This window comes from Polaribacter sp. Asnod6-C07 (assembly GCF_045063625.1).
Classification (GTDB): Bacteria; Bacteroidota; Bacteroidia; order Flavobacteriales; family Flavobacteriaceae; genus Polaribacter; species Polaribacter vadi_A.
Genome location: NZ_JBEFOF010000005.1, coordinates 634,387 through 749,729 on the forward strand (window position 1 = coordinate 634,387; position 115,343 = coordinate 749,729).

A 115,343-nucleotide genomic window follows, 5' to 3' on the forward strand; every position below is an offset into this window, starting at 1 on the left:
CTATTGTTGCACGAAATAGAAACACTGGCAAAATTATTGCAATTGGTCAAGAAGCTAATTTAATGCAGGGAAAAACCCATGAGAATATTAAAACAATTCGTCCTTTAAAAGACGGAGTTATTGCAGATTTCCAAGCATCAGAAGAAATGATTAAGGAATTTGTAAAGCAGATACCTTCTATCAAGAAAAAAATATTTCCACCAGCTTTAAGAATGGTAATCTGTATACCTTCTGGAATTACAGAAGTAGAAAAACGTGCTGTACGTGATTCTGCTAAACATATGAATGCCAAAGAAATTTATTTAATTTACGAACCAATGGCTGCTGCAATTGGTGTTGGTATTGATATTATGGAGCCTAAAGGAAATATGATTATTGATATAGGTGGTGGTACAACAGAAATCGCTGTTATTGCTTTGGGTGGTATTGTTTGCGACCAATCTGTAAAAGTTGCTGGAGATTTATTTACTAGTGATATTATGTACTACATGCGTACACAACATAACTTACACGTTGGTGAAACTACTGCAGAAAAAGTGAAAATAACTATTGGGGCTGCTACAGAAGATTTAGAAACTCCACCAGATGAAATGCTAGTTCAAGGTAGAGATCTATTAAGTGGAAAACCTAAACAAGTAAAAGTTTCTTTTAGAGAAATAGCAAAAGCACTAGACAAATCTATTTTAAGAATAGAAGATGCTGTAATGGAAACCTTATCTAAAACTCCACCAGAATTAGCTGCGGATATTTATAACACAGGTATTTATTTAGCAGGTGGTGGTTCTATGCTTAGAGGTTTAGACAAACGTTTATCTCGTAAAACAGATTTACCTGTTTATGTTACAGAAGATCCTTTAAGAGCTGTAGTTCGTGGAACTGGCATTGCTTTAAAAGAACTTAGTAAATACAAGAACGTTTTAATGAATTAGCATTTTTAAGTTTTAACAATGCAGCAACTTATCTTTTTTTTACAGAAATTTAAAAATTTTCTGTTCTTTTTATTGTTTGCACTTATATCACTTGCATTAACTTTTAATAACCTTAATTTTCATAAAAGTAAGTTTGTAAATTCTGCAAATTCTATAACAGGTGGTTTATTCTCTCAAGCTTCAAGTATTTCTGAATATTGGAGTTTAAAATCAGAAAATAAACTTTTAGCAGAAGAAAACACACGTCTAAAAAACTTGATAGAACAAAATAGTACAATAATTTATAATTTTGATTCTATTGTTGTTGATACTATAAAATATCACCAAAAATATACATATACCACTGCTAAAATTACTAATAATAATTATTCTAAAGCTTTTAATTTTATTACCATTAATAAAGGAAAAAATCAAAGTATTACTAAAGAAATGGCTGTTATAAATAGTAAAGGAATTATTGGTATTACTGATAATGCTTCTAGTAATTACGCAAGAGTACAATCTATATTAAATAGAAATAGCAAAATAAATGCACGTTTAAAAAATAGTAGTTATTTTGGAACTTTAAGTTGGAATGGACTAGAATATAATACAGTTCAACTTTCAGATATACCAAGACAAGCACCTTTAAAAATTGGAGATACCATAGAAACAGGTGGTAAATCTACTATTTTTCCAGAAGGTATTTTAATAGGAACAATATCAAAAGTAAATAAAGGGAATACAGCAGATAATAAAGTAGATGTACTACTTTTTAATGACATGAGTAACCTTGGCTACGTTCAGGTTATTAAAAACTTAGACAAAGACGAAATAAAAAATTTAGAAACACAGAATGAATAAACCATTTAGCATGGCCATATTGTTTTTTTTCCTGCTTTTTTTGCAGGTTTTTGTCCTAAATAACATTTTATTTCTAGGCTATATAAACCCTTACATATATATTGTTTTTGTATTCTTATATCCTTTAAAAGAAAATAGATTTACGTTTCTTTTTAGTAGTTTTTTATTAGGTATATTTATTGATTTTTTTTCTGATTCTGGTGGTATCCATGCATTTTCAATTTTATGTATTGCTTATGCAAGACTTTTTTTTGTTCGATTATACTTTAAGAAAGTTGAAGCTGATTATCCATTTTTTAATTTGAAATCAGAATCTTTTGGTAAAATTTTTAACTATGTTACAACTTTAACTTTTATTCATCACCTAATCTACTTTTCTTTAGCTAACTTTAGCTTCTATAATTACTCAAACGTACTTTTAAACACACTATATTCTAGTGTATTTACGTTACTATTGTATTTTACAGGAACTTATATTTTTACTAAAAGCGAATAATGCAAAGAAGTTTTTTACTCTATTTTTTAATAACCCTTATTGGGCTAATTTTTATTGGAAGACTGTTTCAGTTACAAATAATTAAACACGAAAGTTATGACCCTATTCATAATGCTGCCGTTAAAATTATGTATGATTACCCAGAACGTGGTTATGTTTATGACAGAAATGAAAAATTGTTAATTGCTAATCAACTTTCTTATGATGTTATGGTGCAACCAAATCAAGTTAAAGAATTAGATACATTAGAGTTTTGTAAACTTTTAAATATTGATAAAGAAGAATTCTTAAAACGATTTAAAAGAGCTGAAAAATATGCCTCATATTTACCATCCGTTTTTTTAAAACAATTAGCTAAAGAAGATTTTGCTTTTTTACAAGAAAAACTTCATAAATATAGAGGTTTTTATATCCAAAAAAGAATAATTAGAGATTATCCAATAAAAGCTGCTGCAAATGTTTTAGGTTATATTGGTGAGGTAAATGAACAAAAGGCTAGAAAAAATGATTACTATCAACAAGGAGAATTAGAAGGTAAAGATGGTATTGAAAGACAATATGAAGATGTTTTAAGAGGTCGAAAAGGAAAAAAATATTTACACAGAAATCGTTTTAACAAAGTTACTGGCTCTTTTAAAGATGGTATTTACGATACTTTACCTGAAAACGGAAAAGATCTTATGCTTACGCTTGATATCGATTTACAAGTTTATGCACAAAAATTAATGAAAGGAAAACGAGGTGGAATTGTGGCCATTGAACCTTCTACAGGAGAAATTTTAGCTTTAGTTACTGCACCTTCTTATGATCCAAATATGTTAGTAGGTAGAAAACGATCTAAAAATTCAGTAACATTATTTAACGATACAATAAGTAAACCAAGTTACGATCGAGGTTTGCTTGGCGCTTACGCACCTGGTTCACCATTTAAGATGATGAATGCTTTAATAGGTTTACAAGAAAAAGTAATTAATCAACAAACAGGTTTTAGTTGTTATGGTGGCTATAGATATGGTAACAGAGCTAATGAATTTATGAAATGCCATTGCGATATTTATGGTACGCCTCTTAAATTAAAAACTGCAATTGCAAAATCTTGTAACAGTTATTTTTCTAACACCTATAAGAGAATTGTAGAAAAAGACAATAATCCTACAGAAGGTGTAAATAATTGGCACAATCACGTAGCTAGTTTTGGCTTAGGTAATTATTTAGGTTATGATTTACCAGCTGGAGTTCCTGGTTTTATTCCAAATGGAAAATATTATGATGATAATTTAAAATATCGTTGGAATGGTTCATCTATAATCTCGAATGCAATTGGGCAAGGAGAAATATTAATAACACCTATTCAATTAGCAAATTTTACAGCAGCTATTGCTAATAGAGGATATTTTTACACACCTCATATTGTTAAAAAAATTGATTCTAGTTTTATTGATAATCCAAAATACACACAGCGTAAAAAAACGACTATAGACAAAGAACATTTTGAACCTGTTGTAGAAGCAATGCACGAGGTATTTAAAACAGGTACAGGAAAATATAGCCAGGTAAAAGGTCTCGAAATCTGCGGAAAAACAGGAACAGCAGAAAATTTTGTAATTATTGAAGGCATAAAAAAACAGCTCGCAGATCATTCTATTTTAGTAGCTTTTGCACCCAAAGACAATCCTAAAATTGCTTTAGCTGTTTTTGTTGAAAATGGTGGATATGGGTCTACAATTGCAGCACCTATAACCAGTTTAATGATTGAAAAATACATTAATGGAGAAATATCACCTAGAAACAAATACAGGGAGTTAAATATGTTAAACAAAAGTCTACAAGATATTTATGATATTCAATTACAAAAACCTATAGAAGTTGCGTCAAGAACGAAATAATATTTTTGCAGGTATAGATTGGATTTTAGTATTTCTATACATTGCTCTTGTTGGCTTTGGATGGGTAAATATTTATGCAGCATCTAGAACCGAAGACAGTAATCAAATTTTAGATTTAACTACAAAATATGGCAAACAACTTATTTGGATAGGATTAAGTGTACCATTAGTAATAGCAATTCTTTTTTTTAACTCAAAGTTTTACGAAAAATACGCAAGTATTCTTTATCTAATTTCCATATTCTCTTTAATTCTACTTTTTCCTTTTGGTAAAGAAATTAACGGAGCCAAATCTTGGTTTAATTTTGGTTTCATGGGCTTGCAGCCATCAGAATTTGCAAAAGCATGTACAGCCCTTGCAGTAGCAAAACTATTAAGTGATAGGCAATATAATTTTAAACTTGTTAAGAATCAGATAAAAGCTTTTATTATTGTATTCTTTCCTGCATTTTTAATCTTTTTACAACCAGATGCAGGGTCAGCTATCATTTATTTATCATTCTTTTTTGTGTTAAACAGAGAAGGTTTAACTTTAAATTACATCCTTTTAGGCTCTGGCTTTATTATACTTTTTATTTTAACTATTTTCTTCGGATATAAATGGGTGGTAACCATATCCTTTTTATTGACGACAATACTTGTTGTTTATTTGTTTTATAGAGGAGGAAAACGTTTTTTTCGTTTCAATTGGCACAAAATCCTGAGTGTTTACCTAATTATTGGAGTTTTTATTGTAGGTACTGGTTACATCTACAAAAACGTATTACCTATACATCAAAAAGATAGATTCGATATTTTATTAGGAAAAAAAGTAGACAACAAGGGTATTGGTTATAATTCTTATCAATCAGAATTAACAATAAGTTCTGGTGGTTTTAACGGAAAAGGATTTTTAAAAGGAGATTTAACCCAAGGAGATTTTGTACCTGAACAACACACAGATTACATTTTCAGTACAGTAGGTGAAGAATGGGGCTTTATAGGAAGCAGTTTAGTTATAATTCTTTTTATGTTACTGCTATATAGAATTATTTACTTAGCAGAAACACATAGTAATAAATTTGGTAGAATTTATGGTTATGGCTTAGCTTCTATTCTATTTTTTCATGTAATCGTCAATATAGGTATGGTTATAGGTCTTCTACCAACAGTTGGTATACCTTTACCCTTTTTCAGCTATGGAGGTTCGTCTTTATGGGGCTTTACAATCTTACTTTTTATCTTTATAAGATTAGACGCTCATAAGAATTACGATTTTTAACAAAACAAAGTACTTTTCTTTTAAAAAAATAGGCACAAAAAAAACTCTAAATAAAAATTTAGAGCTTTTTAATCTTGTTAAATTAAAATCTTAAATAGCAGCTACATGCTTTGTTAATTTAGATTTTAAGTTAGAAGCTTTATTCTTATGAATAATGTTATTCTTAGCTAACTTATCAATCATAGAAATTACACTTCCTAATTTTGATTCAGCTTCAGTTTTATCTTCAACTGCACGTAAATCTCTAACAGCATTTCTTGTCGTTTTATGCTGATATTTATTACGTAATCTTTTAGCTTCGTTACTTCTAATTCTTTTTAATGCTGACTTATGATTTGCCATAATTTTGTTTTTTCGTTTTTTTTAAAACTTTTGTAGTCCGTACGGGAATCGAACCCGTGTTACCAGGATGAAAACCTGGCGTCCTAACCCCTAGACGAACGGACCATAACAATTAAATTATCTCTCAATTGCGGGTGCAAATATACAACATTTTTTAACTTCTGCAACATTTTTTTTAAAAAAAATACATTTTTTTTTAAAATTTAATATGCCTTAGCAAAAAGCACTCTTTTTGATGATGGATTTCCTGTTAAAACACAAACTCCTTCTTCTTCTATCGCTTCATTAGGTATACATCTAATAGTAGCTTTTGTATATTCTTTTATTCTATCTTCAGTTTCTTCTGTTCCATCCCAATGTGCAGAAACAAAACCTCCTTTTTTAATTGCCTTTTTAAATTCTTTAAAATCGTTTACAACAGTTGTATATTCTTTTCGATACTCAATTGCTTTATTAAACAAGTTTTCTTGAATTTCTTCTAAAAGATTTTCTACATAAGTAATAACTTCATCTTGCGCAACAGTTTTCTTTTCTAATGTATCTCTTCTGGCAATTTCTAAAGTTCCTTTTTCTAAATCACGATTACCAATTGCAATTCTTACTGGCACACCTTTTAATTCATATTCTGCAAATTTTGCACCTGGTCTAAAAGTATCTCTATCATCAAACTTAACAGAAATACCTTTTTTTCTTAAATCTTTTACAATTGCGTTTACTTTATGAGAAATAGCTTCTAGTTGCTCATCATTCTTATAAATAGGAACAATTACTATTTGTATTGGAGCTAATTTAGGAGGCAGGACCAAACCATTATCATCTGAATGCGTCATTATTAAACCACCTATTAAACGTGTAGAAACCCCCCAAGAAGTTGCCCAAACATATTCTTGTTTCCCTTCTTTAGAAGTATATTTTACATCAAAAGCTTTTGCGAAGTTCTGACCCAAAAAGTGCGATGTACCAGCTTGTAACGCTTTCCCATCTTGCATTAATGCTTCTATAGTATAAGTATCTTCTGCACCTGCAAAACGTTCACTATCCGATTTTACTCCTTTTACAACTGGCATTGCCATAAAGTTTTCTGCAAACTCAGCATAAACATTTTGCATTTGTTTTGCTTCTGTAATTGCTTCAGTTCTTGTTGCGTGAGCTGTATGCCCCTCTTGCCATAAAAATTCAGCAGTTCTTAAAAATAATCGGGTTCTCATTTCCCATCTTACAACATTAGCCCATTGATTTATTAAAAGGGGTAAATCTCTATAAGACTGAATCCATCCTTTATAAGTATTCCAAATAATTGCTTCGGATGTTGGCCTAACTACTAATTCTTCTTCTAGTTTAGCTTCAGGGTCTACCCTTAACTTACCTTCATTATCAGGATCGTTTTGTAAACGATAATGGGTAACTACTGCACATTCTTTTGCAAAACCTTCCGCATTTTTTTCTTCAGCTTCAAACAAACTTTTAGGAACAAATAAAGGAAAATAAGCGTTTTCATGCCCTGTTTCTTTAAACATTCTATCTAACTCAGCCTGCATTTTTTCCCAAATAGCAAAACCATAAGGTTTAATTACCATACAACCTCTTACTGCAGAGTTTTCTGCTAAATCAGCTTTAACCACTAATTCATTATACCATTTAGAATAATCTTCTGATCTTTTTGTTAACTTCTTACTCATAATTTAATCTTTGGCACAAATATTGTTATCTTTATAGTGAAATTTTTGTTAAATGTATCTTTTTATAAAATTGATACAAAACTACTATAATTTAACGTTTATAAAGCAAAATTTCATTAATAAAGGTACATCAAAAAATAAAATATTATGAAACTACATTATAAAAACTTAAAGCTAAACCAACTGATTTTATTTGTAACAGCTAATGTTTTGTTAGTTTCTTGCGGAACTTACCAAAGCGTTTACAACAATGATGATGGTATTTATGCTGATAATTCACAAACAAGAGAACAAGAACAAAAAACTATTATTGTTAATGAAGATGATTATCAAGATTACGAAGACAATTACTTTACTAAAAGTCTAAATAACTTACAAACAATTGAAAACAATGAAATATTTACAGATGTTGATGATTATGATTCTGAAGATGTTTATGTAGATGATGAGATTATAGACGAAACTTTAAATTATGATGCTAATCAGCCTTGGGGTTATGAAGATAATGATGTAGTAGTTAATGTAAACTTAATATCAAATCCTTATTGGTATGGTTATAATTCTAATGTATTTAATGGCTGGAATTATTATGGAAACCCTTATTGGAACAATCGTTTTTGGGGATACAGAAGTTGGAGGTACAATCCTTATTGGCATCCTTATCATAATAACTGGGGTGTTTATAGTGGCTTTTACACAAACTTTTATAACAATCGTTTTTGGAATAACAACAGACATTACAGAAACTACAACTATGGTAGAAGAACAGCCTACAACAACACTTACTACAGAAGAAATAGCTTAAATTCTAATAATAGAATTAGTACTAGTAGAAGAAACACAACAACCACTAGTAGAAGATCTACAAGTACAACTAGTAGAAATAGAGTTACAACATCTCCTACAAGAAATTCTTCTACAACAAGTAGAAGTACAACCACTAGACGTAGTACTACACCAACAAGAAGTGCTACAACAACTAGACGTAGTAGTTCAAGAAACAGTGGTTCAACTACTAGAAGATCATCTTCTACAACAAGTAGAAATAATAGAAGTTACACACCTTCTAGAAATTCATCTTCAAACAGTAGAACAAGATCATCATCTTCAAGCAGAAGTTCTTCTAGATCGTCTTCATCTACAAGAAGTAGCAGTAGCAGTAGTAGCAGATCATCTTCATCTAGTAGTTCTAGTAGAAGTTCATCTTCTAGAAGAGGTAATTAATAAAATTCTTTAGAAAAAATTCAAAACAGTATGAAACGATTTTTTACAATAGCGGCTTTGTTCGCAGTAACTTTTACGTCTTTTTCTCAATCCTTAGGTTATCAAGATTTAGGACTTTTATTCTCTCAAGACGACAATAATGGAACAGCTCGTTTTACAGCAATGAGTGGTGCTTTTGGAGCATTAGGTGGAGATATTTCATCTATAAATATAAATCCTGCAGGTTTATCTGTATTTAATACCAGCTTGTTATCTGGTAGTTTAAATTCTAGAAACTCAGATATTAATGCTAATTATTATGGTAACGCTTTAACCACGCAAAATAATTTTATTAATTTATCGCAAGTTGGTGCTGTTTTAGTTTTTGATAGTGCCTACAAAAGCGACTGGACAAAGTTTGCAATGGGTTTTAACTATAGAATTACTAAAGATTTTAATAATAATTTTTTAGCCACAGGTAATAGCGGTATAACTACTTTTAATGAATTCCCTTTAGACAACAATGACACTAAATTCAATTATAATATTGCAGATGAACAGCGCTTTGATAATCGTTATACAGGTGAATTAAGTGAATTTTCTGTTGGTTTTTCATCCGTTCATCAAAACAAACTACACGTAGGTTTAGGACTTAATTTTTATGATTTAAATTTTAGTCAGCAATCTGATTTAACTGAATTGAATAGTGATGTAAATGGTAACGAATTAGATGCTTTTCTATATCAAGAAAATTTTTCTACTGGAACAGGTTTTTCTGCAAACTTAGGTTTCATTTATAAAGCGAATCAGAATTTTAGATTTGGTTTATCTTACCAAACACCTACTTGGTTTACAGAAATTATCGAAGAAACAAATATCGTTGATAATGATGGTTTTTTTGGTGATACAGAAATAGTAGTTAGTAATGATAATGCTGTTTACAGAAATACAGATTTTGGTGGTTTTCCAAGTCAAAGCTTTATTTATAGACTAAAAACACCAAGTAAATTAACAGCAAGTGGAGCTTTGGTTTTTGGTAAAATGGGGTTATTTAGTTTTGATTACACAAATAAAAACTATAAAAACATAAGACTTTCTGGTGCAGATTTTTCACCAGAAAACCAAGACTTTCAAGACAATTACAAAAACACTCACAACTTTAATATTGGTACAGAATGGCGTTTTGATAGATTAAGTTTAAGAGGTGGTTACAAATTTGAACAAAGCCCAGATATTGCTGCATTAGAGTCTGATGATTTACAAGGCTATTCTGTAGGTGGTGGTTATAATTTCGGTAATTTTAAAGTAGATTTTGCTTATAGTGATAGCAACAGAACTGCAGCTTATAATTTTTATTCTGGTTTTGGTGTAGATGCTGCAAACTTAACTTTAGATAATAGAGTTTTTACAGCAACAATTTCATTAAGCTTATAGTAACAAAAGACATTTAAAAAAAAGACCTTGTATGTTTTAGAAATACAAGGTCTTTTTTATTGCATTTCAGTTTTTTGGCGTAATTTTGCGACTTACAATTATGATTATGCAAGAGACAAAAATTACCATACAAGAAACTACAAATAACACCATATTAAAATTTAATAGCACCAAAATTTTAATAAACGGAGGTAGTTATGAATTTTCTAATATAGACGAAGCTAAAAACTCTCCTTTAGCACAACAATTATTCTACTTACCTTTTGTAAAAAAGATATTTATTACTGCCAATTTTATAGCAATTCAACGTTTTGATATTGTAGAGTGGATTGATGTACAAGATGAAGTTGCAGAACAAATTGAAGCTTATATTACTGATGGAAATGTAGTTGTAAATGAACAAACTTCATCAACTAAAAAAGAAGCAATAGAAGTTTACGCAGAAGTTACACCAAACCCTGCAGTAATGAAATTTGGCACAAACAAATCACTTACTCAAACTGATGTTGAGTTTAAAAACATTGAAGAAGCAAGTAAATCATCGCCATTAGCACAAGCAATTTTTAATTTTCCTTTTGTAAAAGAAGTTTTTATTTCTGATAATTACATTTCTGTTACAAAATATGATATGGTTGAATGGAAAGAAGTTTTTGCAGAAGTAAGAACCTTTATTCGTGAGTATTTAGTTGATGGAAAAACGATAATTAAAGAATTACCTAATCAAACATCAACTGAAACAAAAGCAGAAAATTCAGCACCAAAAGTAGCATTAGAAGGTATACCTGCACAAATTGCAGATATTTTAGATGAATACATAAAACCTGCAGTTGCTGGTGATGGAGGTAATATTGCTTTTCGTTCTTATGATGAGCAAAACAAAGTTGTAAGTGTTGTTTTACAAGGTGCTTGTAGTGGTTGTCCTTCTTCTACTGCCACTTTAAAAAACGGAATTGAAACCTTGTTAAAAGAAATGTTACCAAATCAAATTAACGAAGTTGTAGCTATTAACGGATAAGAATGTCAGCAGAAAAAATAAACCCATATAAAGATTCTAAACTAGGCAAAAAAGAACAAGTTGCCCAAATGTTTGATAATATTTCTGAAAATTACGATGGTTTAAACAGAGTAATTTCTTTAGGAATTGATGTAAAATGGCGTAAAAAAGTTGTAGAAATTGTTGGTAAAAACAATCCGAAACAAATTTTAGATATAGCAACTGGTACAGGAGATTTGGCCTTAATGATGGCCGATTTAAATCCTGATAGAATTGTTGGTTTAGATATTTCTGCAGGAATGTTAGAAGTTGGTAAACAAAAAATTGCCAAAGCTAATTTATCTGATAAAATAGAAATGATGGTTGGCGATTCTGAAGCTATGCCTTTTGAAGACAATACTTTCGATGCTATTACAGTTTCTTTTGGTGTACGTAATTTTGCAAACTTAGATAAAGGTTTAACAGAAATTGCACGTGTTTTAAAACCAACAGGAATTTTGGTTATTTTAGAAACCTCTAACCCAACTAAATTTCCTTTTAAACAAGGTTATAAATTATACACCAATTTATTTTTACCAGTTATTGGTAAATTGTTTTCTAAAGACAAAGTAGCTTATTCTTATTTATCAGAATCTGCAAATTCTTTTCCTTTTGGTGAAGCTTTCAACAATATTTTACAAAAAAATGGGTTTACACATACAAAAGATACACCAGTAACTTTTGGAGTTGCCACAATTTATACTGCAAGCAAATAAAAATGATTAAAAAAATTATTCTTTTTGGATTTTTTCTGATGATCTCAGCAACATTTTTTGCACAAAGGGAGCGTGTAGAAAACTTACCAACTTTCGATAAACGAAAAATACATTATGGTTTTTATTTAGGGTTAAATCAAAATGATTTTAAACTCAATTTAAGAAATAGCGAGGTTTTTGATGCAGATATTACAGTAGAACCAACTTATGGTTTTAATGTAGGTTTAATTGCAGAATTACGCTTACATAAAAATTTAAGCATACGTTTAGAGCCAGGATTGGTGAGTAACTCTAAGAATATAATTTTTAATCACTTAAATTCTACAGGTAATCCACAAGATAGTATCAGAGAAATTGGATCTACTTATTTACATTTTCCTGTGGTTTTTAAATTTAGCACAGATAGATACAAAAATATTCGTCCTTATTTATTAGCAGGTGTTTCTTACGATCATAACTTTTCTAGCAACGAAGCTAATCAAGATGATAATTCTTCTGGACAATTTAGAATGACAACTAGCAATTTTATGTACGAAGCAGGAATTGGAATTGATATTTATTTATCATTCTTTAAATTCTCACCTTCTATTCGTGGAGTTTTTGCCATCAATAATGAAATAAAATACGATGATGACCCAAATAGTAATTGGACAGCTCCTGTAAATTTTATGGGAACTCGTGGTGTTTTCTTAAATTTTGCTTTTGAGTAATTTTAGTTGCAAAGATGCAAAGCATAAAAGTTACAAAGTGATTTGACTACTAAGAATTGTTATTGATTTCCTAAATATTCCTCTTAAACTCACTTAATAAAATAGCGGTTGCTGTTGCTACATTTAAGCTTTCAGTTTCTTGAGTTTCTCCAAATCTTGGGATAGATATTTTATTTTTTATCAGACTTTTAATTTCATCAGAAACGCCATTTGCTTCATTACCCATAATTAAAATGGCTTCTTTTGGTAATTCAGATTTGTAAACATTTTCACCATCCATATCAGCAATAAATGTGGGCAAAGCAGTTTCTTTTAAGTAAGTTTCTAAATCTAAATATTTAATAGAAATTCTTGTTAAAGAGCCCATACTAGCTTGCACTACTTTCTGATTGTAACAATCTACAGTATCTTTAGAGCAGATTAATTGTGTTACCCCAAACCAATCGCATAAACGAATAATTGTTCCTAAATTACCAGGATCATTTATTTTATCTAAAGCAATGATTAATCCATTTTTTTGAAGCGGTTTTTCATCAGGAATTCTAAATAACCCTAAAACTTTATTAGGCGATTTTAAATTACTAATTTTTTGCAATTCAACATCAGAAATTCTAATAATTTTATCAGAAGAAATTGTAGTTTCAAAATCATCCGAAGCAAATAAAAGATCAACCTCAAAAGAAGAGTTTAATAGTTCTTTAACAACTTTTACACCTTCTGCAATAAACAAATTGTATTTTTGTCGATACTTTTTTTGAGATAAACTTGTTATAGTTTTAAGTTGATTTTTAGAGATGCTCATTAATTTGTTCTAAATAGAAATATAACGTTTAAAAATACTATTTTTGATATTCTTTGGACTGCTAAAATAATGAAAAAACTTTCGTTCTATTTTTTATTCATTGTCTTTTTAATTTCATGTAATTCTACAAAACATGTAATTGAGGGAGAACATATGCTTATTAAAAACGAAATTTTTATAGACAGCTTAAAAACACAAGGTGCTGATTTACAAAAATACATTTTACAGAAGCCAAATCCGCGTTTTTTAGGTTTACCTTTAGGTTTGTATATTTATAATTTAGGTGATAAAAACAAACCAAAAACACCAACTGAATGGGCAAAAGAAAATCCACGTTCTTATAATTTTGTGAAGAGTATTTTTTCTGAGAAGCAAAGTATTGCATATGCCAATTCTTTTATAAATCTTAATGAATCTTTTCTAGATTATAAAGGTCCAGAAATTGTAAGTGATATTAAAGTAAAAAGAACTGCAGATAATTTATGGGCATATTACAAAACTCAAGGTTTTTTTAAATCGTCTGTTAATGCAGAAATTAAAAGAGATTCCACACACAAAAAAGCAACAGTTAGTTATTATATTAAAAAAGGTAAACCAACAACTTTAGATACTATAAACATAAAAATAGAATCGACTGTTTTAGATTCTATTTATAAAAATTCAAACTTAGAAAGTGTTTTAAAAACAGGCGACCAGTATAAAGATCAAACCTTTAGAAAAGAAGCAGCAAGTATTGTAAAATTGTTCAGAAACAAAGGTGTTTATCATTTTACTGAATCTGCTTTAGGTTTTTATGTAGATTCTACAAGAACAGATTATAAAACAAATGTAGATTTTATAATTTCTGCAAATCGATTAATTGATGATAATGGACAGTATAAAGAAAGACCTTATAAAGTACACACTGTTAAAGAAGTAAATGTAATTACAGATTATTCTTATACAAGGAAAGATAAAACTTTTAGAGATACAGTTTCTTATAATGGTATAAACTTTTATGCTTATCGTAAAATAAGATACAATCCTAAATATTTATCACAATCTATATTTTTAAACCAAGGTGAAATCTACAAAGACACACTAACAAACCTAACAAGAACTCATTTAAAATCATTACAAAATTTTAAATCCACCAACATTTCTTTCACCACTATTCCTGGATCTGATGACGAGCTAAAGATGGATATTTTATTAGCACCTCTAGAGAAATACACATTAGGGATAGAATCTGAATTAACCCATTCAAATATTCGAAATTTTGGAGTTTCTGGTAAATTTTCAATCACCAATAGAAATACATTTAAAGGTGCAGAATTATTAAAATTATCGCTTTTAGGCTCTTGGTTTAACTCAAATACAGGTCCTGGTTGGGAAATTGGTGCAGATGCCTCAATAGAAATACCAAGATTTTTAGCTCCTTTTGGGTTAAGTAAATTAGTACCCAAAGAAATGTCTCCAAGAACATTGTTTTCTTTAGGTTCTAGTTTTCAAAAAAATATAGGTTTAGATAGGCAAACCTTTACTTTTTTAACCGATTACAAATGGCAATATAATGCAAAGAAAACGATTCAATTAGAAGTTATAAACGCACAATACATCCAAAATTTAAACGTAAGTAGTTTCTTTACAATTTACAATTCGGAGTACGAAAGCTTAAATGAAGTTGCACAATCTTATGATAATTTCAACTACAATAATTCAGATAGAACTTTAGATTTGCCAGAAGAAGCCATTTCTTTTATGAATACTGTTGCAAATGATAATAGTTTTCAAAGTACAAATCCAGAAGAGTTTAACAATACTCTAAATATTTTAGACAGATACAATATTATTACTTCAGATTTCTTAATTCCTACAATTGCATATAATTATACTTACAATAATCAATCAGATTTTAAAGACAACAATTTTTCTTTCTTTAGAGTAAGGTTAGCCAACTCTGGTAACCTATTAGGCCTTTTATCAAAAGAAACAAATGCCAACGATAAAAAAACCCTATTGGGTATTCCTTTAGCTCAGTATTTTAAAACGGATATTGAATATAAAAAGTTCTGGACACTAGGTAAAGGAAATTCAGTTTTTGCTTTTAGAACCTTTTTAGGAGCAATTATTACTTATGATAATTCTGATATACCTTTTACAAAAAGTTATTTTGCTGGTGGTTCTAATGATATTAGAGCTTGGCAAACATACGAACTTGGCCCTGGAGCAAGAGACTCTGGCTTAGAATACAATGTAGGTAGCTTTAAATTTTTAACAAGTGCAGAATATAGATTTGATGTAATTAACAGGTTAAAAGGTGCTATTTTTGTTGATGCAGGTAATATTTGGGATATTTCTGGCTCTAGTTTTGTTGAAGACGAAGCAAAATTCAACAGTTTTTCATCACTAAAAAACATAGCAATTGGTTCTGGTTTTGGTGCAAGATTAGATTTTAATTTCTTAATAATTCGTTTTGATGTTGGTTTTAAAACCTATGAACCCTCTCTAAATGATAACAAGTGGTTTAAAAATTACAATTTTAATGATGCTGTTTATAATATAGGTATCAATTATCCTTTCTAAAAAAAGGTAACGTTTTCGTTATTTTATGCGCGCTATTTGTTAAAAAACCTACTAATTTTTAGTATTTTTGACAAATAACATCAATAAAAAAATTAAAAAATGGGTCATAATATTAAACCTGGTGTAGCAACAGGAAAAGAAGTTCAAGAAATTTTTAATTACGCTAAAGAAAAAGGATTTGCTTTACCAGCAGTTAATGTAATTGGTTCTAATACAATTAATAGTGTTTTAGAAACTGCTAAAGAATTAAATTCTCCTGTAATTATTCAGTTTTCAAATGGAGGCGCACAATTTAATGCAGGTAAAGGATTATCTAATGAAAATCAAAAAGCAGCAATTGCAGGTGGTATAGCTGGAGCAAAACACATACACGCCTTAGCAGAAGCTTATGGAGTTCCTGTTATTTTACATACAGATCACTGTGCAAAAAAATTATTACCTTGGATTGACGGTTTATTAGATGCTTCTGAAAAACACTTCGAAGAAACAGGTAAACCTCTTTATAGTTCTCATATGATTGATTTATCTGAAGAGCCTCTTGAAGAAAATATGGAAATTTGTAAAACATACTTAGCTAGAATGAGCAAAATGGGTATGACTTTAGAAATTGAATTAGGTATTACTGGTGGTGAAGAAGATGGTGTAGATAATTCTGATGTAGATGCTTCTAAGTTATACACACAACCAGAAGAAGTTGCTTATGCTTATGAAGAGTTATTAAAAGTTTCTCCTCAGTTTACAATTGCAGCAGCATTTGGTAATGTACATGGAGTTTACAAGCCAGGTAACGTAAAATTAACACCAAAAATCTTAAAGAACTCTCAAGAATTTATCACTAAAAAATATGGAGTTGAAGAAAACCATATCGATTTTGTATTTCATGGTGGTTCTGGTTCTACGTTAGAAGAAATTAGAGAAGCTATTGGTTATGGTGTTATTAAAATGAATATTGATACTGATTTACAATTTGCCTTTACAGAAGGAATTAGAGATTATATGCAAGGTAAAGCAGATTATTTAGCAACTCAAATTGGTAATCCTGATGGAGCAGACCAACCAAACAAAAAGTATTACGATCCAAGAAAATGGTTACGTTTAGGAGAAGAAACTTTTAAAGCACGTTTAAAACAAGCATTTGCTGATTTAAATAATGTAGATACTCTATAATTATATAAATAAAATTACTAAAAAAGCATTTTGATACTCTCAAAATGCTTTTTTTTTGATTGCTACAAATACTTCATAAAAAATCTTTTACATTTGTAATCCGTTTCTTTTTAAAGGAAACGTTTAAACAAACATAATTTTAAAATCAAATCTATGAGTGCTTGGTTTAAAAGAACTGATAAAGGAATACAAACTGCTACAGAAGATAAGAAAGATACACCCAAAGGTCTTTGGTATAAAACACCTAGTGGTAAAATTATAGATACTGAAGAACTAAAAAAGAATTTATATGTTAGTCCAGAAGACGGTTATCATGTAAGAATTGGTAGTAAAGAGTATTTCGAGTTATTTTTTGACGAAAACAAATTTGAAGAGTTAAATGAAAAACTAACTTCTAAAGACCCTTTAAAGTTTGAAGACACAAAAAAATATCCTGAAAGGTTAAAAGCCGCTCAAGAAAAAACAAAGCTTAAAGATGCAGTAAGAACAGCTGTTGGTAAATCTTTAGGAAAAGATATTGTTATTGCTGCTATGGATTTTGCTTTTATTGGTGGCTCTATGGGTTCTGTAGTTGGAGAAAAAATTGCACGTGCAATTAACTACTCTATAGAAAACAAGATTCCGTTTTTAATGATTTCTAAATCTGGTGGAGCAAGAATGATGGAAGCATCTCTTTCTTTAATGCAATTGGTAAAAACATCCGCAAAACTAGCACAATTAGCAGAAGTAAAAATACCTTATATTTCTTTATGTACAGACCCAACCACTGGTGGTACAACTGCTTCTTATGCAATGTTAGGAGATATTAATATAGCAGAACCAAATGCATTAATTGCATTTGCAGGTCCAAGAGTTGTAAAAGATACTACAGGTAAAGAATTACCTGAAGGTTTTCAAAGATCTGAATTTGTTTTAGAGCACGGTTTTTTAGATGCAATTTACGAGCGTAAAAACTTAAAAAAACAAGTAAATTTATATATCGATTTAATTCAGAATTTACCAATAAGATCAGAAGTAAAAGCATAGAAAATCAAAACTTTACAAGTTATATAAAACCAATAAAAGTGTTACTTTTATTGGTTTTCTTTTAAAAAATAATTCTATATTTGCACCCTCAATGAAAAACTCATTGATATACATAAAAATCATTTAAATAATATTGGCATGTACTTAACAAAAGAAATTAAAGAAGGAATCTTCGAAAAACACGGTAAAGGAAAAAACGATACTGGTTCTTCAGAAGGTCAAATTGCATTATTTACGCACAGAATCAACCATTTAACAGAGCACTTAAAAGCAAATCGTAAAGATTTTAACACTGAGCGTTCATTAGTAATGATGGTTGGTAAACGTAGAAGTTTATTAGATTATCTAAAGAAAACTGAAATCTCTAGATATCGTGCAATTATTAAAGAATTAGGAATTAGAAAATAATTTCTTAACAAAAAGAGGCTCTATAAACGTGCCTCTTTTTTTATTTTCATTTCTTATGTAAAAAAATGAAAACGAGAAATTTAAAATTAATATTAGCAATTTCTCATCAAAATTAAATTCTGCTTAACAAACAGAATCTTATAAAAAACTCAGAAGAACTAACAGCCCTTTTGAATTTCCATTGGAAAAACACACAACAACTGCAACACAACAATAAACAAATTAAAAATTAGAATTTAAAAATTTTATGATTCCAAAAGTATTTAGAGAGGTTATAGACCTTGGAGATGGAAGAACTATCTCATTAGAAACCGGTAAATTAGCAAAACAAGCACACGGTTCAGTTGTTGTACAAATGGGTAAAGCAATGTTGTTATGTACAGTAGTATCTAGCTACAAAGCAGGAACAGTAGATTTTTTACCTTTAACAGTAGATTATAGAGAAAAATTTGCAGCTGCAGGTCGTTATCCAGGAGGTTTCTTTAAAAGAGAAGCAAGACCAAGTGATGGAGAAGTATTAACAATGCGTTTAGTAGACCGTGTTTTACGTCCATTATTCCCAAAAGATTACCATTCAGAAGTACAGGTAATGATCCAATTAATGTCTCATGATGAAGACGTTATGCCAGATGCATTAGCAGGTTTAGCAGCGTCAGCAGCTATTCAATTATCAGATTTCCCATTTGAGTGCCCAATTTCTGAAGCACGTGTTGCAAGAGTTAATGGAGAATTCGTTATCAACCCAAGTAGAGCTCAATTAGCAGAATCTGACATAGATATGATGATTGGAGCATCAGCTGATTCTGTAATGATGGTTGAAGGTGAAATGGATGAAATTTCTGAAGAAGAAATGGCAGATGCTATTAAGTTTGCACATGAGTCTATTAAAATTCAATGTGCTGCTCAAGTTAAATTAGCAGAAGCTTTTGGTAAGAAAGAAACAAGAGAATACGAAGGAGAAAGAGAAGATGAAGAATTAGCAGCAAAAATAAATGACTTTTGTTACGACAAATGTTATGCAATTGCTAAAAAAGGAACTTCTAAAGTAGAGCGTACTAATGCTTTTGCAGAAGTAAAAGAAGCATTAAAAGCTACTTTTACTGAAGAAGAATTAGAAGACTATGGTGATTTAGTTGGAAAATATTTTAACAAATCTCAAAAAAATGCAGTTAGAGAATTAACTTTAGCAGAAGGTTTACGTTTAGACGGACGTAAAACTGATGAAATTAGACCAATTTGGTGTGAGGTAGATTACTTACCATCAACACATGGTTCTTCTATTTTTACTCGTGGAGAAACTCAAGCTTTAGCTACAGTAACTTTAGGAACATCTAGAGAAGCAATGAAAATAGATATGCCATCTTACGAAGGTGAAGAAAACTTCTATTTACACTATAACTTCCCTCCTTTTTGTACAGGTGAAGCTAGACCATTAAGAGGAACATCTCGTAGAGAAGTTGGTCATGGTAATTTAGCCCAAAGAGCATTAAAAGGAATGATTCCAGATAGTTGTCCTTATACAGTAAGAGTAGTTTCTGAAGTATTAGAATCTAATGGTTCTTCTTCTATGGCTACTGTTTGTGCTGGTACAATGGCATTAATGGATGCAGGAGTTCAAATGACAAGACCAGTTTCTGGTATTGCTATGGGGTTAATTTCTGACGGAGATCGTTACGCAGTTTTATCTGATATTTTAGGTGATGAAGATCACTTAGGAGATATGGACTTTAAAGTAACTGGTACTGCAGAAGGAATTACTGCTTGTCAAATGGATATTAAAGTAAAAGGACTTTCTTATGAGATTTTAGTAAATGCACTAAAACAAGCTAGAGATGGTCGTTTACATATTTTAGGTAAATTAACAGACACTATTACAACTCCAAACGAAGATGTAAAAGCGCATGCTCCTAAAATGGTAAACAGAAGAATACCTAATGAGTTAATTGGTGCATTTATTGGACCAGGTGGTAAAAATATTCAAGAATTACAGAAAGAAACAGAAACTACAATTGTAATCACTGAAGATCCTGTAACTGAAGAAGGAATTATTGAAATTTTAGGTACAAAACCAGAAGGAATCGAAGCAGTAATTGCTAAGATTGAATCTATGTTATTCAAACCAGAAAAAGGTTCTGTATATGAAGTTAAAGTAATTAAAATGTTAGACTTTGGTGCTGTTGTAGAATATACTGAAGCTCCAGGAAACGAAGTTTTATTACATGTTTCTGAATTAGCTTGGGAACGTACAGATAATGTTTCTGATGTAGTTAAAATGGGAGATATTTTAGATGTTAAATATTTTGGAATAGACCCAAGAACGCGTAAAGAAAAAGTTTCTAGAAAGGCTATTTTACCTAAACCAGAAGGTTTCGTAGAAAGACCGCCTAGAGATAATAATCGTGGAAGAGACAACAGAGGTAGAGATAATCGTGGACGTGATAACAGACGTGATGATCGTAAACCTAGAGAAAGAAAAGAAGATTAAATTTTATACTGAACTCGTTTCAGTATCTTAATAAGTTTAAGAAAAATCGCCAATGATAATTGGCGATTTTTTTATGCTTTTTCGTTTCTTTGTGTTTCTTATGAAAATTCAAAGAATTACTTATTTATCTTTAGGAACAAACCAAGGAAACAAATTGGAAAACCTACAAAAAGCAATAGATTTAATTGCTGATAAAATAGGTGCTGTTCTTAAAATTTCTTCAGTTTACAAAACTGCTTCTTGGGGGTTTGATAGCAATGATTTTTATAACACCTGCTTAAAAGTCACAACATATCATCCACCAGAAAAATTGATGCAAATCCTTTTAAAAATTGAAAGTGGTTTGGGTAGAAAACGTAACAATTCAACTGGATATTCTGATAGAAATATAGATATTGATATTTTATTATTCGATGATGAAATTATCTTTTCTAAAACACTAATTGTACCTCACTCTAAAATGCTAGAACGTAAATTTGTGATGGTTCCATTATCAGAAATTGCAGGCTCAATAATTCATCCTATAGAAAAACAAAAAATATCTATTTGTTTACAAAATTGTAGTGATTCTTCTGGAATTTCTTTGGTTAATGAAAAACTAAAACGCCCAATTCCTATCTCAGAAAAATACAATTATATTGCTATTGAAGGCAATATTGGTGCAGGTAAAACATCACTTTCTAAAATGATGTCTGATGAGTTTAATGCAAAAATTGTTTTAGAACGTTTTGCTGATAATCCTTTTTTACCAAAATTTTACGAAGATAAAGAACGTTATGCTTTTCCTTTAGAAATGAGTTTTTTGGCTGATAGATATCAACAATTATCAGACGATTTGGCTCAATTAGATTTGTTTAAAAATTTTGTAGTTTCTGATTATTACATTTTTAAATCTTTAATTTTTGCACAAATCACTTTGCATAAAGATGAATATTTATTGTACAGAAAAATGTTCGATTTGATGTACAAAGAAATTACAAAACCAGATTTGTACGTCTATTTATATCAAAATACAGACAGACTTTTACAAAACATTAAAAAGCGTGGTAGAGATTATGAGCAAAATATAGAAGCTTCTTATCTACAAAAAATACACGATGGCTATAAAAGTTTTATTAGCACGCAGCAAAACTTAAACACCTTAGTAATTGATGTTTCTGAACTTGATTTTGTTAATAATCCTGAAGATTATATAAACATCATCAATCAAATAAAAAATGGTTAAAAACTTACTTTTTAAGCTCTAATTTCTCTGCAAAATAATCACAAAAATCTCGCATTGTTGCACTCATTTTTTGATCGTCTGTTGCTCTTTCAAAAGTATCTGCCATAGAAACTAAAGTTTGATGATAAAATTGTTTCATTTCATCTACAGGCATATCTTTGGTCCACAGATCCATACGTAAAGTATCTTTTTTCTTATGATCCCAAACAGAAATCATAACTGCTTTCGACGTTTCTTTATCAATTCCACCATCTTTTGCAGTCCAAGAAATTGCTTCAGGAACTTTATTTTCGTCTAAACCTATTTTAAATTTTACTTCAGAATTATGTTTAACAGCCATTATCTTTTTGGTTTGTATTTAGATTTTGTGAAGATTATATCTTCATCCATTTTTAATAATTCTTGCAAAGATACATCATTATGTTGCATATAAGAATTAACTATTTGCCAACCTAACCAAACTCCTATTCTTCCTGGAGATAAATTATCTTGCTCTAAATAAAACTTAGAAAAAGGTGCATTATCTAAAAACCTTTGATTCAGTTTAGTGTCTGTGCTAAATAATAATTTTCTGTCTATAAAATACATCCAAACTTGCTCTTCATTTGTTTTTGCCCAATTGAATTTATCATATGAATAGCCCATTTTTTCTTGATCAGAAACTTCTGGTAAATATGCATCTAACAAGTACATTTTTTTACCTTCATAAATCATTTTATCTATGAATCTTCTTTTGTTTGATGGGCGTATTTGCTTTTCAATTATTGCATTTGCAACATCAACAATTATATGTTCTTTAGTATTATTTTCTTTGATGTAATTAGGATAATCTGCATAAAAACTATGTTTATTCCCCAAATAAACATCTAAAGAAACCATCATTAAACTATCTGCATAAATTATCCTATTTTCATAATCTATGTTACTTAAAAGTGTAACTACATTAGGTACTTTAAACTTCGGATTATAATACTTAACGTATTTAAAAAGTGATGAAAATTGTTTTTCTTCAGTATTAAAATCAGCATAAATTTTCTGAGTTTCTAAAAACAACTCTTGTTCATCTTTATCATTTATTTTAACAAATGCTAAACTATCTGTAAATTGATCAGGGAATAAATAAGGGTACTTCTGTTTTACTTTTGATAAAGTTTTTGTTGTTGCATTGTAAAAATCAACATCATATCTCTTTACAGAAAAATCAACTTTTACTTTAGAAACATCAATTTGTTGTTGTTTTTTATCAGAACAAGAAAAAAACAGACAGAAAACCATTAAAACCGCAAATAAAAATCTCATATTCTTTGTATCTTAGTCTTTGAATTAAAGAACGATAAAAATACTAAAATAGTTTATCAATGAATACCGAAAAAGTAGCTGAATACATCATCAATTGGTTAAAAGATTACGCAATTAATGCAAAAGTAAAAGGTTTTGTTGTTGGAGTTTCTGGAGGAATAGATTCTGCATTAACATCAACTTTATGTGCAGAAACAGGCTTACCTACTTTATGTGTAGAAATGCCAATTCATCAAGCAGCAAGTCAGGTTTCTAGAGCTGAAGAACATATTGCACAATTAAAAAAACGCTTTGATAATGTTAATGAAGTTAGAGTAGATTTAACTGCCACTTTTGAAGATTTTAAAAATGTTGTACCAAGCATAGAAGATACTGCAAAAGTAGATTTGTCTTTGGCAAACACTAGAGCAAGAATTAGAATGACTACTTTATATTATTTAGCAGGAATTAATAGTGCTTTGGTTGCAGGAACAGGAAACAAAGTAGAAGATTTTGGTGTTGGTTTTTACACAAAATATGGTGATGGAGGTGTAGATTTAAGTCCGATAGCAGATTTAATGAAGTCTGAAGTTTATGAATTAGCAGCTTATTTAGGTGTGCCAAATTCTATACAAGTTGCACAACCTACAGATGGTTTATTTGGAGATAGCAGAACAGATGAAGACCAAATTGGAGCTTCTTATGATGAACTAGAATGGGCTATGAAAATGCAAAATGAAGGCAAATCTGCAGATGATTTTACAGGTAGAGAGCAAGAAGTATTTAAAATTTATATTAGATTAAACACCATTAATCAGCATAAAATGCAACCTATACCAGTTTGTGAGATTCCAGAAAACTTAAAGTAAATTTGCTGCAACCATTAGCTTTTTTATTTTTTTATAGCTTCGTCTTTTAGATCCTTTAGAAATTTCGAAAGGCAATTTAATTAGAAGATGTGCAATTTTAAAAAAAATTAAAGTTAGTTTCATTTAAATATAGTGTCTATTATTTAGACTCAGATTTAAAAAAATGGTCACAAAATATTTATAACACAAAACTTTTACTAAAAATAAAACATAAAAAAATACCTTAACTTTTAATTTGTTAAGGTATTTTTTTAATGTTTTTTTGGTTACTTATTAAAGTAAGTTAGCAGCAATCATCATTTTTTTAATTCTTACATGAGCTCTTCTTTTAGATCCGTTAGAGATCTCGAAAGGCAAAGAAATGAACATAAAAATGATCTTCAAAATTTGTAATACTTTTTTCATAATAGTCTTTTTACTCTTTTTCGTGCAACAAATGTACACAAAAAGAAATAAATAAGCAGAAATGTATTCATAGGAAAAACCCTGATTTTATAATTTAGCAATATTCTAAATAATTGACTATCAATAAAAGGCAAAATACCAGACCTTAATATGAGTGTATTAACTGGTAAATATTAAGAAATTAGAATACTAATTTTTACAGATTTGATAATGAAAAAGCATTAGGATATTAGAATAACAGTTACAGTTTGTAAATGTTATTAATTTGATAATTACACAACACGATTTAGCTTATCAAAAAGTCTCATTTTTAAATTTGTGTAATTTCTAATAGTTTCTAAATCGATATTAATGGCGCTATTTTCTGTAGCTTCTTTCATTAATTCTTCGATTTTTTCGCCAATTAAAACTCTTCTTAAATTAAAAACAGCATCGTTTACTGCTTTCTTTAAAACCTCTAAGGCACCTGTTACAAAAATATTTTGACCTTCCCAATTACTAAGTTGGTGTTTTTCTTCATCCATTAAAATAGATGTAACCGTATTTGCTATATCAGTATTTTTATGATTGATTAAACCATCAATATCTACTTTTTCTAATTGATTTAATTGATGAATAATTTCGTTATAAATTTCTTGAAAAGTAGTATTTGAAAACTCAATTTCATCATCGTGCAAATGCACATAAATTTCTGCTGAAACTGTATTTAGATATTTTCTAATAGCTATCGTTTCTTTATCATTTTCATCGACATTTACAACTTCTTCTGTAAACTCTACTTCTTCATTACCAAATAAAAGTAAAATTCTTATAATTTCATTTTCTAAAATTGATAATTGATCTACTTTTTGTGTAGAAACAGTATCTGCTACCTTAACCAAGCCCATTTGCGCACTTTCTTGCTGCATAAAATATTCTGGAGGAGGCTCATTGGGATCTTGCTGTGGTGCACTTTGCTTTCTGCTTACTTTCTTACTTTTTTCCTGAATATTTTTCTTTAGTAATTGTGCCAACTCACTAAACAAAACACGCTCTGAAATTTCCATGATTCTAGAACATTCTTGTATGTAAACTTCACGCTGAATAGAATCTGGAATTTTAGAAATACTAGTAACAATATCACGAATTACACTTGCTTTTTTTATAGGATCGTTGTTAGAATCTTTTAAAAGCAAAGACACTTTAAAGTTTATAAAATCTTGAGCAGAGTTTTCTAAATACTCTTTTAATTCTGCATTAGAATGTGCTTTTGCAAAACTATCTGGGTCTTCTCCATCAGGAAACTGAACTACTTTTACGTTCATTCCTTGCTCAAGAATTAAATCTATTCCACGAATAGAAGCTCTAATTCCTGCTGCATCTCCATCAAAAAGAACTGTAATGTTTTTAGTTAATCTGTTTACTAAACGTATTTGATCTGATGTTAAAGCTGTACCTGAAGAAGCCACAACATTCTCTACACCAGATTGGTTAAAAGAAATAACATCTGTATACCCTTCTACTAAAAAACAGTTGTCTTGTTTAGCTATTTCTTTTTTAGCTTGATAAATTCCGTATAGAATTTTACTCTTATGATAAATATCGCTTTCGGGTGAATTTAGATATTTTGCTGCTTTTTTATCAGCAGTTAAAATACGACCACCAAAACCCAAAATACGACCAGACATAGAATGTATAGGAAACATTACTCGACCTTTAAAACGATCGAATTGTTTGTTTTCTTTTACAATTGTTAGTCCTGTAGAAGCCAAATATTTTAAATCGTAACCTTTTTCTAAAGCTGCTTTTGTAAAATTATCCCATTCATCTATACAGTATCCTAAATCGAATTTTTTAATAGTTTCGTCTGTAAAACCTCTTTCTTTAAAATAACTTAAACCTATTGCCTTCCCTAAATTGGAATTCAGCATTGTATTATGAAAATAATCTCTAGCAAAACTAGATACCAAAAACATACTTTCTCTTTCATTTAGCTGAGCTTTTTCTTCTGATGTTTGCTCAGTTTCTTCAATTTCTATATTGTACTTTTTAGCTAACCATTTTATGGCTTCTGGATACGAATAATGTTCGTGTTCCATTAAAAATGAAATGGCATTACCCCCTTTACCTGTAGAGAAATCTTTCCAGATTTGTTTTACTGGAGATACCATAAAAGATGGTGATTTTTCGTCTACAAACGGACTTAATCCTTTAAAGTTACTTCCTGCTTTTTTAAGTTGTACGAATTCACCTATAACCTCTTCTACTCTTGCTGTTTCAAAAACTCGGTCTATGGTACTTCTGGAAATCATTCGTTTATTTCTAAATTTTAAACCCTTCAGGTTTTAAAAACCTGAAGGGTTTTTGTATATTAAAAAGCCTTTTTACTATTTGTTGTTTTTGATAACTTCACTATAAAGTTAGCAATATGCGTTAAGGATTGAAACGACATCCTTTTTTCTTTTTCAGAAAAAAGATATAGTGTAAAGCCTGACCTGAAAGGTAACGCAATAATAAAATTAAGATGCTGCTCTTAACTTCTTTAAAGTGCTGTTAGACAATTTAGATTCTGCATAGTCTTTGGTTACATTAAAAACTTTGTCATCAGAACTTGGTAAATCGAACATTGCATCTGTAAAAATAGCCTCGCATAAAGAACGTAATCCTCTTGCACCTAACTTATACTCTACTGCTTTTTCTACTATGTAATTTAATGCTTCTTCTTCTATTGTAAACTCAACTTCATCCATAATAAACAATTTTGCATATTGTTTAATAATTGAATTTTTAGGCTCAGTTAAAATAGCACGTAACGTTTTGGCATCTAAAGGATTCATATAACTTAAGACAGGTAAACGCCCAATAATTTCTGGTATTAGTCCAAAAGATTTTAAATCTAAAGGTGTAATGTACTGTAATAAGTTTTCTTCATCAATTTTATCATCCTCTAAAGATGCTCCAAAACCAACAGCTTGTCTGTTTAAACGTTTACTTATTAATCTATCAATTCCTGAAAAAGCACCACCTGCAATAAATAAAATATCTTTAGTATCTACCTCTATAAATTTTTGCTCAGGATGTTTTCTACCTCCTTTTGGAGCTACATTTACAACTGCACCTTCTAATAGTTTTAATAAAGCTTGCTGTACTCCTTCTCCAGAAACATCTCTTGTTATGGATGGGTTGTCTCCTTTTCTTGCAATTTTATCTATTTCATCTATAAAAACGATACCTCTTTGCGCTTTTTCTACATCGTAATCTGCAGCTTGTAAAAGTCTACTTAAAATACTTTCTACATCTTCACCAACATAACCTGCTTGTGTTAATACTGTAGCATCTACAATAGAAAATGGCACGTTTAACATTTTTGCAATTGTTCTTGCAACCAATGTTTTACCTGTACCTGTTTCACCAACCAAAACAATGTTCGATTTTTCGATTTCTACTTCATCTTCTGTATTTTTATCTTGTAATAACCTTTTGTAATGATTGTAAACTGCAACTGCCATTGCTCGTTTTGTTTCATTTTGACCAATGATATATTGATCTAAAAAGTCCTTAATTTCTCTTGGCTTTTTTAAGGTTAAATCTTTTGATAAACTACTCGTTTTAGATTCAGAAATTTCTTCTTCTACAATACCATGTGCTTGCTCTATACATTTATCACATATATGAGCATCCATACCAGCAATTAGCAAGTCTGTTTCTGCTTTTTTACGTCCGCAAAATGAGCACTCTAAATTTTCTTCTTTCGACATTTGAATTGGTTTTGGTTTTTAGTTATTGGTTGTTGGGAGAAAGATTTCACCAAACAACTTTAAACCCACAACTTAATGTTATTACTTTCTTGTTAAAATTTCATCGATCATACCATAGGCTTTAGCTTCATCTGCTTTCATCCAGTAATCTCTATCAGAATCATTATGAACTTTTTCTATAGTTTGCCCAGAATGATTTGCAATAATTGCATACAATTCGTCTTTTAACTTTAGGATTTCTCTTGCAGTAATCTCTATATCAGAAGCCTGACCTTGAGCACCACCTAAAGGTTGATGAATCATAATTCTAGAATGTGGTAAGGCAGAACGTTTACCATTTTGACCTGCACACATTAAAACTGCACCCATAGAAGCTGCCATTCCTGTACAAATTGTTGCAACATCTGGTTTTATGAATTGCATAGTATCGTAAATACCTAGACCTGCATAAACGCCTCCTCCTGGAGAATTTATGTAAATAGAAATATCTTTATTAGCATCTACACTTTCTAAAAATAACAATTGTGCTTGTATAATGTTAGCTACTTGATCGTTAATACCTGTACCTAAAAAGATAATTCTATCCATCATTAAACGAGAAAAAACATCCATTTGAGTAATGTTCATTTGGCGTTCTTCCATAATGTATGGAGTTAAACTACTAGTTATTTTGGTATATGCAGTGCTACTAATTCCATGATGTTTTGTAGCATATTTTTCGAACTCTTTTCCGTAATTCATTTCTTGATTCTTTTAAAATATTTGATTTGTAAAGATAAGAACTATTCTCTTAATATTCTGTTACAGTTTTTAGGCAAAAAAACCTGAATTTTTCAATTCAGGTTTTACCTTATTATAAGACAATTCTTCTTTACTAAAGATTATAAAATCTTAATAGAAATTATTTCTTATATGCTTCTTTTACAAACTCTTCGTAAGAAACTTCTTTTGTTTTAAAGTTGATATTCTCTTTAAAGAAAGTCAATAATTTTTGACTAATTAATTGAGATTGTAACTTTTGCGCTTCTTCTTGGTTTTGTAAAATTCTACCAGCAATATCATCCAATTCTTTTTCTTCAGGATTCATGTTACCAAACTGAGCCATTTGAGTTCTGATAAATCCTTTTGCGTAATCTACCAATTCAGCATAATCCAATTTAATATCATTATCTTTCATAAGCTTACCTTCAATTAATTGATAACGTAAACCTTGTTCAGATTTTTTATACTCTTCTGTTGCTTCTTCTGGTGTTAATTGTTTTTCACCAGCAGTTTGTAACCATTTTTGTAAAAATTCAGCAGGTAAATCGAATTTTGTATTTTCTATTAAATACTCTTGTACAGCATTTAATAAATATTGATCTCCTTGTTGCTCGAATTGCTTTTCAGCATCTTCTTTAATTTTTTCTTTTAACTCAGTTACAGTAGAAACGCTACCATCAGCAAATAATTTATCGAATAATTCTTTGTCTAATTCAGCTGGTTCTGTTTTTGTAATCTCTTCTACAGTAAAAGTTACTTTGATATCTAAATCGTGAATTTCATCATGAGAAAGACCTAAAAGATGTTCTAATTTATGATCGTCTTCGAATAATTTCTTAGTCTCTAACTCAACAACATCACCTACTTTAGTACCAATTAATTTCTTTTCGTTTTTCTTACCTTTTAAATCGTTAACTAAAAAAGTACCTTTTTTGTTGATTTCTTTTTCTTCGTTAACAAATGTACCAGTAACATTAGAATGCTCAGTAGCTTCATCTAAAGAACTCATTTTTCCATAACGAGTCTGAATATTTTTAACTTCTTCTTCTAATAATTCATCAGTAGCAACAATATTATATTGCTTTATTTTATTTTTTGCTGATAAATCAATTTCGAATTCTGGAGCTAATCCTAATTCAAATTCAAAAGAAAAAGTTTCTGCATCCCAATTAAAATCTTCTTCAATTCTTGGTAAAGGATTACCTAAAATATCTAATTTTTCTTCTGTTATAAATTTATTTAAAGAATCTTGTAAAAGCTTGTTTACTTCATCAATCATTACAGATTTACCATATTGTTTTTTAACCATTCCCATGGGTACGTGCCCTTTTCTAAAACCAGGAATATCTGCTTTTTTACGGTAATCTGTTAAAACCTCTGTTACTTTTGCTTGATAATCTTCTGCAACAATATCAACTTTTACAACTGCATTTAATGCATCTACGTTCTCTTTTGTAATATTCATTTCTTATTAATCTAGTTCTTAAAAAATCGAGTGCAAAATTAATCAATTAAATTGATTTTACAACTCTTTAAACACTTCTATTTCAGTAATTTCGAATCGTATTTAATTTCTGTAAATAATTAAAAACTAAAACTGTAGCAGTGATTCGTTTATAAATAAAAAAAATACTTAATTTTGCTTAACTAAAATTCTCTATACAGAGGCACAAAAATCAACTAAAAATGCAATATAAAAGAATTCTTTTAAAATTAAGTGGTGAAGCTTTAATGGGCGATAGACAATATGGAATAGACCCAAAACGTCTTGCGGAATATGCTAAAGAAATTAAAGAAGTTGTAGAAAAAGGTATAGAAGTTGCCATTGTAATTGGTGGTGGAAATATTTTTAGAGGTGTTGCAGGTGCTAGTAATGGTATGGATCGTGTACAAGGAGATCATATGGGTATGTTAGCAACTTGTATAAATGGCTTGGCTTTACAGAGTGCTTTAGAAGATGAAGATGTACATACACGTTTACAAACTGCTTTAGAAATTAAAGAAGTTGCTGAGCCTTACATTAAAAGAAAAGCCATTAGACATTTAGAAAAAGGGCGTGTTGTTATTTTTGGTGCTGGTACTGGTAACCCTTATTTTACTACAGATACTGCTGCTGTTTTAAGAGCTATAGAAATTAATGCAGATGCTATTTTAAAAGGAACAAGAGTTGATGGTGTTTATAATACAGACCCAGAAAAAGATAAAAATGCAGTAAAATTTGATTCTATTTCTTTTAAAGATGTTATTACAAAAGGATTAAAAGTAATGGATATGACTGCATTTACTTTAAGTGAAGAAAATAAACTACCAATTATTATTTTTGATATGAATAAAGTTGGAAACTTAATGAAATTAGTTTCTGGAGAAAAAATTGGTACTGTTGTTGATGTTTTATAAAAGAATCTTTAAATTTTAAAAAGATGGATGAAGAAATTGAATTTATTTTAGATAGTGCTAAAGAAGCTATGAATAATGCCATTGAGCATTTAGAAAAAGAATTGCGCTCTATTAGAGCAGGTAAAGCAACACCTGCAATGTTAAGTACAGTTATGGTAGATTACTATGGCTCTCAAACACCTTTAGGGCAAGTGGCAAACGTAAATACACCAGATGCAAGAACATTAAGCATACAACCTTGGGAAAAAAACATGTTACAACCTATAGAAAAAGCAATTCAGATTGCAAATTTAGGTTTAAACCCAATGAATAATGGTGATGTTATTATGATAAACGTACCACCATTAACAGAAGAACGCAGAATTGGTTTAACTAAACAAGCTAAAGCAGAAGCAGAACATGCAAAAGTAGGCGTTAGAAATGCAAGAAAAGATGCCAATAACGACATCAAAAAAACTGATATTTCTGATGATATGAAAAAAAATGCAGAAGCTGATGTGCAAGAGTTAACCAATACCTTCACAAAAAATATTGAAGATATTCTCGTAGTAAAAGAGAAAGAAATAATGACAGTTTAAACTGTATAGAGTTATAAAAAAGAGTGTTTTAAAACACTCTTTTTTTGTTTAAATTCCCTGCAACATTTTAACTACCTTTGCACAAATTTTTTTTAAATGAATTTCTGGACAAAAGTTGCGGGTATTATTTTAAGAAACCGCTACTTGGTTTTATTAGGTATTGCTATCATTACAGGTTTGTTAGCAACGCAAATGAAAAACATTCGATTTTCTCACACAGAAGCCAATCTGTTGCCAGAAAATCATGAAGCAAACATAGAATACAACAAATTCTTAGAAATTTTTGGTGAAGAAGGTAACCTAGTAATTCTTGGTATAAAAGATTCTACTGTTTTTACTCCAGAAAAGTTTAATGCTTGGAATCGTTTGGTAGATCAATTTGATGAACTAGATGAAATAGATTTTACACTTTCTATTGCTGATGTTCAAAAATTAAAAGCAGATAGAAATAAAAGAAAATTTGTACTAGAACCTCTTTATGAAGATGAACCAGAATCATCAGAAGAAGTTTTAGAAATAAAAAAACAACTTTTCGAAAAACTACCTTTTTACGACAACTTACTTTTTAATAAAGAAACAGGTACTTTACAAACTGCAATTTATATCAATAAAGAAATAATAAATACGCCAAAACGTAAAAACTTTATTTTTGATAGTCTTATCCCTATTGTAGAAAAATTTGAAAAAGATAATAATGTAGATGTACGCATATCTGGTATGCCTTATATTAGAACTTTAAATGCGCAAAATATTCAAGACGAAATTTTATTATTTGTTTTAGGCGCTTTAGTTATTACTGCTATTATATTCTTTTTCTTTTTTAGATCTTTTAGAGCTACTTTTATTACACTTCTAGTTGTATTAATTGGGGTTACTTGGGCTTTTGGTTTTATTGGTTGGTTTAACTATGAAATTACGGTTTTATCAGCTTTAATTCCGCCATTAATTATTGTAATTGGTGTGCCAAATGCAGTATTCTTGATTAATAAATATCAACAAGAAATAAAAAAACATGGTAACCAAGCTAAATCTTTACAGCGAGTAATTTCTAAAATTGGTAATGCTACTTTAATGACCAACATTACAACTGCATCTGGTTTTGCAACCTTTGTTTTTGTTAAAAGTAATTTACTTCGTGAATTCGGAATTTTAGCATCCGTAAACATCATCAGTATTTTTATTCTTGCTTTATTGATTATACCAATCATTTATAGCTTTATGCCTCATCCAAAGAAAAAACATTTAAACCATCTAGAAAGAAGATGGATTGAAAATGTGGTAAACTGGATGGAAAAAATGGTAAGAGAACAAAGAATAACTGTTTATTTTGCAACAGTTATCTTTATTGTATTAAGTATAATTGGTGTTTATAAAATTAGAGTTTCTGGTAGTTTAATAGAAGATATGCCTAAAAGCATGGGCTTTTATAAAGACATAAAGTTTTTTGAAAATGAATTTGGAGGTATAATGCCTCTAGAAATTTTAATTGACACCAAAAAAGATAAAGGAGTAATGAAATTATCTACCTTAAAAAAGATGGATAAAATTAATGAAGCTATTGAATCTTTTCCTGAACTATCTAAGCCAATTTCTGTAGTAAATCTTGTTAAATACTCAAAACAAGCTTATTACAAAGGAAACCCAAAATACTATCAATTACCAACAAGTCAAGAACAAGGTTATATTTTTTCATATACAAAAAACACAAATAGCGATGCTGGTTTGTTAAAGAATTTTGTTGATTCTACAGGACGTTATGCAAGAATAACGACTTATATGAAAGATATTGGTACAGATAAAATGGACATAATTCAAGAGCGATTAAAGGCTGTTGTTAATAAAGAATTTTCATCAGAAAAATACGAAGTTTCTTTTACTGGTAAAGCTTTGGTTTTTATAAAAGGAACCAATTATTTAATTACAAACTTAGTTCTGTCTTTATCATTAGCCATCTTTTTAATTGCAATTTTTATGGCTTGGATGTTTAGATCACCTCAAATGATTTTAATTTCTTTACTGCCAAATATTTTACCTTTATTAATAACTGCTGGTTTAATGGGCTTTTTTGATATACCAATAAAACCATCTACAATATTAGTTTTTAGCATTGCTTTTGGTATTTCTGTGGATGATACAATTCACTTTTTAGCAAAATACAGACAAGAATTAATCGCAAATAAATGGAGAATAAAACCTTCTGTATATGCTGCCTTAAAAGAAACTGGTGTAAGTATGTTTTATACTTCTATCGTTTTGTTTTTCGGTTTCTTAACTTTTACCTTATCTAGTTTTGGAGGCACAATTGCTTTAGGTGGTTTGGTTTCTGTAACTTTACTTTTAGCAATGGTTTCTAACTTACTGCTACTACCTTCATTACTATTAACATTTGAGAAAAAAATAGCCAATAAAAAGGTATTTAAAGAACCTAAGATGAAAATTATTCCTCCTAAGGAAGAATAGCCTATAAAAGGAAAAAGCCTTTATTAAATTATTACATTTAATAAAGGCTTATTCTAGAATTAAATTAGGGGGACTAACTTTTTTTTAAAACAATTATCCCTTTTCATAGCAATTTTGGAATCTAAACAAACATTCTTTTTCATAACAAATTTAGCAAAGTATTAAGAAAAAATCAACTGTGTTATTTCGCAGTTTTCGTTAAATTTACGAATATGAAAGAGAGTTTTGGGAAATACACAAGAGAAAGGGTGTCAGATATCCCTTTTGATATCAAAGACCCAACCTATAAAGAGTACAAAGAAAAAGTACCTCAATTTGTAGGTCAGGCTATATACATATATTCCTTTGTAAAAGAAAGAATGGTTTATGCTTATGGCTGGGAAGATTTATTAGGCTATAAAGACGAAGAAATTACTCTACTAAAAATAATAAGTAGTTCATCTAAAAGACATTTTAATTTCTCTAGCGAATTAAATGACAAAGCCTTACAATTTCTAAAAACCAAAAAAAAAGATTTAGACAAATATAGTTTTACCATTGAAGTTGAAAAAATTCATAAAAATGGAGAAACTATTCCTTTATTTTCTAGAGTTGGTGTTTACAAGTCTTACAATGGAAACATATTAGAAGTTATAGGTATTTCTGAAAAAATCCATACCAGAAAACTAGGCAATGTTATGCAATATGCAGCTTTTGGACCAGAAAAAGATGGCTTTGAAGATACTTTAAACGATCAATTATTTAATGAATTAGGTATTTCTAGAAAAGAAAAAGAAGCCTTAGAATTAGCATCTAAAGGATTTGCCTTTAAAGAAATAGCTTCAAAACTAGGAGTTAGCCAATCAGCTATAGAAAAAAGAATAATACCATTATACAAACGTTTTAATGTAAAAAGTTTACCACATTTAATCAGTTTTGCATATGACAACTATATTTTATAGAAACAATAATTTAAATAAGATTTATTTTTGAAATTTTATTTTCTTCAACACCAATTTTTAACAACATTTGTTTCCATTTATCTTTTTCATCAATATCTAAATTTTGTTTGCTACCTAAAACCCAAATCACATTTTTATTTTTTAAAATTTCTCTATTCTTCTTGTTTTCGTGCTGTAAAGTATCAATGAAACCTAATAATTTTTCTGGTGATATTAATTCATCTTCTATTGGTTCACTTGGGTTTATATCATCTATCATTAAAAAATCGGTTGTCCTCCAATTCCAAATTTCATAAGTTTCTAATTCATCATCTTCATCAAAAAAATAATTAAAAATTTTAATTGCATTTACATACAAACTACAATTATTTTTAATGCTTAACTCATTTAAAACGCCAACTCCCAAGCTTGTTTTACCCGAACCAAAATTGCCATAAATTAATAAATGATTTCCTTCTCCTTTTTTTGAGTTTAAAAAACTTTCAACTTTTAATTTATCATCTCTATTAATATTAAAATCCCATTGACTTAATCGAAATTGAAAAGGAAATTTTGCATAAACCTGATACATTTTTGTGATATACCAATATCTTGAAGCAAAAAGTAAATAAATACTTAAAAGAATTATAAAAATAATAACATAAACATTTTCATCTTTTATAATTGATAAACAAAATAAAAATGCACCTAAAGTAAAAAAACAAACATCTGTAAATGTATCAAAAGCAACATTACCCCATTTTGGTTTAAATGTATAATTGGATTTTTTGGGAATGAAAATAATATTTGAATCAGATTCTTTTTTGCTCAACAATGGTCCTAAAAAATTATAAATTTCGAAAAGTAACCAGGCCAAAGAAACATAAGTTGCCCCATCAATAACATCGATCTTAAAAAATTGAAATAAAATAAAAGTAGGTATAAACCCTAATGAAATATGCCCAAATTGATTGGCAAGCCAAGCATAAGTTAATGTAATACCCCTGTAAGAATCTTTCCCAATTAAATCTGCTTTTAATTGTTTTAGAATTTTATTGAATGGAATTGTTTTTTTCATAGTAATTTTTATAATTCAAAGATAATTTTTTTTATCTTTTTTAAATTTCAAGAAAAAACCACTGCATATTTTACTACAAAAAAAGTATATTTACATTTCAGTAAATTTTATAGTAAATCAAAGAATAGTAAAATATGACAGAGAAAAACGTTGCCGAAATTTTAAAAACGGATTCTGTTTTACAGGAAGTACAATTAAAAGGTTGGGTAAGAACTTTTAGGAGTAATAGATTTATAGCACTAAATGACGGCTCTACTATAAAAAACATTCAATGCGTTATTGATTTTGAAAATACAGATGAGAATACTCTTAAAAGAATTACTACTGGAGCAGCAATTGCTGTTAAAGGAACTGTGGTAGAAAGTCAAGGAAGAGGACAAACTGTAGAAATACAAGTTTCTGAAATTGAAATTTTAGGAGACTCAAATCCAGATGAATACCCTATTCAGCCAAAAAAACATAGTTTCGAATTTTTAAGAGAAAATGCACATTTACGTATGCGAACAAATACGTTTAGTGCTGTTATGCGTGTGCGTTCAAAATTATCTTTTGCAGTACACAAGTATTTTCAAGAAAATGGTTTTAATTATGTAAATACACCTATTATAACAGGTTCAGATGCAGAAGGCGCAGGAGAAATGTTTAGAGTTACTAATTTCGAAGACAATAAAGCACCTTTAACAGAAGATGGAAAAATAGATTATTCAAAAGACTTTTTTGGTAAAGAAACCAATTTGACAGTTTCTGGCCAATTAGAGGCAGAAACTTTTGCTATGTCTTTAGGTAAAGCTTATACTTTTGGCCCTACTTTTAGAGCAGAAAATTCAAATACCACACGTCATTTAGCAGAATTTTGGATGATAGAACCAGAAGTCGCTTTTATGGATTTAGATGGTAATATGGATTTGGCAGAAGATTTTATAAAATCTGTTATTAATGATGTTTTAGAAAATTGTAAAGACGATTTAGCCTTTTTAGATCAACGTTTAACAAAAGAAGAAAAAAGTAAACCACAAGCTCAAAGAAGCGAAATGAGTTTATTAGAAAAATTAAAATTTGTAGTTGATAACAACTTTAAACGTGTTTCTTACACAGAAGCCATAGACATTTTAAGAAACTCTAAACCCAACAAAAAGAAAAAATTTCAGTTTCCCATTACAGATTGGGGAGCAGATCTACAATCAGAGCATGAGCGTTTTTTGGTAGAAAAACATTTTAAATGTCCAGTAATTTTGTTTGATTATCCTGCAAATATAAAAGCATTTTACATGCGTTTAAATGATGATGGAAAAACAGTTAGAGCTATGGATGTTCTTTTTCCAGGAATTGGTGAAATTGTTGGTGGCTCACAAAGAGAAGAACGTTATGACGTTTTAGTTGATAAAATGAAAGCTTTAGATATTGAAGAACAAGAATTATGGTGGTATTTAGATTTACGTAAATATGGTACTGCAGTTCATTCTGGTTTTGGACTTGGTTTTGAAAGGTTAGTACAATTTACAACAGGTATGAGTAATATTAGAGATGTAATTCCTTTTCCAAGAACTCCACAAAACGCAGAGTTTTAATAAAAACTTAAATTAAGTATTCAAATCGTCATTCCTAAAAAGAATGACGATTTTATTTTAATCGATTTCTTATATTTGTTTCTATGCTAAAACAAAGTTTACAATACAAACTACTTCAAAAATTATCTCCTCAACAAATTCAGTTGATGAAATTAATTCAATTGCCCACACAAGCCTTTGAAGAACGTTTAAAGCAAGAAATTGAAGAAAACCCAGCTTTAGACACTGGTAAAGATGAATCTGATACTTTTGATGAAGATTTATCTAACGAATATGATGATGCTGGTACAGAAAAAATAGATGCAGAAGATATTAATATTGATGAGTATTTGAGTGATGATGAAATACCTAACTATAAAACTCAAGCAAATAATTACTCATCTGATGATGAAGAAAAGAATGTACCTTATGCTGCAGGAACAAGTTTTCATCAATCTTTAAAAAATCAATTAAACACTTATAGTTTAGATGATGATGAACGTGCAATTGCAGAATTTTTAGTCGGTAGTATTGATGATAGTGGCTACATTAGAAGAGAAATTATAGATTTAGTTGATGACTTAGCTTTTACCGCCAATATTTTTACATCCGAAGAAAAAGTAATTTCTGTATTAAAAAAAGCAGTTCATACTTTAGATCCTATTGGAGTTGGTGCAAGAGATTTAAAAGAGTGCTTAATAATACAATTAAAAGCAAAAAACAGTAATAAAACTAGAAGTCTAGCAATTGATGTTTTAGAAAATGCATTTGATCATTTTGTAAAAAAACACTACAAAAAACTACAAGAAAAGTTTAATATTTCTGAAGAAGAATTAAAAGAAGTTAATAAAGAAATTTCAAAATTAAACCCAAAACCTGGTAGTTCTTATGCTGGTAATAATAAAATTGCAGAACAAATTGTACCAGATTTTTCTATAAAAATAACTGATGGTGAATTAGATTTAACCTTAAACTCTAGAAATGCACCAGAGTTACACGTTTCTAGAGAGTATAATAATATGCTAAAAGGTTATAAGGAATCTAATACAAAAAGTAAATCTCAAAAAGATGCTGTGTTTTTTATCAAACAGAAACTAGATGCTGCAAAATGGTTTATAGATGCTATTAAACAGCGCCAGCAAACACTTTTGGTTACTATGAACACCATAATGCATTATCAATATGATTATTTTTTAACAGGTGATGAGCGCAAGTTAAAACCAATGATTTTAAAAGATATTGCAGATAAAATTAATATGGATGTTTCTACAGTTTCTAGAGTAGCAAACAGCAAATATGTTTCTACACCTTATGGAACAAAATTGATTAAAGAATTCTTCTCAGAGTCTATGAAGAATGATCAAGGTGAAGATGTTTCTACTAAAGAAATAAAAAAAATTCTAGAAACAGTAATTGCTGAAGAAAACAAAAAGAAACCTCTAACTGATGAAAAATTGTCGAAAATTTTAAAAGAAAAAGGTTACCCTATTGCAAGAAGAACAGTTGCTAAATATCGTGAACAGTTAGATTTACCTGTGGCTCGTTTACGTAAAGAAATTTAGTGAGTTTTCACAAGTTCATATCAACAATTTTACATCCTATTGTAACACCAACATTAGGGGTTATGTTGTATTTTCTATTGATACCAATTAACTTAAGTAGCGATAAAAAATTTAGTGTTTTAAGCTTAATATTTATTTCATCCTATCTAATTCCACTTTTAGTTTTGGTACTTTTAAAGAAATTTAAGCTTATTAAAAATTTTCAGACAGAAAGTATTAAAGAAAGAAAATTACCTGTTGCTTTAATGATATTTTTATTTTATTTTTTAGGAAATACAATGAATAACCTTTCAAGTTTAAGAGAATTATCATTATTATTTTATGCTACTTCTATAGGTTTAATAATAATATACATTCTATTCTTTTTTAAAATTAAAGCAAGTATTCATTTATTATCTATAAGTATACCTACAGGCTTTTTCTTGGTTTTAAGCACTAACAATTCACAATCTTATATCATTGTAATTATAATATTAATATTACTCTCTGGTATTTTAGCAAGTGCTAGATTACATTTAAAGGCTCACAACAAAAAAGAAGTATATATTGGTTTTTTTCTAGGGATGATTATTCCTATTTTATTAAATTATATCTTATAATATATAAAATATAAGTCCAAATTTAAGAATACTAGAATTAATATCTTCTCCATTAAAGGTTGCACTTTCAAAAACTGGTGTTAAGCTGTAAAAAATATTAATATTAAATTCATCAAACCCAGCAGAAAGTGTTAAGCCATATTGAAATTGATTATATGAACTAACATTTTTATATGTAAAAACAGTTGAATTTTCTTCAAACTCAAATTTATTAGAAAGATTGTATAAAAACTTTACACCACCATAAATTCTCCAAAAGTTATATTTCTTTGCTGTTGATGTTCTCCATCTTAGCTCTAAAGGAAACTCTAAACTATGTGTTTTAAAAAGATTTGAAGTTAAAGAACTACCATCACTAAAACTTGTAATATTATTAAATTCTTCTACTTTTAACTCATGGTTGTAGAAATCAAATCCATAACCTACACCAAATGCTATTGCAACATTTCCTTTTTTATTTAAGGTAAAATCTTTTATAAAACCAAAAGATAATGCATAAGAAAAACCACTTCTACTTATACCTTCTGGTTGATCAAAAAATTGAGCATAAGAAATAGAAGTATAAATTTGATCTTCTGCATATCTATCTCCTAATTGCAAAGAATCTTTTTGAGCATAAACATTAAGACTAAAGAATAAAAATAATGCAAAATAAATAATGTTTTTCATATTTAAATAACAAATATTAAATATACAATTTAATTAAAATATCTTCTTTAAACCCAAAAAAGGGTTAATTCTTAAGAATTAACCCTTTTATATAATTTTCTGTACTACTAATTAGCAGGTGCAGTAGAAGAATAGTTAATTTTAAGAGCATTAACATCTCTTAATTTTAATCTAATATCTATAATTGTACCTACATTAGATTCTTTATCTGCCTTTATAGAAGTTGTCATAAAAGGATGCAAAGCTTCTGCTAATTTATCTCTTTTACTAAAAATAAAAGCAGGAACTTGATCTGCACTAGAAATTTTATCATTTAGCTGAATCTTGTTATAACCTACACCATCTCTATTAGGATCTTTAGATTTACCAACATAGATAGTACTAACCAAACTTTTATCTTCTAACTTTTTAATTTCAGTAGCACTTGGTAATCTTGGATTTTCAATTACTAGATTCGTTTCTCTCATAGTAGTAGTTACCATGAAGAAGAATAATAACATAAAAACGATATCTGGTAATGCAGCTGTATTTACAGCAGGAATCCCTTTTTTCTTTTTTCTAAATTTAGACATAGTTTTGTTTTAAATTTAAATTAATTATGAGGTTGGCTCAGCATCAGAAATAATTTGAGGATATGCAGTTTTGATATCTTCAACTTTTTTTCTTAAGGCATCAACTTGATTCAAACCTTCTGAACTCTTTTTAGCGTCTTTAAAAGATTCTTCTAATTCGTCGAAAGTAATTCCATAACGTTGTTTAGACAATCTGTTTCTTAATTCGCTGTAAGCTCTTAATAATTCGTTCTGAACCTCAATATACGTTCCATAACCTGTACCTCTATCACTCTGAACAGAAATAATTGCTTTATTTGGGTGATCTGAAGAATCATCACTTCTATCACCTTGACAATAATCACATGCTTTACCAGGAGTACCATTTTCACTAGGTTTACCTATTCCACCACCATTATCTATAAATTTAACAGCGGCATCTTTAATATCTTTAATTTCCATACGTTCTCCTTCTACAAGAAGTTCGTTATTTCTATTAATGTTTACTTCAAAGATATTTTTCTCTTTAATTACAGGAGGAACGTAGTCTGCTGGCGGTTTTTCTGATAACTTCTTAGAGACACCTGAATCTACATTCATTGTTGTGGTTACTAAGAAGAAAATTAATAACAGAAAAGCAATGTCTGCCATAGAACCTGCGTTAATTTCTGGATTTTCTCTTCTTGCCATATATTATGATTTAACTAATCCTTTTAATAAATCCCAAACAAAAAAACCGCTTGCAATTACACCTAAAATAACACTGTACCAAATACCAGCACCTACCCATTGATTTACAGAAGAACCTTCTTCACCACCAGGCAAAATACCAATTCCGTTTGCATCATATACAGCTTCGCTGTCTGATAAGAAATATGCGATTACTAAAAGAACAGCTAAAACAGCTAAACCTCCCAAGGTTTTCTTTAAGTTCTCTGGATTTCTTACTAAACTAAATAAAGAAAGACCAATTGTTATTACTACACCAGCTATAAACAACCAAGTAGAATAATATATTAGAGGACTAACAACACTGTTAGCTACATCTACGTCATTTTCAATTGCGTCAGCATCTTCCATAAATATTCTTATGAAAAGGATACCTCCAATTATAGCAATTGCAGCAATGAAAATACTTAAAATTTTATTACTTTTCATATTGAATATTATTTTTTATACTTAACTAATAAATCTATCAAAGAGATAGACGCGTCTTCCATATTGTTTACAATACTATCGATTTTTGCAACAATGTAATTATAAAAAATTTGAAGAATAATAGCCACAATTAAACCAAATACTGTTGTTAATAAGGCTACTTTAATACCACCTGCAACTACTGCTGGAGAGATATCATTTGCTACAGCAATGTCGTTAAATGCTCCAATCATACCAATTACAGTACCCATGAAACCTAACATTGGTGCTAATGCAATAAATAAAGAAATCCAAGAAACGTTTTTCTCTAATTGACCCATTTGAACTCCACCATAAGAAACTACAGCTTTTTCTGCTTCTTCTACACCTTCATCAACTCTATCTAAACCTTGATAAAAAATAGATGCAACTGGCCCTTTTGTATTTCTACAAACTTCTTTAGCAGCTTCTACACCACCAGAACTTAAAGCGTCATCTACATTTGCTAATAATTTTTTAGTATTAGTTGTAGCCATATTTAAATAAATAATTCTTTCAATGGCAATAGCTAATCCTAAAATTAAAGCTACTAATACAATTCCCATAAATCCTGGTCCACCATCAATAAAGTTTTTCTTTAATATTTGGTGAAACGTTTGTGATTCTGTTGCTGCTTCTTGAGCAAAAGAGGATTGTACAGCTCCAAAAAACATAAATCCTGTTACAGATAAGACATTTACTACTTTTTTCATCTTAGTTATAAATTAATTTTAATAGTTAACGGGTTAAAGATATAAATTTTCATCTCAAAAACAGAAAATAAAAAGCATTTTATCTATTTTTTACTAACAACAGCTTCATTTTCGTTTAAGAGACTGCCAAGTAACAAAAAATGTTATGCATAAAAAAATTTTTTTGCGCTATTTCTCGGTTTTAACACGTTTTATTCTAGAAAAAATGGAGTTCGCAAAAATCTTTACTAAAATTTTAGTTATTCATTAGTTATTTCTCCCCTAATGGATTGTTCAAAATAGGTTGTAAATTCATTTAAAGGTAAATTTTCATTCAAAAGATACATTAATTTTGCTACTGCAGATTCTGTAGTTATGTCTTTTCCGCTAATAACACCTATTTCTTTTAAAATTAAACTAGTTTCATAATGACCTTGCACTACACTACCTCCTGAGCATTGTGTAACATTTACAATTCTTATATTTTTAGAAATTGCTTTTTTCAACAACTCTAAAAACCAAAGTTCGTTTGGTGCATTACCTGCTCCATAAGTTTCTATAATTACTCCTTTTAAATCATCAATATTTAAAATACTTTGCACAACTCTTTTTGTAATACCTGGAAACAGTTTTAAAACAACAATGTCATTCACCAATTCCTTTCTAACTACAAGCTCCTTTTCTATTTCTGATGGCTTACTAATATAATATTGGTTAAAATTCAAATTAACGCCACTTTCTGCCAAAGGCGGATAATTCATAGAAGTAAATGCTTCAAATTGCTCTGCATTTATTTTTGTTGTTCTATTTGCCCTATAAAGTTTATATTCAAAATACAAACAAACTTCAGAAATAATAGGTTTATTGTTTTTTTGACAACAAGCAATTTCTATAGAGGTAATTAAATTTTCTTTAGCATCTGTTCGTAAATCACCAATTGGTAGTTGAGAACCTGTAAAAATTATAGGTTTTTGCAAGTTTTCTAACATAAAACTAATTGCTGACGATATATAAGACATGGTATCTGAACCTGTAAGTATTACAAAACCATCGAACTTTTTGTAATTTTCTTCTATGGTTTCTGCAATTTCTTTATAATATAAGGTATTCATATTAGAAGAATCCATTGGTTCTTCAAAAGAAATTGTTTCAATATTACAATTTAATTGTTCTAATTCTGGAATTTTATTTACTATCTGACTAAAATCAAAAGCCTTTAGAGCATTTGTTTTATAATCTTTAATCATACCAATGGTACCTCCTGTATAAACAATTAAAATGTTTGGTTTCTTTGCCATATTGACATCTATTCTTAATGAATTCTTAATTTTAATGATTAAATCTATGCCAATAAAAGTTCTTTAACTTTAAAATTTAGATTGGAATAATTTATGTTGTAAATTTATCAAACAAAAATGATATAAATTTTTAAAACGCAATAAAATTATGATGCAGTTCTATATATTAATTGGTGCAATCTCTTTAGTGAGTTGGCTTGTAAGCAATCAATTAAAACAAAAATTTAAAAAATATTCTCAAATCAATTTAAGAAACGGAATGAGTGGTGCTGAGATTGCTACAAAAATGCTGGCTGATAATGGTATTTTTGATGTAAAAGTAATTTCTACACCTGGTAGATTAACAGACCATTATAACCCAAAAGATAAAACTGTTAACTTAAGTGAGGCTGTTTACAACCAAAGAAATGCAGCTGCAGCTGCTGTTGCTGCACATGAAGTTGGTCATGCAGTGCAACACGCAAAAGCCTATCAATGGTTATCTTTAAGATCTCAATTAGTACCTGTAGTTAGTATTTCTTCTAAATTTTCTCAATGGATGGTAATTGGAGGTTTAATTTTAGGTGCAGCCTCAGGCAACTCTGGTATAGGTTTTTATGTGGCTGTTGCTGGTTTAGCTTTAATGGCAATTGCAACTGTTTTTAGTTTTGTTACTTTACCTGTAGAATATGATGCTAGTAATAGAGCTTTAGCCTGGTTAAGAAACAAAAATATGGTTTCTCAACAAGAATTAGCTGGTGCAACAGATGCTTTAAAATGGGCAGCAAGAACATATTTAGTTGCAGCTTTAGGCTCACTAGCTATGCTTTTATATTGGGGTATGCAAGTTTTGGGTGGCAGAGATTAATCACATTATTACAAAATATTTTAATTATAAAGCTTCGATAAAAATCGAAGTTTTTTTTATGCAGGAAACTTTTTATTGATTTTAAGCGTCTTGTTTAAATAGAAAAAGAAATCTGTTTATCGGAATTTTAACCCAGTTCATCAGAATTGCATTTTAAAGTTGTAACAAAACAGACACCTTTACAGTGTTAATTAAAATAACAGTTTATAAAAATTCGTGTTTAACTCAATTTCTATTAAAAAGAAATCAACCAATATTAAAACAGCACCTAAAAAATCAATCTTATGAAAGTTTTAAAAATTACTATCTTTTTTTTCTTCGGAATTTTAACAACATTTTCTCAACACAAAATCTCTGGTAAAATTATTGATGAGCAAAACCAACCTTTACCATTTGCAAATATCGTTTTATATAAAACCGGTGAAGAAGCAAAACCAAATGGAACTGTTTCTAATGATGATGGAACTTACATTTTTGATAAAATAGCTTCTGGAAATTACAAAATAGAAATTTCGATGCTTGGGTTTACAACTCAAAAAATAGAAGATTTTGATTTAAACTCAGACAAAACACTAAACATCACTTTAAAAGAAGAAACACAAACCTTAAACGAAGTTGTTGTAAAAAGTAAAAGACCTGTAATTAAACAAACAGCAGAAAAACTAATTGTAGATTTAGAAAAGTCTGAAATGATTAACACCAACTTACAAGATGTAATGCGAAAAGTACCTGGTGTTTTAGTTACAAATAACGGAATTTCTATTGCTGGTAATAGTGGTGTAAGAATTTTAATAAACGGAAAAACAACAGAATATATGGATGTTGAAACTTTATTAAGAGATTTTCCTGCAGATAATATTGCAAAAATTGAAGTTGTAGAACAACCTGGCGCAGAATACGAAGCTTCTGGTTCTGGAGCAATCATCAATATTATTTTAAAGAAAAATGTAAAATTAGGTACACATGGTAGCGTAAATACTTGGATTGGTGAAGACGAAGGTTTTGAATGGGGGTCTGGTTTTTCTATTGCCAGCTATAAAAACAAATTAAATTGGCAAGCAAATGCAGGTTATTCTAAACCAACTTGGAGAGAAGATTTATTCTTAATAAGAACTGTGGGCGATGAAACATATGATCAAATTACTAGAGAACCTTACGATCCTGTTAACTTTAATATTGGTGGTAGTTTAGATTATTATATTAACGACAAACATTCAATAGGTATTGGAGCAAGAATAAACACAAGAAACTCAGACAGAATTGCAACTAGCGAAACTATTATTTCTGATGACAACACTACAAATACTTTATTTTCTGAAAACAGTTTTGATAGAGAAAGAAAAAACTTTAACATCAACCCTTATTATGAGTACAAAACAGATACAGACAAATTAGTTATCGATTTTAATTATGTAGATTTCTCCAATGATAATACCAATATTTTATCTGATGTAGCAGGTAGCACAATTTCTTTTACAGACCGAAAATACATTCAAGATGGTACCTATTCTATAAAAACATATAGAGCAGATTATTCTAAATCATTTTCTGACGATTTAAAAGTTAGTGTAGGTACTCGTTTTGCTGATGTAAAAACCGACAATGATTTACAATCTTTTTCACTAAACACAAATGGTAATTTTGATAAAGATGATGATGAAAGCAGTCGTTTTGTAATTGATGAAACTATTTTTGCCTTTTATTCTAAAATTAATGCTACTTCTGGTAAATGGTCTTTTTCTGGTGGATTACGTTATGAAGATAGTAATACAGATGGAACCTCAACATTTTTAGACAATGGAGTATTAACATCCGAAGTAAAAAAACGACCAATTAAAAAAGTTTTTCCAAGTGCTTCTATCAGCAGAAAATTTAATGATATTTTAGGTGCAAGTTTATCATATAGTTACAGAATTCAAAGACCATCTTACAGCAGCTTAAACTCTTTTGCTACTTATTTAGACCCATATTCTGCAGGTGAAGGAAACCCAAATTTAACACCTTCTTACACTAATAATTATCAATTTAACTTAACTTATGAAGGGCAACCATTTTTTACAATTGGTTATAGTAAAACAGATGATGTTATTTTTGATTTAATAAGACAAGACAATGAAACTGCACAAATAAGACAGCAAGAAGTAAACGTAGAAAATAATGCCAACTGGAATTTTAGATTATTTGCACCTGTAAATTTTACACAAGGTTTAGAAGGTTACACAGGTATTATTGTTACTAATACAGATTACCAATCTTCTACTTATGGTGTAGACTTAAACAAATGGAATTTAATTTGGTTCTTACAAGCGAATTATCAGTTACCTTGGGACATCAATTTTGAATTGAGTGCAAATTACGGAACTGGTGCTTTAGAAGGACAAATTGAAGCAGATTGGTTTGCAGATTTAGATTTTTCTTTCGGTAAAAAGTTTATAGACGATAAATTAAAAGTAAATCTTGGTTTTAGTAAAGTGCTTAATAGAGGTTTTAATGGTTCTATAGATTATGGAAATGGAACTGCAGCAGTAGAAAGCAATGGTTCTAGACAAAATATTCAATTAAGATTTGTATATAGTTTTGGTTCTAAATTTGGAAAGAAAAAAGCAAGTAGAAACAGAAATACAGACGAAGAAGACAGAATTAACGACAGTAATTAATACCTTCGTTTTACTATGAATACGAAATTAAATAAATCAGACTGGACAATTCTTAGCATAATATTTATACTTAATACGCTCTTTGGTTGTATAGATTATTATAAAGAAGGCAATAAATTAATCGAATATTTAGTAGATTTTCCATCATCTATCTTATTTACAATAGTAATAATTCTAGTATTTATTCAAAGAATTGTCCCTGCGTTTTTAGTACATAAAAAAGCCTATTTTCTTTTTGCCATAAGCAGTTTAGTACTCTTAACTTTTTTTGGTACAATAGACAATATCTTTGGCAGGTTAAGTGCTGGTAGTAATTTAAATAGTATTACTAATATTTTTACTTTTATACAAAAAGGATTATACAATGCCACAGATATGGTTGGGCTTCCTTTAGGAATTTTACTCATTAAAAAATTCTATGAAGGCCAACAACAATTAGTAGAAACTCAGAAAATTCAGAAAGAAAACGAATTAAAATTACTGCGTTCGCAAATAGATCCTCATTTTTTATTTAATAACTTAAATACTTTAGATTCTTTAATTGACACAAACCCAATTAAGGCAAAAGAATACATTAATCGATTGTCATTAATTTACAGATATTTAATTAAAACCAAAGATGCAGAAGTTATGGAACTTGCAAATGAAATTGAATTTGCAAAAAACTATATCTTTTTAATTAAAACTAGATTTGCTGATGATTATGAATTTACAATTGAAGAAAACATTGCTTTAGTTGATAAATTTATACCCACAGGATCTATTTTAACATTATTAGAAAATGTTGTAAAACATAATAAAACTGATGGTACAAATGCCATTAAAACAACCCTAACAATTAATGAAGGTTGGTTGATAATTACCAATTCTAAATCGAAAACAAAATCTACAAACGAATCTTTTGGTACAGGTTTAGATAATTTAAAAGCACGTTATAAATTACTTTCGGATGAGAAAATTCAAATTCATAATATGGATACTAAATTTGAAATTTTTATTCCGATCATTGAATTAAGCAGCTAAATTTTTATCAATTAGACTTCTCCACAAGACAGAGATGCAAGCAGAAAAATAAGACAACTATGAAAATATTAATTTTAGAAGACGAAATTCCTGCATATCAAAAACTAACCAAGTGTTTAGATCTTTATTTTGATGTAAAAACATCGCAAGATTGGGCACGTTCTATTTTTGATGGAAAAAAACTTTTAGCAGAAAATTCTTACGATTTTATTCTATCAGACATTCAGCTTTTAGATGGTTTGTCTTTTGATTTATTTAATAGCATAGATGTAAAAGCACCTATTATCTTTTGTTCTGCTCACGATGATTATTTGTTTCAGGCTTTTAGTACAAACGGAATTGCTTATATTTTAAAACCTTATTCTCAAGACGATTTTAACAAAGCAATTCAAAAATACCAAGCTTTGTTTAAAAAAGGTTCTTACAATACTTTAAATAATAAAACTATTGATGTTTTAAAATCTGCTTTAAAAGAAGAAAACCACAATTATAAAAAACGTTTTGTAATTAAAAAAACAACAGGAATTCAATTGCTAAATGCCATAGACATTGCTTTAATAACTGCTTCTGGAGATTTCTGTTTGGTAAATGATAAAGACGGAAAACGACATACAATTTCACAAAATTTAGGAGCAATTCATCAGCAGTTAAATCCTAAAAAATTCTTTAAAATTAATAGAAGCGAAATTATAAATATCGATTTTATAGAAAACATAGAAAGTCATTTTAAAAACAGATTATTGATTTCTGTAAAAAATTATAAAGAAAAAGTAATGACAAGCTCTTCTATAACTTCTGACTTTAGAAAATGGTTGGAGAGTTAAATTTTCACAAAAGCACTTACCATACAATCTAATTTTGCAATTCATTAAATTGTAAAAAAAATATTTAAATACAGAACAATATAAATAAAAACCACTTTGCCTAGGCAAAGTGGTTTTACTTAACACAAATTTACTAAAAAATCATTATAATAACGATTTATATTTTACATAGCAGCTTTATAAATTGCTATAGTATCTTCTAACGTAACTTCTCTAGGGTTTCCTCCTGTACATACATCAGCTAAAGCGTTTTTTGCCATTTCCTCAAAATCTTCTTCTTTAACATTAAATTCTTTTAATCCTGATGGAATACCAACTGATTCTGAAAGTGCTTTAATAGCTTCTATAGCTGCATTAGCACCTTGTGTGTCGCTCATTTCTAAAACTCCTACACCCATTGCTCTTGCCACTTTCTTTAATTTATGAGCACAAGAAGGGATATTAAACTTTTCAACATAAGGTAATAGAATTGCATTTGCAACTCCATGAGGCATATCATACATACCTCCTAGTTGGTGTGCCATAGAGTGCACAAAACCTAAACCTGCATTTGAAAATGCCTGACCAGCAATAAACTGACCCCAGGCCATTTTACTTCTTGCTTCAAGATTTTGACCATCTACCACAGCTATTTCCAAACTCTGAGAAATTAACTTAATAGCTTCTAATGCAAGCGCATCAGACCAACCAAAAGCTCCTTTTGTAACATAAGTTTCAATAGCATGCGTTAAAGCATCCATACCTGTAGCTGCTGTTAATGATGCTGGTTTCCCTAACATTAATACAGGATCATTTACAGCGATAGAAACCAAACAGTTCTTATCTACCATTACCATTTTTATATGGCGTTTTTCATCTGTAATTACATAATTAATCGTTACTTCACTTGCTGTACCTGCTGTAGTATTAATTGCGACAATAGGTAAAGAAGCATTTTTTGACATATGAATTCCTTCATAATCTTCAATATGACCTCCATTTTTAGCTAAAATACCAATTGCTTTTCCACAGTCTTGTGGAGATCCTCCACCCAAAGTGATAATAAAATCGCAATCATTTGCTTTTAATAATGCTAACCCATCATCAACATTTTTTACAGTTGGATTTGGATGTACGTCATCAAAAACAACAGTTTCAATATTAGCAGATTTTATAACATCCAATACATTTTGAGCAACTCCTAATTTTACCAAAATTTTATCAGTAACAAAAAGAGCCTTCTTATAATGTAACGTTTTTAATTCTTCTCCTAAATCTTTTAAAGCTCCAGGACCAATAAGGCTTAATGGTGGCAAATATATTCTTCTATTTTGTAACATATTTTATTTTTTTTAAATGACTCACTATTGATTTACTACTACAAAGTTCCATTAGAAAACGGAAGTATAATATGACATTTATCACATCTATTTTTTATTTTTTTAAACAAAAAAACCTAAAACAAAAAACCTTTTTGATTTCTCAAAAAGGTTTTTTTATTCTTAATATTTTGTTTTAAACAGAATTAATCATTCAACTTTAAAACTGCCATAAATGCTTCTTCTGGAATTTCTACATTCCCTACTTGAGACATTCTTTTTTTATTCTTAATTTTTATCAGTTTTAAGAATTAGCTTTAAATCTATTTTACGTAATAAGTTATTTTTTTTTTAATTTACATATTATAAATATATTTGTTTTTAAAAAATCTTATGAAAAAAATTATTTCAGCATTAATTATAATATTGTTTTTAGCCTGTTCTAATGATGATAATGATTCAAATTGTGAAAGTTGTAAAACTTATTCGAGTAGTGGAATTTTTTTATTTCGAACAATTTGTAATAATGGAGATGGAACAGTAACTGTATCCAATAGCGCTTCTTCAACTTCAACTGGTTCCATAGGCATAACTGCTAGAATTCCTGAGGGTAAAACATTTGAAGAATATGTTAATGAATCTTGCAATAATTAAAAAAAGAATTGCAAATTAGAAAAACCTTTTTGATTTCTCAAAAAGGTTTTTTTATTCTTAATATTTTGTTTTAAACGGAATTAATCATTCAATTTTAAAACTGCCATAAATGCTTCTTGTGGAATTTCTACATTCCCTACTTGACGCATTCTCTTTTTCCCTTTTTTCTGCTTTTCTAATAACTTACGTTTACGAGAAATATCACCTCCATAACATTTTGCAGTAACATCTTTACGTAAAGCTTTTGTAGTTTCTCTGGCAATAATTTTTGCTCCAATTGCAGCCTGAATAGGTATATCAAACTGTTGTCTTGGAATTAACGTTTTTAATTTCTCAACAATTTTTTTACCAATTGAATAAGCATTGTCTGCGTGTAAAAGTGCAGAAAGTGCATCTACTGGCTGTGCATTTAATAAAATATCTACTCTTACTAATTTCGATTCTTTCATACCTATTGGATGATAATCGAAAGAAGCATATCCTTTAGAAACCGTTTTTAAACGATCGTAAAAATCGAATACAATTTCTGCTAATGGCATTTCGAAAATTAACTCAACTCTTTGTGTTGTTAAATAGGTTTGGTTTACAATTTGCCCACGTTTTTCAATACACAAACTCATTACTTGCCCAACAAAATCTGATTTTGTAATAATTGAAGCTTTAATAAAAGGCTCTTCTACTCTATCTAATCTAGAAGGATCTGGTAAATCTGTTGGGTTATTCAACATAATTAATTCATCAGGTTCCTTTTTTGTGTACGCATGATACGAAACGTTAGGTACTGTTGTAATTACTGTCATATTAAACTCACGCTCTAAACGTTCTTGAATAATTTCCATGTGCAGCATCCCTAAGAATCCACAACGAAAACCAAAACCTAAAGCTGCAGAACTTTCTGGTTGAAATACTAAGGAAGCATCATTTAATTGCAGTTTTTCCATAGAATAACGCAACTCTTCATAATCTTCTGTATCCACAGGGTAAATACCTGCAAAAACCATTGGTTTTACGTCTTCAAAACCATCAATAATTTCTGTTGTTGGTTTGTGTGCGTCTGTAATTGTATCACCAACTTTTACTTCTTTAGCTGTTTTAATACCCGTAATTAAATAACCAACATCACCAGTTTTTACAGATTTTTTTACAACCTGTTCAAGTTTTAAAGTACCAACTTCATCAGCAAAATAATTTTTACCAGTTGCCATGAATTTAATCTCTTGGCCTTTTTTGATTTCTCCATTTATCACTCTAAAATAGGTTTCAATTCCTCTATAAGAATTGTAAACAGAATCGAAAATTAAGGCTTGTAATGGTGCTTCTGGATCACCTTTTGGCGCAGGAATTCTATCTATAATTGCCGTTAAAATATTATCAACTCCAAAACCAGTTTTTCCACTTGCGTGGATAACTTCTTCTGGATCGCAACCTAATAAATCTACAATATCGTCTGTAACTTCTTCTGGATTTGCTGATGGTAAATCTACCTTATTTAAAACCGGAATTATCTCTAAATCGTTCTCTAAAGCCAAGTATAAGTTAGAAATGGTTTGTGCTTGAATACTTTGTGCAGCATCTACAATTAACAAGGCACCTTCACAAGCTGCAATAGATCTAGAAACCTCGTAAGAGAAATCTACGTGACCTGGAGTATCAATTAAATTTAAAATAAATGGTTCTCCATTGTGGATATAATCCATTTGAATGGCATGCGATTTTATGGTAATTCCACGTTCTCGCTCTAAATCCATATTATCTAATAGCTGGTTCTGCTTTTCACGTTCTGTTACAGAGCCAGTATAATCTAACAATCTATCTGCTAATGTACTTTTTCCATGATCAATATGCGCGATTATGCAAAAGTTTCTTATGTTCTTCATACTTCGTTTTCTAACTACTTTCAACTGACAAAGATATGTTATTTACACACCTTGTCAAATAAAAAAAGCACAATGAAACCATTGTACTTTTAGAACTATTTTTGGGTTAGATTAATAATCTCTATTCAACTCTGCAATTGCAACTTTAAATTCTTCAAAATTGATAGTTTCATCGCCAGATTTGTCGTAACCTTTAATCATTTCTCCAGCAACCAAACCTCTTAAAAAGCTATTTACGCCAGCTTCTTTTAATAAATCTTTAATTTCATCTTTGTTTAAAGATCCATCTTTATCTTTATCGAACTTTTGGAATGCTTCTTCTGGATTTGAAAACTGACCTGAAATAAAAGTATGAATGTCTTTTAATATATTTTCTTTTGCTCCCATTGTAATAATTTTTTAATTATATAATAACAAGATTAAAATCATATTGAAAATAAATTTTTAATCTTGCCACTCTGCTATAAACAAATTTGTATCACGTCCTCCTCCATTATTTCTATTGGAAGAAAAAGCAAGTTTTTTACCATCATTAGAAAATACAGGAAAAGCATCAAAAGTTTCTCCATGAGTAACCCTTTCTAGGTTTTTACCATCAATATCAATTAGATATAAATTGAAAGGAAAACCTCTTTCTGCTTCAAAATTTGATGAGAATAAAATCTTTTTTCCTGAAGGATGAAAAAACGGACTCCAATTGGCATTTCCTAAATCTGTTAATTGTTTTAAATTAGAACCATCTGCATCACAAATAAATAATTCCATATCAGTTGGTTCAACCAAACCTTGAGCTAATAAATCTTTGTAAGCTTTTATTTCTTCTTTAGTTTTTGGTCTAGAGGCTCTAAAGATTAATTTAGTTCCATCAGGAGAGAAAAATGCACCACCATCATAACCTAATTCGTCTGTAATTTGTTTAACATCAGAACCATCAATATTCATGGTATATAATTCTAAATCGCCACTTCTGGTAGATGTAAATACAATTTTATCTCCTTGAGGAGAAACTGTTGCTTCTGCATCATAACCAACTTCATTGGTTAATTGTTTAACTACATTCCCCTCTAAATCAGACACAAAAATATCGAACGAATCGTAAATAGGCCAAACGTATTTTCCGTTTTTACGTAAAGGAACATCTGGGCATTCTTTATCAACTAAATGTGTAGAACCATAAACAAAATGTTTGTTATCTGGTAAAAAATATGCACAAGTTGTACGACCTAATCCTGTAGAAATCATTGGTGGTTGAGTACCTTTAAATGTTTCATCAGCATTCATTAAAAACATTTGGTCGCAGTTTACTCCCCAATCTTTAAAGTTCGATTGAAAAACAAGCTGTTTGTCATCAAAACTCCAATAAGCCTCAGCATTATCGCCACCAAAAGTAACTTGTCTTATACTTTTAAAATGTGTTTCTTCTGGATAAATTAAAGAGTCTTTTACAACTTCTTTTGTCGATTTTTCTACAGTTGGTTTTTTATCGTTTTTGCAAGAAAATAGCAAAGACGCTAATACAAGTAAAGAAAGAATTCTCATTTTCTTATTTATTAATTAACTTTGCTAAAATAATATTATCATTATGAAAAACCTTGTATTTTTTATCTTTTTGAGCATTTTAGTTTCTTGCAAACCAGAAATTAATCAAGAAAACAGAATTAAAGAAGATGTCACTTTTTTGGCTTCTGATGAATTAGAAGGACGACAAACAGGAACCGAAGGTGAAAAAAAAGCAGCAGCATATATTTCTAAACGTTTTTATGAACTAGGCTTACAAGAAAAAGGAACAAAAAAATACTTACAACCTTTTACATTTAAGCCAAAAACAAATCCGCATGACGAAGTAAAATTTAATGTAAATGGTGATGGAACTATTACAGGAAATAATGTACTTGGTTTTATAGATAATAAAGCAGAAAATACTGTTATTATTGGCGCACATTATGATCATTTAGGTTTTGGTGGTGAAGGTTCTTTATATAGAGATTCTATAAAAGCAATACATAATGGTGCTGATGATAATGCTTCTGGAATTGCTGTTTTATTAAATTTAGCTGCAAAACTAAAAGCAAAAAACACCAATAATAATTTTCTTTTTATGGCTTTTTCTGGTGAAGAAATGGGCCTTTTAGGTTCTAATTATTTTGTAAAAAACCCAACGATTGACACCAAAAAAGTATCTTATATGATAAATATGGATATGGTTGGACGCATGAAAAAAGACTCATCTTTAGCAGTTTATGGTACAGGAACTTCGCCAATTTTTAAACAAGTTTTAAAATCGCATAATGATAGTTTTAAATTAATTCAGCAAGAATCTGGAGTTGGACCAAGTGATCATACTAGTTTTTATTTGGCAGATATTCCTGTTTTGCATTTTTTTACAGGACAACATGAAGATTACCATAAACCTGGAGATGATTCAGAAAAATTGAATTATGATGGATTGTATTTAATTTCTGATTATATTTTTAATATTATTTCTGATTTAGATGATAATGGAAAACTCGCTTTTAGAAAGACCAAAAATGAAAGTGATAGTACACCTAGATTTAAAGTTGGGTTAGGTGTAATACCTGATTATTTGTTTGATGGAAAAGGAATGCGAATTGATGGTGTTTCTGAAGATAAACCTGCCCAAAAAGCCGGACTTAAAAAAGGTGATATTGTCATAAAATTAGGTGATAGTACAGTTACAAATATGATGAGTTATATGCGAGCTTTATCTGTTTTTGAAAATGGGAATACTACTAAAGTAGTTGTAAAGAGAGGTGAGGCAGAAATTGAAAAGGAAATTAATTTTTAGCCGTTCATACTTAATTTATTACGATACATACAAAAATTCAATTATTTTTTAGTTTATTTTTTAAATTTGATTTCAATCAAAAGTTTATATTTTGAAATCTTTTACAATTCTACTTTTTTTTATTTCAATATCAAGTATAGTATCCGCTCAAAAAAACAACGTAGATTCAATAGCGAAAGCTATTTCTAATAAAGCTTGGGATAAATATGAATTACAAAGTGATAGTACTCTATATTTTGCTAATAAAGGCATTGAGTATTCTCAGAAAAACAACTCTTCAATAGGAGAGGTCTTAAACATAGAAATTAAGGGGATTTATTTTGAAGAAGTTAAAAATGATTTTAAAACTGCTTCTGAACTTTACTTTAAAGCAATTGAAATTGCAGAAAAGAAACATCCAAAACTTGTCTCTTCGTTATACAATAATCTATGTATTATGTATATGTCTACAGATTATAAAAAGGCAGAATATTATGGAACAAAAGCTGTTGAAAACACAAAAATTATAAAAGGTCAAAGAGATGAAGCCAAAGCTTATGTGAATTTAGGGATTTCGCAAAGTTTGCTAAAGAAATATGATGAAGCTAAAAAAACTTTAGACTACTTTTTAACTCTTAAAGTTTTATCAACTTATGAAAAAAATTTAGGCTATTTAAGAATTGCCAAAAATTATAGAGAACAAGGTAAATATAAAGAAGCTCAACCATTATTCTTAAAAATAGTTGAGCTAGACTCTTTAAAAGGTCAAAGAGAATATGTTCAAGATTACACACAATTAATTGAAAATTCTCTCCATTTAAAGGATAATGAAGCACTTCTAAAATATATTCCAATTTTAAAGAGGAGTATTCAAGAAGAAAAAAATCTTCAAGTAAAAAGAAGTTTTTACGAAGCTATGACTAAAGTTTCTAACTTTTTAAATAACCCAAAAGAAGCTTTAGAATATCAATCTAAGCTAATTGGGATAAAAGATTCTATAAACTCAAAATTCTACGATAAGAGCGTTACTGAACTAGAAACCAAATACCAAACTAGAAAAAAAGAAGAACAGATTGTAGAAGAGCAAAGTAAAAAAAAATTATGGAGTTATATTTCTATTTTCGCTTTTATTGTTTTGTTAATTGTTGCAATTCTATTATATAAAAATAGCCAGAAAAGAAAGCTGTTAAATGCAAACAAAGTTGAGTTAGAAAAACTATTAAATCAACGTAATATGTTGTTGAGAGAAACTCATCATCGTGTTAAAAATAGTTTTCAAATGGTAAGTAGTTTATTGCAATTACAAGCCCAAGGAAGTGAAGCTGAAGCTGCTGTAACTGCTTTAGACAATGCCGTACAAAGAGTAAATTCTATGATTGTATTGCATCAACAATTATATGCTAAAGATAATTTATTAAGTATCGATTTAAAAATTTACATAAATGATTTAATTGAAGAAATAATGGGCTCTTACGCGTCTGAAAATATTAATTTTAAAACTAATATTTTTTCAACAATCTTAGATATTGATACTGCAACTTCAATTGGGTTATTGGTAAATGAATTGGCTACAAATTCGATTAAATATGCTTGGCAAGAAAACAAATTAGAAAAAATCATCAATTTAACCATTGATGAGAAAGATGGTGCCATTCAGTTTAAAATGTTTGATAATGGTACATCAGAAAAAACTTCAGAAACTAAAAAGAATTATGGTTCTGAATTGATTGAAATTCTTATTGAACGTTTAGAAGCTGAAAAGCAGCCTTTTGCTGAAAACGATTTTGGGGTAAACATCACTTTTAAAAAACATAATGGCTAAACACCGATTTTTAATTATTGAAGACGATCCTTTTATTTCTAGGACCATAAAAAATACATTAGAAAAAAATGATGTTACTGTAGTTGGTATTGCCAAAAATTTAGAAATCGCACTAGAACTTTTACACGAAAAAAAACCAGATTTATGTTTGGTAGACATTCAACTGAAAGGAAAATTTGATGGTATTGTTTTTGCTAAGGAGTTAGATAAGATTCAATTGCCTTATTTCTATTTAACAGCACAAACAGATCCTTTAACCATATCTGAAGTAAATAATACCAAACCTCTAGGATATTTAGTAAAACCTTATACAACAGCAGGTTTATGGAGCAGTATTTCTGTGGTTTGGAATAAATACTTATCGGAAAAAAAAAGCATATTGTCGGTAAAATCTGATGGTTATGTCTATCGAATTCCAGAAAAAGACATCTTGTTTTTAGAAGCTTACGATAATTATTGTTACATTCACGTAGAACCTAAAAAAATATTAGTGCCTCATACATTAAAAAAAGTAAGAGAGCAATTAAAAGGAAATCACTTTTTTGTACCACACAGAAGTTACTGTGTAAACACCAATAAAATAACTGATATTGGTAAAAAAACATTGCATTTAAATTCCATAGAAATTTCATTGAGCGAAGCTAGAAGGCCTGCTCTTTTAAAAGTAATAAAAAACATTAATTAGCTTTTAAAATTACACTTCAATTTATAAGACCTCTTAAAGTTAAAACTTTAAGAGGTTTTTTATTAAATAAAATTCAAAACATTGATTTATAGTTTTTTAATAAAACATCTACTTCATGTTTCACTAAAAAAAAAACCTGTTTCACTAAAGATTTATAAGTATAAAGAACATCATCAATTAAATTTGATTGAGTAAAAAAATTGACTCTTAATACTAACTAAAATATGAGAAATTATGAAAACTAAACATTACTATTTACTTATTTTATGTTTTATATCATTTCAAATGATAGGACAAAACATAAATATTTTAAAGGACATTTATTCAGGAGCACAACCTTCAAATCCTATTAACTTTAATAAGTTTAATAACAAACTTATTTTTCAGGCAGAAAGTGCAGACCCTCAAAGTAAAATATATATTTCTGATGGTACTGAAAGTGGTACAGTAATTCTTAAAGAGGGCTTAAAAGATGGTAGACCAAATTCTGGTATTGAATTTAATAATAAATTCTATTTTGCAGCATCATTTGGCACACTTGGTCAAGAACTTTGGGTTACAGATGGCACAATTAATGGCACTGAAATAATTAAAGATATTCATGATGGTTACTTTCTAGGTTCTTTAGGTGCAGAAACAGAAATGATTGAATTTCAAGGTAAAATATTTTTTACTGCAGATAATGGCATAAATGGACAAGAGTTATGGACAACAGAAGGTACAACAGAAACTACTTTTCTTTTTAAAGATATAAACCCAGGTAGTGAAGGTGCTAGCATAGAACATTTAACTATATTTAATGGCAAACTTTATTTTTCTGCTGATGATTCTGATAGAGGAAAAGAATTGTGGGTTTCTGATGGTACACCAGAAAACACAAATATTGTAAAAGATATAAAACCTGGTAATTCTGGATCTAATATTACAGATTTAATAACATTTCAAAATAAATTATATTTTGTTGCAGATTCACAATATGGTAGAGAGTTATGGGCTACAACTAATGGTACTTCTGCTACCACAACTATTGTTAAAGATTTAAAATCAGGATCAAATGGTAGCTATCCTAGTGATTTAATCATTTTTAAAGATCGTTTATATTTTAAAGCGAATATAAATGATGGTTTTCAAATTTTTAAATCAGATGGAACAGAAGATGGAACAGGATTTTTTAAAACCATAGAACCTAATGGTTCTAGTATTAACTTAAAAGATGGTGTTGAGTTAAATGATAAATATTATTTTGCTGCAGGTCCTCAATTTACTTCAGGTAATGAATTATGGATATTTGAGACTATAGAAGAAGGGGTAGAAATTAGCAAAATAAAAGAAATATATGAAGGCCCAAATGCAGGTATATCTAACCCCAAACTAGTTGTTTATAATAATCTTATATTCTTTCAAGGAAATGATGGAACAACTGGAGAGGAATTATGGAAAAGTAATGGTACAGAAGCAGGTACAGTATTAGTGGCTGATATGAACACAGAAAACGATTTTAAACCAGAATACTTTAATGTTTTGGGTGATAAATTGCTTTTTGTTGCTGAGAATCAAACCTTAGGCAAAGAGTTGCATTTTTATGGTGAAACAATTGTTGATAATGGAGATAGAACTTTAATTCCAGATCCTTATTTTGAAACTGCTTTACGTGAGTTAGGTTTAGACGATTCAGACACCAATAATGGTTATGTTTTAACGGAAGATATAAATACTATCTCAAATTTATTCATCAAAAACAAAAATATAAATAGTTTAGAAGGTATTCAAGATTTTACCAGTTTACAGCACTTAAATACTTCTGAAAATAGTTTAACGTCTTTAGATTTATCTAATATCCAAAATTTAATTACTTTAGATATAAAAACAAATAACCTTACTTCTTTAAAAATCAATGTTGGTAATTTACAAGAGCTTCATTTAGAAAACAATACAAATTTAACTTGTGTAGATGTTGATGATATAAATGTTATTCAAAATTTTGTGTTTAATGATGATTTAGGTTTACATACTAAGGATGATCAAACTTCTTTTTCAGAAAACTGCTCAACGTCTAGTTTAACAACAAATGTTCCTGATGATGCTTTTGAACAATTTTTAATTGATAATGGATATGATGAAGGAGATTTAGATAATCAAGTATTAACAGCAAATATTAATACAGTAAATACTTTAGATTTAAGCAATCTTGGTATTGAAAATTTAACGGGTATTGAAGATTTTGAAGCGCTTCAAGAATTAATTTTAGATGGAAATACCAATCTAACTTTTAATTTAAGTCAGAATTTTAACTTAACAAAATTGTCTTTAAATAGTATGGGTTTAAACGAATTTGAAAGTTTTAATTATAATTTTCTTCAAGAGTTAAGTATCAATAACAATAACTTAAATGCTTTGGATACAAATTCACTATATCAAATTACGCATTTAGATTGTAGCTCTAACCAAATTACAAGTTTAGAATTATTTTCTTTATTTCAATTAGAAGAATTAATTTGTAACAATAATAATATTGAGGAATTAGATGTAACTGGTATTAACAGTTTAACCAAATTTTATGCACAAGATAATAGTTTAAGTAAAATAATTCTAAAAACAGGAAATACTCAAAATATTACAGAATTTAATGCTACAAATAATCCAGATTTAGAGTGTATAGAAGTTGAGGCTGCAAACTTAGATTTTGCAAACACAAACTTTACTAATATTGATTCTCAAACTTCATTTAATGTGAATTGTGGAGACACTAGAACAGTAGATATTCCAGATAATGCTTTTGAGCAATATCTTATTGAAAGAGATTTAGATGATGCATTAGACAATAAAGTTTTACTATCAAACATAGAAGATGTAACTTATCTTTTTGCTTATGATAGAGGTATCACAAATTTAGAGGGTATTCAACACTTTACAGCATTAAGAGATTTAGATTTAACAGATAATTTAATATCTTTTTTAGATTTAAAAAACAATAATAATTTAGAAACTATTTCTCTAACAAACAACAAATTACATACGTTAAAATTAAATGTAAGCAACTTAAGTACGCTTCGTATTGACAATAATCCAAGACTAACTTGTGTAGAAGTAGATAATGTAAATATTGCCAATAGTTTCAATTTTACAGAAAATGGTAATTTTAATAAAGACAGCCAAACAGAATTTTCAGAAAACTGCCTAAGTCTATATACTTATATTCCAGATGATAATTTTGAACAATATTTGATAGACAATGGTATTGATACAGATGAAACTTTAGACGATTATGTGTTAACAGCAAACATCAACCAAATAGAAGACTTAGCAATGGTAGCTAGAGGAATTAAAGATTTAACAGGTATAGAAGATTTTGATGCTTTGGTAACTTTAGATGTATCTGCTAATTTGTTAACAGAAATTGTACTTTCAAATCGCAACAGTAATTTAGAAACAATAGATGTTAATAGTAATCAATTAACAACATTAGATACTTGGAGCAGTTCTATAAAAGATGTAAATGCAGATTATAATAATTTAACAACTATAAAAGTATCTAGGTCAACCAAAAAATTAGGTTTAAAATCTAACAAATTTACCTCATTTAATGTATCTAATTTATCTTTAGTTTACTTAGAAGAACTAGATCTTAGAGGTAATAATGAACTTTTAGAAATAAATTTAGACGGAATGATTTCTTTAATTTCTTTAGATGCTAGTTTCTGTAACTTATCTACTATTGAGTTATCAGGAAAAAACAACTTAAAAAAGCTAGATGTTAGAAATAATAATATTATAGAACTAAACCTTGCGCTTTTATTTGATTTAGAAGAATTGCAATGTAGAGATAATGAAATGGAAGTATTAACACTAGACCACAATACTGCAAATGATTTAAAAACGTTGGATTGTAGTTTTAATAATTTAACTACTTTAGATATAAGTGAAACCGAAAATCTTGAAACATTATTGGTTAATGATAATAACCTTAGTAGTTTAAATTTAAAAATAAGTTCAGAAAATTTACCAAAACTAACTGATTTCGCTTCAGTAAGAAACACTAATTTAACCTGTATTGATGTTATTGATGTAGATTATGCAACAGAAAACTATACAGTTATAGACAATCATACTAATTTTTACTACAACTGTAATTTCTTTGGTGGTGATTATGTATATATGCCAGATGATAATTTTGAAAGTAAATTTGATAATACAATAGATGATTTTGTATTAAAATCTATTATTGAAAACAGAGAAACATTATCTCTTTCTTTAAATAATACTGAAACAATTAAAATTGAAGATTTAACTGGAATAGAAGCCTTTACCAGCTTAAAATCGTTAAGTTTTAGTAATAATTCTATCAAAAATGTAGATTTATCTGAAAACCTACTTCTAGAAACTATTATTGCTCAAAGAAGCGAAATAGAATCTGTAATACTTCCTGAAACAACAACGCTAATAGAAGTTGATTTTTACAATAACAACTTAACTAGTTTTAATGTAAGCTCTTTACCAAATTTAGAAAGACTTTTACTTTCTGGCAATAAACTAACAACTATAGATCTAAGTAGCAATATAAAATTAGAAGAGTTTCAAATTGCTAGTAATGAAATTGAAAATATTGATGTATCTAATAATACAAATCTAAAAAAACTAGAACTTAGTTTTATGGGGATGAATACTTTCTTAGGTCTAAAATCAATAAATCTAAGTAATAACAGAAATTTAGAAGAATTAGGATTAAGGGGAAATAATCTTACCACTTTAGATTTAACAAACAACATCAGACTTAAAGATTTTGAAGCAAGATCTAATAACTTATCTTGTATAAATGTTTGGGATGTAGATTATGCAAACCAAAACTGGTCAGAAAACATAGATAACGAAGCTTCTTTTGGCGATAATTGTTATATAAGAATTGCTGATGAAAATTTTGAACGTGGTTTAATAAATAATAATTTTGATACAGTATTAGATGGTTATATTTTAGCTAGTACAGCAAACTCTATAGAAACACTTCAATTAGCATCTCTTAATATTGTTGATTTATCAGGTTTAGAAGAATTCACATCGTTAAAAGTTTTAAATATTGATAATAACCTTTTAACATCAATAGATTTAACTAATAACACACAACTTAATTCTTTAATTATTAGAAATAATCCTGAATTAGACAGATTAGATCTATCTCAAAACACAAGCTTAAATAGCTTAATTGCAAACAACAACAATATAACATGTATAAAAGTTTGGGATGTAGATTATGCCAACACAAATTGGTCTAAAGGTATAGATGACGAAGCTACTTTTAGTTTAGATTGTAATGATGTTTGGACCATAGATGTTGATGAAAAAACACAATCAATTTTAGAATCAATTGCTGGTTTAGATGCAAATAATGATGGAAATATAACCATTGCAGAAGCAGAAGCTTTTGCTGATGAATTAGATTTAAGTGATAAAAATTTAAATACTGTAGAAGGTCTACAAGCTTTCTCTAGAGTTAAAAAACTGAATTTATCTGGTAATAATATTGATGATTTAAGTCCGTTAACAAGAAAAAAGATTTCGTTAATTAGTAAAACATCAGGTAAAAAACGTGAAGTTGCTACTAAAACATCAGAATTAGAAACGCTAATTATCAGCAATAACAGCTTTGAAACTTTAAATTTAGAAGAACTTAAAAATCTAAAAGCACTCGATTTAAGTAATAATCCGAATGTAGTTACTATCAGTATTAAAAACGGATACAATGCAAACATCACTTCTTTTAATGCTACAAACACACCCAATTTAACTTGTATTATGGTAGATGATACAAGTGCAAACTATTTATTAGATTTTAAAAAAGACACAAAAAGCAACTTTGTTGCAGATCTTGATGAATGCAGAAGTACAGTTTTATCAACAGAAAATTTTGTTTTAAATGATGTAAAAATATTTCCAAATCCTGTTACCAATTTCTTAACTATAGAAAGTTCAAGAGAATTTGAATATGCAGAAATTTATAATACGATTGGTAAAAAAGTTTTAAAAACCCAAGCAACTAAAATTGATTTTTCAAATTACACATCTGGTATTTATTTAGTAAGAATTATATCAGAAAATAATGTAATTACCAAAAGAGTTTTAAAAAAATAAACTCTTTATCTCAATAAACGCCTCTTACTTTGTAAGAGGTTTTTTTATGCTCAAAATATTAAAGTATCTTTGCAGTATGGTTAAAATAGACAACATAGAATTACCCGATTTTCCATTATTGTTAGCACCAATGGAAGATGTTTCAGATCCACCTTTTAGAGCTTTATGCAAAGAAAATGGTGCAGATGTTGTGTATACCGAATTTATTTCTTCAGAAGGATTAATTAGAGATGCAGCAAAAAGTGTTATCAAACTAGATATTTACGAAAAAGAAAGACCTGTAGGTATTCAGATTTTTGGTGCCAATTTAGATTCTATGTTAAAAACCATTGAAATTGTTGAAAAATCAAATCCTGATATTATTGATATCAACTTTGGTTGTCCTGTTAAAAAAGTAGTTTCTAAAGGTGCAGGTGCAGGTATTTTAAAAGATATAGACTTAATGGTTTCTTTAACAGAAGCGATGGTTAAGCACACCAATTTACCAATTACAGTTAAAACACGTTTGGGTTGGGATCATGATTCTATACGAATTGTAGAAGTTGCAGAACGTTTGCAAGATGTAGGTTGTAAAGCAATTGCGATTCACGGAAGAACAAGAGCACAAATGTATAAAGGTGATGCAGATTGGAAACCAATTGCACAAGTAAAAAACAACCCTAGAATGCATATTCCTGTTTTTGGAAATGGAGATGTAACATCACCAGAAAGAGCTATGGAAATGCGCGATAAATATGGTTTAGATGGTTGTATGATCGGTAGAGCTTCTATTGGTTATCCTTGGTTTTTTAACGAAATAAAACACTATTTTAAAACTGGTGAATATTTACCTAAACCCACAATTGGTGAGCGTACTGAAATGGCAAGAAGACATTTACAAATGGCTATAGATTGGAAAGGTGAACGTTTAGGAGTTGTAGAAACAAGAAGACATTACACCAACTATTTTAAGGGAATTCCACATTTTAAAGAATACAGAACCAAAATGGTTACTTCTGATGATCCTAAAGATGTTTTTAACGCTTTTAATGAAGTAGAAGAAAAATTTGGAAATACTATTATTCGAGAAATTAGATAATTTACTTTTCTACAAATTCTTTAGATATTCTGCTACTTGCAATTTTAGCGGCTATAAACCCAAGTGTTGTAATTGTAAATATTACTATGAAAAGGTTAGATAATCTAAATTCTACAGGGTAAGGCAAGTTTTCTGTTATCATAAAAAAGCCAAACTTTATCTGTATAAAAACAGCTATTACACCTATTAATAAACCAATTACCATACCTGTAATAGTTAGTAAAAAACCTTGTAAAACAAATATTCGTTTTATCTCCTTTATGGTTGTTCCTAAATTGAATAAGGTTTTTAAGTTTTGTTTTTTATCTATAATCATCATAATTATAGCTCCAACTACATTAAATAAGGCAATAATTACAATCAATGTAAAAATTAAATAAGAAACAAAATTTTCTGTATTTATCACTTTATAAAACACTTCATTTAACTGTTCTTTGGTTTGTACTTTAAAAGTATCTCCCAATTTTTGTTGAAGTTCTTCTGCAAATTCATCTGCTAATAAATCATCAGTTAGTTTTAACTCAATTGCAGTAACTTGGTTTTCTTTAAACCTTAATAATCGTTTAGCTTCTTCTAAATTTACAAACACATATTTACCTTCAAAATCCTCTGTACCTGTGTATAAACCCACAATCTGAACATTAGTTTTATAAAATGCATTAGTAGGATTTATAAAGCCTGTACCTGGTTTTGGTATCATAATAGATAATGGTTCACCAAAACTTCTAACGCCCAAAGATAATTTTGCAGCTATAGTTCTACCAACAACAGCAGTTTTTAAGTATTCTTTTTCTAACCAATTCCCTACGCTTAAAGTAGAATCTATATTTGTAATTTGTGCATAATTTTCTTCAACTCCTTTTATATAAGCAATCTCATTCTTGCTTTTGTATTCTAAAAAAACACGTTCTTCAATAATTTTAGAACTTACTTTTATAGATGAATTATTTTCTAAAATATTCTGAATATCATCATCTATAAAAAAAGATTTGCCCTTAACCACAGAAATTTTTATATCAGGGTCTGAAGCATCTAACAAACTATAACTAAAAGTTCGCAAACCAGAAAAACCAGAGAGTATAATAAATAAGGCTAAAGAACCAACAATAACACCAAAAGATGCGATTATGGTAATAATATTTATAGCATTATTACTGGTTCTTGTAAATAAATATCTTTTGGCTATGTATAGAGAAAAATTCAATGAAGTATATTGAATTTATATTTTTTTACGTCTTGGTAAAACATCAGGGTTTTTAATAGGATTTTCATCTTCACCCTTTAAAGATTTATCAATTTCTTCTAAATAATCTAAAGTATCATCACCAAAAAATAATAATTCTGGCATTCTTCTTAATTGATTTCTAGTTCTTTTTGCCATTTCATGACGAATAAAAAAAGTATTTGATTGTATTCCTTTTACAATTTCATCTCTTTTTTCTGATGGAAAAATACTTAAATACACCTTTGCAACACCTAAATCTGAAGTTACATGAACCTTAGAAACAGATATAATAACACCTTTCATTCCATCTTGTGCAGCTTTCTGCAACACATCTACCAAATCTTTTTGCAGAACTCCTGCAATTTTTCTTTGTCTGTTTGTTTCTTCCATACCGCAAATTTACGATATTTTTATGGAGTGTATATCTTATTTTTAATAGCATACATCACCAAACCAACTCTGTTTTTTACATTAAGTTTTATAAACAAGTTATTTCTGTAACCATCTATTGTTTTCGGGCTTAAACACATTCTATCTGCAATTTCTTTATAAGTTAATTCAGTACACGCCAATTTTAAAAATATAATTTCTTTTTCTTTTAAAACTATTTCTTCATCTCCATTACCAGAAATAGATTTCATTAATAAATTGGTTACATTTTTAGAATGATAAAACCCGTTTTCTGCAATTTCTATCAAGGCTTTTTCTAACACAGATTTTTCAGTGTCTTTTAATAGATAACCTATTGCACCAGCTTTTAGCATTTTTAAAACGGTTTTATCATCATCTTCTACAGACAAAGCCATTACATTTACTATTGGATGATTTTTTTGAATCCATTCTGTGGTTTCAATTCCATTTAAAATGGGCATATTAATATCCATCAAAACAATATCAGGTATATTTTCGGGTGAACCAGAAAATTGATTGACTAATTCTTGACCGTTTTTACAAGTATACAACACTTCAAATTTTTCAAAAGTATTAACCATTGTTTGTATTGCTTGCGATAATAACGTGTGATCATCCACAACAACTACTGAGTAATTCGTCATAATTTATAATTAATTTCTAAGGATGTACCTTTATTTTTTTCTGATGTAAACAAGGCTTCTGCACCAATTAAATTAGCTCTATTTTTAATATTTATCAACCCAATACCATCCTTTTTTACTTCGGATGAAAAACCAACTCCATTATCTTTAGCTATAATCAACAAATTAGTTTGTGAATAATTTAAAATTACTTTTAATTCTGAAGCTCTTGAATGTTTTATAGTGTTTGAAAAAAATTCTTGTAAAATTCTAAAAATAATAATGGTAGATTTTTTATCAATCTCTTGTTCTTCTCCATTAACCTCTAAACTAGATGCTATGAAATTTAAACGATTAAAGCGATCAATTTCTAATTGAATAGCCTCTTTTAAATCTATATTCTTTATCGCTTCTGGATTAATTAATTTTGATAAAGATCTTACTTCTGTTAATCCTTGAGAAATGGTTTTTGTTACTTCTGCTATATTCTCTTTAGTTGCATTTTGCAACTGTATTTTTGCTAAGGTTAATAATTGACCAATATTATCATGCAATTCCCAACTAATATTTCTTAAAGTTTCCTCTCTAATTTCTATTTGAGTTTCTGCTATTTCTCTTTCAAAACGTTTTTTATCTTCTTCTTGTTTTTCTAATAAAAATGTTTTCTTTTTCTGAAAAACTGTAAATAATATTATTAAAGCTACTACTATAAAAAGTATTAGTAATGATGATATTATAAGTACTATATTTCCTTGGTCTTGCATCTAATTAATCCATATATAAAACACAAATTAAGCAAAATAATAATAGAATAGAGTAGTTCACTACCAAAATCAGCTTTAAAAAAGTTAAAATAAACTATTGTAAAAAATGGAATTGTAGTTAAATAAAAAATTAAATAACCTACAGAAATCCAAAAAGGTAATAATTTCTTGTAATTTAAAACTTTATCAGACATTAATAATTCTTTAAAATATATAATTATAAACACACTATTAATTAACGCCTCAAAAGGTACTGAATAAGCTTGTAACTCTTTTAAAAGGAAACTTAAAAAATAAAAACAATTAAATACAATAGCCAATAATTTAACAATCTTTAAATTACTTCTATAGGAAATAAGATGATAATATAATAAGGTAAAAATATTAAACTCAAAAAAAGTATAGATATTGAATAACCACAAATTTTTTGTGCTAAAAATATAAGTACCAATTAAATTGAATATTACACCCGTAAACAAAAAAATTACAAAAAATTTATAAAACCTATAGTTCTTGTATTTATTATAAAAAAATAAAGATAAAATTAAAGATAAGTATTCAAAATATTTATAAATTTCTGCCAACTCAAAAGACATAACTAATCAGTTTTAGGATCTATAGAACCTCTATTAAGTGCAGAGCTATCATCATCTTCTTGCATAAATCTAAAAGATAATATTGAGGCTCTATTTACTTTTTTTGTAGATTCACCTGCATAGTTATTTAAAACACTCTGCATAGATACTGGCTTACCTTTGGTTGATTTTAATGGCTCGTAAGCAACGTTTTTATCATCACCAATATTTGTTGTTGGCATTAAAATAAAAGAAACTCTATTTCTATAGGCTTCAATATTATAATCTGAAGGGTAGGCTGCAGTAAAAATTTTGATTCCTGTTAGCTCAATATCTTTTTCTTTAGAAGTTTTTTCTATATAAGCAATGTATTGTTTCAATTCATCAATACTAAAAAATTCAGAAAGTGTAGCGACTTTTTCTTTACCTCCAGATTTCTTAGTTATATACTCATCTAACACTTTTTTTTGCCCATTATCGTACTCATGGAACATACTAGCCATTTCCTTATAAGTAATAGCTTGACTTGGTCTTTTACTATTTGGATAACATGATAAATCTACAGCTCCAGTGTCATTTATAGACTTGGTGTTGACTTGTTTACAAGAAATAATTGAAAATATAAAAACAAACAATATGCATACTTTGGTACTTAAAGATTTCATTTTAAATAAATTAAAAGTTATTAATGTGAAAATATACTATAAATTTTAAACGTAAACATCATAAGAAAATAAAAAAGGGGTTTTTCCTATATAAATATCAATGTTTTCACTCTTACATATAATGTAATAATCTTTGATATTTGTAGTGTTATATTTACTAAGGTAAATGCGTCTCAAAAAGGGAAAATTGCTAAAAAAAACATCTTTATAAATAAAGATGTTTTTTTTGTGATAAACTATAATCTGACTAACAAAAAAAGCCTCACAACATATAAATATTGTGAGGCTTTTAATTTTATTTAAAATGATTAATCTGCTAAAATAATAGCTTTATTATCATTTAGTTCTAAAGTACCAGAGTTAATTGCCAATGTTAAAATTTTATCATCAGCTTCATCTGCTATTAGTTTACCATGTAAATCATCAAATTCTATATTTACTTGAGAGTGAATATGAATTTTAATAGTACCTTCTTTTAAAACAGAGACTATTGGTGCGTGATTATTTAACATTTGAAACTCACCATCAATACCAGGAACTGATAAAGAATCAACTTCTGATGAAAATAAAATAGCTTCTGGTGTTACAATTTCTAAAAACATATTTCTTTAGTTATTAGTTAAAAATTAGAAGTAATTAGTATTAAACTAACAACTTCTAACTGCCAACTGTTTAAGCTTCTGCTAACATTTTTTCTCCTGCATCAATTGCATCTTGAATTGATCCTCTTAAGTTAAATGCTGCTTCAGGATATTTATCTAACTCACCATCCATAATCATATTAAATCCTTTAATTGTGTCTTTAATATCAACTAAAACACCTGGTATACCAGTAAATTGTTCAGCTACATGGAAAGGTTGCGATAAGAAACGTTGTACACGTCTTGCTCTGTGAACTACTAATTTATCTTCTTCAGATAATTCTTCCATACCTAAAATTGCGATAATATCTTGTAATTCTTTATAACGTTGTAAAATTTCTTTTACTTTTTGTGCACAATCATAGTGCTCATCTCCTAAAATATCAGCAGTTAAAATTCTTGAAGTAGAATCTAAAGGATCTACTGCAGGGTAAATACCTAACTCAGCAATTTTACGAGACAATACTGTAGTTGCATCTAAGTGCGCAAAAGTTGTTGCTGGTGCTGGATCTGTTAAATCATCTGCAGGTACATAAACTGCTTGTACAGATGTAATAGAACCTTTTTTAGTAGAAGTAATACGCTCTTGCATAGCACCCATTTCAGTTGCTAATGTTGGTTGATAACCTACTGCTGATGGCATACGACCTAAAAGTGCTGACACCTCAGAACCTGCTTGTGTAAATCTAAATATATTATCTACAAAGAAAAGTACATCTTTACCTTGAGCTTCTCCTGCACCATCTCTAAAATATTCTGCAATTGTTAAACCAGATAAAGCAACTCTTGCACGAGCTCCTGGTGGTTCATTCATTTGTCCAAATACAAAAGTAGCTTTAGAGTCTTTCATTCCAGGTTTATCAACTTTAGATAAATCCCATCCTCCTTCTTCCATAGAGTGCATAAAATCATCACCATACTTGATAATTCCTGACTCTAACATCTCTCTAAGTAAATCGTTTCCTTCACGAGTTCTTTCTCCAACACCTGCAAACACAGATAAACCACCATGACCTTTTGCAATATTATTAATCAACTCTTGAATTAATACAGTTTTACCTACTCCAGCTCCACCAAATAAACCAATTTTACCACCTTTTGCATAAGGTTCAATTAAATCGATTACTTTGATACCTGTAAACAAAACTTCTGTAGACACAGATAAGTCTTCAAATTTAGGAGCAGATCTATGTATTGGTAAACCATTATTACCATCTTTACTTAAGTTACCTAAACCATCAATAGCATCTCCAGTAACATTAAATAAACGTCCATAAATATCATTTCCTATAGGCATTTGAATTGGACTACCAGTAGCTATAACCTCAGCTCCTCTTTGTAATCCATCAGTTGCATCCATAGAAATAGTTCTCACAGTATCTTCACCAATGTGTTGTTGAACTTCTAATACTAAAATAGAACCATCAGCTTTTTTAATTTCTAATGAGTCATAAATTTTTGGAAGTTCATTACTTTCAGTATTGAATTCAACATCAATAACTGGCCCAATAATTTGAGAAACTTTACCTGTTGTTGTAGACATTTTTGTATCTAATTAAATTATTATTATTTATATTAGGATTTCCCCTCTATTTTCAAGGCGCAAAGTTACTTTTTTGATTGCAATTAAAAAAGTTTTTTTAACTAAAAAAGCCTCATCAAAATGATGAGGCTTTAATACTATATTTTTTAAAGAGATTTAGTTCTTAACTTTAACTTCTACTCTTCTATTTTTTGCTCTACCAGCTCTAGTACTGTTAGTGTCTACTGGATTATCTTCACCAAATCCTTTAGCAGTTAATCTAGATTCGTTAATTCCTTTTTTCACTAAGTAATTCTTAACAGCATTTGCTCTTTTATCAGATAACATTAAGTTATAAGCTGCAGTACCTGTACTATCAGCATAACCATTAATATCAAATTCTGCTTTTTCAAATTCATTCATAACACCAATCATACCATCTAATTGTTTTGTTACTCCTGATTTAAAACTAGCTCTATTAGTATTAAATAAAATAGCTTTGAAAGTATTTTCTCCAATTAATTCTTTATAAGATTTAGGTGGAGCAGGACAACCTGAGTTAGAAGCAACACCAGCTTCATTAACACATTTATCATCTTTATCTAAAACACCATCTCCATCTGTATCTGGCCAAGGACATCCATTATTAGCAGCAGGACCTGCAACTGTAGGACATTTATCATCTTTACCTACTACACCATCACCATCTGCATCAGGACAACCTTTATTTGCTTTTGTTCCTTTTTCATTTGGACACATATCGTCTTTATCAGCAACTCCATCTCCATCTGCATCAGGACAACCATTCATTGCTGCTAAACCTGCTGTATTTGGACAAGCATCATCAGAATCTTTTACTCCATCTCCATCTGCATCAGGACAACCATTGAATTCTTCTAAACCAGCAACTTCTGGACAAGCATCATTTTTATCATAAACACCATCTCCATCTGTATCTGTACCACCAAATTGAATAGTTAAACCTAAAGAAGTTTGGTAATGAGTTTTTACTTTATCAGCAAAACCAGTTATAGTTGCATGTTGAAAAGTTAGACCTAAATTGTCATTCATCCAAGTATTAAAACCAAAACCTATATTAGCCATAGCATCACCTTGAGAATCAGCTGAAACATAAGAACCTCCTAAATATACAAAAGGATCGAACCAACCAGTTTCACCAAATAAATTATTTAAATCATATTTTACATTAGCTCCTAAAGAGTAATATAAAAAATCTGAATCATCTTCAGCTTCAAAATATGTAATTTTATTAATCGATCCAGCTAGCTGTAACGAAAACCCCTTATTTAGGTATCTATCTGCAGTAATTCTAGAAATTGAAGGTAAAATATTCCAATCCCCATTACCTACAACATCTTTTAATTGACCGCTAATATCGCTACCATCATAAAAGTCTACTAAATTAACACCAAAGCCAACAGCCCATGGGTTATTTTCATCTTGAGCATTAACGTTGCTAACCATTATCAACGCAAACAAAGCTATCACAGCTATTCTTAATCGTTTCATTATCAAATTTTTAAATTAAAAGTTCTTTATTATTACATGCAAAAGTAAGTTGTTAAAACTTATTTACAAAGACAAATCTACAAAATATTACTAAAACCACAAGTTTTATGAACCTTAAATAAGCAATAGCCTATAGCTAATTTTAAAGAAACACACTACTTTCTAGCAACACATATTCATCATAATTTAGTTATTATTGGACTATTGATACTATTTATTTTAGTATCACCCATTTGAAAAAAATTACACTTTTATTATTTCAATTTCATCATTTATATATACAAGTAGTTTTTTATCAACCTTAAAATTCATCGATTTTAAAACTTGTTCATATTTTAATAGTTGTTGCTTATGCTTTGATGATTTAAATCCAGTTTTATAGTCTATAATAACAACTGAATCATTAACAAAAACTAATCGATCTGGAATTACAATTTGATTGTCAACATCAACAATTTCCCTTTCATTATATACAAGTACATCTTCAGAAAAATATTTATTGATTTTTGGATGATTTACAACATCATTAATTTTAGTAACTAACGATTTTGATTCAAGATCATTAATAACACCTTGTTGAACATATTGTTTTAGCACTTTTTCTACATCATTTTTTGTAAAAATTTTTGATAATATCTCGTGAAATAAATTCCCAAAATCAATTGCTTCTCCTTGATCTGTATCCCATAATTTAGATGAATTCGCCAATAAAACAACATTGTGTTCTTGCCAAGGAGTAGAAATAAATTTTTCGTGAATTTGAGAAACAGAATTTTCTTTTTGAATACCACTAATTCTAATAGCTTTCCCAAAAGAGTATTCTAAATTATCATTACTCCAAAGGTTCTGTTCTTTTAAATAATTAATTAAAACACCTGAATAAAAATTTGTATTCACTTCTCCTTTTGTTGATATTTTTCGCTCAGTAATTATATGTAATTGCTCTACTGCTCTTGTTAAACCAACATATAATAAATTAAAATTATCTAGTTCTAATTCTTGTCTTTGATGATGATAAATATTTTCTCCCTTTGTACTTACTGACACCAAACTTTTATTAAAATCAACTAACAACTCTTTGAAACCTTCATAATTTTCAGGCAACTCATCTAACCAAACTTTAGGGTTTATTTGTCTATAGATATCTACATCACAAGGAAAAATTACTACAGGAAACTCTAAACCTTTTGATTTATGAATCGTCATAATTTGAACTGCATTTGCACTTTCTGCAGCAACAATACTTAACCTTTCTTTTTTTAGTTCCCAAAGTTCTAAAAATGAATTAACATCTGTCGATTTCCTTTGTTGTTCTAAGGCAACATCTAAGAAAAACTGCACATAAGCATCAGAAGATTTTACTAGTTTGAAACTTCTAATAATTTCTTCTATTTTTTCATAAAAAGGCAGTTGATTAAAAGTGAGTATTTCAAAAGAAATTCCGTGTTTTTTTAAAGCTTTAAACAACTCGATATTTTCTACTTTGGCAAATTCTTTTAAGAAAACATGTTTAGTACTTTCGATTTGTAAATGTTGATATAAAAAGTACAATATTTCGAAACGTGTTTCTTCGTCATTTGGATTTTGTAAAAGTTTTAAAACATCAACAATAAAAGTAACTTTATTACTATTTTGCAAAAGCAAAGTTTCTGACGAAACAATATTAACTCCGTTTTCTGAAAGATAATTCGCAACAGCAATACCATCTTTTTTTGTTCGTGTTAACACACAAATTTCACCAAGAGAAAAGCTGTCTTTTAATTGATTTATTTTCTCTAAAACTTTCTTCGGATATTTTATTTTCTCATCATCTTTACCCTCCTCTTTATTAAGAAAATTAAGCGAAATAAATCCACCTTTTTTAGTATTTTCTAATTGCTTATTACCATCAACAAATAAATTTTTATAAGATTCATTATTTAAAAAATTAGATGTGAATTGAAAAAAAGAATTATTGAAATTGATAACCTCAGAATAACTCCTAAAATTAGTTTCTAAACTTTTTATTTCTTTGTTAACATGAAAAGGATTTTTTGCATCAGAACCCAATTCAATGAACTGTTCTGCTTTTCCTCCTCTCCATCTGTAAATAGCCTGTTTTCCATCACCAACCAACAGCAAATTACTTTTTTCTTGTGCTAAAGCATTGTCTATTAACGGGATTAAATTACTCCATTGTAAAACAGAAGTATCTTGCATTTCATCAATAAAAAAATGCTGAAAACGCTGCCCAATTCTTTCGTAAATAAAAGGTGCAGGTTGTTCTTTAATATTATCAGAAATTAGCTGATTAAACTCTGCATTTAACCTAATATTACTTTCTTCTTTTATGCTGTCCAATTCTTGATTTATATTATTTAAAACTGCTAAAGGAATTATGTTTTTTAAAGCCAATTTATTCATTAAAAACTGACTGTATATTTCTTTTGCTTGATTGTAAAAACCAACAATTTCTGGAACAATATTTTCTATAGTTTGAGCAATTAGATCTGAAGTTGATTTGGAATAATATTGATGATTTTCAATCGCTTTTTCAATCGTTTCTCCTCTTGATAAAAAATTAAAATCAACCGATTTTAAACTTACATCTGTAAAAAATTTAGGAATTGATCCTCGTAAAAAATCTTTTTGACCTAAATCATTCTCATCTAGTAAAGCCAAACAATCTTGCCCAACTTTAGATAAAGTTACTTTCACTTCTTTTTGATGTGAAAATAATTTCTTTTTTAAGTTTTTAAAATCTTCTAGTTTTTTATCAGCAAGACCTCTAAAATGCTTGATATCATCTTCATTAAGTAATACTTTTGCAAACTCATTTAAATCTCTAGAAATATCCCAAGATTTATCATCATCAGTTTTATCTAAAGAATAATCTATTAAAAGTTTGGTAAGTTTTTTATCTGTACCAATTTTAGAAATTAAAACATCTACAGCTTCATTTAATAAAGAAACTGCATCCATTTCTACTTCAAAATTTAGAGACAGCCCTAAATCATAAGCAAAACTTTTAATTATTTTATGTGTAAAACTATCAATCGTAGTTATAGAAAATGCAGAATAATTTTGAAGAATTACATCTAAAATCTTTTTACTTCTAATTTGAATTGTAGGTTTATCAATAGCAATTTCATCAATAATAATTTTAAAAAGATCATTTTCTACGCCTTCAGAAAAATCTTCTAAATTAGCCAAAACACGCTCTTTCATTTCACCAGCTGCTTTATTGGTAAAAGTAATTGCTAATACTTTTTGAAAAGTAAAAATATCTTCAGAGCTTAATAAAACTTTAAGATATTCTTTTACTAAAGTAAAGGTTTTTCCACTTCCTGCAGAAGCATTATAAACTTGAAAAGTTGCTATTTGTTGCACAGAATAATTTTATTGCAAAATACAAAAAGCCAAACAGAATCTATTTGGCTTTTGTAATATTTTGTATCTTTTAAATTTTATCCTAAACCAACATCTAAAGACATCATTACAATAAAACCACCAATAAAACCAAGTGTAGCAATATCTGTATATTTATCTCTTTGTGTTTCTGGAATTACTTCTTCTACAACCACAAAAATCATTGCTCCTGCAGCAAAAGCTAAAGCATAAGGTAAAATTGGTGTAAAAAATGATACTGCCAAAGCTCCTAAAACTGCTGCCATTGGTTCTACAACTGCAGATAATTGCCCATACCAAAAACTTTTAAGTCGACTAACTCCCTGCCTTCTTAAAGGCATTGCAACTGCAAAACCTTCTGGGAAATTCTGGATTCCAATTCCGATTGCTAAAGAAATTGCAGCAATAATCATTTCTGTTTGCTCTACACCAACTAATGTTGATGCTGCACCAAATAAAACACCAACAGCTAAACCTTCTGGAATATTGTGTAAAGTAATTGCTAAAACCAACAAAGTAGATCTATGTAATTCTGTTTTTACACCTTCTGCTTCATTTTCTTTAAAATTGATGTGTAAATGAGGTAAAATTTTATCCATACCAAAAAGAGATAAAGCACCCAATGCAAAACCAATTGCTGCTGGTAAAACTTTTACAAAACCTTCTCCAGGACTATTTTCTATAGCTGGCGAGAGTAAACTCCAAAAACTGGCTGCAACCATTACACCTCCTGTAAAACCAAGCATTCCGTCTAAAACAGCTCTGTTTAATTTTTTAAAAAAGAACACTAAAGCTGCTCCTAAAGCTGTTAAACCCCAAGTAAAAAGTGAGGCATAAAATGCTGCTAGGATTGGATGTTCTTTACCAAAATCAACTAATTGATCGAATGTATTCATAACTTTTTAATGTATATATTATTGGCTATTTTATTAGAAATAGATAGTTTTTGATTTTCTATTGTTATGGTTAAAGAATCGTCATAATCTTCTTTTTCTAAAACTTTTATTTTTTTACCTAAGGTAATGCCTTTTTTATCTAAAAATTGTAAAAATTCTGATGAAGAATCATCTACACCAACACAAACTCCAGATTCAGTTTTTAATAATGATGATAACAAAATTTTATCGATAACATTTAAATTTCCATCTTTATCAGGTATTGGATCTCCATGAGGATCATGTGTAGGAAAACCCAACAAAGCATCTAATTGATTTATTAATTTAGGAGATTTTATATGCTCTAACTGTTCTGCAACCTCATGTACCTCATCCCAAGAAAAATTAAGTTTATCTACTAAAAAAACTTCCCAAAGTCTATGTTTACGAACTATATTGGCTGCATTTTTTTTACCAAAAGGAGTTAATTTAACTCCTTGATATTTTTTATAAACAACCAATTCTTTTTCTGATAATTTTTTAATCATATCAGAAACAGAAGAAGCTTTTGTTTCTAACTTTTTAGCAATAGCATTTGTACTAATTCCTTTATTAGAAATCGTTTCTAAATGATAAATGGTTTTTATGTAATTTTCTTCAGACTGACTAAACATCAATTTAATTTAGATTACAAATATAGTAAATTTTGATTTATTTAAAATAATTTTTAGACAAGTCTAAAAATTATTTTATATTTGCTTAAAATTCAAAAATGAAGAACTTAATAATCATACTATTTTTTCTCGCAACAAATAACATATTTAGCCAAACTATAACTGGGAAAATAACAGCTAAAAATGGTGATGATATTCCGTTTGCAAACATCTATTTAAAGAAAACTAAATTCGGAACTTCATCCAACGAAAAAGGATTTTACGAGTTAAAAAACATAGAAAAAGGAACTTATACTTTAATTGTTAGTAGTATTGGTTATAAAACAAAATCACTAAAAATTACAATTAAAAACAATCAGAAGTTAATTAAAAACATCACTTTGTCTGATGATAATTCTTTAGATGAGATAGTAGTTTCTGGTACTTTAAGACCTGTTTCTAAAACAGCAAGCCCAGTACCTGTAGAAGTGTATAGTGAAGCTTTTTTTAAGAAAAACCCTACTCCTTCTGTTTTTGAATCACTACAAAATGTAAACGGAGTTAGACCTCAATTAAACTGTAATGTTTGTAATACAGGTGATATTCATATAAATGGTTTAGAAGGCCCTTATACTTTTGTTTTAATTGATGGAATGCCTATTGTAAGTGGTTTATCTACAGTGTATGGTTTAACAGGAATTCCACAAGCTTTAATTGAAAGAGTAGAAGTTGTTAAAGGACCTGCATCTACTTTATATGGCTCTGAAGCTGTTGGTGGAATTATAAATATTATCACAAAAAAACCATCAAATTCACCAAAACTAACAACAGATACTTTTGTAAGTTCTTGGGGAGAAGTAAATACAGACTTGGGTTTACGTTATCAATTATCAGAAAAAACTCAAGGATTATTAGGTCTTAATTATTTTAATTTTCAAAATAGAATTGATAATAACAACGATAATTTTACAGATTTAACACTTCAAAATAGAATATCACTATTCAATAAAATTAATATTGAGCGAAAAAGTAATAAGGTTTTTACAATTGCTGGGAGATATGTTTATGAAGACAGATGGGGAGGAGAATTAGATTGGGAACGTGAATTTAGAGGAACAGACATAAAATACGGAGAAAGTATTTACACAAACAGATGGGAGCTTTTCGGTACATATCAACTACCAACAGTAAAAAATATTAATTTTCAATTTAGTGCAAATGGGCATTATCAAGATTCTTTTTACGGAACTGATGCTTATGATGCTGAACAATTCATTGCATTTGGTCAATTGGTTTACAATAAACAGATTAAAGAAACTCACGATATTTTATTAGGTTTAGCTTATAGATACACTTCTTATGATGACAATACTTTTGCAACTTATGAAGATGATGGAATTACAAATAAACCCTCAATAATTCATTTACCTGGTATTTTTTTACAAGATGAAATTAGTTTAAGCAAACGTAAAAAATTACTATTAGGTGCAAGATGGGATCATAATAGTTTACACGGAAATATCTTTTCGCCAAGAATTAATTATAAATGGAATTCTAGAAACAATTCGAACATTTTTAGAGCAAGTATTGGTAATGGTTTTAGAGTTGCCAACGTTTTTACAGAAGATCATGCAGCGTTAACTGGCGCTAGAGAGGTTGAGTTTAAAGGCGATTTAAACCCAGAAACCTCCTGGAATGTAAATCTTAATTTTGTAAAGAAAATAAATACTGAAAACTCATTTATCACTTTAGACGCAAGTGCATTTTACACATACTTTAACAACAGAATACTACCTGATTACGAAACAGATGTAAACAAAATTATTTATGCTAATTTAGATGGATATTCAGTTTCTAAAGGAATTTCTTTAAATACAGATGTACTTTTTACAAATGGTTTATCAATTAATTTAGGTGCTACTTTAATGGATGTTTCTGTAACTGAAAATGATATTAAAACGAGACAATTATTAACTGAAAGTTTTAGCGGAGTTTGGTCTATTTCTTATCGTTTTAATAATGATTTTAAACTAGATTATACAGGGAATTTATATGGTTCAATGCGACTGCCATTATTAGGGCCTAATGATTTAAGAGACGAATATTCACCTTGGTATAGCATACAAAACATTCAATTATCTAAAAAGTTTACTAATAGTTTTGAGGTTTATGGTGGAGTGAAAAATTTATTAAATTTTACACCAGCAGCAAATAGTATTTCAAGAGCTTTTGATCCTTTTGACAAGCAAGTAGACCCAAATAATCCAGATGCTTTAACTTTTGACCCAAGTTATGTTTATGCATCAAACCAAGGAATTAGAGCATTTATAGGTTTACGTTACACAATCTTTTAATTAAAATAGATGAAAAGTAAAGTTCTAATTATTATTTTTTTCTTCGGATGTTTTGCCTTAAAAGCTCAACACTCAGAAATTAAACCAAAAGAATATTCGTTTTCTGAAGTTGAAAGTTTGCAAAAAAACGACCCAAAACCTCTATTTATTTTCATCTATACAGATTGGTGTAAGATCTGTGAAGGAATGAAAAAAACTACATTTAAGAACAATGAAGTTATTTCACTTTTAAATAACCAATTTTATTTTATCAAATTAAATGGAGAAGAAAAAAATGACATCACTTTTTTAGGCAAAACATTCTTCTACAAACCTTCTGGAAATAAAACAGGAACAAACCAATTGGCTAAAGAATTAGCATTTATAGGAGGCAAAATAAGTTACCCAACAACAACAATTCTAAATTCAAAATTTGAAATAGATATTCAGGTTGATAGTTTTATCAACAGTAAAAAAATGAAGAAAATATTAGAAAATTATCTTAACCACTAATGGTCCATTTCCCAAATACGTTTTCTACCTGTATCTCTTCTAATTCTATTTCTACCAGAAGAACCACCTCCTGAACCAGAAAAAGAAAAACGGTAAACAATAGCGCCACCAACATAAATATGAGATCCTTGGCTTTGTAAACCATAGTAATTTATCTTGTACATCGCTTGTCCATTTAAGCCAAATCTATCAGAAAGCCAAAGAGTTCCACCTCCACCAACATTAATAAACGGAGCTAAATAATCTTTTGTATCTACCAAACTACCTCCTAATAAAGCATAAATAGAAAGCGTATTTTCTGATGTTCCAAAATCGTACCTAATATCTCCATCAAAGGTTGTGTACTGTATTCCTTCATTTCTAGATGTTGAAATTGCAGCAGATAAAGTGATATTCGTAAATGCATAAGTAGCCAATGTAAATCTAGGAAACTGATCAGAATATCTAAATCCAACAGAAGAGCCATCTTCTTCAGAATAAAGTAAACCTGCAGCACCTACACCAATTGCCCATTTATTATTTGCATCTTGCGCACTAACATTACTTTTAATTAGTAGTACAAAAATTAACAGAATTAAAATTTTAAATTTCATAATCTCAGGGTTTTGTTCGTATTCATAACTTCTTTTCTTACAAATATATTATAATATTGCATAAAATGTCTTTATCTGCTGTTTTTTCTAGGTTAAGAAAGCTACATTTGTAAAAACATTTTACGTTGAGTAAGCAGAACATTGTAAATCAATATCAAAAATCTGCGAGTGTTTCGCAGATCATTAGAGCCCTTCAACAAGACAAAAACCATTTTCAAATTACGAATTTGGTTGGGTCTTCATTCTCTTTTATTATTTCTGAAACTTTTAAAAGTGCAGATAAGCCTTATCTTTTAATTTTTAATGATAAAGAAGAAGCCGCTTATTATTTAAATGATTTAGAGCAACTTTTAGGTGATAAAAATGTACTTTTTTATCCTGGTTCTTACAGAAGACCCTACCAAATAGAAGAAACCGACAATGCCAATGTATTGTTACGTTCAGAGGTATTAAACAGAATAAATTCTCGCAAAAAACCAGCTGTAATTGTAACTTACCCAACTGCATTATTCGAAAAAGTAGTAACTAAAACAGAACTAGACAAAAACACCTTAAAAATTGCAGTTAGCGATAATTTATCGCTAGATTTTGTAAACGAAGTTTTATTCGAATACAAATTTAAACGTGTAGATTTTGTTACAGAACCTGGAGATTTCTCTGTAAGAGGTGGAATAATAGATGTTTTTTCTTTTTCTAATGATGAACCTTACAGAATTGAATTTTTTGGTGATGAAATTGACAGTATCAGAACTTTTGATGTAGAAACTCAATTATCTAAAGAAAAACTGAAAAAAGTTTCGATAATGCCAAATGTAGAAAACAAGGCATTGCAAGAAAAAAGAGAAAGTTTTTTAAAGTACATATCATCAAAAACCATCATTTTTACAAAAAACACAGAATTACTTTCTAATAGCCTCGACAAATTTTTTAGCAAAGCTGATGTTGCATTTAAAGAATTATCCAAAGAAATTAAGCACGCAAAACCGTCTGAATTATTTTGTGATGGTAATTTCATTAAAAATCAATTGCAAGATTTTACATTGATAAATTTTGGAAATTCCAATTCAGATGAAAAATCTGATGTTGTTTTTAACACACAACCTCAACCTTCTTTTAACAAACAATTCAATTTATTAATTGATAATTTAGAGGAATACCACAAAGCTGGTTTTACGAATTATATTTTTTGTGCAAACGAACAGCAAGCAAAACGTTTTCACGATATTTTTGATGATGCTGATCAAGAAGTACATTACGAAACTATAGTTTTTCCTCTTTATCAAGGTTTTGTTGATGTAGATCGTAGATTGGTTTGTTATACAGATCATCAAATTTTTGAACGTTATCATAAATTCCGATTAAAAAATGGTTACGCTAAAAAGCAAGCTATTACTCTTCAAGAACTAAATAAACTTGAAATTGGCGATTATGTAACACACATGGATCATGGAATTGGAAAGTTTGGTGGTTTGCAAAAAATTGATGTTCAAGGCAATAAACAAGAAGCTATTAAATTAATTTATGGAGAACGCGATATTTTATATGTAAGTATACACTCTCTTCATAAAATATCAAAATTTAATGGTAAGGATGGTAAAGCACCCAAAATTTACAAATTAGGTTCTGGTGCTTGGAAAAAAATAAAACAAAAAACAAAAGCGAGAGTTAAACACATTGCTTTTAATTTAATTCAGTTGTATGCCAAAAGAAAACTACAAAAAGGATTTGCTTTTGGTCCAGACACTCACATACAACACGAATTAGAAGGTAGTTTTATGTACGAAGATACTCCAGATCAATTTACAGCCACACAAGATGTAAAAAATGATATGGAAAAAGAACAACCCATGGATAGATTGGTTTGTGGTGATGTTGGTTTTGGAAAAACAGAAGTAGCTGTAAGAGCTGCTTTTAAAGCAGTAGATAATGGTAAGCAAGTTGCCATTTTAGTACCAACTACAATTTTAGCTTTTCAGCATTACAAAACGTTTTCAGAAAGGTTAAAAGATTTTCCAATAAAGATTGATTATCTAAATAGATTTAGAACTGCAAAACAAAAAACCATTGCAATTGATGGCGTAAATAATGGCGAAGTTGATATTATTATTGGTACACATCAGTTAACCAATCAGCGTATAAAATTTAAAGATTTAGGGCTTTTAATTATTGATGAAGAGCAAAAGTTTGGTGTTGCTGTAAAAGACAAACTAAAAACTTTAAAAGAAAATGTAGATACTTTAACCCTTACTGCTACTCCAATTCCGAGAACTTTACAATTTAGTTTAATGGCTGCCAGAGATTTGTCTGTCATAAAAACAGCACCACCAAACAGGCATCCCATAGACAGTAATGTGATTCGTTTTTCTGAAGAAACTATTCGTGATGCAATTTCTTACGAAGTTTCTAGAGGAGGACAAGTTTTCTTTATCCACAATAGAATCGAAAACATTAAAGAAGTTGCAGGTTTATTACAAAGATTGGTTCCATCTGCAAAAATAGGGATTGGTCATGGACAAATGGAAGGGAAAAAACTAGAGGAATTGATGCTCGGTTTTATGGCAGGCGATTTTGATGTTTTAGTATCAACAACCATTATAGAAAGTGGTTTAGATGTTCCTAATGCAAATACTATTTTTATAAACAACGCAAATAACTTCGGATTGTCTGACTTGCATCAAATGCGTGGAAGAGTTGGTAGATCTAACAAAAAAGCTTTCTGTTATTTTATAACACCTCCTTATCATATGATGACAGATGATGCCAGAAAACGTATTGAAGCTTTGGTGTTATTTTCTGATTTAGGAAGTGGAATTAACATAGCCATGAAAGATTTAGAAATTCGTGGTGCAGGAGACTTATTAGGTGGTGAACAAAGTGGGTTTATAAATGATATTGGTTTTGATACTTATCAAAAAATATTACAAGAAGCTATTGAGGAGTTGAAAGAAAATGAGTTTAAAGAACTGTATCCAGAAGATAATTCTAAACCAAAAGAGTATGTAAAAGAAGTACAAATAGATACTGATTTTGAAATCCTTTTTCCTGATGATTATATAAATTCTATTACAGAAAGATTAGCACTATACAACAAACTAGGTACTTTAAAAGAAGAAAAAGAATTACAAGTTTTTGAATCTGAAATTACTGATAGGTTTGGAGAAATACCAACTAAAGTTGAAGATTTATTAGATTCTGTACGTATAAAATGGTTGGCAAAAGATTTAGGTTTAGAAAAAATCATCTTAAAACAAAAAAGAATGATAGGCTATTTTGTTGCCAATCAACAAAGTGATTTTTACCAAACAGAAGCTTTTTCTAGAATGCTAAAATACGTTCAACAAAACCCTAAAAGTTGTGTTATGAAAGAAAAACAAACAAAATCTAGTTTGCGTTTAATGATTACTTTTATTAGGATTGATTCTGTAAAAACAGCTTTAAAAATTTTACAGAAAATATAAAACATCTTTTAAGTAGCATTAAATTAAAAATTTACAATGCAAAATCAACACGCAAAAAATTTATCTATTTTACTTTTAGCAACGCTATTTGTAAGTACTTCTGGTGTTTTAGGCAGGTATATAGCAATGCCAGCAGAAGCCATTATTTTATGTAGGGCTTTTATAGCATCAATTTTAATGTTTGTTTTTTGTAAATACAAAAAAATAGATTTTAAAATAAAAACAACAAAAGATAAAATTTCTTTTTTAATAGGTGGTTTTTTAATGGGTGCACATTGGGTAACTTATTTTTACGCATTAAAACTCTCTAATGTTGCATTGGGTATGTTATCTATTTATACTTTTCCTGTAATTACAGCTTTTATAGAACCTTTTTTTAGTAAAAAAAGAATAAACATAGTGCATATTTTTTTAGCTATTTTAGTTTTAATTGGAGTCTATATTTTAGTACCAGAATTTTCCTTAGAAAACAATGAATTAAAAGGGATTTTATTCGGAATACTTTCTGCTTTCTTTTATGCGCTTAGAAATTTAATGGTAAAAAAAGAAGTTACAAAATACGATAGCAGTCTACTAATGTACTATCAAATGATTGTAGTTACTGTTTTATTAATACCTACTTTATTTTTTAGTGATTTTTCTAATACAGTCAATCAACTACCTTTATTACTATTGGTAGCTTTATTAACTACAGCTATTGGGCATACTTTAATGGTAAAGTCTTTAAAGCATTTTTCTGCAACAACAACTAGTATTATTAGCAGTGTACAACCAATTTTTGGTATAATAATGGCTTACCTTTTTGTGAATGAAATACCTAGTTTTAATACTTTTATTGGTGGTTGTTTAATATTATCTACGGTAATTATAGAAAGCTTTAGAAGTAGAAAATAATATTTACTTTTTTTTGATGTCAATCAATATATAATTTTCGTTTTATTTTTCATGCAATTAATCACCATAAATATTGGTGCTTGGTAATGCCAAAAATATATTCAAGAAAGAAAGGTGTAAGATTTGTTTTTACACCTTTTTTTGTTTTTAAAGAATCTAGTTATTATGTTTTTAGTAAAAAAGCCAACAAACAAGTTTAGCCCTGATTGAACGACTTGTTTGAGCTCTTTTTGTTTTTCACAAAAAAGCGAGTAGTGAAAGCAGGAAATAGCTACAAAAAGAGAATATTTTTATACTGATGCTATTAGTTTCTACCTTTTTCATTAGGATATAATCCTGGTAAATTATCACTCTGAAAATAAGCTTTGGTATCGATATTTATGGCAGTAATTTTACCTTTAAATGCAGCTCCAGTATCTATATTCCAAAGATTTGCAATGTTTACTGGTGTAGGTATTCCGTAATTAGTAGTTGGTGTGTGGCCAATATAAATTTCTTTATAATGTTGCAACCTTTTAGGATAAAATGAGGTGTCTTTAGCAATATTTTTATCCATAGAAACAGCCATTTCCCACAAAGTTCTGTCTAAGCAAAATGTTTTCTGAAAAGGTTCTTTTTCTACACCATGCATAGAAGTAAAACCTGCATGTAAAAAAAGTCTGTTATTATTATCTAAATAATACATTTTGGCATTTTCGAAAAAAGCAATGTGTTCCTTTTTTTCTGCTATAGAAAAATAGTGGTAACTCTCCATCGTTTCTTTACCTCCATGCATATACCAAGAAGGGTTTACAGTATCATTTTTTAGCCAATCTTCGCACCAAACATCATGATTCCCTTTTATAAAAATACAGTCTATTTTTTTGGATAAATCAATTAAAGTATCCACAACTTGTGCAGATTCACTCCAGCCATCTACATAATCTCCCATAAAGATAATTTTATCTCCGTCTTTAAGTTCTAATTGATTTAGTACTTGGGTAAGTGCTTTTAAACCTCCATGAATATCTCCAATTGCAAATGTTCTCATTGTATTTTTTTAGTTGAACAAAACTAACTTGTTTTTGCTAAAACTAAAATAATTGACATTAAATTATTATTAAAAATACTGTCCTATTCCGAAAACCAAACCTCCTTTAGATTGACCTCTATGATTTATAACACTAAAACCATAATCGATTCTAAAGGTTGCATTGTATATTTTTTTACTGATAAAACGTAAACCAACTCCTGAATAAATTCTGATAATTTCGCTTCTAAAAAAGTCATTAAATTCACCTCCTGGATCTCTCCAAGAACCAAAATCTGTAAAAACATTAGTTTGTATTGCCAACCATTTTTTGTCGTAAACTGTGTGTCTGTATTCTGTGTTTAGCACAAAAATACCTGTACCTCTATCTACCAGAATCCCTACACCTCTTAAGTTTAAATTATTATCTACTGCAAATGGAGCAAATGGCGTGTTTTCGTTAGATGCTAAGCCAAAACGTAACCTGTTTGCCCAATTACCTTTTTCTTTTATTCTTTTAAAATAAAAGAAATCGTTCCAAAAAATGTAAAAATCGTTTTGAAAGTCGTTTTCTGTAATTACATATTGTGCGTATAAAATACTTTTAAAACCACTTATGTATTGATAAAAATAGTCTAAACTATCAAAAGAATACACCATTTTAAGCAAAGCTTTGTTTAAGTCCAATTTTTGCGGAATTGCTGGATCTGTAGCTCCTGATAAATATTGATATTTTTCTTTAAATAAGTTTACACCAAAATTAATTTCATGTTTTAGGTTAATTTGATACAAGCCCAAGGCTTCTACAGAAATATTATTGTAAAGATAATTAGCAGATTGATTTTTAAAATAAAGCGGTTCTTCACTTTTCCAGTTTTGGTGATTTAAAGCCAAACCCCATTTTTTTGAAAACAAGTTTGGCGCTTTAAAATTGATGGCATAAGAATCGAAACCATTGTTTTGATAAAAGCCACCAAAGGTGATGTTTCTGCCTAAAAAATTATAATCGTACAAACCTAATTTATAAGAAAACTGATTGTTTGTGGCTGTCCAAAGATTTACATTGGGTAAAATGGTATAATTTTCTTCGATGTAAATAAAAACATTATATAAGTTTTTATCTGAATAAAATACTTGATAATAAGCGTGACCAATTGCTGGTAATCGTTTTAAAAGAACAATATCTTTCTCTAAAGTAATTGAATCTAAAGGTTGCCCTTCTTTTGATGTTATGATTGATTTTAAAAAAGGAATATTCACCTTTTTTGCACCGTTAATTTTTAGAGCTACAATTTGTTTTTCTTGTGATAAAATAACTGCAGAGCATCCTAAAAAAAATAAAAAGAAGAGAAATTTTCTCAATGTCATTATTGGACTATAAACGAATTTTCTATCACCAAATTTACCCAATTATCTTCACTTACAGCCATAAGTGTAAAATTATACGTAGCATCTGCTACTAAATCTTCTGGTGTTGTTGTATTAATATTTAATACAACATTGCTTGTATCGTAAAATTGAAAATATTGATCGTAAGTATAAGTACCAGAAATAAACTCATCATCTTCATCAGAAATAACCTGAAAATAAATGGCATTATCTGTGGTATCAAAGTCAGACCAAGTAAATTTTGGCATTAAACTTTCTGTTTGATCTATAGTTACTTCTTCTTCCCAAACTGTTGAATTCGTATCATTTTTTAAACGAATAGGATTCGATTTATGTAATTTACCATCTGTTAAATAAGTAACAATACACCAAGCTTCTTCTGAATCTGATCTAGTAAACTGTTGTAGTTTTCCGCCAAAAACATCGCTAGAAGTTAAGGCTTCTCTTCTGTAATTGGAAAAATCATTTTCATCTACATCTGTAGCTTCTGTTTCGTAATACCTAATATCTGTAGCTCCATCTATAGGATAATAAAAAATATAGGTTGTACTTGTACTACCATCTGCACTTGCTGCACATGCAATTACTTCATCTAATTCTCTACCAGAATTGACATTAATATATTCTTCTAGGTTTCTTGGTGTTGTAATATCATTATCTTCTGAACAAGAAAATAAAAAGGATATCGTTATAAGAAGAAAAAGAAGATATTTTAATTTCATATATAATTTTTTAGATTTTAAAGGTCATAATTGGTAATGTTGCATGATTAGAAACATCTTCTGAAATACTACCAGAAAAAAGATGCGCTAAACCAGTTCTACCATGTGTAATTAATGTAATTAAATCTGCACCTGCAGCATTAGAATAATTTAAAACCCCTTGTTCTATAGACTTTGCACAAACAATATTAACATTTATTAAACGATCTATATTACCCTCTGCTTTGATTAAAAAATTATTTGCTAAAGCATCCATTTCTGGAGTAGTTTTAAAATCTTCGTTGGGTAAATTTACATATATTAAATGTTTTTTTGCATTTAAAAAATCTAAAGTAGCTAGCATGTTTTTATACGCTGGTATAGATTCTTCAGAAAAATCTGTTGCAAAAACTATATTTTTAAAGTTAACATCATTCAATTCATTTTTAATAACTAGAACTGGCACTTCAGAATGTCTTATAACTTTTTCTGTATTAGAGCCCGTAAAAAACTCTTTTAACCCAGTTGCACCATGAGAACCCATAATAATTAAATCTGCTTTTACTTCTTTAGCAATATCATTTATTTCGCTAAAAACTTTAAAATGTTTAACAATAGGTACAACCTTTATGTCTTTTAAAAAGTCTTTTTGTAAAAATTTTTCAAACTTTTTTTCTGCTAATTTTAAAAAGTAAACTGCTTTTTCTTTACTAAAATCTGGACTTTGAGATAAGTTAACTTCATTTAAGTCTAACATATGTAAAGCATAAATAACAATATCTGTTTTTTTTGCAAATAGTGCTGCAGCTTTTAAAGCATATTCTGAGTGATTTGAGAAATCTATTGGTACAATAATTTTTTTCATGATTATCTGTTTTTAATTAATATTACAAATATAGATTTGATACACATCTTATTTCAAGATATTTATCATCTTTTAAAAATTATTTATGAAATAGCTTTCTTAAAAGCTCTTCTGCTGGTTTGTTTTGAGGTGTAAACCTATTATTTTCTAGTCCACCCACTTTATCATGCCTATGAAACCATTTCCAGACAAAACCACCTGCAAACCAATCTTCTTTCCAAAACTGATTGTGTATGGCTTGTAAACCATTGGCTTGTGCTTCTAAATTTACACTGCCTTGCATTCTATTAAATTCCCAAGGACGTCTGCCAGTAAAATCTACACTTCTATAACCAAACTCTGTAAATAAAACAGGCTTATTATTTTTTTGTTGAACTCTACTAATTTCTTCTTTGTGAGTTTTCCATCCTAACTCAAAATCGGCTACAGTTGGTGATTTTTTTTCTGATAAAGGAAAATAAGCATCAATACCTATAAAATCTAATTGTTGCCAAAAAGGCAATCTTTTATACTCATCCCAATTTGCAGCATAAGTTAACTTACCTTTATAAACTTCTCTGATTTCTATAATTAATTGCTGCCAATATTCTGGTCTGTTCACCACAAATTCTTCTAACTCTGTACCTATACAAAGAATTTCTGCATTAATATTTTCGGCTGCTTTAGCATAAGTTAAAATATAATTTCTGTAAGAATTTTCTAAAATTACCCAGTTTTCTTCAGAATTTGCTTTTAAATCGCCAGTAAAACCACCTCTTCTCAACCATAAATGAGGCTTTATCATAATTTTAACCCCTACTTTTTTAAACTCTTTAGCATATTGAAACAAGCCATTTTCTGATTCGCCAAACCATTCTCTGTTTGTGTTGAATTCAATTTTTGGAATTTCGATATTTCGAATAAAACTGTAAGGCATTAAGGCAACAAAATTACCTTTCGTTTTTAAAACAGGTTTTATGTGATTAATGTTTATAGAATCTCTTGACGCTACAAAACTTAAACCGTTTATTTTTTTTGATTGACTTGTACAAGATAATTGTAAAAATACAATAGCTACTAAAAAGAGAATTTTTGTTTTCATAAATCCCTTAAAAATAGTTCTTTTTGCTAAAACAATGCTCTTAAACCAATGTTAAAACTTTGTCCTAAACCAGTATCTGTACCTCTAACAAATTTACTGTACAAAACCTCTAAATTTAAAGTGTTTGTTAATTGATATTTACCACCAAAACCTACTGAAGAAAAATCTTGAGTAAAATCTCCAAAACGTTGGTAATGTTGTACAAAACCTAAAATTGTAGATTTATCACTAGGAAAATAACTCATAAATAATCCTGGTGCTAACACAAAAGTTTTATCAGCAAAACTGGCATCATCACCAAAATTATATTCTGTATTTAACTCTGTAAACAATTGCCAATTACCACTTGGTAATGTATAATCATAAAAAAAACGGTTCTGAAAAGTGTAAGCTGTTTGATCTAAATAAACACCATTTGCATCAGTTTCGTTCTCTATTAAAGGTATATGAAAAGCACTTTGAATAGAAAAATTACCAATACTTTGAATAGGTTGCCATTTTAAAGCTGGGGCAAAAGAAGATAAACCATTTCTAGAGCTATTGTCATCAGCAAAACTAAAAACAGAAGTAGCACTTTTATCATTAATTGCATTAGACCTATACTCTAAAAGCAAACCTATATTTAATCTATTATTATCAGAAATACCTGTAAAAATATCTACAGTAGATGTAAAATAAGTTTCTCTTGCTTTATCTGCCTTTACGCCATTATTAGTGGCTTTAGTTTCTGTATATAAGTTGTTAAAAAACTTAACATCCCACTGACCTTTATTTAATAATTTAGATGGTGTATAAGTTTGAATATTACTCTTAGTATCTTCATTTTCTTGTGCTAAAGCATTTACATTAATAATTAAAACTAAGGCAACTAAAATTTTTAAATAATGATTTTTCATATTGGTTGATTTTATTTTTAAACTTTTTTGTATTTAATTACAACATAGGTCTTATCATTTTTTAATTACTTACAATTTTAATTTCACAACTTTTATTTATATTAATTCTAAATTACTAAGAAGTTTTAAGTTCTTAACTTTAGCTTCGACATAAACCAAGAATTAATCATCTAACTATGGAACACATTGTTATTATTGGAAATGGAATATCTGGAGTTACAGCTGCCAGACACATCAGAAAAAATTCTGATAAAAAAATTACCATTATTTCTGCAGAGACCAAATATTTCTTTTCTAGAACTGCATTAATGTATGTTTATATGGGGCATATGAAATTTGAACACACTCAGCCTTATGAAAATTGGTTTTGGGACAAGAATAACATCAACCTAAAAAGTGGTTTTGTTTCTAAAATTAATACAGATGATAAAATCTTAGAATTTAAAGATACTTCTACACTTTCTTATGATAAATTAATCATTGCAACTGGTTCTAAACCGAATAAATTTGGTTGGCCAGGCCAAGATTTAGATGGTGTTTTAGGAATGTATCACAAGCAAGATTTAGAAAATTTAGAAAAGTTTGCACCTAATAACAAGGTTTGTAAAAGAGCTGTAATTGTAGGTGGAGGATTAATAGGCATTGAATTGGCAGAAATGCTAAGAAGCAGAAAAATACCTGTTACATTTCTAGTAAGAGAAGCTAGTTTTTGGAACGGAGTTTTACCTGCCCAAGAATCTGAATTGATTAACAAACACATTGCAGCACATCATATAGACTTGCGATTGAGTACCAATTTAAAAGAAATAAAATCTGATGAAAATGGTAAAGTTAAATCGATAATTATTGAAGAAACTGGAGAAGAAATTCCTTGTAATGTTGTTGGTTTAACAGCTGGTGTAACACCAAATATCGATTTTTTAAAAGACTCAGGAATTGAAACTAAAAGAGGTGTTTTAGTAAATCGTTTTTTAGAAACTAATATTACTGATGTTTATGCAATTGGTGATTGTGCAGAACAACATGAAGCTATAGGCCAAAGAAGAAATATTGAGGCTGTTTGGTATACAGGTAGAATGATGGGAGAAACTTTAGCGCAAACAATTTGTAACAAAAAAACAGCATACAAACCAGGTCATTGGTTTAATTCTGCAAAATTCTTAGATATAGAATACCAAACTTATGGATGGGTTTTTAGCGAAAGAAATAAGCAAGAAAATGAAGCTTATTTTCAATGGCAACATCCAAAAGAAAATATTTGTATTACCATTTCTTATGATAAAAACAGTAATAAATTTTTGGGGATAAATACTTTCGGAATTCGAATGCGACACGAAATTTTTGATAAATGGTTGTCAGAAAACCAATCAATTGAACACGTTTTAGAATATTTAAAGGATGCCAATTTTGATCCTGAATTTTACAAATTGTATGAAGCTGAAATTGTGGCAAAATTCAATCAAGAAAACAACACAAACATTCAAGTAAAAAAGAAAAGTTGGAAACGAATTTTCTCAAAAGCATAACAAAAGAAAAAATTAATTCATCCAACTAACATCATAAAATCATCATTTTGAAACTAATAAAACAAACAGGCTTAATCGTATTTTTAATAGGATTATCAATCTTTATAGCATCTCTTTTTACAGGTAATTTCTCTTTCACAGAAAAAGAATTAGAGACTTACATTGCTGAAAAAGGATATAAAAGTGAAATTATCAAAAACGAATTATCAAAAGCAATTGTTACAGAAGAAAATTTAAATATTTTTCAATTTTCAAGTGGGGTAATTAATGCATTTGAAAATTCTAATAAGCATTATAATGCTTTAATTTCAAAATACAATTCAGAAAAAAACTGGACTAAAAAAGGCGAGCAATATCAATATAAAATAGGAGGAAAACCACATTCATTAAGTTTTGAATTGGCAAAAAAAGCAGGCAAAGGTTTTATAACAGAAAACACAGGTTTAGCTTGGTTTTTAACTTTTGGGTTGGGAATTATTGGAGCACTAATGTTCATAGTTCCTGATGTTGTTTTACTTGGAAAACCAGGGATTAAAAACGACGGAATATTTTTAAGTGCTGCCACAAATAGAGGTTGGATTGGCTGGTTTGCATTTATCTTTTTAGTTACTTTTTATATTTTATTATATTTCTATCCAGATTTAATTGTAAACTGGGTGTATTTGGTAGACCCAATTAGCAAATTTATTAGTGGAAATACTGCAAGTCAGTGGTTTTTATACGGATTTTTATACTGTGTTGTGATGACAGTAATGGCAGTTAGAATGTATATAAAATACAGACATAATAAATATCAAATTTTAAGAACAACTTCTGTTTTATTCTTCCAAATTGTATTTGCATTTTTAATTCCAGAAATTTTAGTTCGTTTCGAAAAACCTTGGTACGATTTTAAAAATGCATTTCCTTTAGATTACGATTTTTTCTTTAAATGGAATATTGATGAGCTAATTGCTAGTGGTGGTTTTGGATTGTTTATTTTAGTTTGGGGAATTGTTTTAACCATTGTAGTTGTGCCAGTAATGGTTTATTTCTTCGGAAAAAGATGGTACTGTTCTTGGGTTTGTGGTTGTGGAGGCTTGGCTGAAACTTTAGGAGATCCTTATAGACAAAACTCGAGTAAAACACTACTTTCTTGGAGAGTAGAACGTATTGTAATTCATTCTGTTTTGGTTTTTGTTTTGGTAATGACAGGTTTTGCATTGTACACTTTCTTTACTGAAGCAAATCAAGTTTTAGGCATTAAAACACAAACCATTCAAGACATTTATGGATTCTTAATAGGTTCTATTTTTGCAGGTGTAATTGGTACAGGGTTTTATCCAATATTTGGTAACAGAGTTTGGTGTAGATTTGGTTGCCCATTAGCTGCATATTTAGGTTTTGTACAACGTTTTAAATCGAGGTTTAGAATTACCACTAATGGTGGACAATGTATTTCTTGCGGAAACTGTTCTACGTATTGTGAGCAAGGAATAGATGTTAGATCTTATGCACAAAAGGGAGAAAACATTGTACGTTCTAGTTGTGTGGGATGTGGAGTTTGTTCTGCTGTGTGCCCAAGAGGTGTATTAAAACTAGAAAATGGCCCTGAAGATGGTAGAATAAATCCTACTGATGTTTTATTAGGTAATGATGTTGATTTAATGAATTTAGTTAACAAAAAATAAAACATCCCAAAAACTACTCCTTAAAAAAAAGAGAATTATTTTAATTATAACAACAAACTAAGACAAATTAAAAAATGTCTTATTGAGCTTGTTGTAGCCTATTTTAACATGAAAAACATACTTACATTTTGTTTCATTTTTTTATCAATTGTTGTTTTTGCTCAAAAAACATATCAAAAAGAATATTTTAAAAATGGAAAACTAAAAGAAGAAGGCTGGCTTTTTAATGAAAAAAAAGTTGATTATTGGAAGTTTTATTACAAAAACGGTAACATAAAAGAAGAAGGTCGTTATAAAAACGGAAAAAAAGTAAAATATTGGTACTTTTACAGCGTGAACGCAATTCCTGAAAAAGAAGGTCATTATAAAATGGGTTTACAAAGTGATTGGTGGTTATTTTATGATAAAAACGGGAATATTAATCATAAATGCCAACTTAAAAATAATAAAAAAAACGGATACTGTTTGATTTACAAAAAGAACAAACTTATAAAAGCTTCTAAATTTAAAGGTGGCAAAAAAATAAAAGAATGGACAGATTTTTCATCTTTTAGAAAAGAGAACAATCTAAACGATTTAAGATAAATGCAACCAATCATAAAAGTAATTATTCCTGCTTATAATGAGCAAGACTCTATAGGTTCTGTAATAAAAGACATTCCTAAAATTGTTGATGAAATTATTGTTGTAAACAACAATTCTACAGACAATACTATTTTAAACGCAGAAAAAGCAGGCGCAACTGTTTTAACCGAAACTAAAAAAGGGTATGGTTATGCTTGTTTAAAAGGTATGGATTACATCAGCAAACAAAAAACAAAACCAGAAATTATTGTTTTTTTAGATGGTGATTATTCAGATTACCCAGAACAATTATCAGAAATTATTGCTCCTATTATTAATGATGATGTCGATTTTGTTGTTGGTGCTAGAGTAAAAAAACTAAGAGAAGAAGGTGCAATGACACCTCAACAAGTTTTTGGTAACTGGTTAGCAACCTTTTTAATGAAATTATTTTTTAACGCTAAGTTTTCTGACTTAGGGCCATTTAGAGCAATAAAATACAATAAACTACTAGCACTTAATATGATAGACAAAACTTATGGTTGGACAGTTGAAATGCAACTAAAAGTATTAAAACAAAGATTAAGTTATGTAGAAATACCTGTAAAATATAGAAACAGAATTGGTGTCTCAAAAGTTTCAGGTACAGTAAAAGGTACTATATTTGCAGGAATTAAAATTTTAAGTTGGATTTTTAAATACAGTTTTAAATAATGGTTCTAGAATATATAATAATAATTATCTACTCTATTAGTTTGTTGCTTATTTTTATGTATGCCATAGCGCAACTAAACCTTTTGGTAAACTATTTAAAAAACAGAAATAAAGAAGATAACTCTCCGAAATTCGATTTTACCAATCCAGAAGAAATACCTTTTGTAACCATACAATTACCCGTTTATAACGAATTGTATGTAATGGAACGTTTGTTAGAAAACATTGCTAAAATTGATTACCCTACAGAAAAACTAGAAATTCAAGTTTTAGACGATTCTACTGATGAATCTGTAGAAATGACTGCTAAACTTGTTGCAGATATTCAAAAAAAGGGTTTAGACATTCAGCATATTAGAAGAAGCAATCGTAAAGGTTTTAAAGCAGGTGCATTAAAAGAAGGTTTAGAAATTGCTAAAGGTGAATATATTGCCATTTTTGATGCTGACTTTTTACCAAAAACAGATTGGTTAAAACAAACTGTACCTTATTTTAAAAATCCAGAAATTGGAGTTGTACAAACAAGATGGGGGCATATTAATAGAGATTATTCTACGCTTACTAAAATTCAAGCTTTTGCATTAGATGCGCATTTTACACTAGAACAAGTAGGTAGAAATAGTAAAGGACATTTCATAAACTTTAATGGTACAGCTGGTATTTGGCGTAAAGAAACCATTTACGACGCTGGTAATTGGGAGGGTGATACACTTACAGAAGATTTAGATTTAAGTTATAGAGCACAATTAAAAAACTGGAAATTTAAATATTTAGAAAAAGTAGAAACACCTGCAGAATTGCCTGTAGTAATTAGTGCTGCAAGATCTCAACAATTTAGATGGAATAAAGGTGGTGCAGAGAATTTTCAGAAAATGATAAAACGAATTGTCACTAATAAAAACTCTTCTTTTAAAACCAAAATTCATAGTATGCTGCATTTATTAAACAGCTCTATGTTTACATGTATTTTATTAGTTGCCATTTTAAGTATACCAATGTTATACATTAAAAATGAATATGCTCATTTAAAAATCTACTTTTTTGTAATGAGCTTTTTTGTAGTTAGCACTCTTATATTTTTTACATGTTATTGGTTTATGTACAAAAATATTTATGGTGGTGGTTTTAAAAGATTTATTAGGTATATAGGAGCATTTTTTACATTTTTCTCTATAGCAATGGGCTTTTCTTTACACAATACAATTGCTGTTTTAGAAGGTCATTTTGGCAAGAAAAGTGAGTTTGTAAGAACACCAAAATTTAATATAAAAAACCTAAAAGACGGCTGGAAAACCAATAAATACATTAAAAAGAAACCTTCTGTACACGTTGTTTTAGAAGGCTTACTTTCTCTATATTTTGTATTTGGTATGTATAGCGCATTTGTGGTAGGAGATCAAGGAGGTGATTTTGGTTTATTCCCATTTCACTTTATGTTATTTATTGGGTTTTCTTATGTTTTCTTTAAATCGATATTTTCTAAAGCTTAGTGTCTTTTCTTAAAAAATATCAGCATGTTATATTAATTTCAATAAGTATTGTTTTATATTTTTTCTTTGCTTATTTTTTAGAAAGAACTCAATTTAATATTTTAATTTTTTTATGGTTTTCTCTCTTCGGATGTTTTTATCTGCTGATGAAAAACAACGAAATCTCATTTTCTAATTTAGTAGGAATTTCTATTATTTTTAGATTGATATTCTTGTTTGCAACCCCTAATTTATCTCAAGATTTTTACAGATTTATTTGGGATGGAAGAATGATTCTTGAAGGTTTAAATCCGTATTTATCATTACCAGAAACTTTTATTCAACAACACAATTATCCAATTGCAGAAGCTGCTGAATTGTATTCTGGAATGGGTGAATTAAATGGAAGTCATTACACCAATTACCCACCTTTAAATCAGCTTTGTTTTTTTATAGCAGCACTTTTTTCTAGTAAAAGTATTTTTGGTTCTGTTGTCGTTTTAAGGTTGATCATTATTTTGGCAGACATAGGAATCCTATTTTTTGGAAAGAAACTTTTAGAAAAAATAAACCTACCTGTAAAAAATATTTTTTGGTATGTTTTAAATCCTTTTATCATTATAGAAATGACTGGGAATTTGCATTTTGAACCAGTAATGTTGTTTTTCTTTATTTTTGGGATGTACAAATTACATCAAAAAAAATGGCTTTTAGCAGCTATATTAATTGGCTGTTCAATTTCTGTAAAACTAATTCCTTTATTGTTTTTACCATTATTTTTTCAATGGTTTATTAAAATTTATGGCAAGGACAAAACAAACAATATAAAATGGATTGGTTTTAAATTTAAGTCCAAAAAGATGTTTCAAATAGTATCTTTTTACACCATAATAATCCTTGTAAATATTATTTTATTTCTACCTTTTTTATCATCAACATTAATTTCTAATTACTCTAATTCTGTAGGTTTGTGGTTTGGTAAATTCGAATTTAATGCAAGTTTTTATTACATTTTTAGAGAAATTGGCTACTTATTTAGAGGCTATAATGAAATTGCAATCATTGGTAAAATAACACCAATTTTAACCATTCTATTTTTACTTTTTCTAACTTTTTTCAAAAAAAACATCAGCATAAAACAGCTATTTACAACAATGTTATTTAGCTTATGTTTTTATTATTTTACATCAACAACAGTTCATCCTTGGTATGTAGCTACTCCAATTATCTTATCCGTTTTTACAAAATATAAATTCCCTATGGTTTGGAGTTTGGTAATCATTTTAAGTTATCAAGCTTATTCAAATAATCCTTGGCAAGAAAATTTATGGTTTGTTGCACTTGAATATATTATAGTTATTTCATTCTTAGTTTATGAAATCATAAAAAAAACCTTTAGAAAAAATTACATTTAATAATTTTTTAAAATGTGAGTCGTTAATATTTTTATATCTTAGTGGCTAAGTTTATTTTATGAAAAAACTAACCATAAAAGATATTGCCAAAGAATTTAATGTCTCTATTTCTACAGTTTCAAAGGCATTAAATGATAGTTATGAAATTAGCGAAGGCACCAAAGCAAAAATTCAAAAATATGCCAAAGAGCATAATTACAAACCTAATTTTAATGCATTAAGTTTAAAAAATAGAAGCACAAAAACTATTGGCGTTATTATACCAACAATGCTTAATTATTTCTTTGCTCAAGTTTTTAAAGGTATAGAAAAAACAGCATTAGAAAATGGCTACAAGGTAATTACGTGTATTTCTAACCAATCTTTTGATAAAGAAGTAGAAATTATAGAAATGCTTTCTAATGGAAGTATTGACGGCTTTTTATTGTCTATGGCTAAAGAAACTGAACTAAAAAACAATTTTAATCACTTTAAAGAATCTATAGAAAACGGAACTCCTATTGTTATGTTTGATAGAGTAGCGCAATCGATTTCTTGTGATAAAATTATAACAGACGATTTTAATTCTGCAACAACTACTGTTGAGTTTTTATACAAAAAAGGACACAAGAGAATTGCTTTTATTTCTACAATGAGCGATTATAAAATTGGTAAACAACGTTTTTTAGGTTACAAAAAAGGTCTAGAAAAAATGGGACTTCCTTTTGATGAAAACTTGGTATTAAATATTAATGAAAGTGATTATAAAAAATACGGAAAAGAAGTAAAACCTTTTATAAAATCTACTGATTTAGATGCAGTAATGACAACTGGTGAATCTGTTGCTGTTTCTACAATGAAAGCACTTAGAAAAAGCGGAAAAAAAATACCTAAAGATGTTGCTGTTGTTGCATTTTCTAACGGAATTTTATCAAGACATTCTAGCCCTAAAATGACAACTATTAGTCAACATGGAGAGCAAATGGGTGCAAAAGCAACCCAAATTTTAATTGATAAATTAAAAAATAAAACCAAAGAGGTAGTTACTCAAGTAATTACTACAGATATGGTAATTAGAGATTCTACTAGATAAAAAAATGGACAATTTCTCGAAAGTAAAGTTAGTGGTTTCTGATATGGATGGAACCTTATTAAACTCGCAAGGTAAAGTGAGTCCTCTTTTTTTTGAACTTTTTAAAAAACTACAAAAAAATAACATTTATTTTTGCGCAGCAAGTGGCAGACAACACAATAGTATAGTGTCTAAATTAAATGACATTAAAGAAAAAATCCATGTAATTGCAGAAAATGGTGGAGTTGCCAAAAAAGGAGACAAAGTTTTACTTTCTAATTTTTTAGAGCCAGAAAAAGTAATCAATCTAATACCTGTTTTAAGGCAAATAGATGGTGCAAATATGGTTTTATGTTGCGATGGTTTTGCTTTTATTGAAAGTACAGACGAACGTTTTATCAATCTTTTTCAAGAATATTACCATAGTTTTCAACAAGTTGATGATCTTATGGAAATTGCAAAAACTACCCCCGTTTTTAAAGTTGCAGTGTATCATTTTGATTCTTCAGAAAAATTTATTTATCCAGCTATAAAACATTTAAAAAATGAAGTTTTACTAAAAGTATCTGGTAAAAATTGGTTAGACATTTCTGATGAAAAAGCAAACAAAGGAAATGCTTTAAGACATGTACAACAACTTTTAAATGTTACCAAAGCAGAAACAATGGTTTTTGGTGATTATCATAATGATATAGAAATGATGCAAGAAGCAGACTTTAGTTTTGCTATGGAAAACGCACATAAAGACATAAAAGAATTAGCCAATTACACTACAAAAAGCAATGATAATTATGGAGTTGAGCGTATTTTAGAAAAGCTGGTAAACACAAAAAAATAGCAAAATAATCTAAACTCCGAAAGCAGTAAGCACCAACTTTCTAGCACCTCCATAATTTCTGTGTTCACATAAATAAATTCCTTGCCAAGTACCTAAATTTAATTCTCCTTTAGTAATTGGTATTTCTACAGAACTCCCCAATAAAGAAGCTTTTAAATGAGCTGGCATATCATCAGAACCTTCGTAAGTATGAATATAATAAGGCGCATTTTCTGGCACCATTTTATTAAAATGACTTTCAAAGTCTAAACGAACAGTTGGGTCTGCATCCTCATTAATCGTTAAACTTGCAGAAGTGTGTTTTATAAACACTTTAAGAATTCCTTTTTCTATGGATTTTATTTCCAGAAATTCACCTAAAACAATATTTGTAATTAAATGAAAACCTCTTTTATAAGGTTGTAATTGTATTTCTTTTTGCTCGAAAATCATAATTTAATCATCAAAAGAAACTGTACTTTGTCTTTCTCTATTTACATGTAATTTGGTTACATCTGGCCTAGAATAATGACCAACAGCATCAAAATTTTGTCTTTCTTCTAAAACACGATTAAAATCTAACGTTTCTATAATTAAACCTTCTTTGTGTAAAACTGGTTCAATTAACCATTCTCCATTTGGTGATGCAATACAAGAACCACCATTTGCTAAAACATCTGGAGCATCTTTTATAATTTTATCATAATGAGGCACATCTTTAGGAAAGTCTGATTTTGCCATTAAACTAGAAACAGAAATTACAAAAGAACGAGATTCTCTTGCTATAAAACGTGTAATATCTTTTGTATTATGATCTGAACCTGGCCAAACAGCAATATGTAAATCTTCTCCTAAACCATACAAAGCAGTTCTTGGTAAAGGCATCCAATTTTCCCAACAATTTAAACCACCAACTGTAAATTCTTTTAGAGGATGTACTTGCAAACCATTTCCATCTCCAGGAGCCCAAGTTAAACGTTCATCATAGGTAGGCTGAAGCTTGCGATGTACAGATTTTATTTCTCCAACTTCATTTATATACACCAAAGAAGCATAAATACTATGTCCTCCTCTATTTTGAGCACGTTCCATAATCCCTAAGTAAATAGCAATTTTGTTTTCTTTTGCCAATTTACAAACTGAATCTAGCTCACCTTTTTCTATAGTTATCGAATTACGAACATAATGCGCATGAATTTCTTTATTTACTTTTAAATCCCATTTTGCACCCTCTGTTAAAGCCAACCAAAAAGGATAACCAGGCAACAAAGACTCTCCAAAAACAATGAGTTCGCAGTTTTCTTTTGCAGCATCTACAATTGATTTTTCAATTTTTTCAATTGTTTTTTCTTTATTTAACCAAACAGGAGAAATTTGTGCTAATGCAACTTTTAGGATGTTGTTCATGTTTTTATATTTCGATTACTTACAATCTGATTGAGTATATTTATTTTTCCACTGAATCCAGTATTCTTGCAAACCTTCTGGAGTTTGTTTTAATTCGCTAATATGTAGTTTATGCCCTGTCATTAAAACATTTTTCAATTCTTTTTTTCTTTTTAAAAGTGATGGACTATGATTCCAACCTCCAACGTGATCAAAAGAAGTAAAAGCATCACACTTCTCTTTTACTAATACAAAAGGAATTGATAATTTATAAATTACATTACCAGAACCCATTCCAATAGTATTCATTTCAATTTTTGAAAAATCTACCTTTCTATAGTCTTTTTCAATGTAAAGTGCCTTTAACTTAGTTCCAACCTTAGCCGACATTTTATTTGAAAATTGATGAGCTACATCTGATCCATTTATAAATTCTGGACCTATATACTCACCTTGGCATCCCTTATCAGAACAGTTAATATTTACCTTCTGAACAATACTAAGTTTCTCACAATTTTTAGGCATAGAGAATAATACAGGAAATAATAAAACGACTAACTGTTTCATTTCAAAATATTTTAAACCTCAATACTTACAACCAAACCTTCGTTACTTCTAACATTAAAAACAGTTTCATCATCGAAGATTAAATACTGACCTTTTATACCTACTAATTTTCCTGAATATTTTGGAGTTTTAATCAAATTTAAACTCTTAGGTTTTACAGGATATTTTACAACAGGAAAGTTAATATTCGTTTCAGAATTATTTTCAATAAAGTATTCTTTGGCCTCTTCTGGTATATATGCTTTTAACTTCTCTCTCCATTCTACTAAATTTTCATCTTCAATATCGTTCTTTAGCATTTTACGCCAATTTGTTTTATCTGCAACATGTTCTTTTAAAGCAACTTCTGTAATTCCTGCTAAATATCTGTTAGGTACTTCTACAATTTCTATGGCTTCATGTGCACCTTGATCTATCCATCTTGTGGGTACTTGCTGCTTTCTTGTAACTCCAACTTTTACATTGCTAGAATTTGCTAAATACACAATATGTGGTTGTAATTGCACCGATTTTTCATACACCAAATCTCTATCTTCGATATCTAAGTGTGCTTTACTTAACTCTGGACGCATGATCCAGTCTCCAGCATTTGGAGCATCAAAAAAACAAGATTTACAAAACCCTTGTCTGTAAATTTTCTTTTCTAAATGGCAGTTTAAACACTCGTAAGTAACAAACGAAAGTGTTATTTCTTTATTTAATAACTGATTCATATTTAAAAAATCAGTTTTCATATCTAAATAATACTGAATTTCAGTAGAATTTTCAGTTTTCATTTTTTTTAAGACTCCTTGATATTGCATAACAAAATTTAGTATTTTTAGCTTCTCACAAAATTACGTAAAAATTCGAACTTAATTTATGGCTTACCCCATTGTAAATTCTATAATTTCTTGGTTTTTAAAAAAACGTATTCATCAAATTGAATTGTTTTTAAAGTATCCTAATGATGTACAAGATGAACTACTTTTAAAATTAGTTGCTACTGCAAAAAGAACTGAATTTGGTAAAACACACCAGTTTTCATCTATCAAAAATTATAATGATTTTGTAAAACATGTACCTATACAGAAGTACGAAACTATAGAGCCTTTAATAGAAAGATGTAGACAAGGTGAACAAAATTTATTTTGGCCAACGCAAATAAAGTGGTTTGCAAAATCTAGTGGAACTACAAATGCAAAAAGTAAATTTATACCTGTAAGTGAAGAAGCTTTAGAGTATTGCCACATGAAAGCTGGTAAAGATATGTTGTGTTTGTACATTAATAATAACGAAGAAACGCAACTTTTTACGGGTAAAGGTTTAAAATTAGGTGGTAGTTCTGAGATTTACAAAGACAACAATTCTTACTTTGGTGATTTGTCTGCAATTATAACTGAAAACTTACCTTTTTGGGCAGATTACAGTTCTGCACCAAGCCAAGAAGTAGCTTTAATGGCTGAATGGGAAACCAAAATGGATGCTATTATAGAAGAAACTATAAACGAAAATATTACAAGTTTAGTTGGTGTACCAAGTTGGATGTTAGTGCTTTTAAATAACGTTTTAAAAAGAACAGGAAAAGATAATATTTTAGAGGTTTGGCCAAATTTAGAAGTATATTTTCATGGAGGCGTAAACTTTAATCCGTATTTGGAACAGTATAAAAAATTGATTCCGAAAAAAGATTTTAAATATTATGAAACTTATAATGCTTCTGAAGGTTTTTTTGCAATTCAAGACAGAAATGATTCTAAAGATTTATTGTTGATGTTAGACTATGGAATTTTCTATGAGTTTATACCTATGTCTAATTATAAAGGCGAAAATTCGAAAACAATACCAATTTCTGAAGTAAAAAAGGGCATAGATTATGCCTTAATTATTACTACAAATAGTGGCTTATGGCGTTATTTAATTGGTGACACCATTCGTTTTACTTGTTTAGAGCCTTATAGAATTAAAATTACTGGACGTACAAGACATTATATAAATGTTTTTGGTGAAGAGCTTAATATTGAAAATGTAGAAGATGCTTTAAAATTAGCTTGCCAAAAAACAGAAGCTACAATTGCAGATTATACTGTAGGCCCTATTTTTATGAAGGATAAAAAAAGTGGTGGTCACGAATGGATTATTGAATTTAATGAACATCCAGAAAACATGAATTATTTTACTGAAATGTTAGACAATGCTTTAAAATCTATTAACTCAGATTACGAGGCAAAACGTTATAATTCTATGACCTTAGCAATGCCAAAAATTCACGTTGCCAAAGAAGGTTTATTTTATGAATGGCTTAAGAAAAAAGACAAACTTGGTGGACAACATAAAGTACCAAGATTATCTAACCAAAGAGATTTTATTGAGGAGTTATTAAAACTTTAACTAACTCAAACTTCTATTTCACCAAATAAAACACCTTACTTACTCAATACTGATTTTTACTAGCATATGAAAAATATATTTTTGATGTAGATATACTCCATTAAAAATATTTATTATGAAAAAAGTTCTTTTTTTACTTATTTGCATTCAATTTTCAATCTCTTCTAAAGCGCAAAAAGCTAGAGAAAAAATCATAAAATCAGAAGTTAAATCGGCTGTGATTTTTCTTGAAAACGCACAAGTTAATAGAGAAGAAACTGTTTTTTTATCTAAAGGTGAAAACATATTAAAATTTACAAACTTATCTCCTTTCGTTGACAGTAAAAGCATTCAAGTTAGAGCTAAGGATATAGAAATTCAGGCTATTAATTTTCAGAAAGATTACTTAAAACAAATAAAAAAGAATCCTGAATTACAGAAATTAAAAACTCAATTATCTTTAATTGTAAACAATATCAATTCAAAAAATGTTGATTTAGAAATTGTTAAAGAAGAAGTTTTATTTTTAAAATCTAACAAATCAATTGGTGGCAATCAAACTTTAACTGCAACAACTTTTAAGGAAGCTGCTAATTATTATGGAAGCAAAATTAAAACATTAAAAACAACCGAGTTTAAACTAAAAAATGAAATAAGAACTTTAAACTTACAAGCTTCTAAAATAGAAAAGCAGATAAATGATTTTACATCAAACAAAAATTTTGGTTCAGGTGAAATTACAATCCGTTTAAAATCTGAACAAACTAAAAACACCAAATTTATTTTAAGTTATAATGTTGATAATGTTGGTTGGTATCCTTCTTATGATGTTAGAGTAAAAGATATAAACTCTCCTTTAGAATTAGTTTACAAAGCAAATTTGTATCAAAATTCAAAAGTAGATTGGACCAATGTAAAACTAAGTTTTTCTTCTGGTAACCCATCAAAATCAAACAAAGTAAAAGAAGTAATTCCTTATTTTATAAATTATGGAACAAATCCGCCAAATTATAAAAACAATATTAATAAAGTTACAGGTATAGTTAGTAGTTCTGGAGAGCCTTTACCTGGTGCAACTATTACTATTAAAGGCACAACCATTGGAACAACCACAGATTTTGATGGGAAATTTTCCCTAGAAATACCTGATACAAATAGCACATTATTAATTAACTATTTAGGTTTTAAGTCAAAAGAAATGTCTGTTAATAGTAATTATATAAATGTTAACCTTGAAGAAGACAGTAATCAATTAGATGAAATTGTAGTTGTAGGTTATGGAACAAAAAGAAAAGGAAGCAGCAAAAACAAACGAAATATAGGAACTGCATTAACTGGCAGAGCTGCTGGTATTTCTATTAGAGGAGCATCATCTATAAAAGAAGAAAAAGTAAGTATTATTAACACTAAACAAGTAATAAACCAAACCACAGTTAATTTTGAAGTGGTTAAACCCTACTCTATTAAAACTAGTAATAAAAATTTTAGCATACCAATGAGAATTTTTGATATAGCTAGTAATTATCAATATTATTCTTTTCCTAAAGCTGAACAAAGTGCATTTTTAGTAGCTAAAATCACAGATTGGGAAAAGTTTAATTTATTAGAAGCTGAAGCCAATATTTATTTTGAAGACACTTTTGTTGGCACTACTTTAATTGATACAAGGATTGCCAAAAAAGAATTAGAAATTTCTTTAGGTATTGATAAAAATGTAACCATTTCTAGAACTAAAGAAAAAGATTTTACAACAAGACAATTTATAGGAAACAAAAAAGAAGAATCTAGAGTGTGGAACTACTCAGTAAAAAACAATAAAAATGAAGCGATTAATATTATAGTTTTAGATCAAATTCCGATATCAATGTCTGAAACAATAAAAATTGAACTAGATACAGATATTACAAAAGGGAAACTGAATACCAAATCTGGTGAAATAAGATGGAATATAAATTTACCATCAAAAGAAGTTAAAAACTTTAAACTAAAATATGCTGTAAAGCATCCTAAAAATTATGTAATAAACCTGGATTAAATTTTTCTTTCAACCACATAATCAATCATTTGTAGTAAAGATTTTTTATAAGGTGATGTTGGGTAGGTTTCTAAAATATTTAATGCTCTTTGTCTGTAATCATTCATTTTAGAAACTGTATACTCAATTCCGCCATTTTCTTTTACAAACGCAATTACTTCTTTTACTCGCTTTTTATCTTTATTATGTTTTTTTATTGAATTGATAAGCCAAGCTTTTTCCTTTTTAGAGCAGTTATTTAGGGTGTAAATTAAAGGTAGTGTCATTTTCTGTTCTTTAATATCTATACCTGTTGGTTTACCTATTTTGGCATCAGAATAATCGAACAAATCATCTTTTATTTGAAAAGCAATACCTATGTATTCTCCAAATTTTCGCATTTGCTGCACAACATCATTTTTTGCACCTACAGAAGCAGCTCCAATTCCACAGCAAGCTGCAATTAAAGTTGCTGTTTTTTGACGAATGATATCAAAATAAATATCTTCTGTAATATCTAATTTTCTTGCTTTTTCAATTTGTAATAACTCACCTTCACTCATTTCACGAACAGCAATAGAAATCAATTTTAACAGATCGAAATCTTCATTATCTATGGATAAAAGTAATCCTTTTGACAATAAAAAATCGCCTACTAAAACTGCAATTTTGTTTTTCCAAAGAGCATTTACGGAAAAGAAACCACGTCTTCTATTAGAATCATCTACAACATCATCGTGTACTAAAGTAGCTGTATGTATTAACTCTACAACAGATGCACCTCTATAAGTTCTTTCATCAAAACCTCCATCAGAAACCATTTTTGCGACTAAAAAAACAAACATTGGGCGCATTTGTTTTCCTTTTCTGCGAACTATATAATAGGTAATTCTATTTAAAAGCGGAACTTTAGAAAGCATTGCATCTTTGAATTTCTTTTCAAAGAGCTCCATCTCGTTTTTAATAGGTAATTTAAAAAGTTCTACTGGCTTCATTTTATGCTGAACAGGTTTCAGTAATTGGTGTAAAAATACAAAAAATAAAAGTCGGATTTTGTTAATTAAATCATTACAAAATTCATGATTTAACTATAAAAGTTAAGCTTTATTAGCCAATTGCCCACAAGCTGCATCAATATCTTTACCTCTACTTCGTCTTACATTTACAGTAATATCGTGCATTTCTAAATTAGAAATATAGTTATTTATAGCAGAATTACTTGCTTGTTGAAATTGACCATCGTCTATAGGATTGTACTCGATTAAATTGACTTTACATGGCACATATTTACAGAACTCAACAAGTGCTTTTATGTCTTCTTTGCTGTCGTTAATTCCATCCCAAACTACATATTCGTAAGTAATTGCTCTTTTGGTTTTTTCGTACCAATATTCTAAAGATTCTTTTAAATCTTTTAAAGGAAAATTAGTGTTAAAAGGCATTATTGATGTTCTAACCTCATCTATTGCTGAGTGTAATGAAACTGCTAAATTGAATTTAACCTCTTCATCTGCCATTTTTTTAATCATTTTTGGCACTCCAGATGTAGAAACTGTTATTCTTTTTGATGACATTCCTAAACCTTCAGGAGACGTTATCATTTCTATAGATTTCAATACATTTTTATAGTTCATAAGTGGCTCACCCATTCCCATAAAAACAATATTCGTCAATTTTTTATTATGATATAATCTACTTTGTTTATCAATAACAACTACTTGATCGTAAATTTCATCAGGATTTAGATTACGCATTCTTTTTAAACGTGCTGTTGCACAAAATTTACAATCTAAACTACACCCAACTTGACTAGAAACACAAGCTGTGGTTCTTTTTTCTGTAGGTATTAAAACTGATTCTACTACTAAACCATCATGTAATTTAATACCATTTTTTATAGTACCATCATTACTCTTTTGCATAGAATCTACCTTAATATGATTGATGACAAAATTGGCTTCTAACATTTCTCTTGTTGTTTTAGAGATGTTTGTCATATCCTCAAAAGTATGTAAAGACTTGTTCCAAAGCCATTCATAAACTTGGTTTCCACGAAAAGCTTTATCGCCATTTTCTACAAAAAAATCACGTAACTGCTCTTTGGTTAAGGCTCTTATGTCTTTCTTTTTATTCAATAGATTTCTAGTTTAAAAGTGTTGTATTAATTGTGCAAAAATACACTAATATTTTGAGGTTTGCTTTGGCTTTGTTAATAGGCTGTGTTAGTGATTACTCATACTTTATTATTTTTATTGAAATCGTGAATGTTTCACATTTGAAATAGCATCCTTTTTTTTTTGAGTTTCAAAAAAAAGAGATATAATAAAAAGTACAACCTTTAGGAACACACAAAATAAAAAAACTGACAATTAAATTACTAATTGTCAGTTTTAATTATTGAATTTTAAAATTCTTAAATGTTTTATATAATTAACATTGCATCTCCGTAAGTAGAAAATTTATAACCTTCTTTAATAGCTTCTTTATAAGCTTCCATTAAAAAATCGTAACCTGCAAATGCTGCTGCTTGCATCATTAATGTAGATTTTGGTGTATGAAAATTAGTAATCATTGTGTTTGCAATGCTAAAATCATAAGGAGGAAAAATAAACTTATTTGTCCAACCTTCAAAGGCATTTAGTTCTGCATTAGAAGATACTGAAGATTCTACAGTTCTCATTACAGTTGTACCTACAGCACAAATTCTTCTTTTTTCTATTTTAGCTTTGTTAATTTTATCTGCAGATGCAGCTGGTATAACAATTTGCTCAGAATCCATTTTATGTTTCGATAAATCTTCTACCTCAACAGGGCTAAAAGTACCTAAACCAACATGTAATGTCATTTCTGCAAAATCTACTCCTTTAATTTCTAAACGCTTTAATAAGTGTTTAGAAAAGTGTAGACCTGCTGTTGGTGCTGCAACTGCACCTTCGTGTTTTGCATAAATAGTTTGGTAACGTTCTTCATCAGAAGCTTCTACTTCTCTATTTATAGTTCTTGGTAAAGGTGTTTCACCAAGTTCTAGTAATTTTTCTCTAAAAGCTTCGTAACTACCATCAAACAAAAAACGTAAAGTTCTACCTCTAGAGGTTGTGTTGTCTATAACCTCAGCTACTAAACTATCATCTTCACCAAAAAATAATTTGTTACCTATTCTAATTTTTCTTGCAGGATCTACCAAAACATCCCATAATCTATTTTCTGCATTTAGTTCTCTTAATAAGAAAACCTCAATTCTAGCTCCTGTTTTTTCTTTATTACCAAACATTCTTGCAGGAAAAACTTTGGTGTTGTTTAACATTAAAATATCGCCTTCATCAAAATAATTAATAACGTCTTTAAATGTTTTATGTTCTATAGTTTGGTCTTTTTTGTTTAAGACCATTAAACGAGATTCGTCTCTATGTTCTGCAGGATAAATTGCTAATAATTCTTCTGGCAGTTCAAAATCAAAGTTTGATAATTTCATAAATGTATTTTGCTGTAAAAGATGCAAATATACGATATGAAAACAGGCGTTGTCAAGTGTTTAGCTATTTATCTTTAAAGTTCGTCAATTTTAATTCCTAATTGTTGCATATCTTCCCAGAATTTTTGGTAAGATTTTGTAACTACTTCAGCATTATTTATTTGAATAGGAACACGCAAAGCTAAAGGCGCAAAAGCCATAGCCATTCTATGATCGTTATAGGTTTTTATAGCAATATTTTTATGGATTATGGAAGTTACAGCCAATTCTAAAGTTTCGTTGGTTACAGAAATATTTGCACCCAATTTAGATAATTCATCGTGCAAAGCTACTAACCTATCTGTTTCTTTAATTTTTAAAGTATGTAAACCAGATAAACTACATGATATGCTTTCTGCAAAACAAGTAACCACAATAGTTTGTGCAATATCTGGCGCATTTTTTAGGTTGATAACCAAAGCTTCTTTCTTAGTTTCAGTTTCTTTTTTTAGAGTGATAAAATTCTCACCAAAAGTGGTGGTTACTCCAAAATGTTCGTAGATTTCTGCTAAGCAAGAATCGCCTTGTAAACTTTCTTTTTTATAGGCTGATAATTGAATTTCTGAACCAATTTCTGCTAAAGCAACAATAGAATAAAAATAACTTGCAGAAGACCAATCAGACTCTACAACAATCGTTTGTTTTTTAATTGATTTTTTTGGATAAACTTTAATAATATTCCCTTCAAAATTACTTTCTATACCTATTTGAGAAAGCAAACTCAACGTCATTTTAATATAAGGAATAGAGGTAATTTTACCTGTTAACTCAATTTCTAATCCGTTTTCTAATTTTGCTGCAATTAACAATAATGATGAAATATATTGACTACTTACATTACCATTAATTTGAACTTTATCTTTAGTTATTTGAATTCCTTTTATTCTAATTGGTGGATAACCTTCTTTGGCTTCGTAAGAAATATTTGCTTCTAAACTTTTTAAAGCATCAACTAAAATTTCTATAGGTCTATTTTGCATTCTATCAGAACCTGTCAATACAGTTTCTCTGCCTTTTTGAACGGCAAAATATGAAGTTAAAAAACGCATTGCAGTACCTGCATGACCAATATTTACCAATTCATCATCCGTAGAAAGTGCGTGTTGCATGTGCACAGAATCATCAGAATCTGATAAGTTCTCTATAGAAAGTTCTGGAAATAATTTTTGTAAAATCAATAATCTATTCGATTCGCTTTTAGAACCAGAAATTGTAATTTTTTGGTCTATCTTTTTTTCTTGTAAAACATTTAACAATATGTCCATTCTAAAAATTGATTTTATTTCTTATTTTTAAATTTCAAACTTACAACTAACCAACATGAAAAAAGTACTTTTTCTGGTAATTTGCATATTCTTTTCTGCAAATGCCAAAGTTAATGCACAAAAAAAATCTACCAAAGTTTCTGATGAATATTTTAGCGCAATAAAATGGAGAAATATTGGCCCTTTTAGAGGAGGAAGAAGTGCTGCAGTAACAGGTGTTTCTGGCAAAGCAAATCTTTTTTACATGGGTGCAACTGGTGGTGGAGTTTGGAAAACTACTGACGCTGGTAATACTTGGCAAAATATTTCTGATGGATTTTTTGGAGGCTCTGTAGGTGCTGTAGCTGTTTCTGAATCTGATAATAATGTAATGTATGTTGGAATGGGAGAAAAAACCGTTCGTGGAAATGTTTCTTCTGGTGATGGAATTTGGAAATCTGAAAATGCAGGAAAAACATGGAAACATGTGGGTTTAAAAAACTCTAGACATATTCCTAGAATGCGCATTCATCCTAAAAATTCTGATATTGTTTTTGCTGGAGTTATGGGCGATTTATACAAACCGACTCAAGAACGTGGCGTTTATAAAACTACTGATGGTGGTGAAACTTGGCGAAAAGTATTATTTTCTAACGAAGATTCTGGAGTTGTAGATTTGGTGATCGATCCAAATAATCCAAGAATTTTATATGCAACAACATGGAACATTAGAAGAACTCCTTATAGTTTGTCTTCTGGTGGTGATGGATCTGCACTTTGGAAAAGTACTGACGAAGGTGAAACTTGGACAAACATTTCTACTAACAAAGGTTTACCTGATGGAATTTGGGGTATTGCTGGAGTTACAGTTTCACCTGTAAATTCTGATATTGTGTATGCTTTAATCGAAAATAAAAAAGGAGGAATTTACAAATCTACAGATGCTGGTAAAACTTGGAAACTTATAAATTCTGAAAGAAAATTAAGACAAAGAGCCTGGTATTACACACGTTTGTATGCAGACACCCAAGATGAAAATATTTTATATGTTTTAAATGTACGTTATCATAAATCTACTGATGGTGGTAAAACCTATAAAACTTACAACGCTCCTCATGGAGATCATCATGATTTATGGATTGCACCAAAAGACAACCAAAGAATGATTATTGGTGATGATGGTGGTGCTCAAATCTCTTTTGATGCAGGCGAAAATTGGAGCACAATGAACAATCAGCCAACTGCTCAATTTTACAGACTTGCTACAGATAATCATTTTCCTTATCGAATTTTAGCAGCACAACAAGACAATTCTACTGTAAGAATTTCTCATAGAACTGGAGGCAGATTTATTACTGAATCTGATTGGTCTTCTACTGCTGGTGGAGAAAGTGCACATATTGCTGTAGATCCTTTAAATGATGATATTGTTTATGGTGGTAGTTATGGTGGTTTATTAACAAGAGTAAATCATAAAACCAACGAATCTAGAGCTGTAAATGTTTGGCCAGATGATCCTATGGGTCATGGAGCTGAGGATTTTAAATATCGTTTTCAGTGGAATTTCCCGATTTTGTTTTCGCCAAATAATAAGAAAAGATTGTATGCAGCTTCTAATCATTTACACGCAACAGAAGATGAAGGGCAATCTTGGCAATTAATTAGTCCAGATTTAACAAGGAACGACCCTAAAACTTTAGGACCTTCTGGAGGACCAATTACCAAAGACAATACTGGTGTAGAATATTATGGAACTATTTTCGCAGTTGCAGAATCTCCTTTAGAACCTGGTTTAATTTATACGGGTTCTGATGATGGTTTGGTACACATCACTAAAAATAATGGTGAATCTTGGGATAACATTACTCCTAAAAAAATGCCAGAATGGATGATGATTAACTGCATAGAAATTGATCCTTTTACAAAAGGTGGCGCTTATATTGTAGGTACAAAATACAAATCTGGTGATTATTCACCTTATA

The 115,343-nt window shown here is 29.1% G+C and carries 95 protein-coding genes and 1 tRNA gene (2 of these 96 only partly in view); 48 read left to right on the forward strand and 48 right to left on the reverse strand.

The features are described from left to right. From ACJJVK_RS02740 to rodA, 4 genes are all read left to right on the forward strand, one after another. Window positions 1-929: the 3' portion of a rod shape-determining protein gene (locus ACJJVK_RS02740; RefSeq protein ID WP_215993850.1), read on the forward strand. It extends 100 nt beyond the left edge of the window; only the last 929 of its 1,029 coding nucleotides appear in the window; the start codon falls outside the window, past its left edge; the stop codon is at window positions 927-929. Between the two features lie 18 nt (window positions 930-947). After that, window positions 948-1,772 (forward strand): rod shape-determining protein MreC, encoded by an 825-nt coding sequence (gene mreC, locus ACJJVK_RS02745; protein ID WP_405562903.1) that lies wholly within the window; start codon window positions 948-950, stop codon window positions 1,770-1,772. A gap of 495 nt (window positions 1,773-2,267) precedes the next feature. Then, a complete protein-coding gene (mrdA, locus tag ACJJVK_RS02750) occupies window positions 2,268-4,154 on the forward strand; it encodes a penicillin-binding protein 2 (RefSeq protein WP_405562905.1) in 1,887 nt (628 codons plus the stop codon). Continuing rightward, window positions 4,135-5,415 (forward strand): rod shape-determining protein RodA, encoded by a 1,281-nt coding sequence (gene rodA, locus ACJJVK_RS02755; RefSeq protein WP_405562907.1) that lies wholly within the window; start codon window positions 4,135-4,137, stop codon window positions 5,413-5,415. The genes mrdA and rodA overlap by 20 nt, the downstream gene beginning before the upstream one ends. Window positions 5,416-5,505: 90 nt before the next feature. Here rodA and rpsT read toward each other — a convergent pair whose 3' ends face one another. The 3 genes from rpsT to proS all read right to left on the reverse strand — a co-directional run bounded on the left by rpsT (window position 5,506) and on the right by proS (window position 7,436). After that, window positions 5,506-5,757, reverse strand: coding sequence for a 30S ribosomal protein S20 (gene rpsT / locus ACJJVK_RS02760; RefSeq protein ID WP_405562910.1), 252 nt, complete (start codon window positions 5,755-5,757; stop codon window positions 5,506-5,508). Between the two features lie 33 nt (window positions 5,758-5,790). Beyond that, window positions 5,791-5,862, reverse strand: a tRNA-Glu gene (locus ACJJVK_RS02765). Between the two features lie 98 nt (window positions 5,863-5,960). After that, on the reverse strand, window positions 5,961-7,436 hold the full coding sequence (gene proS / locus ACJJVK_RS02770) for a proline--tRNA ligase (RefSeq protein WP_405562913.1): 1,476 nt from the start codon (window positions 7,434-7,436) through the stop codon (window positions 5,961-5,963). Window positions 7,437-7,583: 147 nt separating this feature from the next. Here proS and ACJJVK_RS02775 point away from each other — a divergent pair, with 147 nt between their 5' ends. The 5 genes from ACJJVK_RS02775 to ACJJVK_RS02795 all read left to right on the forward strand — a co-directional run bounded on the left by ACJJVK_RS02775 (window position 7,584) and on the right by ACJJVK_RS02795 (window position 12,532). Beyond that, window positions 7,584-8,660 (forward strand): hypothetical protein, encoded by a 1,077-nt coding sequence (locus tag ACJJVK_RS02775; RefSeq protein ID WP_405562915.1) that lies wholly within the window; start codon window positions 7,584-7,586, stop codon window positions 8,658-8,660. A 30-nt stretch (window positions 8,661-8,690) separates the two neighbouring features. Next, entirely contained in the window at window positions 8,691-10,073 is a 1,383-nt protein-coding gene (locus ACJJVK_RS02780) for an OmpP1/FadL family transporter (protein ID WP_405562918.1), read from the forward strand. A 106-nt stretch (window positions 10,074-10,179) separates the two neighbouring features. Beyond that, a complete protein-coding gene (locus tag ACJJVK_RS02785) occupies window positions 10,180-11,088 on the forward strand; it encodes a NifU family protein (protein ID WP_215993858.1) in 909 nt (302 codons plus the stop codon). Between the two features lie 2 nt (window positions 11,089-11,090). After that, complete coding sequence (gene ubiE / locus ACJJVK_RS02790) at window positions 11,091-11,822, forward strand: bifunctional demethylmenaquinone methyltransferase/2-methoxy-6-polyprenyl-1,4-benzoquinol methylase UbiE (RefSeq protein ID WP_405562921.1); 732 nt, start codon at window positions 11,091-11,093, stop codon at window positions 11,820-11,822. Between the two features lie 2 nt (window positions 11,823-11,824). Further along, window positions 11,825-12,532, forward strand: a complete 708-nt coding sequence (locus tag ACJJVK_RS02795) for a porin family protein (RefSeq protein WP_215993860.1) — start codon at window positions 11,825-11,827, stop codon at window positions 12,530-12,532. Between the two features lie 70 nt (window positions 12,533-12,602). Here the strand turns inward: ACJJVK_RS02795 and ACJJVK_RS02800 are convergent, their stop codons facing one another. Next, window positions 12,603-13,334, reverse strand: a complete 732-nt coding sequence (locus ACJJVK_RS02800) for an RNA methyltransferase (RefSeq protein ID WP_215993861.1) — start codon at window positions 13,332-13,334, stop codon at window positions 12,603-12,605. A 69-nt stretch (window positions 13,335-13,403) separates the two neighbouring features. Here ACJJVK_RS02800 and ACJJVK_RS02805 point away from each other — a divergent pair, with 69 nt between their 5' ends. The 6 genes from ACJJVK_RS02805 to folK all read left to right on the forward strand — a co-directional run bounded on the left by ACJJVK_RS02805 (window position 13,404) and on the right by folK (window position 22,210). Further along, the gene (locus ACJJVK_RS02805) at window positions 13,404-15,899 is read left to right on the forward strand and encodes a BamA/TamA family outer membrane protein (RefSeq protein WP_405562926.1); all 2,496 of its coding nucleotides are present in this window, start codon (window positions 13,404-13,406) and stop codon (window positions 15,897-15,899) included. 99 nt (window positions 15,900-15,998) lie between these two features. Next, window positions 15,999-17,066: a class II fructose-bisphosphate aldolase gene (gene fbaA, locus ACJJVK_RS02810; RefSeq protein ID WP_405562927.1), complete on the forward strand. Its 1,068-nt coding sequence runs from the start codon at window positions 15,999-16,001 to the stop codon at window positions 17,064-17,066. A gap of 153 nt (window positions 17,067-17,219) precedes the next feature. Continuing rightward, on the forward strand, window positions 17,220-18,092 hold the full coding sequence (accD, locus tag ACJJVK_RS02815; protein WP_068362790.1) for an acetyl-CoA carboxylase, carboxyltransferase subunit beta: 873 nt from the start codon (window positions 17,220-17,222) through the stop codon (window positions 18,090-18,092). Between the two features lie 138 nt (window positions 18,093-18,230). After that, entirely contained in the window at window positions 18,231-18,500 is a 270-nt protein-coding gene (gene rpsO, locus ACJJVK_RS02820; RefSeq protein WP_215993865.1) for a 30S ribosomal protein S15, read from the forward strand. A gap of 247 nt (window positions 18,501-18,747) precedes the next feature. Beyond that, entirely contained in the window at window positions 18,748-20,985 is a 2,238-nt protein-coding gene (locus ACJJVK_RS02825; RefSeq protein WP_215993866.1) for a polyribonucleotide nucleotidyltransferase, read from the forward strand. A gap of 100 nt (window positions 20,986-21,085) precedes the next feature. After that, on the forward strand, window positions 21,086-22,210 hold the full coding sequence (gene folK / locus ACJJVK_RS02830; RefSeq protein ID WP_405562931.1) for a 2-amino-4-hydroxy-6-hydroxymethyldihydropteridine diphosphokinase: 1,125 nt from the start codon (window positions 21,086-21,088) through the stop codon (window positions 22,208-22,210). Window positions 22,211-22,214: 4 nt separating this feature from the next. Here the strand turns inward: folK and gldC are convergent, their stop codons facing one another. Both gldC and gldB read right to left on the reverse strand, forming a co-directional pair. Further along, window positions 22,215-22,550: a gliding motility protein GldC gene (gene gldC, locus ACJJVK_RS02835; protein ID WP_068362779.1), complete on the reverse strand. Its 336-nt coding sequence runs from the start codon at window positions 22,548-22,550 to the stop codon at window positions 22,215-22,217. Then, entirely contained in the window at window positions 22,550-23,509 is a 960-nt protein-coding gene (gene gldB / locus ACJJVK_RS02840) for a gliding motility lipoprotein GldB (protein WP_405562934.1), read from the reverse strand. The genes gldC and gldB overlap by 1 nt, the downstream gene beginning before the upstream one ends. Before the next feature lie 59 nt (window positions 23,510-23,568). Here gldB and nadE point away from each other — a divergent pair, with 59 nt between their 5' ends. Beyond that, on the forward strand, window positions 23,569-24,357 hold the full coding sequence (nadE, locus tag ACJJVK_RS02845) for an NAD(+) synthase (RefSeq protein ID WP_405562937.1): 789 nt from the start codon (window positions 23,569-23,571) through the stop codon (window positions 24,355-24,357). Between the two features lie 273 nt (window positions 24,358-24,630). Here nadE and ACJJVK_RS02850 read toward each other — a convergent pair whose 3' ends face one another. The 5 genes from ACJJVK_RS02850 to tig all read right to left on the reverse strand — a co-directional run bounded on the left by ACJJVK_RS02850 (window position 24,631) and on the right by tig (window position 30,726). Further along, window positions 24,631-24,762: a hypothetical protein gene (locus tag ACJJVK_RS02850; protein WP_289851788.1), complete on the reverse strand. Its 132-nt coding sequence runs from the start codon at window positions 24,760-24,762 to the stop codon at window positions 24,631-24,633. Window positions 24,763-25,034: 272 nt separating this feature from the next. Next, window positions 25,035-27,053: a DNA primase gene (gene dnaG, locus ACJJVK_RS02855; protein WP_405562941.1), complete on the reverse strand. Its 2,019-nt coding sequence runs from the start codon at window positions 27,051-27,053 to the stop codon at window positions 25,035-25,037. A 207-nt stretch (window positions 27,054-27,260) separates the two neighbouring features. Continuing rightward, window positions 27,261-28,499 (reverse strand): ATP-dependent Clp protease ATP-binding subunit ClpX, encoded by a 1,239-nt coding sequence (clpX, locus tag ACJJVK_RS02860; protein WP_215993872.1) that lies wholly within the window; start codon window positions 28,497-28,499, stop codon window positions 27,261-27,263. Window positions 28,500-28,580: 81 nt separating this feature from the next. Continuing rightward, the gene (gene clpP, locus ACJJVK_RS02865; protein WP_215993873.1) at window positions 28,581-29,240 is read right to left on the reverse strand and encodes an ATP-dependent Clp endopeptidase proteolytic subunit ClpP; all 660 of its coding nucleotides are present in this window, start codon (window positions 29,238-29,240) and stop codon (window positions 28,581-28,583) included. A gap of 160 nt (window positions 29,241-29,400) precedes the next feature. Continuing rightward, a complete protein-coding gene (tig, locus tag ACJJVK_RS02870) occupies window positions 29,401-30,726 on the reverse strand; it encodes a trigger factor (RefSeq protein ID WP_215993874.1) in 1,326 nt (441 codons plus the stop codon). A gap of 221 nt (window positions 30,727-30,947) precedes the next feature. On the opposite strand from tig, the gene pyrH reads away from it, so the two are divergent. From pyrH to ACJJVK_RS02890, 4 genes are all read left to right on the forward strand, one after another. Next, on the forward strand, window positions 30,948-31,658 hold the full coding sequence (pyrH, locus tag ACJJVK_RS02875) for a UMP kinase (protein ID WP_215993875.1): 711 nt from the start codon (window positions 30,948-30,950) through the stop codon (window positions 31,656-31,658). Window positions 31,659-31,681: 23 nt separating this feature from the next. Further along, window positions 31,682-32,236, forward strand: a complete 555-nt coding sequence (gene frr, locus ACJJVK_RS02880; protein WP_215993876.1) for a ribosome recycling factor — start codon at window positions 31,682-31,684, stop codon at window positions 32,234-32,236. Window positions 32,237-32,332: 96 nt separating this feature from the next. Continuing rightward, window positions 32,333-34,696: an RND family transporter gene (locus ACJJVK_RS02885; protein WP_215993877.1), complete on the forward strand. Its 2,364-nt coding sequence runs from the start codon at window positions 32,333-32,335 to the stop codon at window positions 34,694-34,696. A 212-nt stretch (window positions 34,697-34,908) separates the two neighbouring features. Then, window positions 34,909-35,637, forward strand: coding sequence for a LuxR C-terminal-related transcriptional regulator (locus ACJJVK_RS02890; RefSeq protein WP_215993878.1), 729 nt, complete (start codon window positions 34,909-34,911; stop codon window positions 35,635-35,637). Between the two features lie 10 nt (window positions 35,638-35,647). Here the strand turns inward: ACJJVK_RS02890 and ACJJVK_RS02895 are convergent, their stop codons facing one another. After that, entirely contained in the window at window positions 35,648-36,694 is a 1,047-nt protein-coding gene (locus tag ACJJVK_RS02895; protein ID WP_405562947.1) for a hypothetical protein, read from the reverse strand. 134 nt (window positions 36,695-36,828) lie between these two features. Between ACJJVK_RS02895 and asnS the strand changes: the two genes are divergently transcribed. The 3 genes from asnS to ACJJVK_RS02910 all read left to right on the forward strand — a co-directional run bounded on the left by asnS (window position 36,829) and on the right by ACJJVK_RS02910 (window position 40,402). Then, entirely contained in the window at window positions 36,829-38,262 is a 1,434-nt protein-coding gene (gene asnS, locus ACJJVK_RS02900; RefSeq protein ID WP_405562949.1) for an asparagine--tRNA ligase, read from the forward strand. Window positions 38,263-38,345: 83 nt separating this feature from the next. Further along, window positions 38,346-39,803: an RNA polymerase factor sigma-54 gene (gene rpoN, locus ACJJVK_RS02905; RefSeq protein WP_405562951.1), complete on the forward strand. Its 1,458-nt coding sequence runs from the start codon at window positions 38,346-38,348 to the stop codon at window positions 39,801-39,803. Further along, window positions 39,803-40,402 (forward strand): hypothetical protein, encoded by a 600-nt coding sequence (locus tag ACJJVK_RS02910; RefSeq protein ID WP_405562953.1) that lies wholly within the window; start codon window positions 39,803-39,805, stop codon window positions 40,400-40,402. The genes rpoN and ACJJVK_RS02910 overlap by 1 nt, the downstream gene beginning before the upstream one ends. Here the strand turns inward: ACJJVK_RS02910 and ACJJVK_RS02915 are convergent. The 6 genes from ACJJVK_RS02915 to ACJJVK_RS02940 form a co-directional block, all read right to left on the reverse strand. Continuing rightward, window positions 40,397-41,071: a porin family protein gene (locus ACJJVK_RS02915; protein WP_405562955.1), complete on the reverse strand. Its 675-nt coding sequence runs from the start codon at window positions 41,069-41,071 to the stop codon at window positions 40,397-40,399. The genes ACJJVK_RS02910 and ACJJVK_RS02915 overlap by 6 nt on opposite strands. Before the next feature lie 107 nt (window positions 41,072-41,178). Further along, a complete protein-coding gene (locus ACJJVK_RS02920; RefSeq protein WP_405562957.1) occupies window positions 41,179-41,643 on the reverse strand; it encodes an ExbD/TolR family protein in 465 nt (154 codons plus the stop codon). 24 nt (window positions 41,644-41,667) lie between these two features. Continuing rightward, on the reverse strand, window positions 41,668-42,312 hold the full coding sequence (locus ACJJVK_RS02925; protein ID WP_215993884.1) for a biopolymer transporter ExbD: 645 nt from the start codon (window positions 42,310-42,312) through the stop codon (window positions 41,668-41,670). A gap of 3 nt (window positions 42,313-42,315) precedes the next feature. Beyond that, window positions 42,316-42,780 carry a hypothetical protein gene (locus ACJJVK_RS02930; protein ID WP_405562960.1) on the reverse strand — a complete coding sequence of 155 codons (465 nt, stop codon included), beginning with the start codon at window positions 42,778-42,780 and terminating at the stop codon, window positions 42,316-42,318. Window positions 42,781-42,788: 8 nt separating this feature from the next. Then, complete coding sequence (locus ACJJVK_RS02935) at window positions 42,789-43,511, reverse strand: MotA/TolQ/ExbB proton channel family protein (protein WP_405562963.1); 723 nt, start codon at window positions 43,509-43,511, stop codon at window positions 42,789-42,791. Between the two features lie 239 nt (window positions 43,512-43,750). Beyond that, window positions 43,751-44,788, reverse strand: a complete 1,038-nt coding sequence (locus tag ACJJVK_RS02940; protein WP_405562966.1) for an asparaginase — start codon at window positions 44,786-44,788, stop codon at window positions 43,751-43,753. A gap of 148 nt (window positions 44,789-44,936) precedes the next feature. On the opposite strand from ACJJVK_RS02940, the gene ACJJVK_RS02945 reads away from it, so the two are divergent. The 4 genes from ACJJVK_RS02945 to ACJJVK_RS02960 all read left to right on the forward strand — a co-directional run bounded on the left by ACJJVK_RS02945 (window position 44,937) and on the right by ACJJVK_RS02960 (window position 50,139). Then, window positions 44,937-45,635: a zinc metallopeptidase gene (locus tag ACJJVK_RS02945; RefSeq protein ID WP_405562968.1), complete on the forward strand. Its 699-nt coding sequence runs from the start codon at window positions 44,937-44,939 to the stop codon at window positions 45,633-45,635. A gap of 284 nt (window positions 45,636-45,919) precedes the next feature. Beyond that, window positions 45,920-48,292, forward strand: a complete 2,373-nt coding sequence (locus tag ACJJVK_RS02950) for an outer membrane beta-barrel protein (protein ID WP_405562970.1) — start codon at window positions 45,920-45,922, stop codon at window positions 48,290-48,292. Window positions 48,293-48,307: 15 nt separating this feature from the next. Then, window positions 48,308-49,315 carry a sensor histidine kinase gene (locus ACJJVK_RS02955; RefSeq protein WP_405562973.1) on the forward strand — a complete coding sequence of 336 codons (1,008 nt, stop codon included), beginning with the start codon at window positions 48,308-48,310 and terminating at the stop codon, window positions 49,313-49,315. A gap of 59 nt (window positions 49,316-49,374) precedes the next feature. Next, window positions 49,375-50,139 carry a LytR/AlgR family response regulator transcription factor gene (locus tag ACJJVK_RS02960; RefSeq protein ID WP_405562976.1) on the forward strand — a complete coding sequence of 255 codons (765 nt, stop codon included), beginning with the start codon at window positions 49,375-49,377 and terminating at the stop codon, window positions 50,137-50,139. A gap of 164 nt (window positions 50,140-50,303) precedes the next feature. Here ACJJVK_RS02960 and ACJJVK_RS02965 read toward each other — a convergent pair whose 3' ends face one another. Next, on the reverse strand, window positions 50,304-51,458 hold the full coding sequence (locus tag ACJJVK_RS02965; RefSeq protein WP_215993892.1) for an iron-containing alcohol dehydrogenase: 1,155 nt from the start codon (window positions 51,456-51,458) through the stop codon (window positions 50,304-50,306). Between the two features lie 372 nt (window positions 51,459-51,830). Between ACJJVK_RS02965 and ACJJVK_RS02970 the strand changes: the two genes are divergently transcribed. Then, on the forward strand, window positions 51,831-52,091 hold the full coding sequence (locus ACJJVK_RS02970) for a hypothetical protein (RefSeq protein ID WP_405562979.1): 261 nt from the start codon (window positions 51,831-51,833) through the stop codon (window positions 52,089-52,091). Between the two features lie 80 nt (window positions 52,092-52,171). On the opposite strand, the gene lepA is transcribed toward ACJJVK_RS02970, so the two are convergent. The 3 genes from lepA to ACJJVK_RS02985 all read right to left on the reverse strand — a co-directional run bounded on the left by lepA (window position 52,172) and on the right by ACJJVK_RS02985 (window position 55,507). Next, complete coding sequence (gene lepA, locus ACJJVK_RS02975; protein WP_405562981.1) at window positions 52,172-53,968, reverse strand: translation elongation factor 4; 1,797 nt, start codon at window positions 53,966-53,968, stop codon at window positions 52,172-52,174. Window positions 53,969-54,079: 111 nt separating this feature from the next. After that, the gene (locus ACJJVK_RS02980) at window positions 54,080-54,355 is read right to left on the reverse strand and encodes an EF-hand domain-containing protein (RefSeq protein ID WP_215993895.1); all 276 of its coding nucleotides are present in this window, start codon (window positions 54,353-54,355) and stop codon (window positions 54,080-54,082) included. A gap of 57 nt (window positions 54,356-54,412) precedes the next feature. Continuing rightward, window positions 54,413-55,507: a hypothetical protein gene (locus ACJJVK_RS02985; protein WP_215993896.1), complete on the reverse strand. Its 1,095-nt coding sequence runs from the start codon at window positions 55,505-55,507 to the stop codon at window positions 54,413-54,415. Between the two features lie 43 nt (window positions 55,508-55,550). On the opposite strand from ACJJVK_RS02985, the gene ACJJVK_RS02990 reads away from it, so the two are divergent. The 5 genes from ACJJVK_RS02990 to dusB all read left to right on the forward strand — a co-directional run bounded on the left by ACJJVK_RS02990 (window position 55,551) and on the right by dusB (window position 66,461). Beyond that, window positions 55,551-56,774, forward strand: a complete 1,224-nt coding sequence (locus ACJJVK_RS02990; RefSeq protein ID WP_405562986.1) for a M28 family peptidase — start codon at window positions 55,551-55,553, stop codon at window positions 56,772-56,774. A gap of 91 nt (window positions 56,775-56,865) precedes the next feature. Next, a complete protein-coding gene (locus ACJJVK_RS02995) occupies window positions 56,866-58,575 on the forward strand; it encodes a histidine kinase dimerization/phosphoacceptor domain -containing protein (RefSeq protein WP_405562989.1) in 1,710 nt (569 codons plus the stop codon). Further along, window positions 58,568-59,260 carry a LytR/AlgR family response regulator transcription factor gene (locus ACJJVK_RS03000; protein ID WP_405562991.1) on the forward strand — a complete coding sequence of 231 codons (693 nt, stop codon included), beginning with the start codon at window positions 58,568-58,570 and terminating at the stop codon, window positions 59,258-59,260. The genes ACJJVK_RS02995 and ACJJVK_RS03000 overlap by 8 nt, the downstream gene beginning before the upstream one ends. Before the next feature lie 234 nt (window positions 59,261-59,494). Next, the gene (locus tag ACJJVK_RS03005) at window positions 59,495-65,383 is read left to right on the forward strand and encodes an ELWxxDGT repeat protein (RefSeq protein WP_405562994.1); all 5,889 of its coding nucleotides are present in this window, start codon (window positions 59,495-59,497) and stop codon (window positions 65,381-65,383) included. Between the two features lie 76 nt (window positions 65,384-65,459). After that, entirely contained in the window at window positions 65,460-66,461 is a 1,002-nt protein-coding gene (gene dusB, locus ACJJVK_RS03010; protein WP_405562997.1) for a tRNA dihydrouridine synthase DusB, read from the forward strand. A 1-nt stretch (window position 66,462) separates the two neighbouring features. Here the strand turns inward: dusB and ACJJVK_RS03015 are convergent, their stop codons facing one another. The 11 genes from ACJJVK_RS03015 to ACJJVK_RS03065 form a co-directional block, all read right to left on the reverse strand. Then, window positions 66,463-67,665, reverse strand: coding sequence for an ABC transporter permease (locus ACJJVK_RS03015; RefSeq protein WP_405562999.1), 1,203 nt, complete (start codon window positions 67,663-67,665; stop codon window positions 66,463-66,465). A gap of 15 nt (window positions 67,666-67,680) precedes the next feature. Then, the gene (rbfA, locus tag ACJJVK_RS03020) at window positions 67,681-68,076 is read right to left on the reverse strand and encodes a 30S ribosome-binding factor RbfA (RefSeq protein ID WP_215993903.1); all 396 of its coding nucleotides are present in this window, start codon (window positions 68,074-68,076) and stop codon (window positions 67,681-67,683) included. A gap of 20 nt (window positions 68,077-68,096) precedes the next feature. Continuing rightward, complete coding sequence (locus tag ACJJVK_RS03025) at window positions 68,097-68,741, reverse strand: response regulator transcription factor (protein WP_215993904.1); 645 nt, start codon at window positions 68,739-68,741, stop codon at window positions 68,097-68,099. Then, entirely contained in the window at window positions 68,738-69,484 is a 747-nt protein-coding gene (locus ACJJVK_RS03030) for a sensor histidine kinase (protein ID WP_405563003.1), read from the reverse strand. The genes ACJJVK_RS03025 and ACJJVK_RS03030 overlap by 4 nt, the downstream gene beginning before the upstream one ends. Before the next feature lie 598 nt (window positions 69,485-70,082). Then, complete coding sequence (locus ACJJVK_RS03035; RefSeq protein ID WP_405563006.1) at window positions 70,083-70,724, reverse strand: hypothetical protein; 642 nt, start codon at window positions 70,722-70,724, stop codon at window positions 70,083-70,085. Between the two features lie 308 nt (window positions 70,725-71,032). After that, window positions 71,033-71,326, reverse strand: coding sequence for a FoF1 ATP synthase subunit delta/epsilon (locus tag ACJJVK_RS03040; RefSeq protein ID WP_405563009.1), 294 nt, complete (start codon window positions 71,324-71,326; stop codon window positions 71,033-71,035). 70 nt (window positions 71,327-71,396) lie between these two features. Next, window positions 71,397-72,908 carry a F0F1 ATP synthase subunit beta gene (atpD, locus tag ACJJVK_RS03045; RefSeq protein WP_215993908.1) on the reverse strand — a complete coding sequence of 504 codons (1,512 nt, stop codon included), beginning with the start codon at window positions 72,906-72,908 and terminating at the stop codon, window positions 71,397-71,399. 156 nt (window positions 72,909-73,064) lie between these two features. Continuing rightward, complete coding sequence (locus ACJJVK_RS03050) at window positions 73,065-74,417, reverse strand: OmpA family protein (protein ID WP_405563011.1); 1,353 nt, start codon at window positions 74,415-74,417, stop codon at window positions 73,065-73,067. Between the two features lie 243 nt (window positions 74,418-74,660). Beyond that, window positions 74,661-77,786, reverse strand: a complete 3,126-nt coding sequence (locus ACJJVK_RS03055) for a UvrD-helicase domain-containing protein (RefSeq protein ID WP_405563012.1) — start codon at window positions 77,784-77,786, stop codon at window positions 74,661-74,663. Between the two features lie 77 nt (window positions 77,787-77,863). Continuing rightward, the gene (locus tag ACJJVK_RS03060) at window positions 77,864-78,700 is read right to left on the reverse strand and encodes a ZIP family metal transporter (protein ID WP_405563020.1); all 837 of its coding nucleotides are present in this window, start codon (window positions 78,698-78,700) and stop codon (window positions 77,864-77,866) included. Beyond that, window positions 78,697-79,353, reverse strand: coding sequence for a metal-dependent transcriptional regulator (locus ACJJVK_RS03065; RefSeq protein WP_405563023.1), 657 nt, complete (start codon window positions 79,351-79,353; stop codon window positions 78,697-78,699). Before ACJJVK_RS03065 ends, ACJJVK_RS03060 begins: the two co-directional genes overlap by 4 nt. A 98-nt stretch (window positions 79,354-79,451) precedes the next feature. Between ACJJVK_RS03065 and ACJJVK_RS03070 the strand changes: the two genes are divergently transcribed. Continuing rightward, on the forward strand, window positions 79,452-81,686 hold the full coding sequence (locus ACJJVK_RS03070; protein WP_405563026.1) for a TonB-dependent receptor: 2,235 nt from the start codon (window positions 79,452-79,454) through the stop codon (window positions 81,684-81,686). Between the two features lie 9 nt (window positions 81,687-81,695). Continuing rightward, window positions 81,696-82,178: a thioredoxin family protein gene (locus tag ACJJVK_RS03075; protein ID WP_405563028.1), complete on the forward strand. Its 483-nt coding sequence runs from the start codon at window positions 81,696-81,698 to the stop codon at window positions 82,176-82,178. On the opposite strand, the gene ACJJVK_RS03080 is transcribed toward ACJJVK_RS03075, so the two are convergent. Next, entirely contained in the window at window positions 82,175-82,771 is a 597-nt protein-coding gene (locus ACJJVK_RS03080; protein ID WP_405563030.1) for a hypothetical protein, read from the reverse strand. The genes ACJJVK_RS03075 and ACJJVK_RS03080 overlap by 4 nt on opposite strands. Window positions 82,772-82,896: 125 nt before the next feature. Here ACJJVK_RS03080 and mfd point away from each other — a divergent pair, with 125 nt between their 5' ends. Both mfd and ACJJVK_RS03090 read left to right on the forward strand, forming a co-directional pair. Next, window positions 82,897-86,229, forward strand: a complete 3,333-nt coding sequence (gene mfd / locus ACJJVK_RS03085) for a transcription-repair coupling factor (protein WP_405563033.1) — start codon at window positions 82,897-82,899, stop codon at window positions 86,227-86,229. A gap of 36 nt (window positions 86,230-86,265) precedes the next feature. Beyond that, complete coding sequence (locus ACJJVK_RS03090; protein ID WP_405563036.1) at window positions 86,266-87,123, forward strand: DMT family transporter; 858 nt, start codon at window positions 86,266-86,268, stop codon at window positions 87,121-87,123. 304 nt (window positions 87,124-87,427) lie between these two features. Here ACJJVK_RS03090 and ACJJVK_RS03095 read toward each other — a convergent pair whose 3' ends face one another. The 6 genes from ACJJVK_RS03095 to ACJJVK_RS03120 form a co-directional block, all read right to left on the reverse strand. Further along, window positions 87,428-88,153 (reverse strand): metallophosphoesterase family protein, encoded by a 726-nt coding sequence (locus tag ACJJVK_RS03095; protein ID WP_405563039.1) that lies wholly within the window; start codon window positions 88,151-88,153, stop codon window positions 87,428-87,430. A 69-nt stretch (window positions 88,154-88,222) separates the two neighbouring features. Next, the gene (locus ACJJVK_RS03100) at window positions 88,223-89,500 is read right to left on the reverse strand and encodes an outer membrane protein assembly factor (protein ID WP_405563042.1); all 1,278 of its coding nucleotides are present in this window, start codon (window positions 89,498-89,500) and stop codon (window positions 88,223-88,225) included. Next, complete coding sequence (locus tag ACJJVK_RS03105) at window positions 89,500-90,243, reverse strand: hypothetical protein (RefSeq protein ID WP_405563044.1); 744 nt, start codon at window positions 90,241-90,243, stop codon at window positions 89,500-89,502. The genes ACJJVK_RS03100 and ACJJVK_RS03105 overlap by 1 nt, the downstream gene beginning before the upstream one ends. A 10-nt stretch (window positions 90,244-90,253) precedes the next feature. Next, complete coding sequence (locus tag ACJJVK_RS03110; protein ID WP_215993922.1) at window positions 90,254-91,087, reverse strand: universal stress protein; 834 nt, start codon at window positions 91,085-91,087, stop codon at window positions 90,254-90,256. 79 nt (window positions 91,088-91,166) lie between these two features. After that, window positions 91,167-92,168, reverse strand: a complete 1,002-nt coding sequence (locus ACJJVK_RS03115) for a glycoside hydrolase family 113 (RefSeq protein WP_405563046.1) — start codon at window positions 92,166-92,168, stop codon at window positions 91,167-91,169. Window positions 92,169-92,194: 26 nt separating this feature from the next. Further along, the gene (locus ACJJVK_RS03120; protein WP_405563049.1) at window positions 92,195-93,064 is read right to left on the reverse strand and encodes a hypothetical protein; all 870 of its coding nucleotides are present in this window, start codon (window positions 93,062-93,064) and stop codon (window positions 92,195-92,197) included. 176 nt (window positions 93,065-93,240) lie between these two features. Between ACJJVK_RS03120 and ACJJVK_RS03125 the strand changes: the two genes are divergently transcribed. From ACJJVK_RS03125 to ACJJVK_RS03160, 8 genes are all read left to right on the forward strand, one after another. After that, on the forward strand, window positions 93,241-94,590 hold the full coding sequence (locus ACJJVK_RS03125) for an NAD(P)/FAD-dependent oxidoreductase (protein ID WP_405563051.1): 1,350 nt from the start codon (window positions 93,241-93,243) through the stop codon (window positions 94,588-94,590). Between the two features lie 47 nt (window positions 94,591-94,637). Next, window positions 94,638-96,260, forward strand: coding sequence for a 4Fe-4S binding protein (locus ACJJVK_RS03130; RefSeq protein ID WP_405563053.1), 1,623 nt, complete (start codon window positions 94,638-94,640; stop codon window positions 96,258-96,260). Window positions 96,261-96,368: 108 nt separating this feature from the next. Then, window positions 96,369-96,845, forward strand: a complete 477-nt coding sequence (locus ACJJVK_RS03135) for a toxin-antitoxin system YwqK family antitoxin (protein WP_405563056.1) — start codon at window positions 96,369-96,371, stop codon at window positions 96,843-96,845. After that, window positions 96,846-97,538, forward strand: coding sequence for a glycosyltransferase family 2 protein (locus tag ACJJVK_RS03140; RefSeq protein WP_405563059.1), 693 nt, complete (start codon window positions 96,846-96,848; stop codon window positions 97,536-97,538). It abuts the gene before it with no gap. Beyond that, on the forward strand, window positions 97,538-99,028 hold the full coding sequence (locus ACJJVK_RS03145; RefSeq protein ID WP_405563062.1) for a cellulose synthase family protein: 1,491 nt from the start codon (window positions 97,538-97,540) through the stop codon (window positions 99,026-99,028). Before ACJJVK_RS03140 ends, ACJJVK_RS03145 begins: the two co-directional genes overlap by 1 nt. Beyond that, entirely contained in the window at window positions 99,028-100,422 is a 1,395-nt protein-coding gene (locus ACJJVK_RS03150) for a mannosyltransferase (protein ID WP_405563064.1), read from the forward strand. The genes ACJJVK_RS03145 and ACJJVK_RS03150 overlap by 1 nt, the downstream gene beginning before the upstream one ends. A 58-nt stretch (window positions 100,423-100,480) precedes the next feature. Further along, complete coding sequence (locus tag ACJJVK_RS03155) at window positions 100,481-101,494, forward strand: LacI family DNA-binding transcriptional regulator (RefSeq protein ID WP_215993931.1); 1,014 nt, start codon at window positions 100,481-100,483, stop codon at window positions 101,492-101,494. Between the two features lie 4 nt (window positions 101,495-101,498). Then, window positions 101,499-102,311: an HAD family hydrolase gene (locus ACJJVK_RS03160; protein WP_405563067.1), complete on the forward strand. Its 813-nt coding sequence runs from the start codon at window positions 101,499-101,501 to the stop codon at window positions 102,309-102,311. A 9-nt stretch (window positions 102,312-102,320) separates the two neighbouring features. Here the strand turns inward: ACJJVK_RS03160 and ACJJVK_RS03165 are convergent, their stop codons facing one another. Genes ACJJVK_RS03165 through ACJJVK_RS03180 form a run of 4 tightly spaced genes read right to left on the reverse strand, consistent with a single transcriptional unit; the run spans window position 102,321 to window position 105,046 of the window. Continuing rightward, window positions 102,321-102,743, reverse strand: coding sequence for a secondary thiamine-phosphate synthase enzyme YjbQ (locus ACJJVK_RS03165; RefSeq protein ID WP_405563070.1), 423 nt, complete (start codon window positions 102,741-102,743; stop codon window positions 102,321-102,323). A gap of 3 nt (window positions 102,744-102,746) precedes the next feature. Beyond that, complete coding sequence (locus ACJJVK_RS03170; RefSeq protein ID WP_405563073.1) at window positions 102,747-103,697, reverse strand: carbon-nitrogen hydrolase family protein; 951 nt, start codon at window positions 103,695-103,697, stop codon at window positions 102,747-102,749. Between the two features lie 15 nt (window positions 103,698-103,712). Then, a complete protein-coding gene (locus tag ACJJVK_RS03175; RefSeq protein ID WP_405563075.1) occupies window positions 103,713-104,243 on the reverse strand; it encodes a hypothetical protein in 531 nt (176 codons plus the stop codon). Window positions 104,244-104,254: 11 nt separating this feature from the next. Beyond that, the gene (locus ACJJVK_RS03180; protein WP_405563078.1) at window positions 104,255-105,046 is read right to left on the reverse strand and encodes a DUF2797 domain-containing protein; all 792 of its coding nucleotides are present in this window, start codon (window positions 105,044-105,046) and stop codon (window positions 104,255-104,257) included. A 58-nt stretch (window positions 105,047-105,104) separates the two neighbouring features. On the opposite strand from ACJJVK_RS03180, the gene ACJJVK_RS03185 reads away from it, so the two are divergent. Both ACJJVK_RS03185 and ACJJVK_RS03190 read left to right on the forward strand, forming a co-directional pair. Beyond that, on the forward strand, window positions 105,105-106,613 hold the full coding sequence (locus tag ACJJVK_RS03185; RefSeq protein WP_405563079.1) for a GH3 auxin-responsive promoter family protein: 1,509 nt from the start codon (window positions 105,105-105,107) through the stop codon (window positions 106,611-106,613). 115 nt (window positions 106,614-106,728) lie between these two features. Then, a complete protein-coding gene (locus ACJJVK_RS03190) occupies window positions 106,729-108,627 on the forward strand; it encodes a mucoidy inhibitor MuiA family protein (RefSeq protein WP_405563081.1) in 1,899 nt (632 codons plus the stop codon). On the opposite strand, the gene ACJJVK_RS03195 is transcribed toward ACJJVK_RS03190, so the two are convergent. From ACJJVK_RS03195 to ACJJVK_RS03210, 4 genes are all read right to left on the reverse strand, one after another. Next, window positions 108,624-109,601: a polyprenyl synthetase family protein gene (locus tag ACJJVK_RS03195; RefSeq protein ID WP_405563083.1), complete on the reverse strand. Its 978-nt coding sequence runs from the start codon at window positions 109,599-109,601 to the stop codon at window positions 108,624-108,626. The genes ACJJVK_RS03190 and ACJJVK_RS03195 overlap by 4 nt on opposite strands. A gap of 102 nt (window positions 109,602-109,703) precedes the next feature. Further along, entirely contained in the window at window positions 109,704-110,741 is a 1,038-nt protein-coding gene (gene rlmN / locus ACJJVK_RS03200; protein WP_405563086.1) for a 23S rRNA (adenine(2503)-C(2))-methyltransferase RlmN, read from the reverse strand. A 287-nt stretch (window positions 110,742-111,028) separates the two neighbouring features. Further along, complete coding sequence (queA, locus tag ACJJVK_RS03205; protein WP_215993942.1) at window positions 111,029-112,078, reverse strand: tRNA preQ1(34) S-adenosylmethionine ribosyltransferase-isomerase QueA; 1,050 nt, start codon at window positions 112,076-112,078, stop codon at window positions 111,029-111,031. A gap of 74 nt (window positions 112,079-112,152) precedes the next feature. Then, complete coding sequence (locus ACJJVK_RS03210; RefSeq protein WP_405563088.1) at window positions 112,153-113,382, reverse strand: 3-phosphoshikimate 1-carboxyvinyltransferase; 1,230 nt, start codon at window positions 113,380-113,382, stop codon at window positions 112,153-112,155. 55 nt (window positions 113,383-113,437) lie between these two features. On the opposite strand from ACJJVK_RS03210, the gene ACJJVK_RS03215 reads away from it, so the two are divergent. Beyond that, a protein-coding gene (locus ACJJVK_RS03215; RefSeq protein WP_405563090.1) for a WD40/YVTN/BNR-like repeat-containing protein crosses the window boundary here: on the forward strand, window positions 113,438-115,343 show its 5' portion. It continues 1,199 nt past the right edge of the window; 1,906 of the gene's 3,105 nt are visible here — the first part of the coding sequence; it begins with the start codon at window positions 113,438-113,440; its stop codon lies beyond the right edge, outside the window.

What these genes read in the sequence shown, in the direction of transcription:
- mreC (WP_405562903.1), top strand. Translation starts at nt 948, where the DNA reads ATGCAGCAACTTATCTTTTTTTTACAGAAATTTAAAAATTTTCTGTTC.
- mrdA (WP_405562905.1), top strand. Translation starts at nt 2,268, where the DNA reads ATGCAAAGAAGTTTTTTACTCTATTTTTTAATAACCCTTATTGGGCTA.
- rpsT (WP_405562910.1), bottom strand. Translation starts at nt 5,757, where the DNA reads ATGGCAAATCATAAGTCAGCATTAAAAAGAATTAGAAGTAACGAAGCT.
- proS (WP_405562913.1), bottom strand. Translation starts at nt 7,436, where the DNA reads ATGAGTAAGAAGTTAACAAAAAGATCAGAAGATTATTCTAAATGGTAT.
- ACJJVK_RS02775 (WP_405562915.1), top strand. Translation starts at nt 7,584, where the DNA reads ATGAAACTACATTATAAAAACTTAAAGCTAAACCAACTGATTTTATTT.
- ACJJVK_RS02780 (WP_405562918.1), top strand. Translation starts at nt 8,691, where the DNA reads ATGAAACGATTTTTTACAATAGCGGCTTTGTTCGCAGTAACTTTTACG.
- ACJJVK_RS02785 (WP_215993858.1), top strand. Translation starts at nt 10,180, where the DNA reads ATGCAAGAGACAAAAATTACCATACAAGAAACTACAAATAACACCATA.
- ubiE (WP_405562921.1), top strand. Translation starts at nt 11,091, where the DNA reads ATGTCAGCAGAAAAAATAAACCCATATAAAGATTCTAAACTAGGCAAA.
- ACJJVK_RS02795 (WP_215993860.1), top strand. Translation starts at nt 11,825, where the DNA reads ATGATTAAAAAAATTATTCTTTTTGGATTTTTTCTGATGATCTCAGCA.
- ACJJVK_RS02800 (WP_215993861.1), bottom strand. Translation starts at nt 13,334, where the DNA reads ATGAGCATCTCTAAAAATCAACTTAAAACTATAACAAGTTTATCTCAA.
- ACJJVK_RS02805 (WP_405562926.1), top strand. Translation starts at nt 13,404, where the DNA reads ATGAAAAAACTTTCGTTCTATTTTTTATTCATTGTCTTTTTAATTTCA.
- fbaA (WP_405562927.1), top strand. Translation starts at nt 15,999, where the DNA reads ATGGGTCATAATATTAAACCTGGTGTAGCAACAGGAAAAGAAGTTCAA.
- accD (WP_068362790.1), top strand. Translation starts at nt 17,220, where the DNA reads ATGAGTGCTTGGTTTAAAAGAACTGATAAAGGAATACAAACTGCTACA.
- rpsO (WP_215993865.1), top strand. Translation starts at nt 18,231, where the DNA reads ATGTACTTAACAAAAGAAATTAAAGAAGGAATCTTCGAAAAACACGGT.
- ACJJVK_RS02825 (WP_215993866.1), top strand. Translation starts at nt 18,748, where the DNA reads ATGATTCCAAAAGTATTTAGAGAGGTTATAGACCTTGGAGATGGAAGA.
- folK (WP_405562931.1), top strand. Translation starts at nt 21,086, where the DNA reads ATGAAAATTCAAAGAATTACTTATTTATCTTTAGGAACAAACCAAGGA.
- gldC (WP_068362779.1), bottom strand. Translation starts at nt 22,550, where the DNA reads ATGGCTGTTAAACATAATTCTGAAGTAAAATTTAAAATAGGTTTAGAC.
- gldB (WP_405562934.1), bottom strand. Translation starts at nt 23,509, where the DNA reads ATGAGATTTTTATTTGCGGTTTTAATGGTTTTCTGTCTGTTTTTTTCT.
- nadE (WP_405562937.1), top strand. Translation starts at nt 23,569, where the DNA reads ATGAATACCGAAAAAGTAGCTGAATACATCATCAATTGGTTAAAAGAT.
- ACJJVK_RS02850 (WP_289851788.1), bottom strand. Translation starts at nt 24,762, where the DNA reads ATGAAAAAAGTATTACAAATTTTGAAGATCATTTTTATGTTCATTTCT.
- dnaG (WP_405562941.1), bottom strand. Translation starts at nt 27,053, where the DNA reads ATGATTTCCAGAAGTACCATAGACCGAGTTTTTGAAACAGCAAGAGTA.
- clpX (WP_215993872.1), bottom strand. Translation starts at nt 28,499, where the DNA reads ATGTCGAAAGAAGAAAATTTAGAGTGCTCATTTTGCGGACGTAAAAAA.
- clpP (WP_215993873.1), bottom strand. Translation starts at nt 29,240, where the DNA reads ATGAATTACGGAAAAGAGTTCGAAAAATATGCTACAAAACATCATGGA.
- tig (WP_215993874.1), bottom strand. Translation starts at nt 30,726, where the DNA reads ATGAATATTACAAAAGAGAACGTAGATGCATTAAATGCAGTTGTAAAA.
- pyrH (WP_215993875.1), top strand. Translation starts at nt 30,948, where the DNA reads ATGCAATATAAAAGAATTCTTTTAAAATTAAGTGGTGAAGCTTTAATG.
- frr (WP_215993876.1), top strand. Translation starts at nt 31,682, where the DNA reads ATGGATGAAGAAATTGAATTTATTTTAGATAGTGCTAAAGAAGCTATG.
- ACJJVK_RS02885 (WP_215993877.1), top strand. Translation starts at nt 32,333, where the DNA reads ATGAATTTCTGGACAAAAGTTGCGGGTATTATTTTAAGAAACCGCTAC.
- ACJJVK_RS02890 (WP_215993878.1), top strand. Translation starts at nt 34,909, where the DNA reads ATGAAAGAGAGTTTTGGGAAATACACAAGAGAAAGGGTGTCAGATATC.
- ACJJVK_RS02895 (WP_405562947.1), bottom strand. Translation starts at nt 36,694, where the DNA reads ATGAAAAAAACAATTCCATTCAATAAAATTCTAAAACAATTAAAAGCA.
- asnS (WP_405562949.1), top strand. Translation starts at nt 36,829, where the DNA reads ATGACAGAGAAAAACGTTGCCGAAATTTTAAAAACGGATTCTGTTTTA.
- rpoN (WP_405562951.1), top strand. Translation starts at nt 38,346, where the DNA reads ATGCTAAAACAAAGTTTACAATACAAACTACTTCAAAAATTATCTCCT.
- ACJJVK_RS02915 (WP_405562955.1), bottom strand. Translation starts at nt 41,071, where the DNA reads ATGAAAAACATTATTTATTTTGCATTATTTTTATTCTTTAGTCTTAAT.
- ACJJVK_RS02920 (WP_405562957.1), bottom strand. Translation starts at nt 41,643, where the DNA reads ATGTCTAAATTTAGAAAAAAGAAAAAAGGGATTCCTGCTGTAAATACA.
- ACJJVK_RS02925 (WP_215993884.1), bottom strand. Translation starts at nt 42,312, where the DNA reads ATGGCAAGAAGAGAAAATCCAGAAATTAACGCAGGTTCTATGGCAGAC.
- ACJJVK_RS02930 (WP_405562960.1), bottom strand. Translation starts at nt 42,780, where the DNA reads ATGAAAAGTAATAAAATTTTAAGTATTTTCATTGCTGCAATTGCTATA.
- ACJJVK_RS02935 (WP_405562963.1), bottom strand. Translation starts at nt 43,511, where the DNA reads ATGAAAAAAGTAGTAAATGTCTTATCTGTAACAGGATTTATGTTTTTT.
- ACJJVK_RS02940 (WP_405562966.1), bottom strand. Translation starts at nt 44,788, where the DNA reads ATGGCAAAGAAACCAAACATTTTAATTGTTTATACAGGAGGTACCATT.
- ACJJVK_RS02945 (WP_405562968.1), top strand. Translation starts at nt 44,937, where the DNA reads ATGATGCAGTTCTATATATTAATTGGTGCAATCTCTTTAGTGAGTTGG.
- ACJJVK_RS02950 (WP_405562970.1), top strand. Translation starts at nt 45,920, where the DNA reads ATGAAAGTTTTAAAAATTACTATCTTTTTTTTCTTCGGAATTTTAACA.
- ACJJVK_RS02955 (WP_405562973.1), top strand. Translation starts at nt 48,308, where the DNA reads ATGAATACGAAATTAAATAAATCAGACTGGACAATTCTTAGCATAATA.
- ACJJVK_RS02960 (WP_405562976.1), top strand. Translation starts at nt 49,375, where the DNA reads ATGAAAATATTAATTTTAGAAGACGAAATTCCTGCATATCAAAAACTA.
- ACJJVK_RS02965 (WP_215993892.1), bottom strand. Translation starts at nt 51,458, where the DNA reads ATGTTACAAAATAGAAGAATATATTTGCCACCATTAAGCCTTATTGGT.
- ACJJVK_RS02970 (WP_405562979.1), top strand. Translation starts at nt 51,831, where the DNA reads ATGAAAAAAATTATTTCAGCATTAATTATAATATTGTTTTTAGCCTGT.
- lepA (WP_405562981.1), bottom strand. Translation starts at nt 53,968, where the DNA reads ATGAAGAACATAAGAAACTTTTGCATAATCGCGCATATTGATCATGGA.
- ACJJVK_RS02980 (WP_215993895.1), bottom strand. Translation starts at nt 54,355, where the DNA reads ATGGGAGCAAAAGAAAATATATTAAAAGACATTCATACTTTTATTTCA.
- ACJJVK_RS02985 (WP_215993896.1), bottom strand. Translation starts at nt 55,507, where the DNA reads ATGAGAATTCTTTCTTTACTTGTATTAGCGTCTTTGCTATTTTCTTGC.
- ACJJVK_RS02990 (WP_405562986.1), top strand. Translation starts at nt 55,551, where the DNA reads ATGAAAAACCTTGTATTTTTTATCTTTTTGAGCATTTTAGTTTCTTGC.
- ACJJVK_RS03000 (WP_405562991.1), top strand. Translation starts at nt 58,568, where the DNA reads ATGGCTAAACACCGATTTTTAATTATTGAAGACGATCCTTTTATTTCT.
- ACJJVK_RS03005 (WP_405562994.1), top strand. Translation starts at nt 59,495, where the DNA reads ATGAAAACTAAACATTACTATTTACTTATTTTATGTTTTATATCATTT.
- dusB (WP_405562997.1), top strand. Translation starts at nt 65,460, where the DNA reads ATGGTTAAAATAGACAACATAGAATTACCCGATTTTCCATTATTGTTA.
- rbfA (WP_215993903.1), bottom strand. Translation starts at nt 68,076, where the DNA reads ATGGAAGAAACAAACAGACAAAGAAAAATTGCAGGAGTTCTGCAAAAA.
- ACJJVK_RS03025 (WP_215993904.1), bottom strand. Translation starts at nt 68,741, where the DNA reads ATGACGAATTACTCAGTAGTTGTTGTGGATGATCACACGTTATTATCG.
- ACJJVK_RS03030 (WP_405563003.1), bottom strand. Translation starts at nt 69,484, where the DNA reads ATGCAAGACCAAGGAAATATAGTACTTATAATATCATCATTACTAATA.
- ACJJVK_RS03035 (WP_405563006.1), bottom strand. Translation starts at nt 70,724, where the DNA reads ATGAAATCTTTAAGTACCAAAGTATGCATATTGTTTGTTTTTATATTT.
- ACJJVK_RS03040 (WP_405563009.1), bottom strand. Translation starts at nt 71,326, where the DNA reads ATGTTTTTAGAAATTGTAACACCAGAAGCTATTTTATTTTCATCAGAA.
- atpD (WP_215993908.1), bottom strand. Translation starts at nt 72,908, where the DNA reads ATGTCTACAACAACAGGTAAAGTTTCTCAAATTATTGGGCCAGTTATT.
- ACJJVK_RS03050 (WP_405563011.1), bottom strand. Translation starts at nt 74,417, where the DNA reads ATGAAACGATTAAGAATAGCTGTGATAGCTTTGTTTGCGTTGATAATG.
- ACJJVK_RS03060 (WP_405563020.1), bottom strand. Translation starts at nt 78,700, where the DNA reads ATGAATACATTCGATCAATTAGTTGATTTTGGTAAAGAACATCCAATC.
- ACJJVK_RS03065 (WP_405563023.1), bottom strand. Translation starts at nt 79,353, where the DNA reads ATGTTTAGTCAGTCTGAAGAAAATTACATAAAAACCATTTATCATTTA.
- ACJJVK_RS03070 (WP_405563026.1), top strand. Translation starts at nt 79,452, where the DNA reads ATGAAGAACTTAATAATCATACTATTTTTTCTCGCAACAAATAACATA.
- ACJJVK_RS03075 (WP_405563028.1), top strand. Translation starts at nt 81,696, where the DNA reads ATGAAAAGTAAAGTTCTAATTATTATTTTTTTCTTCGGATGTTTTGCC.
- ACJJVK_RS03080 (WP_405563030.1), bottom strand. Translation starts at nt 82,771, where the DNA reads ATGAAATTTAAAATTTTAATTCTGTTAATTTTTGTACTACTAATTAAA.
- ACJJVK_RS03090 (WP_405563036.1), top strand. Translation starts at nt 86,266, where the DNA reads ATGCAAAATCAACACGCAAAAAATTTATCTATTTTACTTTTAGCAACG.
- ACJJVK_RS03095 (WP_405563039.1), bottom strand. Translation starts at nt 88,153, where the DNA reads ATGAGAACATTTGCAATTGGAGATATTCATGGAGGTTTAAAAGCACTT.
- ACJJVK_RS03100 (WP_405563042.1), bottom strand. Translation starts at nt 89,500, where the DNA reads ATGACATTGAGAAAATTTCTCTTCTTTTTATTTTTTTTAGGATGCTCT.
- ACJJVK_RS03105 (WP_405563044.1), bottom strand. Translation starts at nt 90,243, where the DNA reads ATGAAATTAAAATATCTTCTTTTTCTTCTTATAACGATATCCTTTTTA.
- ACJJVK_RS03110 (WP_215993922.1), bottom strand. Translation starts at nt 91,087, where the DNA reads ATGAAAAAAATTATTGTACCAATAGATTTCTCAAATCACTCAGAATAT.
- ACJJVK_RS03115 (WP_405563046.1), bottom strand. Translation starts at nt 92,168, where the DNA reads ATGAAAACAAAAATTCTCTTTTTAGTAGCTATTGTATTTTTACAATTA.
- ACJJVK_RS03120 (WP_405563049.1), bottom strand. Translation starts at nt 93,064, where the DNA reads ATGAAAAATCATTATTTAAAAATTTTAGTTGCCTTAGTTTTAATTATT.
- ACJJVK_RS03125 (WP_405563051.1), top strand. Translation starts at nt 93,241, where the DNA reads ATGGAACACATTGTTATTATTGGAAATGGAATATCTGGAGTTACAGCT.
- ACJJVK_RS03135 (WP_405563056.1), top strand. Translation starts at nt 96,369, where the DNA reads ATGAAAAACATACTTACATTTTGTTTCATTTTTTTATCAATTGTTGTT.
- ACJJVK_RS03140 (WP_405563059.1), top strand. Translation starts at nt 96,846, where the DNA reads ATGCAACCAATCATAAAAGTAATTATTCCTGCTTATAATGAGCAAGAC.
- ACJJVK_RS03145 (WP_405563062.1), top strand. Translation starts at nt 97,538, where the DNA reads ATGGTTCTAGAATATATAATAATAATTATCTACTCTATTAGTTTGTTG.
- ACJJVK_RS03155 (WP_215993931.1), top strand. Translation starts at nt 100,481, where the DNA reads ATGAAAAAACTAACCATAAAAGATATTGCCAAAGAATTTAATGTCTCT.
- ACJJVK_RS03160 (WP_405563067.1), top strand. Translation starts at nt 101,499, where the DNA reads ATGGACAATTTCTCGAAAGTAAAGTTAGTGGTTTCTGATATGGATGGA.
- ACJJVK_RS03165 (WP_405563070.1), bottom strand. Translation starts at nt 102,743, where the DNA reads ATGATTTTCGAGCAAAAAGAAATACAATTACAACCTTATAAAAGAGGT.
- ACJJVK_RS03170 (WP_405563073.1), bottom strand. Translation starts at nt 103,697, where the DNA reads ATGAACAACATCCTAAAAGTTGCATTAGCACAAATTTCTCCTGTTTGG.
- ACJJVK_RS03175 (WP_405563075.1), bottom strand. Translation starts at nt 104,243, where the DNA reads ATGAAACAGTTAGTCGTTTTATTATTTCCTGTATTATTCTCTATGCCT.
- ACJJVK_RS03180 (WP_405563078.1), bottom strand. Translation starts at nt 105,046, where the DNA reads ATGCAATATCAAGGAGTCTTAAAAAAAATGAAAACTGAAAATTCTACT.
- ACJJVK_RS03185 (WP_405563079.1), top strand. Translation starts at nt 105,105, where the DNA reads ATGGCTTACCCCATTGTAAATTCTATAATTTCTTGGTTTTTAAAAAAA.
- ACJJVK_RS03190 (WP_405563081.1), top strand. Translation starts at nt 106,729, where the DNA reads ATGAAAAAAGTTCTTTTTTTACTTATTTGCATTCAATTTTCAATCTCT.
- ACJJVK_RS03195 (WP_405563083.1), bottom strand. Translation starts at nt 109,601, where the DNA reads ATGAAGCCAGTAGAACTTTTTAAATTACCTATTAAAAACGAGATGGAG.
- queA (WP_215993942.1), bottom strand. Translation starts at nt 112,078, where the DNA reads ATGAAATTATCAAACTTTGATTTTGAACTGCCAGAAGAATTATTAGCA.
- ACJJVK_RS03210 (WP_405563088.1), bottom strand. Translation starts at nt 113,382, where the DNA reads ATGGACATATTGTTAAATGTTTTACAAGAAAAAAAGATAGACCAAAAA.